General features: G+C 65.7%; 58 protein-coding genes and 2 riboswitches. Of the genes, 27 read left to right on the top strand and 31 right to left on the bottom strand.

What is annotated here, in order from left to right; genetic code table 11:
• Positions 1–194: 194 nt before the first annotated feature.
• Together QZ497_RS11875 and QZ497_RS11870 are read right to left on the bottom strand one after the other, a co-directional pair.
• Entirely contained in the window at positions 195–962 is a 768-nt protein-coding gene (locus tag QZ497_RS11875; RefSeq protein ID WP_295474827.1) for an SDR family oxidoreductase, read from the bottom strand.
• Positions 963–1,090: 128 nt separating this feature from the next.
• Positions 1,091–1,408, bottom strand: a complete 318-nt coding sequence (locus QZ497_RS11870; protein WP_295474824.1) for an SCP2 sterol-binding domain-containing protein — start codon at positions 1,406–1,408, stop codon at positions 1,091–1,093.
• Positions 1,409–1,642: 234 nt separating this feature from the next.
• On the opposite strand from QZ497_RS11870, the gene sohB reads away from it, so the two are divergent.
• Positions 1,643–2,668 carry a protease SohB gene (sohB, locus tag QZ497_RS11865; protein WP_295474821.1) on the top strand — a complete coding sequence of 342 codons (1,026 nt, stop codon included), beginning with the start codon at positions 1,643–1,645 and terminating at the stop codon, positions 2,666–2,668.
• Between the two features lie 166 nt (positions 2,669–2,834).
• Here the strand turns inward: sohB and QZ497_RS11860 are convergent, their stop codons facing one another.
• The 4 genes from QZ497_RS11860 to metH form a co-directional block, all read right to left on the bottom strand.
• Positions 2,835–3,329 (bottom strand): DUF934 domain-containing protein, encoded by a 495-nt coding sequence (locus QZ497_RS11860; protein WP_295474818.1) that lies wholly within the window; start codon positions 3,327–3,329, stop codon positions 2,835–2,837.
• On the bottom strand, positions 3,313–4,971 hold the full coding sequence (locus tag QZ497_RS11855) for a nitrite/sulfite reductase (RefSeq protein WP_295474815.1): 1,659 nt from the start codon (positions 4,969–4,971) through the stop codon (positions 3,313–3,315). Before QZ497_RS11855 ends, QZ497_RS11860 begins: the two co-directional genes overlap by 17 nt.
• A 516-nt stretch (positions 4,972–5,487) precedes the next feature.
• Positions 5,488–5,718, bottom strand: coding sequence for a DUF2970 domain-containing protein (locus tag QZ497_RS11850; protein ID WP_295474812.1), 231 nt, complete (start codon positions 5,716–5,718; stop codon positions 5,488–5,490).
• A gap of 136 nt (positions 5,719–5,854) precedes the next feature.
• Positions 5,855–9,574, bottom strand: a complete 3,720-nt coding sequence (metH, locus tag QZ497_RS11845) for a methionine synthase (protein WP_295474810.1) — start codon at positions 9,572–9,574, stop codon at positions 5,855–5,857.
• A 174-nt stretch (positions 9,575–9,748) separates the two neighbouring features.
• Here metH and QZ497_RS11840 point away from each other — a divergent pair, with 174 nt between their 5' ends.
• The 3 genes from QZ497_RS11840 (at position 9,749) to nfuA (ending at position 13,923) form a co-directional block, all read left to right on the top strand.
• Entirely contained in the window at positions 9,749–12,046 is a 2,298-nt protein-coding gene (locus QZ497_RS11840; protein ID WP_295474807.1) for a fatty acid cis/trans isomerase, read from the top strand.
• 179 nt (positions 12,047–12,225) lie between these two features.
• Positions 12,226–13,260, top strand: coding sequence for an acyltransferase (locus tag QZ497_RS11835; RefSeq protein ID WP_295474804.1), 1,035 nt, complete (start codon positions 12,226–12,228; stop codon positions 13,258–13,260).
• Positions 13,261–13,329: 69 nt separating this feature from the next.
• Positions 13,330–13,923: a Fe-S biogenesis protein NfuA gene (gene nfuA, locus QZ497_RS11830; RefSeq protein ID WP_295474802.1), complete on the top strand. Its 594-nt coding sequence runs from the start codon at positions 13,330–13,332 to the stop codon at positions 13,921–13,923.
• Between the two features lie 68 nt (positions 13,924–13,991).
• On the opposite strand, the gene cobM is transcribed toward nfuA, so the two are convergent.
• The 4 genes from cobM to QZ497_RS11810 all read right to left on the bottom strand — a co-directional run bounded on the left by cobM (position 13,992) and on the right by QZ497_RS11810 (position 16,107).
• Positions 13,992–14,738, bottom strand: a complete 747-nt coding sequence (gene cobM, locus QZ497_RS11825; protein ID WP_295474799.1) for a precorrin-4 C(11)-methyltransferase — start codon at positions 14,736–14,738, stop codon at positions 13,992–13,994.
• A gap of 76 nt (positions 14,739–14,814) precedes the next feature.
• Positions 14,815–15,225: a cobalamin biosynthesis protein gene (locus tag QZ497_RS11820; RefSeq protein WP_295474797.1), complete on the bottom strand. Its 411-nt coding sequence runs from the start codon at positions 15,223–15,225 to the stop codon at positions 14,815–14,817.
• Complete coding sequence (locus QZ497_RS11815; RefSeq protein WP_295474794.1) at positions 15,209–15,907, bottom strand: CbtA family protein; 699 nt, start codon at positions 15,905–15,907, stop codon at positions 15,209–15,211. The genes QZ497_RS11820 and QZ497_RS11815 overlap by 17 nt, the downstream gene beginning before the upstream one ends.
• 11 nt (positions 15,908–15,918) lie before the next feature.
• Entirely contained in the window at positions 15,919–16,107 is a 189-nt protein-coding gene (locus QZ497_RS11810; protein ID WP_295474791.1) for a CbtB-domain containing protein, read from the bottom strand.
• Between the two features lie 92 nt (positions 16,108–16,199).
• A riboswitch (cobalamin riboswitch) is annotated at positions 16,200–16,416 on the bottom strand.
• A gap of 56 nt (positions 16,417–16,472) precedes the next feature.
• A riboswitch (cobalamin riboswitch) is annotated at positions 16,473–16,683 on the top strand.
• Positions 16,684–16,773: 90 nt separating this feature from the next.
• Between QZ497_RS11810 and cobW the strand changes: the two genes are divergently transcribed.
• Genes cobW through QZ497_RS11790 form a run of 4 tightly spaced genes read left to right on the top strand, consistent with a single transcriptional unit; the run spans position 16,774 to position 23,318 of the window.
• Positions 16,774–17,835, top strand: coding sequence for a cobalamin biosynthesis protein CobW (gene cobW, locus QZ497_RS11805; protein ID WP_295474788.1), 1,062 nt, complete (start codon positions 16,774–16,776; stop codon positions 17,833–17,835).
• Between the two features lie 3 nt (positions 17,836–17,838).
• Positions 17,839–21,603: a cobaltochelatase subunit CobN gene (gene cobN / locus QZ497_RS11800; protein WP_295474785.1), complete on the top strand. Its 3,765-nt coding sequence runs from the start codon at positions 17,839–17,841 to the stop codon at positions 21,601–21,603.
• A 3-nt stretch (positions 21,604–21,606) separates the two neighbouring features.
• On the top strand, positions 21,607–22,647 hold the full coding sequence (locus tag QZ497_RS11795) for an AAA family ATPase (protein WP_295474782.1): 1,041 nt from the start codon (positions 21,607–21,609) through the stop codon (positions 22,645–22,647).
• Positions 22,648–22,700: 53 nt separating this feature from the next.
• Entirely contained in the window at positions 22,701–23,318 is a 618-nt protein-coding gene (locus QZ497_RS11790; protein ID WP_295474833.1) for a VWA domain-containing protein, read from the top strand.
• 270 nt (positions 23,319–23,588) lie between these two features.
• Here QZ497_RS11790 and QZ497_RS11785 read toward each other — a convergent pair whose 3' ends face one another.
• Positions 23,589–24,767 carry an AAA family ATPase gene (locus tag QZ497_RS11785; protein ID WP_295474779.1) on the bottom strand — a complete coding sequence of 393 codons (1,179 nt, stop codon included), beginning with the start codon at positions 24,765–24,767 and terminating at the stop codon, positions 23,589–23,591.
• Positions 24,768–24,975: 208 nt separating this feature from the next.
• The gene (locus QZ497_RS11780) at positions 24,976–25,242 is read right to left on the bottom strand and encodes a hypothetical protein (RefSeq protein WP_295474776.1); all 267 of its coding nucleotides are present in this window, start codon (positions 25,240–25,242) and stop codon (positions 24,976–24,978) included.
• 387 nt (positions 25,243–25,629) lie between these two features.
• Between QZ497_RS11780 and QZ497_RS11775 the strand changes: the two genes are divergently transcribed.
• Positions 25,630–26,955 (top strand): sigma-54 dependent transcriptional regulator, encoded by a 1,326-nt coding sequence (locus QZ497_RS11775; RefSeq protein WP_295474773.1) that lies wholly within the window; start codon positions 25,630–25,632, stop codon positions 26,953–26,955.
• Here the strand turns inward: QZ497_RS11775 and QZ497_RS11770 are convergent.
• Both QZ497_RS11770 and pnuC read right to left on the bottom strand, forming a co-directional pair.
• Positions 26,943–27,491, bottom strand: a complete 549-nt coding sequence (locus tag QZ497_RS11770; protein ID WP_295474771.1) for an AAA family ATPase — start codon at positions 27,489–27,491, stop codon at positions 26,943–26,945. The genes QZ497_RS11775 and QZ497_RS11770 overlap by 13 nt on opposite strands.
• Positions 27,488–28,051, bottom strand: coding sequence for a nicotinamide riboside transporter PnuC (gene pnuC / locus QZ497_RS11765; protein ID WP_295474768.1), 564 nt, complete (start codon positions 28,049–28,051; stop codon positions 27,488–27,490). The genes QZ497_RS11770 and pnuC overlap by 4 nt, the downstream gene beginning before the upstream one ends.
• A gap of 248 nt (positions 28,052–28,299) precedes the next feature.
• Here pnuC and QZ497_RS11760 point away from each other — a divergent pair, with 248 nt between their 5' ends.
• On the top strand, positions 28,300–29,130 hold the full coding sequence (locus QZ497_RS11760; protein WP_295474765.1) for an undecaprenyl-diphosphate phosphatase: 831 nt from the start codon (positions 28,300–28,302) through the stop codon (positions 29,128–29,130).
• A gap of 38 nt (positions 29,131–29,168) precedes the next feature.
• Positions 29,169–29,549: a DUF1294 domain-containing protein gene (locus tag QZ497_RS11755; RefSeq protein ID WP_295474762.1), complete on the top strand. Its 381-nt coding sequence runs from the start codon at positions 29,169–29,171 to the stop codon at positions 29,547–29,549.
• A 131-nt stretch (positions 29,550–29,680) separates the two neighbouring features.
• Here the strand turns inward: QZ497_RS11755 and QZ497_RS11750 are convergent, their stop codons facing one another.
• Positions 29,681–30,025 (bottom strand): MmcQ/YjbR family DNA-binding protein, encoded by a 345-nt coding sequence (locus QZ497_RS11750; RefSeq protein ID WP_295474759.1) that lies wholly within the window; start codon positions 30,023–30,025, stop codon positions 29,681–29,683.
• Positions 30,026–30,140: 115 nt separating this feature from the next.
• Here QZ497_RS11750 and pcaD point away from each other — a divergent pair, with 115 nt between their 5' ends.
• The 3 genes from pcaD to QZ497_RS11735 all read left to right on the top strand — a co-directional run bounded on the left by pcaD (position 30,141) and on the right by QZ497_RS11735 (position 32,639).
• Positions 30,141–30,932, top strand: a complete 792-nt coding sequence (gene pcaD / locus QZ497_RS11745) for a 3-oxoadipate enol-lactonase (RefSeq protein WP_295474756.1) — start codon at positions 30,141–30,143, stop codon at positions 30,930–30,932.
• Positions 30,933–31,004: 72 nt separating this feature from the next.
• The gene (locus QZ497_RS11740; RefSeq protein ID WP_365355855.1) at positions 31,005–31,949 is read left to right on the top strand and encodes a LysR substrate-binding domain-containing protein; all 945 of its coding nucleotides are present in this window, start codon (positions 31,005–31,007) and stop codon (positions 31,947–31,949) included.
• Between the two features lie 69 nt (positions 31,950–32,018).
• Positions 32,019–32,639, top strand: a complete 621-nt coding sequence (locus tag QZ497_RS11735) for an FMN-dependent NADH-azoreductase (protein ID WP_295474753.1) — start codon at positions 32,019–32,021, stop codon at positions 32,637–32,639.
• Between the two features lie 11 nt (positions 32,640–32,650).
• Here the strand turns inward: QZ497_RS11735 and QZ497_RS11730 are convergent, their stop codons facing one another.
• Positions 32,651–33,703, bottom strand: coding sequence for an AraC family transcriptional regulator (locus QZ497_RS11730; protein ID WP_295474750.1), 1,053 nt, complete (start codon positions 33,701–33,703; stop codon positions 32,651–32,653).
• A gap of 293 nt (positions 33,704–33,996) precedes the next feature.
• Here QZ497_RS11730 and QZ497_RS11725 point away from each other — a divergent pair, with 293 nt between their 5' ends.
• The 7 genes from QZ497_RS11725 to QZ497_RS11695 all read left to right on the top strand — a co-directional run bounded on the left by QZ497_RS11725 (position 33,997) and on the right by QZ497_RS11695 (position 41,630).
• Positions 33,997–35,238 carry a dienelactone hydrolase family protein gene (locus tag QZ497_RS11725; RefSeq protein WP_295474747.1) on the top strand — a complete coding sequence of 414 codons (1,242 nt, stop codon included), beginning with the start codon at positions 33,997–33,999 and terminating at the stop codon, positions 35,236–35,238.
• A gap of 2 nt (positions 35,239–35,240) precedes the next feature.
• Complete coding sequence (locus QZ497_RS11720; RefSeq protein WP_295474744.1) at positions 35,241–36,044, top strand: SDR family oxidoreductase; 804 nt, start codon at positions 35,241–35,243, stop codon at positions 36,042–36,044.
• 67 nt (positions 36,045–36,111) lie between these two features.
• Positions 36,112–37,350, top strand: a complete 1,239-nt coding sequence (locus QZ497_RS11715; protein ID WP_295474741.1) for a styrene monooxygenase/indole monooxygenase family protein — start codon at positions 36,112–36,114, stop codon at positions 37,348–37,350.
• 39 nt (positions 37,351–37,389) lie between these two features.
• Positions 37,390–37,920: a flavin reductase family protein gene (locus QZ497_RS11710; RefSeq protein ID WP_295474738.1), complete on the top strand. Its 531-nt coding sequence runs from the start codon at positions 37,390–37,392 to the stop codon at positions 37,918–37,920.
• A 39-nt stretch (positions 37,921–37,959) separates the two neighbouring features.
• Complete coding sequence (locus tag QZ497_RS11705) at positions 37,960–38,898, top strand: transporter (protein ID WP_295474736.1); 939 nt, start codon at positions 37,960–37,962, stop codon at positions 38,896–38,898.
• A gap of 47 nt (positions 38,899–38,945) precedes the next feature.
• On the top strand, positions 38,946–40,448 hold the full coding sequence (locus tag QZ497_RS11700) for a methyl-accepting chemotaxis protein (RefSeq protein WP_295474734.1): 1,503 nt from the start codon (positions 38,946–38,948) through the stop codon (positions 40,446–40,448).
• A 141-nt stretch (positions 40,449–40,589) separates the two neighbouring features.
• Positions 40,590–41,630, top strand: coding sequence for a dienelactone hydrolase (locus QZ497_RS11695; RefSeq protein ID WP_295474731.1), 1,041 nt, complete (start codon positions 40,590–40,592; stop codon positions 41,628–41,630).
• A 325-nt stretch (positions 41,631–41,955) separates the two neighbouring features.
• On the opposite strand, the gene QZ497_RS11690 is transcribed toward QZ497_RS11695, so the two are convergent.
• The 10 genes from QZ497_RS11690 to glgA form a co-directional block, all read right to left on the bottom strand.
• On the bottom strand, positions 41,956–42,609 hold the full coding sequence (locus QZ497_RS11690) for a glycosyltransferase (protein ID WP_295474728.1): 654 nt from the start codon (positions 42,607–42,609) through the stop codon (positions 41,956–41,958).
• Positions 42,578–43,204 carry an SAM-dependent methyltransferase gene (locus tag QZ497_RS11685; protein ID WP_295474725.1) on the bottom strand — a complete coding sequence of 209 codons (627 nt, stop codon included), beginning with the start codon at positions 43,202–43,204 and terminating at the stop codon, positions 42,578–42,580. The genes QZ497_RS11690 and QZ497_RS11685 overlap by 32 nt, the downstream gene beginning before the upstream one ends.
• Positions 43,201–43,971 carry a PIG-L deacetylase family protein gene (locus QZ497_RS11680; protein WP_295474722.1) on the bottom strand — a complete coding sequence of 257 codons (771 nt, stop codon included), beginning with the start codon at positions 43,969–43,971 and terminating at the stop codon, positions 43,201–43,203. Before QZ497_RS11680 ends, QZ497_RS11685 begins: the two co-directional genes overlap by 4 nt.
• Positions 43,968–44,969, bottom strand: coding sequence for an acyl-CoA dehydrogenase (locus QZ497_RS11675; protein ID WP_295474719.1), 1,002 nt, complete (start codon positions 44,967–44,969; stop codon positions 43,968–43,970). The genes QZ497_RS11680 and QZ497_RS11675 overlap by 4 nt, the downstream gene beginning before the upstream one ends.
• A gap of 5 nt (positions 44,970–44,974) precedes the next feature.
• Positions 44,975–47,146, bottom strand: a complete 2,172-nt coding sequence (gene glgX, locus QZ497_RS11670) for a glycogen debranching protein GlgX (protein ID WP_295474716.1) — start codon at positions 47,144–47,146, stop codon at positions 44,975–44,977.
• A 148-nt stretch (positions 47,147–47,294) separates the two neighbouring features.
• Positions 47,295–47,651, bottom strand: coding sequence for a DUF2934 domain-containing protein (locus QZ497_RS11665; protein ID WP_295474713.1), 357 nt, complete (start codon positions 47,649–47,651; stop codon positions 47,295–47,297).
• Between the two features lie 17 nt (positions 47,652–47,668).
• The gene (locus tag QZ497_RS11660) at positions 47,669–50,455 is read right to left on the bottom strand and encodes a malto-oligosyltrehalose synthase (protein ID WP_295474710.1); all 2,787 of its coding nucleotides are present in this window, start codon (positions 50,453–50,455) and stop codon (positions 47,669–47,671) included.
• Positions 50,452–52,530 (bottom strand): 4-alpha-glucanotransferase, encoded by a 2,079-nt coding sequence (malQ, locus tag QZ497_RS11655; RefSeq protein ID WP_295474707.1) that lies wholly within the window; start codon positions 52,528–52,530, stop codon positions 50,452–50,454. The genes QZ497_RS11660 and malQ overlap by 4 nt, the downstream gene beginning before the upstream one ends.
• Positions 52,520–54,334 (bottom strand): malto-oligosyltrehalose trehalohydrolase, encoded by a 1,815-nt coding sequence (treZ, locus tag QZ497_RS11650; protein ID WP_295474704.1) that lies wholly within the window; start codon positions 54,332–54,334, stop codon positions 52,520–52,522. Before treZ ends, malQ begins: the two co-directional genes overlap by 11 nt.
• 17 nt (positions 54,335–54,351) lie before the next feature.
• On the bottom strand, positions 54,352–55,950 hold the full coding sequence (gene glgA / locus QZ497_RS11645; RefSeq protein WP_295474701.1) for a glycogen synthase GlgA: 1,599 nt from the start codon (positions 55,948–55,950) through the stop codon (positions 54,352–54,354).
• Between the two features lie 564 nt (positions 55,951–56,514).
• Between glgA and QZ497_RS11640 the strand changes: the two genes are divergently transcribed.
• Entirely contained in the window at positions 56,515–57,006 is a 492-nt protein-coding gene (locus tag QZ497_RS11640; protein ID WP_295474698.1) for a GNAT family N-acetyltransferase, read from the top strand.
• Positions 57,007–57,094: 88 nt separating this feature from the next.
• Here QZ497_RS11640 and QZ497_RS11635 read toward each other — a convergent pair whose 3' ends face one another.
• Positions 57,095–57,265: a DUF6026 family protein gene (locus QZ497_RS11635; protein ID WP_295474695.1), complete on the bottom strand. Its 171-nt coding sequence runs from the start codon at positions 57,263–57,265 to the stop codon at positions 57,095–57,097.
• A gap of 293 nt (positions 57,266–57,558) precedes the next feature.
• On the opposite strand from QZ497_RS11635, the gene gnd reads away from it, so the two are divergent.
• The 5 genes from gnd (at position 57,559) to QZ497_RS11610 (ending at position 63,262) form a co-directional block, all read left to right on the top strand.
• A complete protein-coding gene (gene gnd / locus QZ497_RS11630) occupies positions 57,559–58,557 on the top strand; it encodes a phosphogluconate dehydrogenase (NAD(+)-dependent, decarboxylating) (protein ID WP_295474830.1) in 999 nt (332 codons plus the stop codon).
• Positions 58,557–60,083, top strand: a complete 1,527-nt coding sequence (gene zwf, locus QZ497_RS11625; RefSeq protein ID WP_295474693.1) for a glucose-6-phosphate dehydrogenase — start codon at positions 58,557–58,559, stop codon at positions 60,081–60,083. Before gnd ends, zwf begins: the two co-directional genes overlap by 1 nt.
• Entirely contained in the window at positions 60,076–60,894 is an 819-nt protein-coding gene (locus QZ497_RS11620) for an HAD family hydrolase (protein ID WP_295474691.1), read from the top strand. Before zwf ends, QZ497_RS11620 begins: the two co-directional genes overlap by 8 nt.
• A gap of 35 nt (positions 60,895–60,929) precedes the next feature.
• The gene (locus QZ497_RS11615; protein WP_295474688.1) at positions 60,930–62,765 is read left to right on the top strand and encodes a glycoside hydrolase family 15 protein; all 1,836 of its coding nucleotides are present in this window, start codon (positions 60,930–60,932) and stop codon (positions 62,763–62,765) included.
• Between the two features lie 161 nt (positions 62,766–62,926).
• Entirely contained in the window at positions 62,927–63,262 is a 336-nt protein-coding gene (locus QZ497_RS11610; RefSeq protein WP_295474685.1) for a hypothetical protein, read from the top strand.
• A gap of 148 nt (positions 63,263–63,410) precedes the next feature.
• Here the strand turns inward: QZ497_RS11610 and QZ497_RS11605 are convergent, their stop codons facing one another.
• From QZ497_RS11605 to QZ497_RS11590, 4 genes are all read right to left on the bottom strand, one after another.
• The gene (locus tag QZ497_RS11605; RefSeq protein WP_295474682.1) at positions 63,411–65,069 is read right to left on the bottom strand and encodes a cyclic peptide export ABC transporter; all 1,659 of its coding nucleotides are present in this window, start codon (positions 65,067–65,069) and stop codon (positions 63,411–63,413) included.
• A complete protein-coding gene (locus QZ497_RS11600; protein ID WP_295474678.1) occupies positions 65,070–68,867 on the bottom strand; it encodes an amino acid adenylation domain-containing protein in 3,798 nt (1,265 codons plus the stop codon).
• The gene (locus QZ497_RS11595) at positions 68,864–79,072 is read right to left on the bottom strand and encodes a non-ribosomal peptide synthetase (RefSeq protein ID WP_295474675.1); all 10,209 of its coding nucleotides are present in this window, start codon (positions 79,070–79,072) and stop codon (positions 68,864–68,866) included. Before QZ497_RS11595 ends, QZ497_RS11600 begins: the two co-directional genes overlap by 4 nt.
• An 86-nt stretch (positions 79,073–79,158) precedes the next feature.
• Positions 79,159–81,090, bottom strand: a 1,932-nt coding sequence (locus QZ497_RS11590) for a condensation domain-containing protein (protein ID WP_295474672.1), incomplete at its 5' end; no start/stop codon positions are given.

Below are 81,090 nucleotides of genomic sequence, written 5' to 3'. Positions count from 1 at the left end.
GGTTGCAGGCAAAGCGGTCTTTTTGGAAGTATTCTTGCTCATGGTCTCGCCCTCGCTGTCGCTGACATCTATAGGATGCCACCGTGGCGCATAGACGCCTCGGCGGGGGCGAGTCCATCCAATTACCCCTAACTGAACGGTATTGGCGTTAGCCGCAATACCGTTCAGCCGGCACAAGCGGCTTGGCCTCTGCCTCAGGACAGGAAGCCGCCATCGACATTGAGAATGGCTCCGGTGGTGTAGCTCGACGCTTGGCTGGCCAGGTACAGCACTGCACCGGCCATCTCGCCCGGTTCGGCGACGCGCTTGAGCGGGATGCGCGCCAGCGCCATCTTGAGGATGCCGGGGTCGTTGACCAGCGCCGAAGCAAAGCGGGTGTCTGTCAGTCCTGGCAGCAAGGCATTGCAGCGAATGCCGAAGGGCGCGCACTCCTTGGCGAACACCTTGGTCATGTTGATGACCGACGCTTTGGTTATGGAGTAGATGCCCTGGAACTCTCCGGGTGACACGCCATTGATCGAGGCCACGTTGATGATGCTGCCGCCACCCTGTTCACGCATCAGCCGGCCGGCCAGTACCGACATGAAGAAATAGCCGCGAATGTTCACGTCCACGGTTTTCTGGAAGGCGCCGGGGTCGGTGTCCAGCACATGGCAGAACTGCGGGTTGGTCGCGGCATTGTTGACCAGGATGTCCAGGCGCCCGAAACGGCTGCGGATTTCATCGAACAAGGCTTCGATAGCCGATGCCTCACCAATATGGCAGGCCAGTGCCGTGGCCTGGCCACCCTCGGCGATGATCGCGTCGGCGACCTGCTGGCAGCCGTCGAGCTTGCGGCTGGAGACGATCACATGGGCACCCTGGCTGGCCAGCAGGCGGGCGATGGCTTCGCCGATGCCGCGGCTGGCGCCGGACACCAGGGCGACCTGGCCGTCGAGGTCGAAAAGCGTGGTTCTGGACATGCTGGACTCCTGTTCTTGTTTGTTTCGGTGGGAGACTCTAGTCGCGAAACTGCCTGCCGCGTCATGTACAGGCGAAAAAAAACCGAAGCCCATGAGGCTTCGGTTCTTGTCTGTCTGCCACTTGCCGCTTACTGAGGGAACAGCTCGCTCAGTTTCAGGGCCAGCATCATATCGCCTTCGGTGCGCAGCTTGCCGCCCATGAAGGCCTGCATGCCGTCGGTCTCGCCGCTGACGATGCCTTTGAGGGTTTCGGCGTCCATGACCAGAGTGACGTTGGCGTCGGCGTTCTCGCCTTCCTGCAGCTGGCAGGTGCCGTCCTTGACGATCAGGGCGTAGTGCTTGTCTTCGTCGGTGATGTGAAAGCCGAAGACCAGATCCAGGCCGGCGGCGGCGCTGGGGTTGAACTTGGCTTGCATTTGCTGGACTGCATCGGCTACTGAGGTCATGTGTCGATCCTTATTGAAGGTGGTCTGCGCCGTTCAGGGAGCATGTCCTGCAGCGGCAGCTGCAGGCGAGGTTATGAGGATGGCGGAGGGCTGTCAACCTCAAATCATACATTCGTTTGAATTGCCTGTTTCAATCCGCCGCCGCTGCGGTGGCTGGTGATCGTTGGGCGCGCTCGGTATGCTTGGGCGTTGCGTCCTCGCTGGTAGAGGGCGCCCCGTATTGAAGGAGTCTTCGTGGATTTTCTCGCCGATTACGCAAGCTTTCTGGCCAAGACCGTGACCCTGGTGATCGCCATCGTCGTGGTACTGGTGGCCGTGGCGGCTTCCCGCAGCAAAGGGCGCGGCAAGGCCGCCGGGCAATTGCAGGTGACCCGGCTCAACGACTTCTACAAAGGGCTGCGCGACCGCCTGGAAGGTTCGTTGCTGGACAAGGCGCGTCTGAAAGCGCTGCGCAAGGAGCAGGCCAAGGCGCGCAAGAAGGACAAGAAAGCGCCGCAGGACAAGCCGCGTGTCTATGTGCTGGACTTCAATGGCGATATCAAGGCCTCGGCTACCGAGAGCCTGCGCCATGAGATCACCGCACTGTTGAGCCTGGCCAGCGACAAGGACGAAGTGGTGCTGCGCCTGGAAAGCGGCGGTGGCCTGGTGCACAGCTATGGCCTGGCCTCTTCGCAGTTGGCGCGCATCCGCCAGGCGGGCATTCCGTTGACCATCTGCATCGACAAGGTCGCTGCCAGTGGCGGTTACATGATGGCCTGCATCGGCAACCGCATCATCAGCGCGCCGTTCGCCATCCTCGGTTCGATCGGTGTGGTGGCGCAGCTGCCCAACGTCAATCGCCTGCTGAAGAAGCACGATATCGATTTCGAGGTACTCACCGCCGGTGAGTACAAGCGCACCCTGACGGTGTTTGGCGAAAATACCGAGAAGGGCCGGGAGAAGTTCCAGCAGGACCTGGAAGTCACCCACCAGCTATTCAAGGGCTTCGTGGCCAGCTACCGGCCACAGCTGAGTATCGAGGAGGTCGCCACCGGCGAGGTGTGGCTGGGCATGGCGGCGCTGGACAAGCAGTTGGTCGATGAGCTGAAGACCAGCGACGAATATCTGGCCGACAAGGCCAAGGACGCGGACGTCTTCCACCTGCATTACGCCCAGCGCAAGAGCCTGCAACAGAAGGTCGGCATGGCGGCGGCGATCTCGCTGGACGGCGTGCTGGCGCGCGTCTGGGAGCGGCTCAGCCAGCAGCGCTTCTGGTCCTGAACACGGCTGCCGGGTCTTGGTGGCGCATACGCCAGATGCTGCCGCCCGGTAGGGCTGGAGCCGCGCAAGGCTTCCCGGCTGAAACCGGTCCTACAGGCTAAATAACCCTGCGCAAAACAAAAGCCCGGCCTTCAGTGAAGGCCGGGCTTTTGTTTATTGCGCCGAATCAGCGGCGACGGAACAGCGGCAGCGGCTCGTCGGTAGCGGCCTGGTAGGTCACCGAGAAGTCCTTCAGGCTTTCCAGTGCTTCGTACGGGTCCTTGTCTGCACGAATGGCGAAGGCGTCGAAGCCGCAGCGACGCAGGTAGAACAGCTGGTCGCGCAATACGTCGCCGATGGCCCGCAGCTCACCCTTGTAGCCATAGCGATCACGCAGCAGGCGCGCATTGGAATAGCTGCGCCCGTCGGTGAAGGCCGGGAAGTTCAGCGCGATGACCTGGAAATGCGCGACATCTTCGCCGATTTCCTCGGCTTCCTCGTCGCTGTCCAGCCACACGCCCAGGCCACCGTCACGGGCCTTCAGTGCGTGGGCGTGCTCACGCCACAGGGCCAGCGGAACGATCAGGTCGTCACAGTTGGACAGGCTGTCGAAGGTCGTGTCCTTGGGCAGCAGGTGCCAGGTTTCATCGACGACTTCGTTGTTCTTAATGATTCGCTGCATAGACGCGCTCCTTGAAAGGGTCGATGCCAATACGGTTGTAGGTGTCGATGAAGCGCTCTTCCTCGGTACGTTTCTCGACGTACACGTTGATCAGCTTCTCGATCACGTCGGGCATCGCCTCCTGGGCGAAGGACGGGCCGAGGATCTTGCCCAGGCTGGCGTCACGGCTGGCACTGCCACCCAGCGACACCTGGTAGAACTCTTCGCCCTTCTTGTCCACGCCGAGGATGCCGATGTGGCCGACGTGGTGGTGGCCGCAGGCGTTCATGCAGCCGGAGATGTTGAGGTCCAGCTCGCCGATGTCGAACAGGTAGTCCAGGTCGTCGAAGCGGCGCTGGATGGATTCGGCGATCGGGATCGACTTGGCGTTGGCCAGTGAACAGAAGTCGCCGCCCGGGCAGCAGATGATGTCGGTCAGCAGGCCGATGTTCGGCGTGGCGAAGCCATGCTCGCGCAGCAGGTTCCACAGCTCGAACAGGCGTACCTGCTCGACGTCGGCGAGAATGATGTTCTGCTCGTGGGAAGTGCGCAGGTAGCCGAAGCTGTACTGGTCGGCCAGGTCGGCCACGGCATCGAGCTGCTTGTCGGTCACATCGCCTGGCGCTACGCCAGTGGGCTTGAGCGACAGGGTCACGGCCACGTAGCCGGGCTTCTTGTGCGCCAGGACGTTGCGCTGGCGCCAGCGGGCGAAGCCGGGGTGCTCGGTATCCAGGCCTGCCAGTTCGGCGTCGAGGTTTTCCAGTGTCTTGTACTCGGGGTCGACGAAATGCCGCGCCACGCGCTGCAGTTCGGCCTCGGTGAGGGTGGTCGGGCCGCCACGCAGGTGGACCATCTCGGCTTCGACCTTCTCGGCGAAGACCTCGGGGGTCAGGGCCTTGACCAGGATCTTGATCCGCGCCTTGTACTTGTTGTCCCGGCGGCCATAGCGGTTGTACACACGCAGGATGGCGTCCAGGTAGCTGAGCAGGTCCTGCCAGGGCAGGAACTCGTTGATGAAGGCACCGACCACCGGGGTACGGCCTAGGCCGCCACCCACCAGCACGCGGAAGCCCAGTTCGCCTGCGGCGTTGCGCACCGGCTCCAGGCCGATGTCATGCACTTCGATGGCCGCACGGTCGCTGCTCGAGCCGTTGATGGCGATCTTGAACTTGCGCGGCAGGTAGGCGAACTCGGGGTGGAAGGTGGTCCACTGGCGGACGATCTCGCACCAGGGTCGCGGGTCCACCAGCTCGTCGGCGGCGACACCGGCGAACTGGTCGGTGGTCACGTTGCGCAGGCAGTTGCCGCTGGTCTGGATGGCGTGCATCTGCACGGTGGCCAGTTCGGCGAGAATTTCCGGTACGTCTTCGAGTGCTGGCCAGTTGAACTGCACGTTCTGACGGGTACTGATGTGGGCATAGCCCTTGTCGTAGTCGCGGGCGATCTTCGCCAGCATGCGCGCCTGGCGCGAGTTCAGCTGGCCATAAGGCACGGCGACGCGCAGCATGGGCGCGAAACGCTGGACGTACAGACCGTTCTGCAGGCGCAGTGGTCGGAATTCCTCTTCGCTCAGCTCTCCCGCCAGGTAGCGTCGGGTCTGATCCCGGAACTGCCTGACGCGGTCCTCGATGATCTGCTGATCGTACTCGTCGTATACGTACATATAGGTCCTGTTCTCAGGCTTCGATGATGAGGCGCGGCCACCACGAGGAGGGCGGATACGCCAGCCCGGCCTCGGGGCCTGCCTCATCTGGACAATTCTCTGCGCGCACGGTCGCGCACTCCCTGCGGAGCGGTGGCGAAGATACCAGTTTGCTGATATCGGCAAAAGTGATGTTTATATATATGCAAATCACTAAAAGCGATATGCAGCACGCCGCCGGTCTTGTCCCTGCTTGAAGTATGGTTAAGCGCAGGCTTAACTACCTGCATCCTTCCCTTTTACATCTGCATTCACTCACAAAACCAACAAGAGGCAATGCGATGCGTAACCACACCAAGACTGCCAAGCCTGACAGCTCTGTAGATGCCTGGGCGATCTTCTTCCTGATTCTGCTCGTCGTGGGTGGCGCGGTGTTCTGGGTCAGTGGCCAGTGAGCTGATCTGACTCCGCAACCGGCCATCGCCCGAGGGGAGGGGCGTGGATGGTGCGTTGGCCGTGACCTGCCGACGCGCCGCTTCAGGCACCGAGGAAATACAGCACCAGACGCACGATCAACAGCAGCCCGAGGGCGAATACCAGGGTGAAGCCAAGGCCCAGCACCACGAAGTGCCAGGGTTTGTCATGGCTGAAATCCCGTTGTCGATTGCGCTCGCTCTGCACGCCGAAGGCAGCGGCCAGAACGCTGTGCAGCATCTGCCAGAAGGTGGGTGGCGATTTCTTCTCGGTGGGGCTGTTCTTGTTGTCCATGGGGCGGCCCTGCACGCGCCTGTATCCAGGCAGGGTAACCCCATTGGCGCAGGACTGGCGGACCAGCCGACGCGAGGCGGCGGTCGGGTGCCGGACGGCACCCGATCAAGCCCGCTCGGCCTTGCGCTGAGCGGCTTTACTCCTCGTAGCCCAGGTTCGGCGCCAGCCAGCGTTCGGTCACTTCCAGTGGCTGCTGTTTGCGCACGCTGTAGCTTTCCACCTGATCCTTGTCGACCTTGCCCACGGCGAAGTACTGCGCCTCGGGGTGGGCGAAGTACCAGCCGCTGACGGCGGCGGCCGGGAACATCGCGTAGTGCTCGGTGAGGAACACGCCGCTGCGGCCTGCCGTGTGCGGTGCCGTGTCCGCTGGCAATGGGTCGAGCAGATTGAACAGGGTGCGCTTCTCGGTGTGGTCAGGGCAGGCGGGGTAACCGGGGGCAGGGCGGATACCGCTGTACTGCTCGCGAATCAGCGCCTCGTTGTCCAGTTGCTCGTCGGCCGCATAGCCCCAGTACGCCTTGCGCACCCGCTCGTGCAGCCATTCGGCACAGGCTTCGGCGAGGCGGTCGGCGAGGGCCTTGACCATGATCGCATTATAGTCGTCGCCCTTGTCCTGGTAGGCCTTGGCCACTTCCTCGGCGCCGATGCCGGCGGTGGTAATGAAACCGCCCATGTAGTCGGTGACGCCGCTGTCCTTCGGCGCCACATAGTCGGCCAGCGACAGGTTCGGCTTACCGTCGGGCTTGATGGTCTGCTGGCGCAGGTGGTGCAGGGTGGCCAGGGTCTGGCCGTCTTCGCCGTAGACTTCCAGGTCGTCATGGTTGACCTGGTTGGCCGGCCAGAAGCCGAATACCGCGCGGGCACGGATGAGCTTCTCGTCGATCAGCTTGCGCAGCAGCTTCTGCGCGTCGTCGAACAGCACCGTGGCGGCTTCGCCGACCACTTCGTCGGTGAGGATGCGCGGGTACTTGCCCGCCAGGTCCCAGGAAATGAAGAAGGGTGTCCAGTCGATGTACTCGGCCAGCACGTTGAGGTCGATGTCTTCCAGCACGCGGGTGCCGGTGAAGCTCGGCTTGACCGGAGTGTAGCCGGACCAGTCGAACTGCGGCTTGTTGGCCAGGGCCTGGGCGTAGGGCAGGCGCTCGGTGCGCGTGCTGCGCGCGGCAGTGCGCTCGCGCACCTGCACGTATTCCTCGCGGGTCTTGGCGACGAACGCCGGTTTCAGCTCCTTGGACAGCAATTGCGTGGCCACGCCGACGGCACGCGAGGCGTCGGTGACGTAGATCACCGCGTCATTGCTGTAGCGCGGCTCGATCTTCACCGCGGTGTGCGCCTTGGAGGTGGTGGCGCCGCCGATCAGCAGCGGCAGGTGGAAGTCCTGGCGCTGCATTTCGCGGGCGACGTGGACCATCTCGTCGAGCGACGGGGTGATCAATCCCGACAGGCCGATGATGTCGCATTTCTGCTCCTTGGCGACCTGCAGGATCTTCTCCGCCGGCACCATCACGCCCAGGTCGACGATGTCGTAGCCATTGCAGCCCAGCACCACGCCGACGATGTTCTTGCCGATGTCGTGCACGTCGCCCTTGACCGTGGCCATGAGGATCTTGCCCTTGGCTTCCGGTTTGTCGCCCTTCTCGGCCTCGATGAACGGGATCAGGTGCGCCACGGCCTGTTTCATCACCCGTGCGGACTTGACCACTTGGGGCAGGAACATCTTGCCCGAGCCGAACAGGTCGCCAACCACGTTCATGCCTGACATCAGCGGGCCTTCGATGACCTCGATGGGACGCTTGAACGACAGCCGCGATTCTTCGGTGTCTTCGACGATGAACGCGGTGATGCCCTTGACCAGCGCATGTTCCAGGCGCTGATTCACCGGCCAGCTGCGCCACTCTTCGGTCTCGGCTTCCTTGGCGGCACCATCGCCTTTGTATTCGTCGGCGATCGCCAGCAACGCATCGGTGCCTTCCGGGGTACGGTTGAGCACCACGTCCTCGACCTTCTCACGCAGTGCGGCGGGGATCTCGTCGTAGATCTCCAGCTGGCCGGCGTTGACGATACCCATGGTCAGGCCATTGCGGATCGCGTGGTACAGGAACACCGAGTGGATCGCCTCGCGCACCGGGTTGTTGCCACGGAACGAGAACGACACGTTGGACACGCCACCACTGGATAGCGCGTAGGGCAGGTGGTCGCGAATGTAGGCACAGGCCTCGATGAAGTCGACGGCGTAATTGTTGTGCTCTTCGATGCCGGTGGCCACGGCGAAGATGTTCGGGTCGAAGATGATGTCTTCCGGCGGGAAGCCCACTTCATTGACCAGGATGTCGTAGCTGCGCTGGCAGATTTCCTTCTTGCGTGCGGCGGTGTCGGCCTGGCCGACCTCGTCGAAAGCCATCACCACCACGGCGGCGCCGTAGCGCTTGCACAGCCGGGCGTGATGCTTGAACGCCTCGACGCCTTCCTTCATGGAGATCGAGTTGACGATGCCCTTGCCCTGGATGCACTTCAAGCCGGCTTCGATCACCTCCCATTTGGAGGAGTCGATCATGATCGGCACCCGGGAAATGTCCGGCTCGCCGGCGATCAGGTTGAGGAAGCGGACCATGGCGGCCTGGGAGTCGAGCATCCCTTCGTCCATGTTGATGTCGATCACCTGGGCGCCGGCCTCGACCTGCTGCAGCGCCACTTCCAACGCCTCGGTGTAGTTCTCTTCACGGATCAGCCGGGCAAACTTGGCGGAGCCGGTGATGTTGGTGCGCTCGCCGACGTTGACGAACAGCGAGCTGCGGTCGATGGTGAACGGCTCCAGGCCCGACAGGCGGCAGGCCTTGGGGATCTCGGGAATGGTCCGTGGCGAGTACTTGGCTACGGCTTCGGCGATGGCCTGGATATGCGCCGGGGTGGTGCCGCAGCAACCCCCGATGATGTTCAGGAAGCCGCTGGCAGCGAACTCCTCGACCACGGCGGCCATCTGCGCCGGGGTTTCGTCGTATTCACCGAAGGCATTCGGCAGGCCGGCGTTGGGGTGCGCCGAGACGTGGGTGTCGGCCTTGTTCGACAGCTCTTCGAGGTAGGGGCGCAGGTCGCTGGCGCCCAGGGCGCAGTTCAGGCCCACCGAGATCGGCTTGGCATGGCGCACCGAGTTCCAGAAGGCCTCGGTGGTCTGCCCGGAAAGGGTACGGCCCGAGGCGTCGGTAATGGTGCCGCTGATCATGATCGGCAGTTCGATGCCGTCTTCCTCGAAGACCTGCTGCACGGCGAAGATCGCCGCCTTGGCGTTGAGGGTGTCGAAGATGGTCTCGATGAGGATCAGGTCGGCACCGCCCTCGATCAGGCCACGCGTGGCCTCGGTGTAGTTCTCCACCAGCTCGTCGAAGGTGACGTTGCGGTAGCCGGGGTCGTTGACGTCCGGGGAGATCGAGCAGGTGCGGCTGGTCGGGCCCAGCACGCCGGCGACGAAGCGCGGCCGATCCGGGGTTTCCAGGGTCTTGGCATCGGCCACCTGGCGGGCGATGCGTGCGCCTTCGACGTTGAGTTCGTAGACCAGCGCTTCCATGCCGTAGTCGGCCTGGGATACCCGGGTGGCGTTGAAGGTGTTGGTTTCCAGGATGTCGGCACCGGCGTCCAGGTAGGCCTTCTCGATGGCACCAATCACGTCCGGGCGGGTCAGAAGCAGCAGGTCGTTGTTGCCTTTGACGTCGCTTGGCCAGTCGGCGAAGCGTTCGCCGCGGTAGTCCTGTTCTTCGAGCCGGTAGCTCTGGATCATGGTGCCCATGCCGCCATCGAGGATCAGAATCCTTTCTTTCAGAGCGTTCAGAAGAGCGTGATGGCGGGCGCTGCGGTCAGACATGGGGGCTACCTTGAAAAGGCCGGAACAGAACGGGCCGGGATAAACAGAAAGGCAAAATCATAGCAAAGCCGAACAGATTTAGCGTTGCCTGGGCTTTTTCATGAAAATCGCTCATGTTGGTGTCGCCCTGTCACTGTAAACTTGCGGCCATTTGGCCTGGGGAATTCACCGGATATGCCGTACCGTCTGCTGGCAAGCCTTGCCTTGTTGCTGTCTTGCTGCACGCTTCAGGCGGGCGATCTGCCCGTGCCTGTTTCCTACACCCGTGACATCCAGCCGATCCTCACCGAGAAGTGCGTGGCTTGCCATGCCTGCAACGACGCGCCCTGCCAGCTCAACCTCGGCAGCGCCGAGGGGCTGCAGCGCGGTGCCAACAAGGTGCCGGTTTACCAGGGCGAACGCACCCAGGCGGTGGACCCCACCCGGTTGTTCTACGATGCCAGCGGCCAGGCAGCCTGGCAGCGCAAGGGCTTCTACTCGGTGCTTGAAGCGCACGGCGGCCAGCCGGCTCTGCTGGGGCGCATGCTGGAGCTTGCGCAACAGAACCCGTTACCGCCCAACAGCAAACTGCCCGATGACATCGTGCTGGGCATCAACCGCGAAAACCTTTGCCCATTGCCTGAAGAGTTCAACGGCTACGCCGCCGCGCATTCCACCCAGGGCATGCCGCTGGCGGTGAGTGGCCTGGATGCCGCCGAGTATCAAACCCTGCAGCGCTGGCTGGCGGCGGGGGCGCCGGTCGACCAGCAGGCGTTGCAGCCCAGTGCCACCGAGGCAGCGCAGATAGCCGAGTGGGAAGCCTTGCTCAACCGCCCGGGCGCCCGTGAGGTCCTGGTGGCGCGCTGGCTGTATGAGCACCTGTTTCTCGCGCATATCTATTTCGAGGGCGGGGAGGCGGGGCATTTCTTCCAGTGGGTGCGTTCGCGCACCCCCAGTGGCCAGCCCGTGGACATCATCGCCACTCGGCGGCCCAACGACGATCCGGGGCGTGACCGGTTCTTCTATCGCCTGGTGCCGGTACAGGGCGTCATCGTTCACAAGACCCACATCACCTATGCCATGGGGCCGGACAAGCTCAAGCGCGTGCAGCAGCTGTTCTATGGCAACGACTGGCAGGCCCAGGCGGTCCCGGGTTACGGTCCCGGTCACCGTGCCAACCCCTTCCTGACCTTCGAGGCGATTCCGGCACGGGCGCGCTATCAGTTCATGCTCGACAACGCCGAGTACTTCGTGCGCAGCTTCATCCGTGGCCCGGTGTGCCGAGGGCAGATCGCCACCGATGTGATTCGCGACCATTTCTGGGTGCTGTTCCAGGATCCCTCCAGCGACCTGTACCTCACCGACGCGCGTTACCAGGGTCAGGCCACGCCGCTGCTGGCCATGCCGGGGCAGAACGACGACGTGGGCAGCGTGCTGGGCCTGTGGCTGGCCTACAAGGACCGCCGCAACGCCTACGAAGACCTGCGTCGTGACCATTACGCCAAGGCGCCGCCCGCCGATTGGCCGACCCTGTGGACCGGCAACGACAATGCCTTGCTTACCGTTTTCCGCCATTTCGACAGCGCCACGGTGAACAAGGGCCTGATCGGCGACGTGCCCAAATCCACCTGGCTGTTCGACTACCCGCTGCTGGAACGCACCTATTACCAGTTGGTGGTCAATTTCGACGTGTACGGCAATATCGCCCACCAGGCACAGACCCGCCTGTATTTCGACCTGATCCGCAATGGCGCGGAGATCAACTTCATGCGCCTGATGCCGGCCGACCGTCGCGAAGACCTGCTCGGCGACCTGTACCAGGACTCCGGCAAGATCAAGATGTGGCTGGATTACCAGAGCATCGACGACGACACGCCAAGCCGCCTGCGCCTGGACGAAAAGCGCACGCTGCGCGATTTTGCCGGGCAGCTGCTGCGCCGCGTCGGGCCGCTGAACGTCGCGCCAGACCCCATCAACCGTTGCCCGACCGATGGCCGCTGCGCCAGGCCCGGCCTGCCCGCGCAGATCAGTCAGGCCGAGCAGGCGCTCAGCCGCCTGGCGTCGCGTCCGGCTTCGCGGTTGAAGGTGATCGAGTGGCTGCCTGAGGCGACCATGCTGCGTGTCGAAGACAACGGCGGCCATCGTGAGATCTACAGCGTGCTGCGCAACCGCGCACACAGCAACGTGGCGTTCCTGCTCGGCGAGTCGTATCGCTATTTGCCCAAGCACGACACCCTGACCGTCTATCCCGGTGTGCTGAGCAGTTACCCGAACTTCATGTTCAACGTGCCGGCTGGCGAGGTGCCGGCGTTCGTCCAGGCCATGGAACAGGTCACCGACCAGCCCGGCTTCGAGAAACTGGTCGAGCGCTGGGGCGTGCGGCGTACCCATCCGCAGTTCTGGAAAATGTTCCACGACCTGAACCGCTACGTTCAGGAACACGAACCGGTCGAAGCCGGTGTGCTGGACATGAATCGCTACGAAAACCTCTGAAAACCGGGGCTTTTCGGGCTGCAGGCCTTGTGGTGTATGGCCTGCAGCCATTATTGCGAACCTGAACGAAGCGCTTTTTCTCTGATCTTTTACGCCTGGCTACGGTCCCTATAGGGCGTGCTTGCACCAGCGTGGTGCGGGCGATCATTGAGAGAACAGCGAGCACAAGAGGTTCAGGAATGCTGATTTCGGTTCAGGCCCTGCGGGCAATCGCCGCATGGGTCGTGGTGTGCCATCACTTCATGCAGATCTTCTTCGACTTCAAGGCCAGCGGGCCGATCGGCGAATTCTTCGTTTCCAGAGGCGCGGTAGGCGTCGATATCTTTTTCGTCATCAGCGGGCTGGTGATCTACCTCTCCACCTGCAAGCGCGACATCCCCGCCAGTCAGTTCATTGCCCAGCGTCTGTTCCGTATCGTGCCGGCCTACTGGCTGTACACCCTGGCCATGGGGCTGCTGTTGCTGTGGGCCGCGCCCTGGCTGCCGCACCAGGTGATCGGCTGGCAGAACTTCATTCTCTCGCTGTTCTTCCTGCCCTCGGAGAACCCTGGCGGTTACGGTCTGTACCCGACGCTGAATGTCGGCTGGACGCTCAACTACGAGATGTTCTTCTACCTGCTGTTCTCCCTGGTGTTTCTCTTCGAGCGACGCGTGCGCCCGCTGATCATTACCGTGGCGCTGCTGGCAGTTACCGAGCTGCTGGCGCGCAAGATGCTCAGCGGTTCGCTGCCCGGCCGCTTCTACGGCAACGACATCGTCTATGAATTCCTCCTGGGTATCGGCATCGGCATGGCTTACCAGCGCGGCTGGATTCGCGAGGCGCTGTGGTTGCCGCTGGCCGGCCTGGCACTTGGGGTGATGCTGATTCTGCAACTCGATAACAGCCAGCGCCTGCTGCACTGGGGCCTTCCCAGCGCACTGATCGTGCTGTGCTGCGTGTCTCTGGAGCCGCTGTTTCGCGGCAGCGAGCTGCTCAAGAAGCTTGGCGATTGCTCGTATTCGGTGTACCTGCTGCACGTACTGGTGCTGTATGGCGGCCTGCTGCTGGCGCAGCGCTACAGCCTCAACCCGTACCTGGTGTTCGCCTTCTGCGTGCCGATCATCGCCGGGGGTGCCTGGCTGAGCTACGAATGGATCGAGAAGGGCCTGTACCAGCGCATGAAGGCCTGGCTGGACACTCGTCGCACGGCGCGTCAGGCGGTAGCACTTTCCTGACCTAAATACTAGGTTTTGTGCGACGCCTGCGATTGGCGTAAACTGCCGCCACGTCTGCGAGGAATATTCATGACCGCCATAACCATTACCGATGCTGCCCACGATTACCTGGCCGACCTGCTGGAAAAGCAGAACACCCCAGGTATCGGCATCCGTATCTTCATCACCCAGCCGGGTACCCAGTACGCCGAAACCTGCATCGCCTACTGCAAGCCCGGCGAAGAGAAGCCGGACGACAAAGCCGTGGGCCTCAAGCGCTTCACTGCCTGGATCGACGGTTTCAGCGAGGCCTTCCTGGAAGATGCCATCGTCGACTACGCCACCGACCGCATGGGTGGCCAGCTGACCATCAAGGCCCCCAACGCCAAGGTGCCGATGGTCAGCGCCGACAGTCCGATCAACGAGCGCATCAACTACTACCTGCAAACCGAGATCAACCCCGGTCTGGCCAGTCATGGCGGCCAGGTCAGCCTGATCGACGTGGTGGAAGAGGGCGAGCAGAACATTGCCGTGCTGCAGTTCGGCGGCGGTTGCCAGGGCTGCGGACAGGCCGACGTGACCCTCAAGGAAGGCATCGAGCGCACCCTGCTGGAGCGCATTCCCGAGTTGCACGGTGTGCGTGACGTCACCGACCACAGCCAGAAAGAGAACGCCTACTACTGATCGCGTGGTGTTCGCCTTCGCCAGTCACAACAGCGAGCCCGGTACCTGTGTACCGGGCTCGCGGCGTTTCAGGGGCGGAAAAGGTGGGCGTGGCTGGCGCGATACAGCGCCGAGTCGGCGAAATTGTCCGCTGCCAGCACCCGCCCGACCAGAATCAGGGCCGTGCGTCTGAAGCCCTTGGCCTGCACCTGGACCTCGATGTCCGCCAGGGTCCCGCGCACCCAGTCCTGGTCTGGCCAGCTGGCGCGATGCACCACCGCCACCGGGCAGTCCTGGCCATAATGCGGCAGCAATTCTTCGACGATGCGCCCAAGGTTCTTCACCCCCAGGTGAATGGCCAGGGTCGCGCCATGCCGCGCCAGATCACCCAGCGCTTCGCCGGCCGGCATCGGCGAGCTGTCGGCGTAGCGGGTGAGTATCACCGTCTGGGCGACGTCTGGCAGGGTCAGTTCAGTCTCCAGCAGCGCCGCGCAGGCGGCCGTGGCGGTGACCCCGGGAATGATCTCGAAGGGGATGCCCAGCTCGCGCAGGTGGCGGATCTGCTCGCCGATTGCGCCATACAGGCTTGGGTCGCCGGAGTGGACCCGGGCGACATCCTGGCCTTGTGCATGAGCAGATTTCATCAGCGCGATGATCTGCTCCAGGTGCAGCCCCGCGCTATCGACCACCTGCACGGCGCTGTGGCCCTCCAGGACCGCGGACGGGACCAGCGAGCCGGCGTAGATGAGCACCGGGCACTGGTGGATCAGCCGTTGGCCCTTGACGGTGATCAGGTCCGGATCGCCGGGCCCGGCGCCGATGAAATAGACAGTCACGCTTCACTCCACGAAAAAACAGGAAAACCCTTGGCAGCGAGCAGGCTCGTGCCATGCCATGCGTCATTGGAGGGCATCAGCCAGCACTTGCCAAGGCGAATGTCGCCTGGCGGCTCTTGCGGTAGGGGATCAGCAGCCGTGCTGTGCCAGCGTTCAGCTGAGCGGCCAGGGCCAGTGCCGCGCTTTCGGCCACCCCGTGGCAGCCGGTGTGCGTGAACGCCAATGCCGAACGATGGCTCAGTTGTGCGTCGAAGGGCTGCAACTGCGCGGCAGTGAAAAACACCAGCGGCAGGCCCAGCTCGGCAGCCAGGGCATGCAGGCCCGGTGTGTCGCGGCGTCGTTCGATGCAGGCCAGGCCGCCGACCTGCGCCAGGCTCAGGCCCTGTTCGGCCAGGCTGGCGTCGATCAGCGCGCGTAGCGCCTCGGCGCTGCAGTCGGCCTGGCAACCCAGGCCGATGGCCAACTGGCTTTTATTGCTCGCCGACATGGGCACGGCGGAACAGCCAGGCAGTCAGGGCTCCCAGTGCAACCCAGAACACTGCGTTGGTCAGCAGCGAGGCGACGATGAACTGGCTTTCCAGTGCTTCGGGGGCCAGGCTGGCATGGGCCGCGGGTTGCGGCGCGCCGATCACGTGCGGACCCAGCAGCCAGGCGGCGCCCAGCAGTTTCAGCCACAGCCCGCGACCGAATACCAGCAGTGCCAGCCCGGCGGCGGTGGCGGCCGCCGTGGAGATCCACCAGGTCTGGCGCTGTCCCAGTTCGGCGGCGGCAGTGCCGGGCAGCTCCGGGGGCAGGCCAAGCGTCGGCGCCAGGACGAACACCGCGAAACCCGCCAACCCCCACAGCAGGCCTTGCCGCGTGCTGCCCGGCATACGCAGGGAATACAGGCCGACGAGCATCAGTGCGAAGCCCACCGCCACCACCAGATTGCCTGCCGCGGTCGACAGCACGCGCTGCCAGCCGTCCTGTGGCGCCCAGGCTTCTTCGTCATGCTCGTGGCTGTGGGCCGCGCTGCCCTCGGCGTGCTCGTGGGCCTGAGCGGCAGGCGCGCTTTCGTAGGTCTCGGCCTGGAGAATCAGCGGGCTGACCCACAGGCTCTGTACCAGGGTCAGCAGCAGGGCCGCCAACAGGCCGCTGAAACCAGCGGTTTGCAGGATTCGCTTGAACATCGGCTGGATTCTCAGTGGCAGGGGAAGGCCGCGCTGTGGCGGGTATCGTGAGCGGCGTTGTGTACGGCGTCGATGTGCGAGAAGCCGGCGAAATACACCAGGCATGCGCCCAGCAGGATGGCGCTGGTGGCGGCGACGAGGCGCTGGCCGAGGGGGATGGCGGTGGTCCGGGTAGCGGGGCTGCTGCTCAGGGTGGTCATGGGGCTTGCCTCGTGCAAAAGGGGCAGGCCATGCGCAGACGCACCGCCGGGCACGCCCGGCAGGCAGCGAATGCACCCGCCCACCGCAGGTCATCGAAAGGTTCGTGGCGGGCCGGTCTCCGGGCTGGCGAGGGGCGCCAGGGCGCCGTGACAAAGGCCGCCTTCCCATGCCAACGGCACAGTGGATAGGCCTTTCGCTCGCTTACCGTTGCGGGGGCAGCACCGGACTTTGCAACGCGCGGACAGCAGCGGCGCAGCACCGGTTTCCCGTTTCACCCCGCGAGGGGCACCCGTAACAAGGTGTGTAGCAGAGCATGGTCGTGCCGGGGCGTCAATCTCGACGTTGACCTGCCGCTGGGCACTGCGTAGCCTTGCGCCTTTGAGGTTGCCTGCGCGAGCGGGCTGAAAATGGGAATGCGGGCCCCGCCAGGGCGCAAGCCGCAGCTGCCCCCGCAACTGTAAGCGGTCATGTTCGGTGCCACGCCACTGCCAGCGCGGGAAGGCGCACCGAATGCCCGGGCCCAACGGCCGGGCTCGCCGCAAGCCAGGAGACCTGCCTCGAAGCATTCACACTCAAACCGGGCGGGGTGATCCGGTGGCGAATCCGGTCGTGCATCGTGCGCGGTCGGCGTCCCGTCTGCCCGCCGAACCGCCAAAGGGCACTCGATGAAATCACTGGCCAAGCTTCCCGTCACCATCGTCACCGGCTTCCTCGGCTCGGGCAAGACCACCCTGCTGCGGCACATGCTCGACAACGCCGAAGGCCGGCGCATCGCGGTGATCGTCAACGAATTCGGCGAACTGGGCATCGACGGCGAAATCCTCAAGCAATGCACCATCGGCTGCACCGAAGAAGAGGCCAGCGGGCGTGTCTACGAGCTGGCCAACGGTTGCCTGTGCTGCACCGTGCAGGAAGAGTTCTTCCCGGTGATGCGCGAGCTGGTGGCGCGGCGTGGCGACCTCGATCACATCCTCATCGAAACCAGCGGCCTGGCCTTGCCAAAGCCCCTGGTACAGGCCTTCCAGTGGCCAGAAATCCGCAACGCCTGCACCGTCGATGCGGTGATCACCGTGGTCGACAGCCCCGCCGTCAAGGCCGGCACCTTCGCCGCCTACCCAGACCAGGTCGATGCGCAGCGCAAGCTGGACCCGAACCTCGACCACGAATCGCCGCTGCACGAGCTGTTCGCCGACCAACTGGCCAGCGCCGATCTGGTGATCCTCAACAAGGCCGACATGATCGACGCCGAAGGACTGGCCGCAGTGCGTGCCGAAGTCGCCGAGGAACTGCCGCCAGCGGTCAAGGTGGTGGAGGCCAGCAGCGGCCGCCTGCCGCTGAACGTGCTGCTTGGCGTGGGCGCTGAGTCTGAAGTGCACATTGATGGGCGCAAGACGCACCACGACAGCCACCATGAAGGTGAAGACGATGACCACGACCACGACGCCTTCGACTCCATTTCCATTCAGCTGCCCGAAGCCCAGGAAAGCGTGCTGCTCGAAGCCCTGAACCGCCTGGTGGTCGAGCACGGCATCCTGCGTGTGAAGGGTTTCGCAGCGATTCCCGGCAAGCCGATGCGCCTGCTGATCCAGGGTGTAGGCACTCGCTTCGACAAGCACTTCGACCGCGCCTGGCGCAGCGACGAGCCGCGTGCCACCCAGCTGGTGCTGATTGGCCAGGACCTGGACGCCGCGCAACTCCAGGCACGCCTGCACGCCGCGCTGGCCTGACCGATGCACCTGTTGAGGACCCAGCCCGGCGGTTTCGTGCCGGACGACAGCATCGCCGACCTCGGGCAGAGCCCCGCCGAGCTGGTGGTTCTCTGCAGTGGCGACTCCAGCCTGGCGCTGCTGGCCGAAGCCGCCCAGCGCCTGCCGGATGACTACCCCAGCCTGCGTCTGGCCAACCCGATGCAGGTGCAGAACCACGCCTCGGTGGACTTGTATGTCGAAGAGGTGTTGCAGCATGCGCGGCTGATCCTGCTGTCCCTGCACGGCGGCATTGGCTACTGGCGCTATGGCGTGCAGCGCCTGATGGAGCTGGCCGAGCGTGGCGTGCAGGTGATCCTGGTGCCCGGCGACGACCGCCCGGACCCGGAGCTGTCCGAGCTGAGCAGCGTACCGGCCGCCGAGCGTGACCGGCTGTGGCAGTTCCTGCGCCAGGGCGGCCTGGATAACGCGCTGAATCTGTTCAACTGCATCGCCAGTCGCTGGCTGGGCGTCGAGTACCCTTGGGACGAACCCTGCGCCTTGCCGCGTACGGCGATCTACCACCCCCGGCACGGCACCGCCACCCTGGCCGACTGGCAAGCCGACTGGAGCACTGACGCACCGGTCGCCGGCCTGCTGTTCTACCGCTCGCACCTGCAGGCGGCCAATACCGCGTTCATCGATGTGTTCTGCCAGCGCCTGCAGGCCCAGGGCCTCAATCCACTGCCCATTGCGGTGGCCAGCCTCAAGGAGCCCGGCTGTATGCAGGTGGTGGAAGACCTCTTCGACACAGCGGGGGTGGCGCTGATACTCAACACCACCGGTTTCGCCCAGTCGACGCCGGAGGCGCCGCACCTGCGGCCGTTCCGTCGCGATGTACCGGTCATCCAGGCGATCTGCGCCCAGGACAACGAGCCGGGCTGGCAGGCCAGCGACCTGGGCCTGGGCGCCCGCGACCTGGCCATGCACATTGCCCTGCCGGAACTGGACGGGCGCATCATCAGCCGGCCGATCAGCTTCAAGGACCTGGCCTGGCGCAGCGAGCGCAGCCAGTCCGACGTGGTCTGCTACCGCGCCCAGCCCGAGCGCATGGACTTCGTCGCCCAGCTGGCGCGGCGCTGGATAGAACTGGCGCGGCGCGCCAACCCGGACAAACGCGTGGCGTTGATTCTCGCCAACTACCCGACCCGCGATGGGCGCATCGGCAACGGCGTGGGGCTCGATACCCCGGGTGCCGCCCTGAACATCCTGCGTGCCCTGCAGGCTCAGGGTTACCCGGTAGAGGACCTGCCGGACAGCGGCAGCGCGCTGATCCAGCGCTTGCTGGGCGGCGTCACCAATGATCTCGACAGCCTCGACCTGCGGCCCTGCCAACAGAGCCTGGCCCTGGAGGACTACCGACAGGCCTTCGCGGCGCTGCCCGCGGCCAGCCGTGACGCGGTGTTGCAACGCTGGGGCGCGCCCGAGGCGGACCCGATGTTCCGCAGTGGGCGCATGATGGTCGCCGGCATCCGCCTGGGCCTGACCTTCGTCGGCATCCAGCCGGCGCGCGGTTACCAGGTCGACCCCAGTGCGGTGTATCACGACCCGGACCTGGTGCCGCCGCACGGCTACCTGGCGTTCTACTTCTGGCTGCGCCAGGTGTACGGCGCCCACGCGCTGTTGCATGTGGGCAAGCATGGCAATCTGGAATGGCTGCCGGGCAAGGGCGTGGGCCTGTCGGCCAGTTGCTGGCCGGACGCGATTCTCGGGCCGCTGCCGAACATCTATCCGTTCATCGTCAACGACCCGGGCGAGGGCGCCCAGGCCAAGCGGCGTACCCAGGCGGTGATCATCGACCACCTGATGCCACCGCTGACCCGTGCCGAAACCTACGGCCCGCTGCGCGACCTGGAGCTGCTGGCCGACGAATACTACGAGGCGCAACTGCTCGACCCGCGCCGTGCCCAGGAACTGCAACGGCAGATTCTCCAGCGTGTGCGCGAAACCCATCTGGACCAGGAGCTGGGCCTGGACGCCGCAACCAATGCCGAGCAGGACGCCGCTACCTGGCTGCCGCGTCTGGACACCTACCTCTGCGACCTCAAGGAGTCGCAGATTCGCGATGGCCTGCATGTGTTCGGCGAGTCACCGGCCGGGCGCCTGCGCATCGACACCTTGCTGGCGCTGCTGCGCATTCCTCGTGGCGACGGGCGTGGTGCGCATTCCAGCCTGCTGCGCGCCCTGGCCAAGGCTTTCGCGCTGGGGTTCGACCCGCTGGACTGCGCCTTGGGAGAGCCCTGTGGCGAACAGCGCCCGGCGGCGCTGCAGGCGGTCAGCGATGCGCCGTGGCGGACGCTGGGCGACAGCCGCGAGCGTCTGGAGCTGTATGCCGCACAGCTGATCGAGCGGGTGCTGGCGGGTGAGTCGCTGCACGCGCTGCCGGTTCATGACGATCTGCAGGCGATTCTCGAACACTTGCGCCAGCGGGTCGCGCCATGCCTGGACGCCTGCGGGCCGGCGGAAATGCAAGGCCTGCTCGACGCCCTGGCCGGTCGCTTCGTGCCAGCCGGTCCCAGTGGTGCGCCAAGCCGTGGCCGGCTTGACGTGCTGCCCACCGGGCGCAACTTCTTCAGCGTCGATGTGCGCAACCTGCCGACCCCCACGGCCTGGCGCATCGGTTTCCAGTCGGCCAGCCTGCTACTGGAGCGTCACCTGCAGGACCATGGCGATCACCTGCGCCAGTTGGGCCTGTCGGTGTGGGGCACCGCGACCATGCGCACCGGCGGCGACGACATCGCCCAGGCCATGGCGCTGATGGGGGTGCGCCCCGTATGGGCCACCGGCAGCCAGCGCGTCGACGACTTCGAGATTCTGCCGTTGAGCCTGCTCGACCGTCCGCGCGTGGATGTGACCCTGCGCGTCTCGGGCTTCTTCCGCGATGCCTTCGCCAGCCTCATCAAGTTGTTCGACGCCGCCGTGCAGGCGGTCGCCGGGCTGGACGAGCCGGATGACCTCAACCCGCTGGCAGCCCGGGTGCGTGAAGAGCGCCAGGCACTGCAAGCCAGCGGCGTGAGCGAAGAACAGGCGCGGCGCCAGGCCGGGTGGAGGGTCTTCGGTGCCAAGCCGGGGGCCTATGGCGCCGGCGTGCAAGGCGCGGTCGACGGGCGCCTGTGGCACAGCCGCGAGGACCTTGCCGAGGTCTACCTCAACTGGGGCGGCTACGCCTATGGCGGCAGCGATGAAGGCACGCCGGCACGCCAGGAATTCGCGCAGCGGCTGTCCAGGGTGCAGGCGGTGCTGCAGAACCAGGACAACCGCGAACATGACCTGCTCGATTCCAACGACTACTACCAGTTTCAGGGTGGCATGCTGGCAGCGGCCGATACCCTGGCAGGCCGCCAGACGGCCAGTTACCACGGCGACCACAGCCAGCCTGACCTGCCGAAGATCCGCACCCTGAAGGAAGAACTCAACCGCGTGGTGCGATCGCGGGCGGCCAACCCCAAGTGGATCGAGGGCGTGAAACGCCACGGTTACAAAGGCGCCTTCGAGATGGCGGCGACCGTGGATTTCCTGTTCGGTTTCGACGCCACCACCGAATTGATCGACGACCATCAGTACGCCTTGCTGGCCGACGCCTACCTGCTGGATGACGCCACCCGTGAATTCATTCGCCAGCACAACCCCGATGCCTTGCGTGACATGACCGAGCGCCTGCTCGAAGCCCAGCAGCGCGGGTTGTGGCAGGCACCGGGCGACTACCGCGAGGCGCTGGAAAACCTGCTGCTGGACATAGAAGAGAACTGAGACGTGCCTAATACCACCCCTAGTTTTGCCGCCGACGCACAGCCGCATTTTCCGCTGGCCGCGGTGGTGGGCGCCGAGCCGCTGAAGCTGGCGCTGTGCCTGAATGCCATCGACCCCCGAATTGGCGGGGTGCTGATCGAGGGGCCGCGGGGCATGGCCAAGTCGACCCTGGCCCGTGGCCTGGCGGACCTGCTCGCCGACGGCCCGTTCGTGACTCTGCCGCTCGGCGCCAGTGAGGAACGCCTGGTGGGCACGCTGGACCTTGATGCGGCGCTGGGCGAGGGCAGGGCGCGGTTCTCGCCAGGGGTGCTGGCCAAGGCCGATGGCGGGGTGCTGTATGTCGATGAGGTCAATCTGCTGGCCGACCATCTGGTCGACCTGTTGCTGGACGTCGCCGCCAGCGGCACCAACCTGGTCGAGCGCGACGGCATTTCCCATCGGCACCCGGCACGCTTCATCCTGATTGGCACCATGAACCCGGAGGAGGGCGAACTGCGGCCGCAGTTGCTCGACCGCTTTGGCCTGAATGTCGCGCTGGACGGGCAGCCCGAACCCGCCGAGCGTGGCCTGATCATTCGCCGCCGCCTGCAATTCGACGCCGATCCTGCGGGTTTCTGCGCGCAGTGGCGCGAGGCGCAGCAAGCCCTGCAACAGCGCTGCGAGCAGGCCCGCCAGCGTCTGGTGCGCATCGAGCTGGACGAGCACAGCCTGGAGCGAATCAACCAGCGCTGCTTCGCAGCGGGTGTCGATGGCCTGCGCGCCGATCTGGTCTGGCTGCGCGCGGCGCGCGCGCATGCTGCCTGGCGCGGCGCCGAGGCGATCAGCGAGGAAGATATCGACGCGGTGGCCGAGTTCGCCTTGCGTCATCGTCGCCGTAATACCACCCCTAATCAGAACGCAGAAAATTCCCCACCTCCCGCACCAGACGCAGGTAATCAAGGCGCAGGGCAGGATTCAGGCCAGGGCAACTGGGGTGAGCTGCCGGCGCAGCCGGTGCCAGGCGCTGCGCGTCGGCAGGTGCCGACCTGGCCAAAAAAGCCCTAGGCATCCGCTCCCGTTCGGCCAGGGCAGCGGATGCCAACCCCAGGTCTGGCAAGCTGGCCGGCGGCCGCTTGGGGGCGGCGCGGGCCGGCCGCGATGGGCCGGTCGCCTGGGTGCCCACCTTATTGCGCGGGCGACCGCGGCGGGCGATCGATCTGGTGCGCCAGCCACGCAGTCAGCGCCCCAGGGAAGTGTGGTTGGTGATTGTCGACGCCTCAGCCTCGACCCGACGCAACCAGGGGCTTAGCCTGGCCAAAGGCGTGCTTGCGCAGGCCTTCGATGATGCCTATCGGCGTCGCGCGCGACTGGCGCTGCTCACCGCCAGCGGCCAGGAACCGCGTTGGCAGTACCAGGGACTCAAGGCATCACGGGCCCTGCAAGGTTGGCTGGCGCAATTGGGGGCCGGTGGCGGCACTCCGCTGGAGGCGGCGTTACAGCTGGCGGCGCAATGGCTGGAACAGCGCCGACGGCGTCACCCTTCGGAACAGCAGCGCCTGCTGCTGCTCACCGACGGGCGTCTGGCGCGCCTGCCGGCGTTGCCTGCATTGAACTGCGCTGGCGTGCTGGTCGACCTGGAAAACGGCCCGATCCGCCTGGGCCGCGCCAGAGCGCTGGCTGAGGGGCTGGCGCTCGACTATTGCCATGTGCAGGCACTGCCAACGTTGCCAGCTTGAGAGCGGTGGGCGTTCAGCCTGCAGGCGAAACTGATTGTTAGAGCGAGAGAGCGGCGTCAGCCGCAAAGCGATCGCATGTTCACAAAAGATGCAGTGAGTTTCCTGGCGCTTTCGCGGCTAAAGCCAATACTGGTCAATTAGGCCGGGTAGGAGCGGCTTCAGCCGCGAAGCGACCGCCTGCTCACAGCAGATGCAGTGATTTTCCTGGCGCTTTTGCGGCTAAAGCCGCTCCCACCGTGCCACATGCCGCTTAAGCGAACAGTATTGGACCTAGTCCGGCCAGCGCCAGGCAGGTCCGTCCAACAGACCCTGTTGGCCTTGCACGCGGGTCTGGCCCAGTTGCTTTTCCAGAATCAGGCTGACGCATTCGGGACTGCGTTCAAGGGCTGCCACCAGACGGCTGGAATGCGATACCACCCACACCTGGCCATGACGGGCAGCCTGGATAATCAGCCGTGCCAGTGCCGGCAGCAGATCGGGGTGCAGGCTGCTTTCCGGCTCGTTGAGCACCATCAGCGTCGGTGGGCGAGGGGTGAGCAGGGCGGCGACCAGCAGCAGATAACGCAAGGTGCCGTCCGACAGTTCGCTGACCGCCAGCGGCCGGAGCATGCCCGGTTGCTGCAGGGCCAGGAGAAAAAGCCCGTCGCGCACGCTGATCTGCATGCGCGAGCCGGGAAAGGCATCGTCGATCGCTGCGTCCAGGGCGGCGGGGTCGCCAATTTCACGGATGGTCTGCAGCGCGGCCGCCAGGTCCCGGCCGCTGTGGTGCAAGACTGGCGTGCGGGTGCCGACCTGTGGCTGGCGCGCCGGGGCGGCTGCGTCGGTTCGGAAGTGATCATAGAAGCGCCAGTTGCGCAGGTTGTTGCGCAGGGTCTGGATTTCCGGGCAATCGATAGCTCCACCGGTATCGAACAGGCTGTAGAAGTCTGGCAGTTGGGTGGTCAGGGTGCGCCATTGCCTGGCGTCACGCATGCGCACGGCGGCGCCTTTGCGCTCTACCAGCACCGAGGCTGGCCGATACACCGGTCCCGCCCAGATCATCTCGCGCTTGATCTGCGGGTCGCGGCTGAACAGCGAGGGGCGGTCGAAGGCTTCGCCAGAATTTGACTCTGGCAGTCCGAGGCTCAGTGCATAGCTGAAGTCTTCGCCAGCGAACCCCAGGCGCATGCGCTGCGGGCGGCTGCGTTGCAGACCCTGCACCGGGGCTTCACCCTGCAGGATGGCGCGGGAGAATTTCTCCGGGCCGGCCCAGAAACACGAATCCAGTCCACCTTCCTGAGCGATGCTTTGCACCACGCCGTCGTGCGCGGTATCCGCTAACAGGCGCAGGGCCCGGTACAGGTTCGACTTGCCGCTGCCATTGGCGCCGGTGACCACTGTCAGGCGTCCCAGGGCCAGCTCCAGGCTGTGCAGTGAGCGGTAGTTTTCGATGGCAAGCGTGTGCAGCACGGGGTCTGGCTCCCTTGGCGACCAAAGACCGCCCCGACAATGGAGCGGCTTATGGCAAAGAGCGCAGGGTAAGGCAGGGGAATGAAAACCTGCAAAGATATTGTTTCAGAAAGTTGCTAATGGGCACTTTCAAGCCCACGAAAGTGACATCACGTTAATAACGAAATGCCACTTTGCATCAGTAGAGAAAGAGTCTCTTAGTTGGGCCTCAGGCGGGCATGGTCCAAGGCTGAAGTGTGTAACCCTCGCGGCTTAGTTCCTCGCGCGCTTCGCGCAAGGCACGAGCCAAACGCACAGGGTCGGAGTAAGTTCCGCGTGGAAGTTGCCGGCGGCCGATACGTGCGCTGAAGCGGTCGAACACGCTGAGGCTCACTTCGCCGTTGCCATCCTGTGGGGCCCACGCCACGCACTTGAAGGGATGGAAGGCCTGGTCAGCAATCAGCAGTGCATCGTTGAAGCGCAGTGGGGCATTCATGGTCAATTCCTCAAAATAGCCCAATCAGTCCAGTGCAGACTCGTCGGCGGGCTCACCGTCCGGCTGCTTATTGGTGTTGAAGCTCGCGCCGCGACGCAAGTCACACATTGAACGAATTATTTTCAGGCTTTTTACATTTATCGCCGATGTCGTAAATCCACGATCTTTTTAATTCGTGTCGTGTGACTCCTTTATTGACCTCTTGTTCAATATCGACCCCACCGTTCGTCGAGCCTGGCCGGTAAATAAGCTTCGGTTATGAGCCTTAGATGCAAACGATACAAGGCTGTGTCAATTTTTTGCTAACGTAACATCCAGTGGACTCAACACACTGTTTATAAAGCCTTTTCGTCAATTTCATCGACGCCGTGCGCCAAGGAACCTCTCATGACCGAACCGGCCCCATCGCGACGTCTGTTGATCGTGGACCCCTGTGATGATTGCCAGCAATTGATTCCGGTGCTGGAGGCCGCAGGCTGGGCCGTCGACAGCCGCTCGCTGGAGTCGGCGCTCGATCAGGCCTGCGACATCGGCCTGATCCGCCTGTTGCCTTATCACTTCGAGCACCCCGAAGTCGTGCGCGAGCTCATCACCCGAAGCAAGACCCAATGGATTGCCGTGCTGACCCCCGAGGACCTGCGCCGGGAAAAGATCGGCGATTTCGTCTGTGAATGGTTTTTCGACTTTCATACCCTGCCGTTCGACGTGGCGCGCATGCAGGTGACGCTCGGACGCGCTTATGGCATGGCGCGCCTGCGGGCCCAGGGCAGTGTTCAGTCCTCCGTCGGCGAGCACGAAATGCTCGGCGAAAGCCGGCCGATCAGAGAGCTGCGCCGGTTGCTCAGCAAACTGGCGCCTACCGAATCGCCGGTGCTCATTCGTGGCGAGCGCGGCACCGGCAAGGAGCTGGTGGCGCGGACCCTGCACAGCCAGTCGCAGCGCCGTAACCAGCCATTCATTGCCGTGCATTGCGGGGCCATGGCCGAGCACCTGGTACATGCCGAGTTGTTCGGCCACGAAAAGGGCGCCTTCAACGGTGCCCAGGAGCGCAAGATCGGCAAGATCGAGGCGGCTGACGGCGGCACGCTGTTTCTAGACGAAATCGGTGATCTGCCGCTGGAGGCCCAGGGCCAATTACTGCGTGTCCTGCAGGACCGACAGATCGAGCGGATCGGCGGCAGCGAACCGGTCGCCGTGGATGTGCGGGTCATCGCCGCCACCCATGTCGACCTGGAGGCGGCAATTCGCAAGAAGCGCTTTCGCGAAGACCTGTATTACCGGCTCAACGTCCTGCAAGTCGGTACCGCGCCGCTAAGGGAACGGCACGGAGACCTGGCGATGCTGGCCAACCACTTCGCGCACTTCTACAGCCAGGAAACCGGGCGGCGGGCACGTAACTTCAGCCAGGATGCGTTGATCGCCATGGGCAAGCATGACTGGCCCGGCAACGTCCGTGAACTGGCCAATCGGGTCAGGCGCGGGCTGGTGCTGGCCGAGGGGCGGCAGATCGAAGCCGCTGACCTGGGCTTGCTGGGCGAAGAGGAGATGGCCAGCAGCATGGGGACGCTGGACGAATACAAGTCGCGGGCCGAGCGGCAAGCGCTATGCGACGTGCTGACCCGGCACAGCGACAACCTCAGTGTGGCGGCCAAGGTCCTGGGGATTTCCCGGCCGACCTTCTACCGCCTGCTGCACAAGCATCAGATCCGCTGAGGTGCGGCCTGACCAGCGTCAAGCAGCGCCTTCACGCAGCGCAGCGCGGTGTCGCGCCGCTGCGCCCAGTCACCCTCGATGACCTGGAACGCCTGGCGATGCAGCAGCAGCCACTGGCGGCTCGCCTCGAAAAACGCTTGGCGGTCGGCCATTTCGGGCTGGCAGCGCTGACCGTCGTCGCACCACGGCACGCCTTGCGGGCTGAGCAACAGGTGCAGGTCGTAGCGTCGGCTGAGCAGCGCGGGTTCGATCCACGCCGGGCAATCGTGGAACAGGGTACGGCTCCAGAGGATATTGCTCAGCAGATGGGTGTCGAGGATCAGCAGTTCCGGATTACCGCTGCGGGCGCTGTCTTCCCAGGCCAGTTGCCCTTCGGCAATGGGGGTGATGTCGGAAAACCGCGTGTCGCGGCCTTCACGGTCGATGAAATGGCGTACGTATTCACCGACCTGGATGCCGCCGAAGCAGCGCTGTATCTCTTCGGCCAGCCAGCTCTTGCCGCTGGATTCCGGCCCGGCGAGCACCAGCACCTTCATTGCGCAGGTGCCAGGGTGGCGCGCCACTCCCGCCAGCCCTGGATGGCCAGCAGAGTGAACAGCGCATACAGCGCTGCAGTCAGGTACAGGGCCTTGTAGACGAACAGGCCGACGAAAATCACATCGAGAATGATCCACAGGGGCCAGCATTGCAGACGTTTCTGCGCCATCCAGAACTGCGCGACCAGGCTGAAACCGGTCAGCGCGGCGTCCAGCCAGGGTTGTGCGGCATCGGTGAAGTGCGCCATGCCGGCGCCCAGCGCCACACTGAGCACCGCGCCGGCAGCCAGGCCAGTGAACACCGCGCCGGCGTTCAGCGCGGTGACCGCGCGCACTGGCAGGCCGTGCCCGTGGCGGGTCCATTGCAGCCAGCCGTATACCTGCAGCACGGCGTAGACCAGTTGCAGAAGCATGTCGGAGTAGAGCTTCACGTCGAAGAAGATCCAGCTGTAGATCAGCACCATGACCAGACCGATCGGCCAGCACAGTGGGTTCTGGCGGACAGTCAGCCACACCGCGAGCACACCCAGGGCGGCAGCGAACAGTTCGATGGGGGACATGGAGGCTCCTTGGCAGGGATGGGTCTGGGTGGCCGGCGATTGTAAGCGCTTGGCGCGCCTGGGGGGAGTGCGGATTGGCCTTGCTGCCAAGGAAACTCAGACAGCCAGCCGACAGGCGCGCTGCGGCGGCGTCTGCTAGGATTTGCGCGCTTCGCGAGGAGAAGGGCAAGGTTGTACGGCTCCAGCGCAATGTTTACCAATCACAAGACTGACTGGCGCGCTGCAAGGTCGCGCCTCATGGGGGAAAGATGGATGTATGGGCCGCTGTCCAGGCGATGATTCTGGGCATCGTGGAAGGTTTGACCGAATTCATACCGGTCTCGAGCACCGGGCACCAGATCATCGTCGCCGACCTGATCGGCTTCGGTGGTGAGCGAGCCCTGGCGTTCAATATCATCATCCAGCTGGGTGCCATTCTTGCGGTGGTGTGGGAGTTTCGCGCAAAGATCTTCGAGGTGGTGCTGGGCCTGCCCAGCCAGCGGCGTGCACAACGCTTCACCGTCAACCTGCTGCTGGCCTTCCTGCCGGCGGTGGTGCTGGGTGTGCTGTTTTCCGATCTGATCCACCATTACCTGTTCAATCCCATCACCGTCGCCGTCGCCCTGGTGGTCGGTGGCATCATCATGCTCTGGGCCGAACGCCGCGAGCATGTGATCCGTGTCGAGCATGTCGATGAGATGCGCTGGAGCGACGCCTTGAAGGTGGGCTGCGCCCAGTGCCTGGCGATGATTCCCGGCACCTCGCGCTCCGGCTCGACCATCATCGGCGGCCTGTTGTTCGGCCTGTCACGCAAGGCCGCCACCGAGTTCTCGTTCTTCCTGGCCATGCCGACCATGGTCGGTGCAGCGGTGTACTCCGGCTACAAGTACCGCCACCTGTTCCAGCCCGATGACTTCGCCGTGTTCGCCGTCGGCTTTGTGGTGTCGTTCGTGTTCGCCATGATTGCGGTGCGAGGCCTGTTGAAGTTCATCGCCACCCACAGCTATGCGCTGTTCGCCTGGTATCGCATCGCCTTCGGCCTGTTGATCCTTGCCACCTGGCTGTTCGGCTGGGTCGACTGGTCGACGGCTCAGGCTTGAGGGCGCGCACCCGCAGCGTCGCTGCCTCGCGGCCGCCCATGCGTGCGCCGCGCCTCAAGCTGCTGGTGTGGCTGGCCCTGTGCGCCCTGCCGGTGCTGGGGGCGGCCAGCCTGTGGCGCGTGCAGGGCCTGTGGCCGGTGGCCCTGGCCTACCTGTGCATGAGCCTGCTGGCCCTGTGGCTCTACCGGCATGACAAGCGCCAGGCCGGGCAAGGTGGCCAGCGTACCCCGGAGAGGCGGCTGCACCTGGTGGAGGCGCTGGGTGGCTGGCCTGGCGCCTTGCTGGCCCAGCAGCTGTATCGTCACAAGACTCGCAAACTCAGTTACCAGGCACTGTTCTGGCTGATCGTCATCGTGCATCAGGCGGTCTGGGTCGATTGGTTGCTGCTGGACAGACGCTTCTCAGGCCTGCTGCTGTAGAGACCAGCCCGTGGCGCCGGCAGAAGCGCCTTCAGCCACCAGGCCCCTTCATGCTCACAACAGCTGCAGCGAGTTTCCTGGTCCTTGCGCGGCGAGAGCCGCTTCTACCGAGCCAGTAGAATCCCATGCGTTCAAACCAGCAGGCCGACCTGCTGGCGTTTGGGCAGTTTGCTCACCACCAGCTGGTGCGAGCGGGTCAGCAGGTCGCGCAGTTCCTGGTCGCCCATGGCGTCCAGGTGGGTCAGGCTGATCCAGTGCGCCCGGGCCAGGTAAGGTGCCGGGCGTATGCCGGGACGGTCGACATAGCCGAGAAACAGCTCGGCGCCCACCTTGAACGACACGCCGTCTCCGGCCAGGTCCATGGTCGCGAACATCTTGTTGCCCGCCACCGAGAACACCCGCACGCCACCCCATTTGTAATCCTCGCGTGCACCGGGCAGTTGCAGGCAAAAGGCAGCGATGGTTTCGCGTCGCATAGGGCGAATCTCCGGGGCAAAGGTGTTCGATAGTCGCACGGTTAATCGAGCCGCGGATTGTCTCACGCTTTGCCAGACCTTAGTGTGCAGGCTTTCCCCGACACAGGAGCCGCGAATGTCCAGCGTGCCTCTCGCCGATGGCGAACTGAACTACCTGCTCGAAGGCCCGGCCGACAAGCCGGTGCTGGTGCTGTCCAACTCCCTGGGTACCGACCTGCACATGTGGGACGCCCAGATACCGGCCTTTACCGAGCATTTCCGGGTACTGCGCTACGACACCCGTGGCCATGGCCGCTCGCTGGTCAGCGAAGGGCCCTACAGCATCGAGCAGAATGCCCGCGACGTGCTGGCGCTGCTGGATGCCCTGGACATTGCCAAGGCGTCGTTCTGCGGTCTGTCGATGGGTGGCCTGATCGGTCAGTGGTTGGCGATCCATGCGCCGCAGCGTCTGGAGCGCGTGGTGCTGTGCAACACCGCGGCGAAGATCGGTAGCCCCGAGGTGTGGAACCCGCGCATCGAAACCGTGCTGCGCGATGGCCAGGCCGCCATGCTCGCCCTGCGCGATGCATCCATCGCCCGTTGGTTCACTCCGGCCTTTGCCGAACGCGCGCCCGCTCAGGTAGAGCCCATCGTCGGCATGCTTGCGCAGACGTCTCCACAGGGCTACGCGGCCAACTGTGCAGCGGTCCGCGATGCCGATTTTCGCGAGCAGATCGCCTCGATCCAGCTGCCGGTGCTGGTGGTGTGCGGCACCGAAGACGCGGTGACCACCCCCGAGCACGGGCGTTTCATGGTCGAGCGCATCGCCAATGCCCGTCAGGTCGACCTGCATGCCGCGCACCTGTCCAACGTCGAGGCCGGCGCCGCTTTTACCCAGCCGGTACTGGACTTCCTTACCGCCCGCTGACCGTAGCGGGCCTGCCTTTGAAGGCGGGCCCGCTGGCATACTGGCCACCTCGCTCGATCCATAGGTGGCCCGGTGTTCGATCTCAACGACCTCTATTACTTCGTCCAGGTGGTGGATTGCCAGGGCTTCACCCCGGCCGCCCGCAAGCTGGGCATCCCCAAATCGAGGCTCAGTCGCCGCGTCAGTGGCCTTGAAGAGCGCCTGGGGGTGCGCTTGATCCAGCGTTCCACGCGCAAGTTCTCGGTCACCGAAAGCGGACGCACCTACTACGGACACTGCATGGCCATGCTGGTGGAGGCCGAGGCGGCCGAAGAGTCGATGTTGCGCTCGCGTGCCGAGCCTCAGGGCAAGGTGTCGATCAGTTGTCCACCGCTGTTGGCCAGCATTGGTATCAACCAGGCGATTGCCCGCTACATGGCCACCTATCCCAAGGTGCAGGTTCATGTGGAGAGCAGCAATCGTCGCGTCGATCCGTTGGTCGAGCCCATCGATATTGCCTTGCGCGTGCGGTTTCCGCCGCTGGAAGACGACGGCCTGGTGGTCAAGGTGCTGGGGCGCAGCGCGCAGACCCTGGTGGCTCACCCGCAACTGGCCGCGCGGCTTGAAGCAGGGGCCGGCATCAGCGGCTTGGCCGCGCTGCCCAGTGTGGCCCAGCCGGCAGCCAACAACGAGCACCATTGGCGCCTGCGAGAGGCGGCCGACCACTATCGCGAGGTGCGTCACGATCCGCGACTGGTCAGCTCCGACCTGCATGTGCTGCACCAGGCCGCGCTGACGGGAGTGGGCGTGGCGCAACTGCCCGATGCGATGATCCAGCAGGATCTGCTGCAAGGCCGTCTGGTCGAGCTGTTTCCCGAACACCCGCCGGCCTGCGGCATCGTTCACGCGGTGTTCGCGTCGCGCCGGGGCCTGCTGCCGGCCGTGCGCGGCCTGCTCGATGCGTTCGCCGAGCAGTTCGAGTCGATCCAGGAAAACTGTTCTGCCAATGGAACGGTGCGTCGCATTTTGCGTAGCTAATCATTGATTGTGACGGTCTGTAGGATGACGCCATCTGTCGCCCTGGGCGACCTTCATTCAGGAGACGTCATGAACATTCTGCATATCGATTCCAGCATCCTTGGCGAGCACTCGGTCTCGCGCGAGCTCAGCCAGCAGGTCGTCAATGCGCTGCGCGCCGCCACGCCCGCCAGCCAGGTGACCTATCGTGACCTGGCCGCCGTCGAGCCGGGGCACTTCTCGGCCGCCAGCCTGGCCGCCGCAGGCACGCCCGAGGCGCAGCGCAGTGCGGCGCAGCAGCAGGAAGTGCTCGGCAACAGCGCCATTCTAGATGAATTCCTGCGCGCCGATTTGCTGGTCATCGGCGCGCCGATGTACAACTTCACCATCCCCAGTCAGCTCAAGGCCTGGTACGACCGCATCGCCGTCGCCGGGACCACCTTCCGTTACACGGAGACCGGCCCGCAAGGCTTGTGTGGCGGCAAGAAAGTCTTTGTCGTGTCTACCGCCGGTGGCCTGCATGTCGGCCAGCCGACAGGGGTAGGGCACGAGGAACTGCTCAAGGTGCTGTTCGGCTTTCTGGGCATCACCGACGTGCAGTTCATCCGCGCCCACGGCCTGGCTTATGGTGAGCAACCTCGCGCTCAGGCGTTGCAGGCAGCCGCTGCGGACATTCAGCGGCTTGAGCTGCACGAGCTGGCAGGCGCCTGACACGCTCAGGCTCAGCGTGCCGCCTGGGCAGACGCCAAGGCGGCGGCGCGAAAACGCAGGGTCCGCGAGGGCAGTTCGCCATAGCGCTTGCGGTATTCCTGGGAAAATCGTCCCAGGTGGGCAAAGCCCCATTTCAGCGCCACGTCGGTCACTGACGCGCCAGGGTTGGCGCACAGTTCCTCATGCACATGCGCCAGGCGCACATCGCGCAGGTAGGCCATCGGGCTGGTGCCGGTGAACTCGCGAAAGCCGGCGAACAGGGTGCGTACGCTCACCTCGGCGTACTCGGCCAGCTGTTCGACGCTGAGCGGTTCGTTGGCGTGGGCCTGGATGTACTCTTCGGTGCGCTTGACGAACCACGGCGAGACCTTGCGCCGGTCTGCGGCGGCATCCAGATGGCGCAGGTTGTTTGGCTGGCCGTAGATCAGGGCGTTGAACAGCGTCGACTCGAACTGCTTGAGCACCAGCGGCTGCTGGATCGGGTGCATTTCGCAGCTCAGCGCGTCGACCAGCGTGGTCAGCAGCTGCAGGATGTAATGGCCGCCGGGGTTGTCCAGTTGCACGGCGGCGGCGAAACGCAATGGGTTGTCCAGAGCATGCCCCAGATGCTGGCGGCAATGCTGCTCCAGGTCGGCGCGCTCCAGGCGCAGGGTCAGTTGTGGGGCATCGGCGGCCCAACGCATCTGCACCGGGGCGTCCGGGGAGATCAGCGAGGCACAGGCTGACGAAGAAGTGAACGTCTGGCCGTCGCAGTCGATCTCGGCGCTGCCGCGAATCGGCATCTGCAGCAGAAAGAAGTCTTCCAGCCGTCCGGGATCGATCAGCACCGCTGCACCGTACTCCAGGCGCGACAGCGACAGGCTGCCACGCCGCAGGTGGTGCATCGAGGCACTGATGGCCTGCGAGCCGCGCGCCGAGCGCAGTTCGTGGGCCTTGAAGACGCCGCTGACCTTGTGCCGGATGCTTTCCGCATCGTTGAGCAGGAACAGGCGGTTTTCGGGGGTGAACAGCCGGGTCTGGGCAAAGCAGTCGCTGCCGGCCGGCAGGCGGTTTTCGACGTTCATGTTCTACCTCGCGCACGCACGGTTTGCGAGCAGAGTGCGCCGTCCTGTTACCCGACTTTCGCACTATCCGGATAGCGTTCGCAGTCTGCGGATAGTGGGGCGCCTCTGCTGTTTCTTATGACCCCTCCAAGGGGGCTTTCCTGTAGAGCTAGCAATCGCTGCGCCAATTTTCGAAAAAAGCGCGATAGCCAGATTCATGCACGGATCGGACAACCCTGCACTGAGCGGATAGTGAGCGGGCGCCAGGCGCCGCAAGAATGTTTCCAACTTCCCAGCAGGATGGAGACATGCTCATGAAAGGTCGCTATATCCCGGTCACCGCCGCCTCGGGCGAACAGTTCCAGGCCTACCTGGCCACCGCCGTCGGCGGGCAGGGGCCTGGCGTGGTGCTTTGCCAGGAGATCTTCGGGGTCAACCCGGCGATGCGCGAGGTGGCCGACCACCTCGCTGAAGAAGGCTATACGGTGCTGGTGCCAGACCTGTATTGGCGCCAGGCACCGGGTATCGAGCTGGGCTATACCGAGGCCGATTTCGCCAAGGCCTTCACGCTGTACCAGGCCTATGACGAGAACCTGGGCGTGGCCGACATCGCCAGCAGCCTGGCGACCCTGACCGGCCTGGCCGAATGCGCGCCGGGAGGCAAGGGCGTGGTGGGTTACTGCCTGGGTGGCAAGCTGGCCTACCTGGCCGCCTGCCGTCTGCCTGAAGTGGCGTGCGCGGTGGGCTACTACGGCGTAGGCATCGAGAATGCCCTGCAGGAACTGGAAGGGCTGCAGGGTCGGCGCCTGGTCCTGCATCTGGCCGGTAACGACCAGTTCTGCCCACCCGAGGCCCAGGCCGCTATCGAACGCGCCGCGCAGCAGGTGCCGGGCCTGACCACGCATGCCTATCCCGGCGTGGACCATGCCTTTGCGCGGCCTGCCGGCCATCACTACGACAAAGCCGCTGCGCAGATCGCCCATGAACGCAGTGTCGCGGCGCTGCGCCTGAGCATCGGCCCCGACTATGACCTGTCTGCGCTGTGGGAAGAGCACATTCGCCATGAGTTCGACACCCGCGACGTACCCGCCACCATGGCGACCATGGTCGCCGAACCCTACGTCAATCACATTCCGACCATGACCGGCGGCGTCGGCCATGCTCAACTCAGCCGCTTCTACCAGTACCACTTCGTGCACGGCAACCCGGCCGACATGGCTTTGACGCCGATCTCGCGCACCGTGGGGCAAACCCAGATCGTCGATGAATTCATCATGACCTTCACCCACGACAGCGTCATCGACTGGCTGCTGCCCGGCGTGCCGCCCACGGGGCGCAAGGTCGAGATCCCCATGCTGGGGGTGGTGCGTTTCCGCGGGCCGAAGCTGTGCCATGAACACATCTACTGGGACCAGGCCAGTGTGCTGGTGCAGATTGGCTTGCTCGATCCGACCGGGTTGCCGGTGGCCGGCCGCGAGACGGCCGACAAGCTGCGCGACGAAAGCCTGCCGTCCAACACCCTGATGCCCAACTGGGCCGACAGTGCGGGGGCCTGAGCATGAGCGCGTTCATCAATGACAAGGCCCTGCACGGCAAGCTCGCGCTGGTCAGCGGCGGCGCCACGCTGATCGGCATGGCCGTAGCCAGTGGCCTGATCGCCGCCGGCGCCCGTGTAGTGCTGCTGGACATCGACGCCAAGGCCGGCGAAGAGGCCGCCAGGCTGCTTGGCTCCCAGGCCAGCTTCGAAGCGCTGGACATCACCCGTGACGAGCAACTGGCCGCCGTGTTGCAGCGCATCCGCGGGCAATTCGGGCCAGTCGATCTGCTGATCAACCTGGCCTGTACCTACCTGGACGATGGCTTCGCCTCGTCGCGGGTAGACTGGTTGCGCGCCCTGGACATCAATCTGGTGTCGGCCGTGGCGCTGGCCCAGGCGCTGCACGACGACCTCAGGCAGCGCCGCGGAGCCATCGTCAATTTCACCTCGATTTCCGCTGGCTGCGCGCAGACCGGGCGCTGGATCTATCCGGTGTCCAAGGCGGCCATCGCCCAACTGACTCGCAGCATGGCCATGGACCTGGCCCCGGACGGCATTCGGGTCAACTCGGTGTCGCCGGGCTGGACCTGGTCGCGGGTGATCGCCGAGGCCAGCGGTGGCGACCGTGGCCGCGCTGACCGGGTAGCCGCCGATTACCACCTGCTGGGGCGCCTGGGCGAGCCGCAGGAAGTGGCCAACGTGGTGACCTTCCTGTGTTCGCCGGCGGCCAGCTTCGTCACCGGCGCCGACTATGCCGTCGACGGTGGCTATTCGGTGATGGGGCCGGAGCAGAACCGACCGGCGATTCCCCGCCTGGCCGATTGAAGCACCTGCCGCCTCAACCTCTCGGCGCCACCGCTGCGCCGATCCTTCGATCCAATGGAGAATAAAAATGCGTCGTATCGCTATCGTGGGAGCCGGCCAGGCCGGTCTGCAATTGGGCTTGGGACTGCTGGACAAAGGTTACGAAGTCACCCTGGTGACCAACCGCACCGGTGAGCAGATTCGCGCCGGCAAGGTGATGTCCAGCCAGTGCATGTTCCACAGCGCCCTGCAGACCGAGCGTGACCAGGGGCTGAATTTCTGGGAAGAACAGTGTCCGGCTGTGGAAGGGATCGGCCTCAATGTCGTCAATCCCGAGGTGCCGGGCCAGTCGCTGTTCAGCTGGAGCGCACGGCTGGAGCGCTACGCGCAGTCGGTGGACCAGCGCCTGAAGATGCCGGTGTGGATGGAAGAGTTCACCCGGCGCGGCGGCGAGCTGCGCATCGAAGACGTCGGCATCGCCGAGCTGGAGGGCTTGTCGGCCAGCCATGAGCTGGTGCTGCTGGCCGCCGGCAAGGGCGAGGTGGTCAACCAGTTCGCCCGCGATGCGCAGCGCAGTGTCTACAGCGCGCCGCAGCGCGCGCTGTCATTGACCTACGTGCAGGGCATGCGACCCATGTCGCCGTATTCGCGGGTGGCCTTCAACCTGATACCAGGCGTTGGCGAGTATTTCGTGTTTCCGGCGCTGACCCTCAATGGCCCCTGCGAAATCATGGTCTTCGAAGGCATTCCGGGTGGGCCGCTGGACTGCTGGCAGGGTATCACCAGCCCCGAGCAGCATCTGGCCAAGAGCCAGGAACTGGTGCGCCGCTACCTGCCTTGGGAAGCCGAGCGCTGCAGCGACCTGAGCCTGACCGACGACAACGGATTCCTCTCCGGGCGCTTCACCCCGACGGTTCGCAAGCCGGTGCTGACCCTGCCTTCGGGCCGCCCGGTGTTCGGTATGGCCGATGCCCTGGTGGTCAACGACCCGATCACCGGGCAGGGCGCCAACAATGCGGCCAAATGCAGCAAGGTCTACCTCGACGCCATTCTCGCCCAAGGTGCAAGGCCTTTCACGGCGCAGTGGATGGAGCAGACCTTCGAGCAGTACTGGAGCTACGCCCGTCATGTCGTGGAATGGACCAACACGCTGCTGCAGCCGCCTGCGACCCATCTGCTGCAACTGCTGGGTGCCGCCAGCGCCTCGCAGCCGCTGGCCAGCGCGATCAGCAACGGTTTCGATGACCCGCGCCAGTTCGCGCCCTGGTGGTTCGACGCCGGCCAGTGCCAGCACTTCATCCAGAAGATGAGCCAACAGGCCGCCTGACCCCACGCCAACCTGATGCCTGACGGAGTACCCCACACCATGAATTCCGCTACCCCTGCCGAACTGTTCGAAGTTCAGGACCGTGACGCCCGTGAACTGCGCAACCTGCTGGGCCAGTTCGCCACCGGTGTCACCGTGATCACCACCCGCACGGCCGATGGCCGCAACGTGGGCATGACCGCCAACTCCTTCTCGTCGGTGTCCCTGGACCCGCCGCTGGTGCTCTGGAGCCTGGCTCGCTCGGCCATGAGCCTCAACGATTTCCTCGGTGCCAGCCATTTCGCGATCAACATCCTGGGTGCGCATCAGCATGAGATTTCCGGGCAGTTCGCCCGCCCGGCCCCGGACAAGTTCGCGGGTGTGCCTTATGCCCTGGGCAAGGCCGACATGCCGGTGCTCGATGACGTGGTTGCCGCCCTGGTGTGCCGCAACGTCACCCAGTACGAGGGCGGCGACCACCTGATCTTCATTGGCGAGATCGAGCAATACCGATACAGCGGCGCAGAACCGCTGGTCTTCCACGCTGGCCGCTACCGGATCGCCGCCCAGCATCCGGCCCTGGCCCAGTAAGCCTGCCGTCACTTTCTTGCAGCAACGGGGACGCGAAACATGAAAAAGCGGCTTTCCACTTGTCTCTTCACCGCCGGCCTGGCCGGCGCACCGCTGGCCGGAGCCTATGACCTGCCGGCGCTCAACCTGGGCCTGACCAGTTTCATGGACGGCGGCCTGCCAGCCGGCGGTGGCTGGTACCTGCAGCAGTATTTCCAGAACTACTCGGCCAACCATCTGCGCGATCAGGACGGCAAGGACCTGGGTCTGCCCAAGCATGAAATCGACTACCAGCTGTGGCTGACCCAGCTCAGCTACCTGTCGGACCTGCGTCTGGGCAATGGCAGCCTGGGATTGAACATGGTGCTGCCGGTGCTGACGCGCATGAAGGTCGATGATGGCCTGGACAACCTGGCGCTCAAGGGGCAGGGCGGGGTGGGGGACCTGCTGATCGGCCCGTTCATCCAGTTCGACCCGGTGATGGGCCCTGACGGGCCACGCTTCGTGCAGCGCATCGAACTGCAGGTCAACCTGCCCACCGGCGAGTATGACCGCGATCGCGACATCAACCCGGGCAACAATGCCTGGTCGTTCAACCCGTACTGGGCCGCCACCTACTGGTTCACGCCGAAATGGACCGCCTCGGTGCGCGCGCACTATCTGTACAACGGCAAGAACGACGAACCGGTGCGCTCTCTGGGCGATATCGACGACGTACAGGCTGGCCAGGCGCTGCATGCCAACTTCACGACCGAATACGCGGTCACCGAACACCTACGTCTGGGCATCAACGGCTACTGGCTCAAGCAGATCAGCGACACGCGCTTCGACGGTCACGACGTCGCGGGGCGCCGGGAAAAGGTCTGGGCCATCGGGCCAGGGGTGATGTACAGCTTCTCGCCCCATGACCACCTGTTCGCCAATGCCTATTTCGAACAGGACGTCGAGAACCGTCCAGAGGGCAGCCGGCTTCAGGTGCGCTACGTCCATCACTTCTGATCTTCTGCCTGCCTGCGGGCAGGCCTTCTTTCTTGCGGGTGCAGGTTATGCAGGGTTCCACGATCGAGGCAGCCTTGGTCTGCCGCAGCGACCTCGCCGGTTGCATCCTTCAGTGCAGTGAAGCCTTCGCTCGCCTGCACGGCTACTCGGTCGAAGAATTGACCGGGCAGCCGTTCAGCCGCTTGCGGCATACCGATATGCCGACGGCGCTGTTCAGCCGCCTGTGGCGCCGCCTCGGGCAGCAGCGGCCCTGGCTGGGGCTGGTATGCAACCGCAGCCGGGAGGGCGTGGCCGTGTGGCTGAACCTGTACATCAAGCCGGTCTATGGCGCTGCGGGCGTGGAGGGTTATGGTGCCGTTTACCTTCCGGCCAGCAGCGAGCAGATCCGCCGCGCGCAGCGCCTGTATGCCCGTTGGCGCCTGCACGGGCCGCAGGGCGCCTGGCTGGCCCGAGGCGCGTCGCTGCTGAGCGGCGCGGCGGCGTTGCTGGCGCTGGGATTCATCTGGCCGCAAGCGTCGCTGGCCCTGGCCGCCGCGCTGGCAGGCTGGGCCGGCCACGCTTGGTACCGAAACCGGCAGCTTGCCCAGTTGCTGGAGCGTCACCCCAAGGTGCATGCCGACCATGCCCTGGCGCAGATCTATGGCGGCCCCGGTGCCAATGCCAGCCTGGACATGGCCTTGCTCAGCGCCGAGGCCCGCCTGCAGACCGCGCTGGCGCGCATTGGCCTGGGCAGTACGCGAATCGAGCAGCACATGACCGAACTGGTGGCGTTGATCGCGGCCGAAGCACAGCGGCTGGCGCACCAGCGCGCCGAGTCGGAGCAGTCCGTGGTGGCGCTCACCGAGATGGCCGCGACCATCCAGGACGTGTCGCGCAACCTGCATGACAGCACCGATGCCACCCGGCAGGCCCTGCAGTTGTCCGGCCAGGGCCAGCAATTGTCCGGGCGCAGCCTGGCAGCGATGCAGCGGTTGGCCACCGCAGTGGCAGACATCAGCCGCGCCGCCGAGCAGATGGCCGCGTCCACCGAGGCGATCGGCAGCATGACCGACATCATCAGCTCGATCGCCGCGCAGACCAACCTGCTGGCGCTCAATGCGGCCATCGAGGCGGCGCGGGCTGGCGAAGCGGGGCGCGGCTTCAGCGTGGTGGCCGATGAAGTACGCCTGCTGGCCAGCCGCACGCAACAGGCCACGCTGGACATTCAGCCGCTGCTGCAGGACTTCCGCCAGCATACCGAGCGCGCGGTGATGCTGACCCGTGAAGGACAGGTGTTCGCCGAGCAGGGCCGTATCGCGGTGGGCTCGGTGAATGACAGCTTCGAAGGGGTGAACAGGGCCCTGGAGCAGATTTTCGACACCAGCGCACAGATCGCCAGCGCCATGGAACAGCAGGGCCAGGTTGCCCAGGACCTGAATCGCCAGGTGATGGCGGTGGCCGAGCTGTCGAGCCTGAGTGCGGCAAAGGCCGTGGAGGGCCAGCGCATCAGCCAGGCCATCGACGGGCAGATCGCGGCCCTGCGTCAGCTGGCGGAACGTTTCGACCGCTGAACCGCCGCTGAAGAGAATCGCCAAGTCGACGCAGAGTGGCCCGGGTTGTGCACTAATTGATGAGGTCTGGTGTCTCAACACCGTGACACGCCGTCTATCCGTGCTGACGGCTGGAAAGCGCAACCTAGAGGGGATACCACCATGCTGCGTCTGTGTGCAGTAATGCTGTTATGTCTGCTCGACGGCATCGTTTCGGTGCAGGCCAGTGCCGATGACGACTGGAGCGTCGGCTTCCATGTGCTGCATTTTCCCGATCCGCTGGACGAGCAGACGATGCACGCCATCGCCTTCTACCCCTCGACGGCCGAAAGCGAGGTCAGTGACCTGCGCGGTTATCAGGTCGAGGCGGGGCGCGACCTGCCGGTGGCCATGGGGCGTTTCCCGTTGCTGATGCTGTCGCATGGCAATACCGGTACGCCGCTGGCCATGCATGATCTGGCGACGGCACTGGCGCATCAGGGGTTCGTGGTGGTAGCGGTGGTGCACCCTGGCGACAACGATCGCGACCATAGCCGGCTGGGCAGCCTGAGCAATCTGTACGGGCGCCCGCTGCAGATCTCGGCGGCGATCACCGCCGCGCTGGACGATGCGCTGCTGTCGCCTTACCTCAGTGCCAGCCAGGTCGGGGTCATCGGCTATTCGGCTGGCGGGGAGACGGCCTTGATCCTCGCCGGTGCGCAACCGGACCTGCAACGCCTGCGTCGTTACTGCGAGGAGCGTCCTGATGACCAGGACGCCTGCAAGACCCGCGGCTGGCTGCTCGCCGACCGCGAAGACCTGCATGCCGAGGCCGATCCGCGTGTGGCGGCGCTGCTGCTGATGGCACCCCTGAGCCTGAGCTTCGGTCGTCAGACCCTCAGTAGCGTGCACGTTCCGGTACTGATGTACGCCGGCGACAGCGACCACCTGCTGGCGCCGGAGATGAACGCCGAGGCCCTGGCCCGCAAACTGCCGCAGGCGCCCGATTACAAGCGCCTGGCCGGGGCCGGGCATTTCGTGTTCATGGCGCCGTGCAGCGATGAACAGCGCGCCAGGATGCCGGTACTGTGCACCGACCCGGAAGGTGTCGACCGGGTGGACATCCATCGCACCCTGAGCACCGAGGCCGGGCAGTTCTTCAGCCAGGTCCTGGGCACGCCGGAAAGCGATCGCGCCGGTATGCAGACCGCGCGTCATCTGTAGGAGCCGCTTCAACGGCGAAAATATACGCTATCGCTGTAAATGGTCGGTCAGACCGGGTAGGAACGGCTTTAGCCGCGAATTGATCGCATGTTCACAGCAGATGCAGTGAATTTCCTCGCGATTTCGCGGCTGAAGCCAATACTGGTCAGTTAGCCCGTGGGAGCGAGCTTGCTCGCGAAGGCGGCGTCACGTTCACAGCAAATTCAGCGACTTTGCCCGCTTTTCGCGAGCAAGCTCGCTCCCACCAAGCCGCAAAGCGCTTAACCGAACAGTATTGCGGCTGAAGCCGCTCCTATAGGCCTTTCGTCGCTTTATCAGTGGCCGTTCAGGCCGGCAGCGAGCGCAGGTAGTCGCCGAAACCGCCTTGCGCGCGAGGGTCGAGGCGGGCACTGGTGATCACCTTGGGGCGGCAGCTCCAGGCAATGCGGGCGCCAGTCAGCTCCAGCTGCCGTACCAGATGCACGTCTTCATGACAGGGCAGCGCCGGGAAGCCGCCTGCGCCCCGATAGGCCTGGGCACTGAAGCCCAGGTTGGCGCCGTGGATGTGCCGATGCCCGTCGCGCTGCTGGTAGCGGCGATGGTATTCGGCCCGGGCATCGGCAGGATAATCCTCATGCCAGTCATCAGGGGTCACCGTCCCGCACACCGCATCGGCTTGCAGCGCCAGTTGCTCATACAACCAGTCATCGGCCACCCGGCTGTCGCCGTCAGTGCAGGCGAGCCAGCGTGCGCCCTGGTCGAGCAACGCCAGGGCGCCGACGCTACGGGCCTGGCCGACATTGCGGGCGTTGATCTCCAGGGTCATGACATCACGGCGCCGGGCGATCATCGCCGAACCGTCGGTGCAGCTGTCCAATACCACGAGAATCCGCACGGTCTCGCCCAGCAGGCCGGGGTGCACCGCCGCCAGTTGCACACTGGCCAGGCACAGGTTCAGGTGCCGTTCTTCATTGTGGACAGGGATAAGCACGCCGATCATGGTCGAACTCCTGTTGCGCTATTGAAGCCGCCTCGCGGCCGAAGACTTCCAGCAGGAAGTCCGGCTCGCGGTGCGTGCAGATCCGTTGCAGGGGCAGGTACTCGCCAAGGATGCGGTGAACCTGTTCGGCCTCCAGCGGGCAACCGTCGATGTGCGGTCGCCAGTGGCAAGCCAGCAGTTGTCCGTCGTCGCTAAGCGAGGCCATGGCATGCCGGAGCAGAGCATGCAGGTCGTGCTCGTCAAGGTAGTAGCACAGCTCGCTGAGCACGATCAGGTCGAACGGCCCTGCGGGCCAGTCCTGCGGCAGTCGGCCCTGCATCACGCTGGCGTGGGGGAAGGCGGCCAGGCGTTGGCGGGCGAGTTCCACCGCCCGCGGCGAGGTGTCGCAGCCCAGCAGGCGGTCGCAACGGCTGGCCAGCTCGGCGCTCAGTTCGCCGTTGGCACAGCCCGGTTCGAACACCGAGCGATAGTGCGGGCGTGGCAGGCAGGCCAGGGTCAGGGCACGCTTGCGACGCTCATACCAGCGCTGGCGAAACGCCCAGGGGTCGTCGTTGTCGCGAAACAACGCTGCGAAATACTCATCGGCCACGCTCATAGCAGCACCACTTCAAACGGTTGCAGCAGGCGCGCCAGTGCCCAGTCGGGCAGCACCGGCTCCAGGCCTATAGTGGGATCGCCCGTCAGCTGGCTGGCGAAGGCGCGTACCGCCTGGCGCTTGCTTTCCAGCAAGGCGGGGTCGAGCAGCACCTTGCGCGCACGGTCCCAGGGCAGGCGCTCGTCTTCCGCAGTCGCCCAGTGCCAGGCCCACAGCGGGAACTCCACCAGACGCGCGCCACTGTTCAGGCAGGCGCTTGCGCAGGCGCGGCCGGTCGCCTCGTGATCTGGGTGGCCATCGCCGCTCCAGGTGGTGAAGACCACGTCGTTGACCTGCAAGTGCTCCAGCAGCAGCGTCTCCAGCTCAGCCAGGTGAGCGGCCACGGCGCCATCCGGCAAACCGGCGCGCCGCCAGTGCAGGTCATCGGGCAGGCCCAGCAGGCGCAGGGCCTCGGCGCTTTCCAAGGGGCGCTCGCGGGCCAGGCGTTGCGCCGGCCACAATGGCGAGCCGGGGTGGCTGGCGGTGCCGTCGGTCACCGAGATCAGCATTATCGAGCGCTGCAACTGCTGCAACTGGCTCATCAGCCCACCGCAACCCAGCACTTCGTCATCCGGATGCGGTGCGACGATTACCGCCCGGCAGCCGGGCGGTACCAGCAGGTCGGCGCTGGTGGCCGGCAGGGCGGCCAGCTTTGCCGAGCCTTGCCAGGCCGCCAGGGGCGTGCCACGTGCGTCAGGTTCAGTGCCAACGACGAAACCTTCGTTCATAGGCGCCAGTTCCGTGTCGCGTCCTGGACGATGGTCAGTTTGCCCAGCACCGCCAGGTCCCGCTCGGCGTGGCTCTGGCGCAGGAACACCGGCAGGTCGGCGGCCAGGCGGGCAAAGCGGGCATTCTTGCAATAGGGGCCGGCGCCGAGGGCACGGCCAACATGCGCGATGACCTCCTCGACGCAGGCTTCGACGCTGGCCCGGCAGCGCCGCGCCAGTTGTTCGCAATCATCATCGGGGCGGTTGTCGAGCTGGCGGGCCGCACCCTGCAGAACCCGGGCGGCACTGTAAAGCGCGGCATCCACGGCCCCCAGGTGGGCCAGCGCATGCGGTTCTTCGCGGCCACCGAGTTGTTCTGGCAGGTGCAGGGCCAATGCCCGCGCCGCGCCATACCAGCAGGCGGCGATACCTACCGCGCCATGCCAGAAGCCCGGGCGATTCAGGTAATCCCCCGGCTCGCCGACCGCCCAGCCCATGGCACGTTCGAAGCGCACCTCGACACTGGCAGTGGCATCCATGCCCACCGCGCACCAGCCGTTTTCCGTCACCTCTACACCGGCCTGGGCGAGCGGTACCGCCACCAGTTGCTGGCGCTCCTGCTCGTCCCAGGCGGTGACCAGCGCATGGCTGAGCACCGCCGCGCCGCTGCACCAGGCTTTCAGGCCATCGAGCTGCACAGCCTGCGGCGTGCCGCTGACCCGCAGGCGGGCCTGCGGCGGTTCGGCGGCCCACATGCCCCAGGTGGAACCCTGGGGCACGCCGGGTGCGGCGAGTTCGTGCATGATCGCCAGCGCATCGGTGTGCCCTTCGTACAGCTTGCACAGCCGCAGGTCCTGGCCCGCGACACAGGCCAGCGCCTGCCAGCGCGCCAGGGTCTGCCCGCCGGCTGGCAACGGCAGCTCGGCCAGGCCCATGCGCACCATCTCCCGCAGGCTCTCGCCCAGCTCGGCGCAGCCGGCCTGGGTGAAATCACGCTCGCTGAAGAAGGATTCGAGCATGGCGGTCACTCCTGATCCTCGTGCTGCACGCCGAACAGCAACAGGGACCGCGGCGTGACGGTGTAGCGCGTGCCGAAATCCAGACGCTGCTTACGCGGGGTGTCCTCTAGGTTGGTGTCGATCAGGCAGGTGTAGTGCGTGCCCTCCGGCACTTCCGGCAGGGTGAAGTCCACGCCTTCGTGGTGGGCGTTGACCACCAGCAGCAGGGTGGCGTCCGAGCCGGGACGACGAATACCGGTTTCCTGGGCACGGCCGTCCATCAGCATGCCCAGGCAACGGCCGTTGCGGTCATGCCATTGCTCGACGCTCATCTCATTGCCGTCCGGGGCCAGCCAGGTCACGTCCTTGACGCCGATCTCCTCGTTGTAGTCGCCGACCAGGAAGCGGCTGCGGCGCAGGATAGGGTAGCTCTGGCGCAGCTTGATCACGCGTTTGACGAACTTCAGCAGGGCCTCGCCGTCGCTGTCGAGGTTCCAGTTCACCCAGCCGATCTCGCTGTCCTGGCAGTAGGCGTTGTTGTTGCCGTGCTGGGTGCGGGCGAACTCGTCGCCGGCGACCATCATTGGCGTGCCCTGGGCCAGTAGCAGGGTGGCGAAGAAGTTGCGCATCTGGCGCAGGCGCAGGGTGTTGATCTCGGCGTCATCGGTGGGGCCTTCGACGCCGTGGTTCCACGACAGGTTGTTGTTGCTGCCGTCCTGATTGTTCTCGTCGTTGGCTTCGTTGTGCTTGTCGTTGTACGAGACCAGGTCATGCAGGGTGAAGCCGTCGTGGGCGGTGATGAAGTTCACCGAGGCCTGTGGTCGGCGCCCGCGCTGGTTGAACATGTGTCCCGAGGCGGTCAGGCGTGCGGCGAAATCGGCCAGCTGACCCTCGTCGCCCTTCCAGAAGGCGCGCACGGTGTCGCGGAACTTGTCGTTCCATTCCATCCAGCCCGGCGGGAAGCCGCCGACCTGATAGCCGCCGGGGCCACAGTCCCAGGGTTCGGCGATCAGCTTCACCTGGCGCAGCACCGGGTCCTGACGGCAGGCGACCAGGAAGCTGTGGCGCTCGTCGAAACCGTCGTGGTAGCGGCCCAGAATGGTCGCCAGGTCGAAGCGGAAACCGTCGACGTGCATTTCCGAGGCCCAGTAGCGCAGCGAATCGGTGACCATTTGCAGCACGCAGGGGTGGCTGAGGTCCAGGGTGTTGCCGGTGCCCGAATCGTTGATGTAGTAGCGCTTGTCGTCGGGCATCAGGCGGTAGTAGGAGGCGTTGTCGATACCGCGCATCGACAGGGTCGGGCCCAGTTCGTTGCCTTCGGCGGTGTGGTTGTAGACCACGTCGAGAATCACCTCCAGTCCGGCCTTGTGGAAGTGCGCGACCATTTCCTTGAACTCGGCGATCTTGCCGTGGGCCAGGTAGCGCGGGTCCGGAGCGAAGAAGGCGATGCTGTTGTAGCCCCAGTAGTTGGTCATGCCCTTCTGCAACAGGTGCTGGTCGTTGACGAAGGCATGGATCGGCAGGAACTCCACCGACGTGACGCCCAGCTTGCGAATGTGGTCGATGACCTCCGGCACCTTCAGGCCGAGGAAGGTGCCCTTGAGTTCTTCCGGCACCGCTGGGTGCAGCTTGGTGTAACCGCGTACGTGGGTTTCATAGAGGATGGTCTTGTCCCAGGGGGTGCCGACCCGCTGGTCACGGCCCCAGGTGTACGCCGGGTCGATGACCTTGCTCTTGGGCACGAAGGGCGCGCTGTCGCGTTCGTCGAAGCTCAGGTCGCCATCCGGGTGGCCGATGGTGTAGCCGAACAGCGACTCGGACCATTTCAGCTGACCGACCAGTTGCTTGGCATAGGGGTCGATCAACAGCTTGTTGGGGTTGAAACGGTGGCCGTTGCGCGGATCGTAGGGGCCGTGTACGCGATAGCCGTAGACCAGCCCCGGATGCGCGTCGGGCAGGTATCCGTGATAGATCTCGTCGGTGTATTCGGGCAGCTCGATGCGCTCCAACTCGATCTCGCCGGTGGCATCGAACAGGCATAGCTCGACCTTGGTGGCGTTGGCGGAAAACAGCGCGAAGTTGACGCCCAGGCCGTCCCAGTTGGCGCCCAGGGGGAAGGGCAGTCCTTCACGAATACGCGGGCCCAAGGGTTTGTACTCAGCAGTGTCGGGGGCATTTTTCTGGGACGAGGTGCTCATGGTGATTTCCTGAAAACAGATGAATTCCGGGCGGCCGAAACCATTGCCACCGCCCAACGGGCGCGGCACGGCTGAACTGGACAATGTTTTGAAGGGTGCCGCAGGGTCGATGCCCCTCGCAGGGCCTGACGCTGCGGCACCGCCGGGGTCAAGAGGCGGCGGGCTTGCGCGGTTTTTTCACCGCGGCAGGCTTGGCTGTTTCGCCGTTGGCGGCGGCGGGTGCCGGCTTTGGCTTGGCGGCAGGTTTCGCGGCGGCCTTGGCGGCTGGCTTGGCAGCGCTGGCGGTCTTGGGCTTGGCCGCCGGCTTGGTGTCGGCGGGGCCATCGACCTTGGGCAATTTCGGCTTGCTGGCGCTGCGTGCTGCGGTCTTGTCAGGGGCCAGCGCTTCGGCCTCGGCCAGCTTGCGGGCCATTTCCCAATGACGCGCATCCTGGCCGTGGGGCCGACCCTCCGATTCCCATATCTGATACGCAAATTCGCGGATTCTCTTTTCGTCGGCACTCATCTCGACACTCCCGGGTATCACTGGTTTTGAATGAACAGGTTTACGGAAAATTCCTTGAGCGCTGTGCTGAGCGGCAGCTCCTTATCGCTCATGGCCAGACGTTCGCCGAACAGGCCTTGCCAGGTCCGACCAGGTTCGGCGAAGGGCAGCGCAATCCGCGTGTCGCCCCAGCTATCGGCCTGTATGAATGGAGTTGGCGCAGTCCCCAATAGTTCAGAGAAAGTGCGCGGCACGATCACGATGGCCCGCTGGCCTTCAGCCACACGAGCGAAGGCCAGCACCTGCGCGGCATGCTGGCCGCTGACCTGAAGCGGTACATAGTCGCCCCTGGCGAACAGCTCGGGGTGCGCGGCGCGTTGCTGCAAGGCCCTGGCAATGAGCACCTGTTTGATGTGGCCATTGCGCCAGTGGCTCAGCAGCTCGGCCGCCGAGCCTTGCTCTGCCAGTGCCTGGCGGCGCAGGCCGTAGTCCACCGGGCGGCGATTATCCGGGTCGACCAGGCTGAAGTCCCAGAACTCGGCACCCTGGTAAAGGTCGGGCACGCCGGGTACGGTCACGCGCAGCAGCGCCTGGGTCAGGCTGTTCAGCGCGCCAGCCACAGCGATGCGCTGCGCCGTGGCGCCCAGCGACTGACGCAGCGACTGGGCTTCGTCGGCCAGCAGCAGGCGTTCCAGAAAGCCGCGGCAGGCACTTTCATAGGCCTGGTTGGGCGCCGACCAACTGCTCTGCAGCTTGGCTTCGCGCAGGGCCTTTTCCTGCCAGCGCAGCAGGCGTTCCAGGTATTCCCGGGTCGCCGCCTCGCCTTCAAGCTCCAGCGGCCAACTGCCCAGCAGCGCCTGGTAGAGCATCAGTTCGTCGCCACCACTGATGAGCACGTCGCCGTCCTTGAGCGGCTGTGCCAGCTGGCGCCAGCGCTCGACCTGCTCGCCGTACCAGCCGGCCAGCTCGCTGAGCACCGCCAGGCGCGCACGGGTGTCCTCGCCGCGCTTGTGATCGTGGGTGGCGGTGGCCAGCAGGTTGTCGGGGAACTGTGCCAGGCGTTGCTGGCAGGCCTGGTGAAACGCCTCGGGCGAGGCGCTGAAGTGCCCTGGATGGAAGCCTACGTCGTTGCGCGACAGCAGCACCGCCGAGCGATAGAACGAGGTGTCTTCCACCGATTTGGCGGCCACTGGCGAGGTCAACTGCTGGAAGCGCACGCAGGCGTTGCGGTACAGCTTGCGCAGCTTGCCTCTGGGCAGCGAACGCCAGGCAGTGCCGCCCAACCAGCGCTGCAGCCAGTCGAGTACCGGCCAGTCACCTTCGTTCAGGGTATTGCGCGCGCCCTCCAGGGCCTGCTGGAAGACGCGTTCGTCTTCGCGGCTGCGACCGCACACGCTGATGTAGGTGCGGTACACCGGAAAATGGCAGACCAGGGCCAAGAGTGCGCGACGGATCGCGCCCAAGGTCAGGTCGCGGCTCATCAGGTCGCTGCGTGCCACTTGCAGCAAGGCCTGGGCGACATTTTCGAAATCGCCGGCCAGGCTGCCATGCAACACCAGGTCGCGGGCCACCCGTTCCTCGTCGGCGAAGCAGGCGCTGCGTTCGCTGATGCGGCTCCACAGTTCAGCCAGTGGCGCCTCGCCGTCCGGATCGTGTTGCAGCAGCGACACCTGGTTCATGAATTCGTAGCCGGTGGTGCCGTCCACGCCCCAATCCTGGCGCAGGCTTTCGTCGGCGCCGAGGATCTTTTCGACATAGATCGGCAGGTGTTCGAGGCGCGCCTCTTCCGGCCGCTGGGCCAGCAGGCCCTGCACACGACGGCGCAGCTTGCGGCAGTAGCCACGTGGGTCGGCCAGACCGTCGACGTGGTCGATACGCAGGCCGTCCACCAGGCCCTCGGCGACCAGCTGGAAGATCTTGCCGTGGGTGGCCTCGAACACTGCCGGGCGTTCGACGCGCAAGCCGCCCAGTTCGTTGATATCGAAGAAGCGCCGCCAGTTGATGTCATCGCCGGCGGTGCGCCAGCTGGCCAGCCGGTAATGCTGGTCCTCGAGCAACCGATGCAGGCGCTGGAAACCCTCGGGCTGGCGTGAGTCGAAGCGTTCCAGGGCCTGTTGCGCGGCCTTGGCGGCCGCCGGATCGCGCAGGCGCTCGGTCAGCTTGTGGCGCAGTTGCCGTGCTCGCTCATAGGCTTGAGGAAATTCCGCCAGCGCGTCGAATGCCTCTGCCAGGGTCTGCAGCCCGTCATCGCCACAGCCCTTGAACACGGCGCCATAGCTGGTGGGGCAGATCGGGAAGTGGTGCTCGTAATGCTCGATGTACAGGCGCCCGGCCGCGGCATCCAGGCGCAACGGGATCTCCCCGGCCTGCAGCGCGGCACCGTAGTCGCTGCCGAGAAACGGCAGCAGCAGCTGGCCCTTGAGCAGCGGGTCTGGCGAGTGCCACTGGATGTCGAAGAAGCTCGCATAGGGGCTGCCGCGCCCCCATTCCAGCAGGTCCAGCCACCAGGGGTTGTCGGCACCGCCGACCGCCATGTGGTTGGAGACGATATCGAGAATCAGCCCCATGCCGTGCTCGCGCAGGGTCGCCACCAGGCGGCGCAGGGCGTCTTCGCCGCCCAGTTCGGGGTTGATCAGGGTTGGGTCGACCACATCGTAACCGTGCATCGAGCCGGCCCTGGCCTTGAGCAGCGGCGACGCATAGAGGTGGCTGATGCCCAGGCTGGCGAAGTAGGGCACCCATTCGACGGCGTCGTCGAGGGTGAAGCCTTTGTGGAACTGCAGGCGTTGGGTGGCACGCAGAGTCATGGGGGGGTGGGGGTTCATCGGTCACGCTCCGCAGCTTGCTGACGCGCCTGGGAAAGCAGTTCCAGGCGTCGGGCAGCGTCTTCCTGGTCCAGCAGGGTGTGGCTGGCGGCGGGCAGTCGGCGCCGCCAGTTGGGATGGCTGTCTATCGTGCCCGGCAGGTTGGCCTGCTCCAGCACGCCCAGGGCATCTTCGATCGGCAGCAGCACCAGCGGCGCGCGGGTATGCCCCAGGTAACGGATGCTGGCATCGATGATCAGCGCGCTGTCCTCGGTGTCAGCCGCAAAGCCTTGGTTGTTCTGGCTCAGGGCATGGCGCAGGCCGTCGTATTCGCGGCTGCGCTCTTCACGCCAGTGGCGCTCGGCCTTGGCGTCGACGTGCCCCAGGCGGCTGTGCCACTCGATGTCCAGCTCGTTGATCCAGCCGGCCAGGGTCGGCAGGTCGTGGGTGCTGGTGGTGGCCAGGGCATCGGCAGACCAGTCGAGAATCGGCTTGAACTGGCCATGCTGCTGTTCGAACAGCAAGACGCGCATGCCGAGAATGGCGCGGCTCGACAGCTTGTCATGCAAGCCTTCGGGCACCGTGCCGAGGTCTTCGCCGAGCACGATCGCCTTGTGCCGCCAGGACTCCAGGCACAGCAGGCGCAGCATGTCGTCCAGCGGAAAATTGAGGTAGGCGCCTTCCTTGGGCGACGCGCCGACCGGGATCACCCACAGGCGTTGCAGGCCCATCACGTGGTCGATACGCAGCCCGCCGGCATGCGCGAAGCTGGCCCGCAGCATCTCGATGAAGGCACGAAAGCCATTGCGCTTGAGACCTTCGGGCGAAAACGCCGAGATGCCCCAGCTCTGCCCCTGGCGGTTGAGCACGTCCGGTGGCGCGCCTACGGTGAGCGCCGAGAGCAACTCGTCCTGGCGGCTCCAGGCCTGGCTGCCGGCGCCATCGGCACCCACGGCCAGGTCAGCGATCAGGCCGATGCGCATGCCGGCGGCACGGGCGGCGGTCTGGGTGCGCTCCAGGCCGCGGGCGATCAGCCATTGCACGAAGGCGTGAAAGCCGATGCCTCCCGCGTGGGCGGCGGCGAACAGCGATACCGCCTGGCTGCGCGGCTGCTTGAAATCTTCCGGCCATTCGTGCCAGTTGGCGCTGATGTTCAGGCTGGCGGCGGACTCGCGAATGGCTTCGAAACGGCAGTGATTCTCCAGGGCTTCGCCACCGGCGTGGCGGAAGCTGGTGAAGTCCTCCTGCAAGGGATGCGTGCCGGCACTGAACGCCTCGTAGAGCTTGCGCAGGGCCCGCCATTTGGCGGCGGCCGCCGCTGGCCAGTCGATCAGCGGCAACGCTTCAAGGCGCTGCAACTCGTCGGCCACGCCACTGTCTTCGATGGCCTGGCGCCAGGCGCGTTCGCCGAGCAGGGTGCCGGGGGAGGCGTACAGCGCATTGAAAAACAGTCGGCTGGAAGGCGAGTAGGGGCTGTAGCGCTGCGGGTCGTCGGCGAACATCGCGTGCATCGGGCTGATCGCCAGGGCGTCGGCGCCGCGTTCACCGGCGCTGCGCACCAGGTTCTCCAGGGCCTGGGTATCACCGAACCCGCCGTCACCTTCACGGCGCAGGCTGTAGACCTGAGTGGTCAGGCCCCAGGCCCGTGGGGTGTCATCGTCGCAGGCCATGGCCATGCTGTAGCAGGTGCGTGGTGCCACGGCGATGGTCAACTGCTGGCCATCGATCTCCAGTTGCTGATAGCCCACCGGCGCCAGAGCCGGCAACACGGCGTCAGCATCCAGCGCCGAGTTGATCGAGGCACCGTCTTCCAGGTGCAGGGTGAACGGAGTATGCGGGGCGAACCAGGCCGACAGGTTCAGGGGGCTGTCAGCGTCGACGGTCAGCAGCGGCGGGGCGCTGCCACCGTGGCGTTCGGTCTGCAGGCGCTGCAGGCTGGCGTCGATGGCTTCGCGGCTGCCGGCCGGGTAGCCGAGGGCTTCGAGTACGTTGCACAACACTTCGGGGCTGACGGTCTGCGGGCGGGCGTTGGCGTCGACCCAATGCACCGACACACCCACTGCGGTCGCCAGTTTCTCCAGTTGCTCATTGCTCATCCTGAATCTCCGCTGAGTCTTGCTGCGACAGGCTGACAATGGCCGTCCAGGGTTCGAGGACACCGTGTTGCGAAGGTTCTGTCGAATGTGCCGGGCTGCGCCACAGGTAGCGTTCGGCCGCCGGGCGCGGCAGGGCGAGCGGTTGTGCGCCAAGGTTCAGATCGATGCGCAGCACCTGGCCATCGCCCATGCGCCAGCGTGCGCTGACCGCGCCATCGGCGAGCACTTCGGTGCCCAGGGCGAAGGCGCCGGGCAGGCGCGGAATGATCTCGGCATGGCGGATCTGCAGCAGCTGCTGGTAGAGCGCCAGCCACTGGCGGTGCTCCAGGCCCTGGTCGGTTTCCAGGTCGAGTGCCGCCAGGGCCGGGCGTGAGGCCTCGAAGGTGTGTGGGTCGTTGGGGTCGGGAATCGCTTCGCGGCGCTGTGGATCGTTGAAGGCCGCGAAGTCGGCGAATTCGTTGCGACGGCCTTCGCGCACCGCATCGGCCAGCTCGCCATGGTGGCTGGTGAAGAACAGGAAGGGCTCGCTGGCGGCCCACTCATCGCCCATGAACATCAGCGGAATCATCGGCGCCAGCAACAGCAGCGCGGTGGCCGCCTGCAGCGCCTGCGCCGGTGCCAGGCGTGGCAGGCGCTCGCCCAGGGCGCGGTTGCCGATCTGGTCGTGGTTCTGCAGGAACAGCACGAAGGCCGTGGGAGGCAGGTGCGCACTGGGCTCGCCGCGCGCTTCGCCATGGCGATTGGCCTGGCCCTGGTAAACGAAACCTTCGCTGAGCAGTCTTGCCAGCTTGCGTGTCGGTTGCTGGGCGAAGTCCTGGTAGTAGGCGTCGGTTTCGCCGGTCAACAGGACGTGCAGGGTGTTATGGCCATCGTCGTTCCACTGCGCATCGAAGCCTTCCTCCAGCAGGCCGGCCTGATTGAATTCGTTCTCCAGGTTCAGCCATACATGGCGGCCCGGCTCGATGGCCGCGCGCACCTGGCGGGCAAAGTCCTTGAGAAACTGCGGGTCGTTGATGGCGTGCACGGCGTCCATGCGCAGGCCGTCGAAGCGGTACTCGTTGAGCCACATCAGTGCGTTGTCGATGAAGTAACGGCGCACTTCGGGCCGACGAAAATCGATAGCGGCGCCCCAAGGCGTATGGATGTCTTCGCGGAAGAACTCCCTGGCGTACTCGCCCAGGTAGTTGCCGTCGGGGCCGAAGTGGTTATAGACCACGTCGAGAATGACCATCAGCCCCAGGCCGTGGGCGGTATCGATGAGCTGCTTGAGTTGTTCGGGCGTGCCGTAGGAGGCCTGCGGCGCATAGGGCAGCACGCCGTCGTAGCCCCAGTTGCGGTCGCCGGGGAACTGCGCCAGCGGCATCAGCTCGATGGCCGTGATGCCCAGGGCCGCCAGGCGCGGCAGTTGCCGCTCGACGCCGGCGTAGCCGCCCAGGGCGCCGACGTGCAGTTCGTAGATGATTGCCTCGTGCCAGGGCCTGCCTTGCCAGGTGCTGTGCTGCCAGGCGTAAGCGGCAGGGTCGACGACCCGGCTGGACGTATGCACGTCGCCGTTCTGCGCCCTGGAGGCAGGGTCAGGCACTTCGAGGCGCTGGTCGATGGCGAAGCGATAACCCGTGCCGGCACTGCAGGCGGCTTCCAGGACGAACCAGCCATCAGCCAGGGCCGGCATCGCCAGCCGCTGACCGTCGTCCAGAACCAGAGAAACTTCCTGCGCATCCGGTGCCCAGAGGGCGAAACGCGTGTGTTGCGGGTCCAGTAGAACGGCGCCGTGGCGCCAGTCAGGTTCTGTACGCAGTGGCATCCGTGACCTCATCGATTTCAGTAGTGCAGGGCGACACCCAGGTTTTTCTTCAGCAGCTCCCGGTACAGCTCGGCATAGGGTTCCACGGCTTGCTGCCAGTTGAACGGCGCGGCCATGGCGCGGCAGCGCATGGCGTTGAGCAGTGCCGTGTTGTCGAAGACCTTGAAGGCCCGGTTCAGCGCTTCGGTGTAGCTCTCGACGGTGGACTCGTCGAACAGGAAGCCGGTGACGCCATCCTCGATGGTGTCGGCCAGGCCGCCGGTGTTGCGGGCCACGGGCAGCGAGCCGAAGCGCTGGGCGTACATCTGGCTCAGGCCGCAGGGCTCGTAGCGCGACGGCATGAGCAGGAAGTCGCTGCCGGCGAACATGCGCCGTGCATCGGTTTCGTTGAAGCCTACGCGCACGCTGATGCGGCCGGGGAAGCGCGCTGCCAGGTCCCGCATGGCCTGTTCTTCCTCGGGTTCGCCGCGACCGATAATGGCGATCTGGCCGCCCTTGGCGACGATGTGTTCGGCCACACCGATGGTCAGGTCCAGGCCCTTCTGGTAGACCAGCCGCGAGACCACGGCGAACAACGGGCCTTTGGAAGGCTCCAGTTCGAACAGTTCACGAACGTAGTCGGCGTTGATTTCCTTGCGCAGCCATTCATTGGGCGCGAAGTGGCAGATCAAATGCTTGTCGGTGGCCGCATCCCAGCTGGCGTCGATACCGTTGGGGATGCCGCTGAGCTGACCTTTGTCGGCCTTGCTCTGCAGGAAGCCTTCCAGGCCACACCCGAAGGCCGGGGTGGTGATCTCCCGGGCATAAGTGGCACTCACCGTGGTGATGTGGCTGGCGTAGGCCATGCCGGCCTTGATGAACGACAGCTTGCCGTAGAACTCCATGCCGTCGGGGGTCATGGCCTGCTCGGGAATGCCCAGTTCAGGCGCGACGGTGGGGCTGACGGTGCCTTGGTAGGCCAGGTTGTGGATGGTGAAGATGCTTGGCGTGTCCTGGCCGCGCCAGCGCATGTAGGCCGGGGCCAGGCCGGCAGGCCAGTCATGGGCGTGCACCAGCTCCGGGCACCATTGGGTTTTCACCGCACCAGCGGCGAACTCGGCCGCCGCCAGGCCCAGGCGGGCGAAGCGGATGTGGTTGTCCGACCAGTCGCGGCCATGGCTGTCGCCATAAGGGGTGCCTTCACGCTCGTACAGTTCAGGGCAGATCAGCACATAGATGACCAGCCCGTCCTTCATGTCCATGCGGCCGATCTTGCACGGCGGCAGGGCGGCATGGCCGCCCAGGGAACTGATGATGTGGATCGGGTTGCCGCTGTTGATGACCTGCGGGTAGCCGGGGATCAGCACGCGTACGTCATGCAAGTGGCGCATGGCCCGCGGCAGGGCAGCGGACACGTCGCCCAGGCCGCCGGTTTTCACCAGGTCGGCCATTTCCGAGGTCACGAACAGCACCTTGCGGCGATTGGCCTGCGAGATGCTGTGTTCTGGCAGTTGGGGTGTGGTGGGAAGGTGAAGTACTGGCATCTGGGGCCTGCCCAGTAGTGGTAGATGATTCAGCTCGCCGGCCGGCTGACCAAAACTCTCTCCCTGATGGGTTTTCACAGCGGCGCTTATCATCGTGTTCTCCCGTTGAATCTCAGTGTGTTTGCAGCTTCGTGCGTGCTTCCGGCCAGGTCCTATGGCCCAGTGCACTAGGTCACGCAAGATCAATACCCGTTTTGCTGTCTACCGCAGCTTCAAGGACAGGGTGATGACACCGATTACGAGGTCATCCCTCAGCATAGGCGTGTCTAAGAAGATGACCCGGCGGTTTTTCAGAAGTTTCGACTTTTTTATGCCGAAATGTCTGGCATGCGCCTTGGCGGTCGACGGGCATACGCATTTGTGTGGTAGGCAGCCGGTGAACTGCACCCAAGAGTGCCGGGGCAGAGGCCATCGTGGAGGCGACGACCGGTCGTCGGATCGGGTCGGCAGGTGCCCGATACCGGGGCGGGCGTGAGCGTCAGCGGGGCATGTTGAGTGCGCGATGATTTCCTATGCCTTTTCACAGGGCACATCGAGCGCGATTCTTGTGCACGTGTCGAAAATTCCTACGTAACGATTGGAATACAGTCATCAAGGACGCGTTAGAATCGCCGGCCGAGCAAGCTCGGAAGCACATGATTCGAATCGAGGAAGACAATGCAAAGCCCTGAGGTGCTGGTCCTGCAAGCAAGCTACACCAATCCGGTTCATGCCGATGCGATCGGTGAAATGCTGAACCACTATGCCGAAGATGTCATGGGCGGTGGGCAGTCGCTGCCAGCCGATATCCGCGAGCAACTGGCCAGTGAGCTGGCCAAGCGTCCCCATGCGTTCAGTGTACTGGCGTTCGTCGCTGGCGAGCCGGTGGGTCTGGTCAACTGCTTCGAAGGCTTCTCCACGTTCGCCTGCCGGCCGCTGGTCAACATTCATGACGTGGTCGTGCTGCACAGCCATCGCGGCCTGGGCATCAGCCAGAAGATGCTCGCCAAGGTCGAGGAGATCGCCCGGCAGCGCGGTTGCTGCAAGCTGACCCTGGAAGTGCTGGAAGGCAACGAGGCGGCGCAGGCGGCGTATCGCAGGCAGGGTTTCGACGATTATCAGCTGGATCCGCAGATGGGGCGGGCGCTGTTCTGGCAGAAGGGGCTCTGAAGCTTCTGAAGCCGATGGCTTCGAACGGCCCGTAGACGCGGGCCGGGAAGGGCGGTGGCAGGCTGTTTGAGCCTGCCGGGAAGCGGGATCAGGCCAGGGCCTTGTCCGGACCACCGAACTGGGACTGTTCCAGCAGGCGGGTCATCTGGGTGAGCTTGTGCTGCAACTGGGCGCGTTCTTCTTTGAGGGCGCGCAGCTCGTCGCGGCGGATGGTGACATACAGGGTTTGTGGTGCAAGTGCTGGCAGTAAAGTACCCATTGCTTACCTCGCAAATGGCGGTTTCAACGTCAGAAAGGCTCTTGGCAATGACTATCGATCCCCGACCAGCCGCTGCTCGTCCCCTCTATCGGCTCCGATTCTGATTTCTTTTGCCCGACAATGGAACTTTTTTATTTTTCATGGTCAGGTGACTTTTTCTTCATTTTCCGCCAACGCCCCTGAAATCGGGCGCGATGACGGATTTCCACCCGCCGGGAACCCTGGCGCGGCGCTGTAACACTAAGTTGCATGCCTTGAAGCTTCGTATAACGTGAAGCATTCCTACTTTTGAAATTTCGTACCAGGAGCAGCACTTCATGCAACTCGGGATCGTTGGATTGGGCCGCATGGGCGGCAATATCGCCAGACGCTTGATGAAGGCCGGCCACAGCACCGTGGTCTATGACCGCGACGAATCCTCGCGTAACACCCTGGCCGCCGAAGGTGCCACGGCCGCAGCCGACCTGGCCGGCCTGGTGGCCGCGCTCCAGGCACCGCGTGCGGTGTGGGTCATGCTGCCCGCCGGAGAGCCTACCGAGCAGACCATCGAGGCCCTGAGCCAGCTGCTGGAGCCGAACGACGTGATCATCGACGGCGGCAACACCTTCTACAAGGACGACATCCGCCGTGCGCAGGCGCTGATGCTCAAGGACCTGCACTATGTCGATGTCGGCACCTCCGGTGGCGTGTGGGGCCTGGAGCGCGGCTACTGCATGATGATCGGCGGCGAAGCGGCCATCGTCGAACGCCTCGACCCGCTGTTCGCCACCCTGGCGCCGGGCATCGGCGACATTCCGCGCACCCGCGACCGCAACTCCGCTGACCCCCGTGCCGAGCAGGGCTACATTCATGCCGGCCCGGCCGGTTCTGGTCATTACGTGAAGATGATCCACAACGGCATCGAGTACGGGATGATGCAGGCCTTCGCCGAGGGCTTCGACATTCTCAAGCAGAAGAATTCCGAGCACCTGCCCCCGGAGCAGCGCTTCGATCTGAATGTCGCCGATATCGCCGAAGTCTGGCGGCGCGGCAGCGTGGTGTCGTCGTGGTTGCTGGACCTGACCGCCGACGCCCTGGCCAGTGACCCGAACCTGGATGCCTACTCTGGCTCCGTCGCCGACAGCGGCGAAGGGCGCTGGACCATCGAGGCGGCCATCGAGCAGGCGGTTCCGGCGCCGGTACTGTCCAGTGCATTGTTCGCGCGCTTCCGTTCGCGACAGCAGGCCACCTATGCCGACAAGGTGCTGTCGGCGATGCGCTTCGGTTTCGGTGGGCACAAGGAGGTCAAGTAATGGGTCTGTCGCCGAGCTCCGAATCCGAGAAGTCTCCGCAGGTCGCTCCACCGACCACCCTGTTTCTGTTCGGCGCTCATGGCGACCTGGTCAAGCGCTTGCTGATGCCAGCGCTGTACAACCTGACCCGCGACGGCCTGGTGGACGACAACCTGCATATCGTCGGCGTCGACCATAACGCCGCCACCGACCAGGAATACACCGCCAAGCTGGAGGCCTTCATCCGCGAGGAGGGGGCGAAGAAGAACGCTGAAGGGGGCGAGGTGCTCGACCCCCGGCTGTGGGGCCGCCTGGCCAAGCGCATCAGCTACATCCAGGGCGATTTCCTCGACGATGCGACCTATCAGGCCATCGGCGAGCGCATCGAGCAGACCGCGACCGGCAATGCGGCGTTCTACCTGGCCACCGCGCCGCGCTTCTTCGCGGAAGTCGCGCAACGCCTGGGCAAGGCCGGGCTGTTGCAGGAAGACGACGGGGTGTTTCGCCGCGTGGTGGTAGAGAAGCCGTTCGGTTCGGACCTGCCCAGCGCCGTAGCCCTCAACGAATGCCTGCTCAAGGTCATGAGCGAGCGACAGATCTATCGCATCGACCATTACCTGGGCAAGGAGACCGTCCAGAACATTCTGGTCAGCCGCTTCTCCAACGGCCTGTTCGAGTCGTTCTGGAACAACCACTACATCGATCACGTGCAGATCACTGCGGCGGAAACCGTGGGGGTCGGTACCCGTGCCGGTTTCTACGAGAACACCGGCGCCCTGCGGGACATGGTGCCCAATCACCTGTTCCAGCTGCTGGCCATGGTGGCCATGGAGCCGCCAGCGGCTTTTGGTGCCGATGCGGTGCGTGGCGAGAAAGCCAAGGTGGTCGGTGCCATCCGGCCCTGGAGCGAGATGGAAGCGCTGGCCAACTCGGTACGCGGCCAGTACACCGAGAACAAGAGCGCCGGGCTGGCCGGCTACCGCCAGGAAGAGCGCATCGAGCCAGACAGCAACACCGAGACCTACGTGGCGCTGAAGGTGATGATCGACAACTGGCGCTGGGTGGGCGTGCCGTTCTACCTGCGCACCGGCAAGCGCCTGAGCACGCGCAGCACGGAAATCGCCATCTGCTTCAAGCCTGCGCCCTATGCGCAGTTCCGCGACACCGAAGTGGACCGCCTGCGGCCCAACTTCCTGCGCATCCAGATCCAGCCCAACGAGGGCATGTGGTTCGACCTGTTCGCCAAGCGTCCCGGCCCGACCCTGGACATGGAAGACATCGCTCTGGGCTTCGCCTACAAGGACTTCTTCGAAATGCACCCGTCCACCGGGTACGAAACCCTGATCTATGACTGCCTGACCGGCGACCAGACGCTGTTCCAGCGCGCCGACAACATCGAGAACGGCTGGCGCGCCGTGCAGCCGTTCCTGGACGCCTGGACCAAGCACCCGGAAGTGCAGCCGTACATCGCTGGCGGCAGTGGCCCGGAAGCGGCCGACGAGCTGCTGCGCAACGATGGCCGGGAATGGCGGCAGATCGATGGGTGATTCTTTCCAGCGCCCCATCCGCCTGCTGTTGTCCGACCTCGACGGCACGTTATTGCAACCTGACCATCAGCTCAGCCCGGCGACCATCGACGCGGTAAGGCGCCTGCGCGAGGCCGGGGTGGCGTTCAGTGTCGCCAGCAGCCGTCCCCCCAGGGCCATGCGCCATGTGGTGGAGACCCTGGGCATCGACCTGCCGTACGCGGGATTCAACGGCGGCAGCCTGGTCAATCCCGACGGCAGCCTGCTGCAGGCGCACCCCATCGACCCGCAGGCGGCGCGCCTGTGCCTGGACGAATTCGCCGCGCGAAACCTCGACGTCTGGGTGTTCGCCGATGACCAGTGGCTGCTGCTCGATGAGCAGGGCGAGTACGTCGAGCATGAACGCAGCGCACTGGGTTACGGTCCATTGCCGGTAGACAGCTTCGAACCGTACCTGTCGCGCATCGACAAGATCGTGGCCTCCAGTACGGATTTCGACTTGCTCAAGCGCCTTGAGGGTGACTTGTCGGCGCGTCTGCAGGGGCGTGCCCTGGCGGCGCGTTCCCAGGATTATTACCTCGACATTACTGCCGTGCAGGCCAACAAGGGCGCCGCGCTGCAGGCGCTGGCCGAACACCTGGGCATCGGGCTGCAGCAGACTGCGGCCATCGGTGACGGGCACAACGACCTGGCGATGTTCCAGGTGGCCGGGCTGTCCATCGCCATGGGGCAGGCGCGTGAAGACGTGCGCGCCCGGGCCGACCAGGTCACCGGCAGCAATGTGGAGGAGGGTGTGGTGCAGGCGATAGAGCGTTATCTGTTGCCGCGTTGAAATCTGAAGTGGGTTCGCTAGAGGGATAATCTGCCATGGCCGTACTGATTGAAGACTATGCCCTGCTAGGCAACTGCAAGACCGCCGCACTGGTATCACGTGACGGTTCGCTGGACTGGTTGTGCTTTCCGCGTTTCGATTCGCCGGCCTGCTTCGCCGCGCTGCTGGGTGACAGCGACAACGGCTGCTGGAAGATCGCCCCCAGTGCCGAGGTGCTGCGTGTCGAGCGGCGCTATCAGGACGGCACGCTGACCCTGGAAACCGAATTTCATACGCCCACCGGGCGCGCCATGCTGGTGGACTTCATGCCCATGGACACCCAGGGCGATGTGGTGCGCCGGGTGGTAGGACTGGAAGGCCAGGTGGAATTCCTCATGGACTTGGCGATTCGCTTCGACTACGGCAGCACCGTACCTTGGGTGGAACGCCGCGAGCCGCATACCCTCACTGCCGTGGCCGGACCGGAGATGCTGGTGCTGCGCAGCCCGGTCGACCTGCACCCCCGGGATCACCACACCGGCAGCCGCTTCGTGGTCGCCGCCGGTGAAACCAAGACCTTCTGCCTGGGCTGGCAGCCCTCCAACGAAAGCCTGCGCCCGGCGCTGGACGTCGACGAGGCCTATGAACACACCACCCGCTTCTGGCGTGACTTCTCCGGGCATTGCCCGCCAGTCGGCGAGTGGAGCGAGCAGGTCAAGCGCTCGCTGATCACCCTCAAGGCCATGACCTACGCACCCACCGGCGGCATCGTGGCGGCGGTCACCACCTCGCTGCCCGAAGAATTGGGCGGCGAGCGCAACTGGGACTATCGCTACTGCTGGCTGCGTGACGCGACCATGACCCTGCTGGCGTTCATCAACCTGGGTTATCTGGAGGAAGCCACCGCCTGGCACGACTGGCTGTTGCGTTCGATTGCCGGTAACCCCGAGCAGATCCAGATCATGTACGGCCTGGGTGGCGAGCGGCGCTTGCAGGAGTACGAACTGCCATGGTTGTCCGGCTATGAAAACTCCCAGCCCGTACGGGTCGGCAATGGGGCGGCAACGCAAGTGCAGCTCGACGTGTTCGGCGAAGTGGCCGATGCCATGACCCACGCCATGCGCAGCGGCATGCCCCCGCATCCACGAGGTATCGGCATGACCCGGCTGGTGATGCCGTATCTGGAAAAGGTCTGGCGCCAGCCCGATGCCGGTATCTGGGAGATCCGCTGTGAACCCCGGCATTTCACCCACTCCAAGGTCATGGCCTGGGTGGCCTTCGACCGCAATGCCCGGCAACTGAGCCAGAACGCCGGCAGTGATCGGGACCGTCGCCTGGCGGCACGCTGCCGCCAGGTGGCCGAAGAAATCCATGCAGATGTCTGCCGCAACGGCTTCGATCATGAACTCAACAGCTTCGTACAGTTCTACGGGGCCAAGGAAGTCGACGCCAGCCTGTTGCAGATTGCCCTGACCGGATTCCTGCCGGCCGATGATCCGCGAGTGATCGGCACCGTGGCGCTGATCGAACGCCAGCTGATGCAGGACGGCCTGCTGCTGCGCTACGACGCCGAACGCAGCGCCGATGGGGTCAAGGGCGGCGAGGGGACCTTCCTGGTCTGTTCGTTCTGGCTGGCCGACGTCTACGTGCTGCTTGGTCGTCTGGACGAAGCCCGGGCACTGTTCGAGCGGCTGTGCGGGCTGTGCAACGAGGTCGGGCTGCTGGCCGAGCAATACGACGTCAAGGACAAGCGCATGCTGGGCAATTTTCCGCAGGCGTTCAGTCATATCGGCATCATCAATACGGCGTTGAACCTGCACCACGCCACCAGCGACTGCCCGGTGCGCAGCCGTAGCTGTGCCGAAAGGGCCGAGGAAATCTCCTCGGCCTGATCGCCTGTCGACCTTCAAGCGCGGCTACCGCCGCGCAAAAGCCCTCTGAAGCCTGTACAGCCTGTTCGCTCATAGGCATCAAGCGGTGCGTACGGGGCCAGTAAACACGTGAGGCGCCTGCGGCAAGGCCGTGCGCAGGCCTTCGTAGCCGGAGTGATGACATGCTTGCACGAGACCAGTACCACTCCTTTGCCGAACTCATCGACGCTGTCAAAGCGTCCGGGACACAGGACGATAACTTCTGTATTTACGGCGAGGACCGTGACGCGCTGGAGATCAGCGCTCGCTATTTTATTGCCGGATATCCCGAGGTCATTGACGATAAGGAAATCTATCCGCCATCCGTTCGGCGCGAGTCGCTCAGTTATCTGTATTCCGGCGAGTCATTCGTGGATGTGGTGATGCTGGCACAGAAGCACAAGCCTGATGCCACGTATGCCGACTACGTGAAGGCGCTGAACCATTATCAGGACAACGACGACTTCCTGGATCTTTAGATTCGGCGCATGCAGTGAGCAGGCGCGAAGAGTCACTTGTGGGGAGCTTGCTCGCGAAGAGGTCGGCAAAGTCACCCCATTTGTTGTGAGCATGACGCCGCCTTCGCGAGCAAGCTCGCTCCCACGGTCTAACTGACCTGTATTGCCCTTACAGCAATGAAGCGGCTTCGGCAGGGGCCTTGGCCGGTGTGCCGGGGCGGGCGCCGATTTCGCTGAGGGCGCCGTTTTCGATGCGGATCAGACGATCCGCCAGGCCGAAATACCCGTCGTCGTGGGAAATCACGATCACCAGCTTGCCGCGCTCGCGCAGGTCCGAAAGGATGCGGTGGTAGAAGAAGTGCTTGAACACCGGGTCCTGGTCCGCCGCCCACTCATCGAACAGGTAGCAGGGCCGGTCGTCGAGCCAGGCGCCGAGCAGGGCCAGGCGTTTGCGCTGGCCGGTGGACAGCGCCAGGGTGGTCAGCTGGCCATTCTCGATCTGCACCTTGTGGTCCAGCTGCAGGTGTTCCAGGTATTCCCGGGCCTGCTGCATGCGCTGCGGGTCGTCACCCTGCAGCAGGTTCTCGAACAGGCAGAAGTCGGTGAAGATCGCCGAGAAGTGCTGGCGGTAGTGGTGGTTGTCAGTCACCGACGACACCTGCTGGTCGAGCACGATATCGCCGCTTTCCGGGCGATAAAGGCCGGTCAGCAGCATGGCCAGGGTGGTCTTGCCGCTGCCGTTGCCGCCGGTGATGAACACCGTTTCTCCGGCATGCAGGGTCAGGTCGACCGGGCCGAGGGTGAAGTGCCCGTCCTCGCGCTCGCGGTAGTAGGTGTGCGCCACCTGGCGGCACACCAGGCTGCGCACCTGGGTCGGCGGGATCGTCGCGAGGTTGTCCTTGGCACCCTGCATTTCACCCTCCAGGGCGCGGATCTTGTGCAGCGCGACGCTGGCGCGGCCCAAGGTGGGCAGCGCATGCATCAGCTCCGACAGCGGGGTGATCATGTACAGAATCGCCAGGATGTAGCCGGTCACCAGGCTGGCGCTCAGTTCGATGAACTGCGGCGCGACGAACAGCACCACGCCGATCAGCAGGTAGAACACCACGTTGCCCCAGTTCATCACCAGCGCGTAGATGCTCATGCCACGCACGAAGTCCTGGCGATACTGGCGGCTTACCGGCAGCAGCAGGCGCTCGAAGAAGTGCTGGCGGCGCGGGTGGTTGAGCTGCAGCTCCTTGCTGCCGTCGGTGAGCAGGCGGTATTGATCGAACAGCTGGTCCTTCAGCTCGCGGGCCCGGGTGATCGACCCCAGCGCCCAGCGCTGCGGCCAGTTGAAGCTCAGGCAGCCCAGCACGATCAGCGCCAGGGTCAGGCCCAGCAGGGGCAGGCTCAACCAGCCCAGGTAGCCCAGGCAGGCGATGATGATCCCGGCATTGACCAGCAGGATCGGCACCAGCTCCACGGCCTGGCTGATGGTCTGCGTGTCGTCGGTGAGCATCGCCAGCAGGCGGTGCTTGCCCAGGCGCTGCAACTGCGCGTAGGGGGTGTCGATCAGCTTGGCGCTCAGGTGCAGGCGCATGTCATGCACCGCCCCCTGGCCCAGGCGCAGCAGGCTGACGTCGGAGATGACCCGCGACACCGCGACGAGCAGCACCAGCGCGGCGAAGTACCAGCCGGTCGAGGGCTGCAACTGGTCGAACACTTCCAGGCTGTGGTTGATGTTGGCAATCAGGCCCGCTGCCGCCAGGCCGCAGACCAGCCCGGTCACGGTCGCGATCAGCAGTGCGCGCCATGAACGCCGAGCCATGAGTATCAGAAGATCCATTCAAACCGCTCCGTGTTGGTGTGAAGCCTCGAGCAGCTCGCCCAGCTGCTGATGCAGGGCGGGCTGTTCGAGGATGGTCAGGTGTTGTGCCTGGAGCACCGCACGGGTCAGTCGCCCTTGGCTCAGGCGCTCCCACTGCGGGTCGACGAAGTCGCTGTCGGCCAGCGTGGCGCTGGCCCACCAGACATGAACGTCACAGCTTAACCGGGGAGGCTGGAAGGTCGCCAACAGATGCTGCGTGTGCTGCTGGTAACGCAGACGCACTTGCAGGTGTTCCCAGCTGTCGTCCTGCAGTTGCAGGCCCTGCTGGCGAGCCCATTGCACCAGTGCGGCCAGGCGCTCGCTCGCCGGCAGGGCTTCGAGCTGCGCGACCAGTGCCGCGCGCAGGTCGGTTGGCAATTGCTGCAGGCGCACCTGGCTGTCGGCGCTCAAGGCAGGCGATGCTTCGGCAAGCAGGGCGTCGACGCTGTCTGGCGAAGTCTGATGTTGGTACTGCGAATCGACGATGCCAAGAAATGCCACGCGCTCCCCCTGGCGCTCCAGCAGCCCAGCCGCCGCAATCGCCAGCAGCCCGCCCAGCGAGAAGCCCAGCAGGTGATACGGGCCGTGCGGTTGCTGGCCACGCAGTTGCTCGACGTAACCCGCCGCCAGGCTGTCGATGTCGCCCGTCAGCGTGCTGCTGTCCTCGCCCAGGTAGGCGGCCTGCAAACCCCAGAGGTTCCAGGTCGGCAGCGGCGCACGCAGGGCGCGGTAGTCCTGCACATGCCCGGTGGAAGGGTGGAAGCAGAACAGGTTCGGGGCTGCCGGGTCGTGCACCGCCAGGCGCACCAGCGGTGAAAGCTGCAGCTCGGCCTGCACCAGGGTAGCGAAGGCGGCGACGCTGGGCGCGCTGAACACCGCGTTGACCGTCACCGGCGCCGCCAGCACGGTCTGCAGGCGGCTGGCCAGGGTCACGGCGGCGAGGGAATGGCCGCCCAGTTCGAAGAAGTCATCGTCGATACCGACCCGTTCCAGGCCCAGCACCTGCGCCCAGACCTCGGCCAGCAGCGCTTCCAGCGGCGTACGCGGCTGCGCGCTGCCGACGCTGTCGAGAACCTTGTCGGCCCACTGCTGCAGGGTCTTGCGGTCGAGCTTGCCGTTGCTCATCAGCGGCAGGGCGTCGACGATGCGCAGCGCCGGCAGCATGTAGTCGGGCAGGCGGTCCTGGGCCTGGCCGTGCAGTTGCGCAACGCTGGGCGAATGCCCCGGCGCCAGGGTCAGGAAGGCGAACAACTGCTGGCCCAGCTCACCTTTGGCCAGGCACTCCACCGCCGCCTGGGCCACGCCGGGCAGGCTGGCCAGCTGCGCCTGGATCTCGTCCAGTTCGACGCGAAAGCCTCGGATCTTCACCTGGCGGTCGGCACGCCCGGTGATTTCCACGCTGCCATCGACGTTATAGACCGCCCGGTCGCCCGTGCGGTACAGGCGTTCGCCCTCGCGCTCGACGAAGCGTCCCTGGTCCTGCTGCGCATCCAGGTAGCCGCGCGCCAGCTGCGGGCCGGCGATGTAGAGTTCGGCGTCGATGCCCGGCGCCACCTGCTGCCCTTGTGCATCGAGCAGGTACAGGCGCATGCCGTCCAGGCGCTCGCTGAGCGGCAGGCGCCGGTAATCGACGGCCGGGTCGAGGCGCTGCATGGCCACGCCAATGGTGGTCTCGGTGGGGCCGTAGTGGTTGAACACCACCAGGTCCGGCGCCAGCGCGTGCAAGGCCTTGAGCAGGCGCGGTGGGCTGGATTCACCGCCAAGAATCAGCTGCCGGCGCGGCAGCACGGCGGCGCTGTGGTGGTGCTGCAACCAGGCTTCGAGCAGCGAGGGCACGATCTTCAGGTGGTCGGCGGGGTAGTCGGCCTGCCACTGCGCCCAGGCCTGGGCGTTCATCGCGGTGTCCTTGTCCAGCACATGCAATTCACCGCCGCTGAGCAGCGCCGGGAACAGCAGGGTGTAGCCCAGATCGGCAGCCAGGGCGGTGACCACGGCGCTGCGCTGGCCCGGCTGCAGGTCCAGGCGCCGGGTGATGCTGGCGATGTAACTGGCCAGCTGGCCGTGCTCGACGACCACGCCCTTGGGGGTGCCGGTGCTGCCAGAGGTGAACAGCACGTAGGCGGCATCCTGCGCCTGCACCTCGACGTCCAGCGCTGCTGGCGAATAGCCGTGCCAGGCCTCGGTGTAGCCCAGGTCGAGGCTGCCGGCACTGGCCAGCGCCGGGGCGGGGCCGGCTGCGCCGCTGATGACCCAGGCCGGTTGCGCCTGTTGCAGGATGGCCAGGGCACGTTGCGCCGGCTGCTGGACATCCAGCGGCACGAAGGCCGCGCCGCACTTGTGCACGGCAAGCATGGCCATGACCATACTCGCGGAGCGCTCCAGGTACAGCGCCACGCGGTCTTCGCGGCCTATGCCCTGGGCGCGCAGGTAGTGCGCCAGCCGGTTGCTGCGTGCGTCCAGTTCGGCATAGCTGAGCGCATGCTGCGGGTCGCGCAGCGCCAGCTGGTCGGGATACAGCGCGGCGCAGCGGCTGAAGCCCGCCGGTACGCTGACGAAGGCGGCGGGTGTCGCCGGGCGGTGCAATTCGGCCAGGGACGCGGCGAAACTCGGCGACTGCAGCGACAGTTCGGCCAAGGGTTTGTCGGCTTCGCTCAGGGCATCGGCCAGCAGCGCCTGCAATTGTTCGAGCAGCACCCGTGCGGCCCGCTCGCTGTAGCGGCTCGGCGCGTGTTGCAGACTCAGGCGATAGTCGCCCTCGGTGGGTTCGACGCGCAGCAGCAATTCGATTCCTGGCACGGGCGCGTGCAATTCCAGCACCCGGAAGCTAGAAGCCTGACTGCCCAGGAGGGGGTAACGCGGCGCCACCGGTTGGCTCCACTGAAAGCCGTAGCGAGCCTGCTCGGCGGCATGACCGTACTCCTGCCATTCGCCGGCCTGCTCGCAACGCGCTTGCAGGTCTGCCAGGACCTCGGCGAAGCGGCCTTCGCCAGTGGCTGCGAAGCGCAACGGCAGGGACTTGGCGAACAGGCCCCAGCAGTCGGTCAGTTCCTCGTAGTCGTCACGGCAGTCATGCACCCAGTTGAGCGCCAGGGCAGGCATGTCGGTGCTGCTCAGGCGTTGCAGCAGCACCCCCCAGGCGCTCATCAGCACCTGCTCGGGGCTGGCCGCATGGCGTTGGCAATAGCGGTCCAGCGCCGTGCTCAATGCCTGGCCGGCCAGGCATTCGGTGGTCAGCGGTGCATCGCTCTGGTCGTGCCGCACCTGGCGATAGAGCAGCTCGCTGCCGGCCTGCTCGGCCACGGCCTGGCCCGCCCAGAAGCGGCGGCCCAGTTCGGCGTCTTCGTCGGCCTGCAGTTCCTGCAGCCAGGCGCTGTACTGGGTGTACGTCATGGCCTCGTCATCGACCGGCGGCAGCGCGTGCGCCGCCAGGGCCGCGGCCAGGCGCAGCAGGGTGCCGCGATCGGCGGCCAGGGCCGGCAGTTGCAGGCTCAGGCGCTGGCGGCCATCGCTCAGCGCCTCGACCTCGATGCCGATAGCCTCTGCGGCATGCTCGGCGACCCCCTGCAAGGGCACTTGCAGGCCCGGCTGCGGGCGCACCTGCAAACGCAAGGCTTCATGGCTGGCGCACAACGCGGCCAGGCGCGCCTGCAACGCCGCCAATGGCAGTTCGCCGGTCACCTCCAGGTGCAGGCGGGGTGCCGGCAGGCCGCCCAGCCACTGGCGGCGTTGCTGCGGCGACAGGGCGAAGGCTTCATCGCGGGATTCGAATGCGTTCATGCCTGCTCCTCGGTGTGCTGTGGCGCGGGCTGACAGGCCTCCAACTGCTGGCGATTCATCATCTGGCCCATGGCAACGCAGATCTTGCGTTCTCCTTCGAACGGGTCGCGGGCGTGCGCCACCAGCATGTTGTCGAGCATCACCATGTCGCCTTTGTGCCATTTGAAGCGTACCGCGCAGGCCTCGTAGGCCTCACCGATCACCGCCATCACCTCGTCTTCGATCACGCTGCCATCGCCGTAGTAGACATTGCGTGGCAGGTTGCCGAGGCCGAACAGGTTGATCAGGTTGCTGCGCACCTCCGGTTCCAGGCACGCCGGGTGGTGCAGTTGCACCTGGTTGAAGAACGCCAGCTCGCCTGTGTCCGGATGGGCGACGATGGCCGGGCAGTGCTGGGCGATGCGCAGGTTGTCGTCTCCCAGCCATTGCCATTGCATGCCGCTGTCACGGCACTGGCGCTCGACCTCGCTGCGGTCCTCGGTCTTGAAGAAGTCCTGCCAGCGTACGTCCAGCTTGTCGGTGAAGTGCCGCACGTACAGCAGGCCCTGGGCCTTGAGACGGTCGACGATGGTCTCGGGCAGGCGCGTCAGTACCTGGCGGCAGTCGACGATCGGCGTGCAGCCACCGACCGGCGACGGGATCTCGCAGAAGAACCATTGCTTGCGCGGCCACTGCGGCAGGTGCGAGCTCTCGTTGTGGAACAGGATCATGTGCTGTTCCGGGTACGGCGTGGAGTGGTAGATGTTCTTGCCCGAGGTGTTCTTCGGCAGGTCGCCGTAGGTGCCGTACAGGTCCGGCTCGATGGCTTGGGCAAAGCGTTCGAAGGCGCTGGCGTCGGGCAGGTCGAAACCACGGAACAGCAGGCCGCCGTGGGTGCGCAGCTGCTCGTTGATCCACGGCCGGGCCTGCTGCGCCCAGTGTGCCGGGTCGAGGTCGCCCAGCAGCGGCTCGATCACCAGGGGCAGCGCCTGGCCTTCGACCAGTGCGCGGGTGCGCACCTGTTCATGGGCCAGTTGGCTGACGGCGCTGGCGCGAGTCTGCTTGAGCTTGCTCATCTTCGACAGCTTGCGTGCGCTGCGCGCCGCGGCGTCGTCGGCTGGCGCTGCAGCCGGGTGGGCGGCGGCCGGGTCGTGGCCATCCTGCAGGCGCCACTGCCAGTCTTCCAGGGCGTTTTCGGGTGCGGTCATGATGCGCTCCAAGAGGGTGTCGAAGCCTTGTTCCAGGCGCTGAACGGTGGCGGCGCCGAGCACGCTGGTGCGGTACACCCAGCGCACGCTCAGGCCTTGGTCGTCGTCTTCTTCGACGAACACCGCGAGGTCGAATTTGCTGCTCTGCTGGCCCGCCTGCAGGTAGTCCTGCACCTCCAGGCCCGGCAGGTGGGCCTGGTCGCCGGGGGTGTTCTGCATCACGAACAGCACCTGCACCAGCGGGTTGACGCCTGGCTGACGTGGCGGTTGCAGGGTCTCGACCAGCTTGTCGAACGGCACCTGCTGATGCTGGAAGGCTGCCAGGCAGTCGTCACGCAGGCGTTGCAGGCGGGTGTCGAAGCGCTCGCCAGCGTCCAGTCGGGCGCGGATCGGCAGTACGTTGACGAAGAAGCCGATGAGGTTTTCCAGTGCCGGATGTTCGCGGTTGGCCAGGTCGGTGCCGACGATGAAGTCCTGCGCGCCGGTGGCCCGCTGCATCAGGCTGTTGAAGGCGTTGAGCAGGACCATGAACAGCGTGGCCTTGTGGGCCTGGGCGTAGGCCTTCAGGGCCTGGGTCTGCGCCGCGCTGAAGCGCTGCTGCAGGGCGGCACCCTGGTAGTCCGGGCGGGCCGGGCGCGGGTAGTCCAGCGGCAGCGGGATCAGCGTCGGTGCACCGGCCAGCTGCTGGCGCCAGTAGTCGATGGCCTGGGCCAGCAAACGCTGCTGCGCCGGGCTGCGCTGCCAGTGGGCGTAGTCGGCGTACTGGATCGGCAGCGGAGCGAGGTCCGGCGTGTGGCCCTGGCTGAAGGCCAGGTAAGCGGTAATCAGCTCACGCATCAGGATGCCCATCGACCAGGCATCGGTGGCGATGTGGTGCAGCACCAGTTGCAGTACGTGGTCGTCAGCGCCCAGGCGCAGCAGGCTGGCACGCAGCATCGGGGCCTGTTGCAGGTCGAACGGCCGGGCGGCCTGTTCGTCGATCAGACGCTGCAATGCCTGCTGCTGCGCCTCGCCGGCCAGTTGGCTGAGGTCGGTGGGCGTCAGGTCCAGGGCCGGTACGGGCGTGATGACCTGGCAGGGCTGCTCGCCAACCAGTTGGAAGGCGGTACGCAGCGCTTCATGGCGCTCCAGCACGCGGTGCAAGGCCGCTTGCAGCGCCGCGACGTTCAGCGCGCCGCGCAGGCGTACCACCGAGCCCATGTTGTAGGCCGCGCTCGGGCCTTCCAGGCGGTCGAGGAACCACAATCGTTGCTGGGCGAAGGATAGCGGCAACTGCTGGTCACGCGGCACCGGCACCATCTCGCTGCCTGGCTCGACGGCGCCCTGTGCCTCGCGCTGGCGCTCCACGGCCTGGGCCAGTTGCTCCAGGGTGCCGCCTTCGAACAGCGTGCGCAGCGGCAGGTCGACGGCCAGGTGGCGGCGAATCCGTGACAGCATCTGGGTCGCCAGCAACGAGTGCCCGCCAATGGCAAAGAAGTCATCGTGCACGCTCACGCTGTCCAGGCCGAGCAGCTGCTGCCACAGTTCGGCCAGCACTTTCTCGGTGTCACTGCGCGGCGCCGCCGGCAGATCCTGCGGCTGCTGGTCCTGCGGCAGGTCGAGGGCCGCCAGGGCACGGCGGTCGACCTTGCCGTTGGCGTTCAGCGGCAGCTGTGCCAGGTTCACCCAGCGCGCCGGCAGCATGTAGGTCGCCAGTTGCTCGCCCAGGTAGGTGCTGAGCACCGCCTGCGCCGCTTCGGCGTCCAGCGCGGCGTCATCCTCCAGCACGTACCAGGCCACCAGTTGCAAGGCACCCCGTGCGTCGGGCCGCGCCAGCACTGCGGCGCTGCTGACCGCCGGGTGTTGCATCAGGCGGTTTTCGATCTCGCCCAGCTCGATGCGATGGCCACGGATCTTCACCTGCTGGTCACGCCGGCCCAGGTATTCGAACACGCCGTCGGCGCGCAAGCGGCCGATGTCGCCACTGCGATACAGGCGTGCGCCAGGCTCGAAGGGGTGTTCGACGAAGGCTTCACGGGTGCGCTGCGGGTCGCGCAGGTAGCCCCGGCCCACGCCGACGCCGCCGATACACAGCTCGCCCGGCACACCCACCGGCAGCAGGCGCAGCTCGGCATCGAGCACGAACAGCTGGTTGTTGGCGGTCGGCAGGCCGATCGGCATGTGCAGGCAGTCGGCGTCCGCGGCTTGGGTAATGGCGTGGAAGGCCACGTCGTCCGAGCATTCGGCCGGGCCGTAGGCGTTCATCATCGGTACGTGGGGGAAGCGCGTCAGCCAGTCGCGGGCCAGTGCCGGTGGCAGCGCTTCGCCGGTGGGCAGCAGCCAGCGCAGGCTGGCCAGGCGGTGGTCGGCCGAGCTTTCCTGGAGCATGCCGCGAATCAACGCCGGTACGGTTTCCAGCAGCGTCAGGCCATGCGCCTCGACCGCGTCGAGCAGTGCCAGCGGATCGTGGGCCTGGGCGTCGGGCAGGATGTGCACGGTGGCGCCGAATAGCGGCGCGGCGAGGAACTGCCAGACGCTGATATCGAAGGCCGGCGAGGCGGTCTGGGCGATGCGGTCGTGGTCGCCCAGGCCCAGGGCCGGGACCTTGCCGAACATGTTGTTGAGCATGCCGCGCTGCTCGACCATCACGCCCTTGGGCTGGCCGGTGGAACCCGAGGTGAAGATCACGTAGGCCAGCTGGTCCGGGTCATGGTTGTAGCTGACCGCCGGCTGCGCGGCGCCTTGCCACAGCGGCTGGGCGACCAGGCAGGTGGGCTGGCGTTGCAGGTTCGGCAGGACCTGGTCCAGTACGGCGCTGGCCTGGTCGCAGACCAGCAGCAGCGGTGCTTCGCCGAGGGCCAGCAGTTCGGCCAGCCTTGCGGGCGGTTGCTGGATGTCCAGGGCCTGGAATGCGGCGCCGGCCTTGAGGGTGCCGATCATCAGGGTCAGCAGTGCCAGGCCGCGCTCGGCGAACAGCGCCACCAGGGTTTCCGGCCCGGCACCGGCGGTTTGCAGGGCATGCGCCACGGCATTGCTGCGGCGGTCCAGTTCGGCGTAGCTCAGCGACTCGCCCTGGCACACGGCGGCCACCTGCTGCCCGCGCCGGCTCACCTGTTCGGCGAACAGCGCCGCATAGCCACGCTGTAGCGGGAAGTCGACACCGCTGCGGTTGTAGTCCACCAGCAATTGCTGGCGCTCGGTCGGTGCCAGCAGCGACAGGGTGTCGAGCCGCGCCTCGGGCTGTTCGAGCATGCCGCCGAGCAACTGCACCAGGTGCCCGAGCATGCGTTGCACGGTGTCGGCACTGAAGCGCCGGGTGTCGTAAGACAGGCGGATGCCCAGGCGATCACCGGGGTAGAGCACCACCGTCATCGGGAAGTTGGTGTGCACCCGGTCTTCGTAGATATCGATGCTGAAGTTGTCCAGCTGCACGCTGCTGATATCCAGCGGCGCGTTCTCGAACACCACCAGGCTGTCGAACAGTGCCTGGCCGCGTGGCACGTCGCTGCAACGCTGGATGTCCACCAGCGAAGCGCTTTCATGCTCGCGCAGGCGGGCGTTGTGCGACAGCAGCGCCTGCAGCCATTCGGCCACCGGTGCCTGCGGGTCGACATCCACGCGCAGGGGCAGGCTGTTGATGAAGATACCGACCATTTCCTCGACCCCGGCCAGCTCCGTGGGGCGTCCGGCCACGGTGACGCCGAACAGCACGTCGCGGTTACCGCTGTAGCGCGACAGCAGCAAGGCCCAGGCGCCCTGAATCCAGGTGTTGGGGGTCAGTTGGTAATGCTGGCAAAGCTCCTGCAGGCGGCGGGTCTGGCTGATGCTCAGGGTGCAGTCCTGGTCGCCGACCGCTTCAGCGGGCTGCTGCTCGTCGGCCAGCGGCGTGTCCACGGCCAGCGGGGTCGGTTCGCTGAAGCCCGCCAGGTCGGCCTGCCAGAAGGCCTGCGCAGCCGCCATGTCCTGGCGTTCCAGCCAGCTCATGTAGCCACGGAACGAGCGCAGGCGCGGGCGCGCGACCGGCTCGTGGCGCACCATGGCCTGGTAGATGGCCAGCAGGTCTTCCATCAGCAGGCCGAAGCACCAGGCATCGGTGAGGATGTGGTGGAAGCTGCGCACCACGGCGAAGCGGCGCTCGTCGAGCTGGAAGATGCGTAGGTGGGTCAGCGGCGCACGGGCCATGTCGAAGCCCTGCTGGCGTTGCGCTTCGAGGGCCTGGTCCATGGCCAGGCGCTGGGCGTCGGCATCCAGGTGGCGCAGGTCCTGCCAGTCGAACGCCGGGTCGGCCTGGCGCAGTACGCATTGCAGCGGTGCGTGCTCGTCCTGCCACCAGAACGCGGTGCGCATCATCGGGTGACGTTCGAGGAACAGCTGCCAGGCCGCTTGCATGGCCGGGCGTTGCAGGTCGCCGTCCCAGCTGTAGCGCTGCTGCATCAGGTAGATGCCGCTGTGCGGTTGCAGCAGGGTGTGCAGCAGCATGCCCTGTTGCATGGACGACAGCGGATAGAGGTCTTCGATGTTCGCCCAGTCCAGTGGCTCGGCAGCCAGGGTCGCGGCTTGCTGATGGCACAGCGGGAACGCCGTACTGTGCGGACGCAGCTCGGGCTGGGCGAGCAGCGCGGCCAGTTCGTTCAGGCGCTGCAGCAGCTGTGGCAGCCAGTCGGCGGCCAGCGCACCGGTGGCGTGCAGGTGCAGGCAATCATCCTGCCAGCAGGCATCGAGCACCAGGGCGCTGCCCGGTGCAGGCGACTGGCTGGCAGCGGTGAGCCGGCCCATGACGGCGCGCGGTTCGCGATGGCTGTCGCGGTCGCCTTGCCAGCGGATGCTGATCGGCGGGGTCGGCAGGTCGCGCAGCGGCTCTTGCAGGTAGCTGTTGTCCGACAGGTAGCGCAGCACGCCGTAGTCGCTGCCCAACTGCGGGTAGGCACGCAGCTGCGCAGCGGTGGCTTGCAGGCGTTGCAGCAGGTTGTCGCCCTGCACCTGCAGGTAGAAGGGTACGGGCTGTTCCAGGGCGCCGATGATGCGTTGCGGCTCCAGGTCGGCGGTGCTGATCGGCGCGTTCACCGGCAGGCGCTCGGCTTGCGGACGTCCGGCCTGCAAGGCCAGGGCGATCAACCCGTTGCCAGCCAGGGTGCGCCATTGCTCGGCCACGGCGGCGGCCAGCAGGGCGTTCCAGTCCAGTTGCAGCACCTCCAGCAGGCGCTTGAGGTCGCGGGAGGTCTCGGCCGATACGCGGTGCTCGGCCACGCCAATCGCGGGCTGTTCCTGGGGCGGGGGCAGGGCCAGCAGGTCCATGCCGACGAACTGCAGCCAGTGTTCCCAGGCCTCGTCCAGGCCATCGCCTTGGGCGTAGGCCTGCTGGTGCTGGGTCCAGCGGCTGAAGTCACCGCCGTTGTAGGCCAGGCGCAGTGGCCGCTGGTGCAGCTGCTGCGCCAGTGCCAAGTTGAGGTCGTCGAGCAGCAGTGGCCAGGAGGCTTCGTCCAGGCACAGCGGGTGGGCGGCGAGCAACAGGTACGGCTGGCCGCTGTGCGTCAGCAGGCTGGCGTGCAGGGTCTGCCCGGCGTCCAGCGCCAGGCCCTCGACAGCCTGTTCGGCCAGGGCTTGCAGCGGCGCCTGGCCGAGTTCGGCGAGATCCCGAACGTCCACCTGCGGGGCCAGGGCCTGCGCCAGCACACGCTGGTGCCAGTGGCCTTCGGGGGTGCGTTGCAGCGCCAGACGCAGGGCCTGATGGTGCTGTTGTACGGCGCCGAGCGCCTGAGCCAGAACGGCGTTGTCGAGGTTCCGGGTCAGTGCTACGCAGCGCCAGGTGGCTTGCAGCGCGCCGCTGTCCAGGCGCGCGCACTGGCCGGCGCCCAGCGGCAACTCCAGGCCTTGGCTGGCAGCGTCGGCCACCGCACCGCTGGCATCGGCGCCCAGTACCCGGGCGATGTCGGCGATGGTGCGGTTCTCGAACAGCTGGCGCGGCGTGAGTTTGAGCCCTTGCTGGTTGGCACGGGCGATGATTTGTAGGTTGAGGATCGAGTCGCCGCCCAGGGCGAAGAAGTTGTCATGCACGCCCACTCGGTCGCGCTTGAGCACGTCCTGCCAGATATCCGCCAGCAGCGCTTCCACCTCGTTGCGTGGCGCCACGTGGCTGGCGCTGTCGTCGACCGGCTGCGCCGGCAGCGGAAGGCGGCTGGCATCGACCTTGCCGTTACGGTTCAGCGGCAGTTCGTCGAGGCTGATGAAGTGCGCCGGCACCATGTAGTCCGGCACGCGCATGGCCAGGTCGTCGCGCAGCTTGGCTGGCGACAGGCTCTGGCTGGCCACCAGCCAGGCCACCAGGCGCAGGCTACCGTCCAGTTCCACGGCGCGCACCAGCACCTGTTCGATGCTGGGCGACAGGCGCCTGATCTGCGCCTCCACTTCGCCCAGTTCCAGGCGGTTGCCGCGAATCTTGACCTGGCTGTCGACGCGGCCGAGAAACGCCAGTTGGCCATCTTCCAGCCAGCGCACGCGGTCACCGGTGCGGTACCAGCGCTGCTGCTGGGCATCGACGCTGAAGCGCTCGTCGGTGAGGTCCGGGCGATGCAGGTAACCCCGTGCCAGCGCACCGCCGATCAGCAGCTCGCCGCTGACCCCGGTGGCCACGGCCTGGCCATGGGCATCGACCACGCGCAGCTGGCGGTTGGGCAGCGGGCGGCCCAGAGGAATGCTGCGCAGGCCGGCCGGCAGTTCGGTGGCAATCGCCCCGACCGTGGCTTCGCTGGGCCCGTAATGGTTGAACACGCGCAGGTGTGGCGCCAGGCTGCGGACCTTGTCGAGCAGCTCGGGGCTCAGCGCATCGCCGCCGAATACCAGCCGCGAGCGTGGCAGCAGGCGGGCATCCGGCAGGGCCTGCAGCAGGCCGCCGAGATGGCTCGGGGTGATCTTCAGCACGTCCACCGGCTGCTGCTCGAACAGCTCGGCCAGGGCCAGGGGGCTGAAGGCGCTGTCGTCATCCACCAGCAACAGGCTGGCGCCGCTGCACAGGGCGCCGAACAGCTGGGTATGGCCGAGGTCGGCGGCGACGCTGGACAGCAGGGCATAGCGGGCCGCTGCGGGCGCATCGAGCAGGGCCTGAACGGCGCCCAGGTAGTCGACGATGGCGCGGTGTTCGACCACCACGCCCTTCGGTGTGCCAGTGGAGCCCGAGGTATAGATCACGTAGGCCGCCGCGTCGGCAGGGTGCTGTACATCAGGGGCGTGGGCCGGTTGCGCGGCAATGTGCGTGGCGGCTTCGTTCAGCCACAGCGCCGGGGTGTGCTCGGCCAGGCGCGTCAGTGCTGGCGACGCGGTGGCACCGATCAGCAGCGCCGCGCGGCTGTCGGCCAGGACATCGGCCAGGCGCCCGACCGGTTGCTTGAGGTCCAGCGGCAGGTACGCCGCACCGGCCTTGAGGGTGGCCAGCAGGGCGATGACGAAGTCGGCACTGCGCTCCAGGCCCAGGGCCACCAGGCTGCCAGCGCCGATACCCTGGCCGTGCAGGTGCTGGCTGAGCTGGTTGGCGCGGCGCTCGAGTTCGGCATAGCTCAGGGCGCCCTGGCGGTCGCGCAGTGCCTCTCGCTCGGGGTGGGTCAGCGCCTGCTGCTCGAAGCGCTGGTGCAGGCCCAGTGTCGGCACCGGCAGCTGCGCACCGCGGCCTTGGGCCTGTAGTTGCGCCTGTTCCTCTGGGCTGACCCAGGCCAGTTCGGCCACTCGGCAGTGCGGCTGGGCGGCCATGGCCAGCAGCAGGGCGCGCAGTTGCGCCGAGAGCACGGCGATTTCCGCGTCGCTGAAGCGGCGGCGCTCATAGCTGAACAGGTAGTTCAGCCGCTCGCCGGGAACCACGATCAACGCCAGCGGGAAATGGTTGCGGCCCTGGGTGTGGGTAATGCCATCGACCGTCTGGGTCGGCTGCGGGGCGATGAAGCTCAACCCGTCGGCGTCCTGGTTGAGGGCGTCGGTGACCGGGAAGTTCTCGAACACCAGAATCGAGTCGAACAGCGCCCGCTCGGCGGCGATGCCGCTCATGGCCTTGAGCTTGCCCACCGGCAGGTAGGCGTGCTGGCGCAGGTCGCTGTTGGCCTGTTGCAGGGCGTGCAGCCAATCCACCAGCGCCGGGCTGTCGGCCCATTGCACGCGCAGCGGCAGGGTATTGATGAACAGGCCGACACTGCTCTCGACCCCCGGCAGACTTTCCGGGCGACCGGCCACGGTGACGCCGTAGACCACGTCGTCACGCCCGGCGTGCTGGCCCAGCAGCAAGGCCCAGGCGCCCTGGATCAGGGTGTTGAGGGTCAGGCCGTGCTGGCGGGCGAAGCGCGTCAGCTGTTCGGTCTCGTCGGCTTGCAGCAGGGTTTCGCGCTCGGCGAAGGGGGCACCGGTGGGCGGTGCCAGGCGCACGGCGAAGTCTGGCAGCGGCGTGGGTTCGTTCAGGTCGTGCAGGCGCTCGCGCCAGAAGGCCTCGGTGGCGGCCATGTCCTGTTCGGCCAGCCAGGCGATGTAGTCGCGATACGGGCGGGTGGCTGACAACCGGGCGGGGCGGCCCAGGGCGCTTTCGTAGTACAGGGCCAACCATTCCTGGATGGCGATGCCGACGCTCCAGCCGTCCATGAGAATGTGGTGGAAGGTCCAGGTCAGGTGCCAGCGCTGCTCGGCCAGGCGCACCAGGGCCACGCGCATCAGGGGCGCGTCGTTGAGTTCCAGCGGCAGGGCGCGCTGCTCCAGCGCCAGGGCTTCGAGGGCGGCCTGCTGGTCGTCGCGGGCGCGCCAGTCGAGCAGGCTCAGCGGCAGCTCGATGCCCTGCTGCACCACCTGGTAGGCGTCGTCCAGGTCTTCCCAGAGAAACGCGCTGCGCAGTACTGCGTGGCGCTGCATCAGAGCCTGCCAGGCGCTGCGAAATGCGGTGGTGTCCAGCGGGCCCTGGATCTCCAGGCTCAGTTGCTGGTAGTACACCCGCGAATCCGCCTCGACGACGCTGTGGAACAGCAGGCCATGCTGCGTCGGCGAGAGGGAGTAGATGTCTTCGATGTTGTTCATGCTTAAACGATCCGTAGGCAAATCTTGAAAAGTTGCTGATCGGCAGCGGCGCGCGGGGCATGTCCACCCGCGCGCCGCACCGCGCACTAGCTTTTGGTATTCGGTTTGCTCTTGAGCTTGCTCAGCAGCGTGTCCAGGGATTTCTGGTTGATGCCCTTGGCCAGCGGGAAGTCCGACGGCATCAGCGCGCCGGCCTGCGGGTCCATGCAATGGGCGACCAGTGCCTGCAGGTGTTCCAGCAGGCGCGCCGGCCAGCGGCTGTCGGCCTGCGGCGTTACGCTGTGCCACTCGATATGCAGCACGCCGTCTTGCAGCCAGGCCACCACCTCACGGGCATGACTGACCCGGTTGGCGGCTGCCACGTCTGCCGGCGCCGCCAGCTGGCTGGCGCGCAGCCAGCCCTCGGGCGGCTGTTCGTGGCCCAGGTAGTTGAACAACACGTCGCCACGGCTGGGCGGCAGTTCGCCGCGCTGGCACAGCAGGCCATGGCCCAGGCCATTGCCCGGTACGCCACGCAGGGCCTCCTTGGCGTCGCGCACGCGTTCGGCCGGCGTGCCGCTGGACTTCACTCGCAGCGGATACAGGGTGGTGAACCAGCCCACGGTCCGGCTGACGTCCAGCCCCTCGAACGGCGCATCGCGGCCATGCCGCTCCAGGTCGACGACGACCTCGCTGCGGCCTTCGGCCTGGGCCAGGGTCGCGGCCAGGGCGGCGATCAGCAGCTCTTCGGGTTGCGTGCGGTAGGCGGCATGCGCCTCGGTGAGCCACTGTCGTGTGTGTGCCGCGTCCCAGCGGGCCGAGAGGGTCTGGCGCTCGGCGAAGGTCGCCTGGGGCGCGGGGTGGGTGGCGCCCTGCAGTTTCCAGTAGCCCAGCTCGGCTGTGGCCTTGTCGCCATGGGCGCGCAATTGCTCGGCCCACTGCCGGTAGGACGTGGTCTTGGCGGGCAGCCTGGGCGTCTCGCCACGCTCCAGGTGCTGATACAGCTGCTGGAAGTCCTCCAGCAAGGGTGTCCAGGACACCGCGTCGACCACCAGGTGATGAGCGACCAGATACAGGCGCTGCGGCGTGCCTTGCAGCAAGGCGGCGGCGAACAGCGGGCCGTCCTGCAGGTTGAGGCTTTCAGCCACCTGTTGCAGTTGCCCGGCGTGCTCGCAGACGCTGAAGCGCGCCGGCGAAACCGCCGCGATCTGCGCCTGCCACTGGCCATTGGCGTTATGGAAGCGCAAGCGCAGGGCGTCGTGGTGGGCAACCAGGCGGTCCAGAACCTCTTGCACCAAGGCCGGTTGCAGCGGTCGGTCGCTGTCGGCCAGTACCGCCTGGTTCCAGTACGCGGCGTGCGGTTGCTGCATGTCGAAGAACCACTGCTGCACCGGCAGCAGCGGCATGGCACCCGTGATCTCGCCCTGTTCGGCCTGGCTGGCCAGCGGCGTGGTCACCAGGGCCAGGGCTGCCGGGGTCGGCGAGCGGAACAGCGCTTTCGGGGTGAGCGAATAACCCTGTTCGCGCAGACGCGAGATCAGCTTCAGGCCCAGGATGGAATCGCCGCCCAAGGCGAAGAAGCTGTCTTGCGTACCCACCGCCCGGTCGCTGCCCAGGGTCTCGCCCAGCAGTTCGGCGAACAGCTGGCACAGCAACACTTCCAGTTCGCTGCGCGGCGCCACGGCGACGGCCTGGCTTTGTGGCAGCGGCATGGCGGCCAGAGCCTTGCGGTCGATCTTGCCGTTGGTGGTCAGCGGCAGCGCCGGCACTTCGACCCACAGCACGGGCACCATGTGCGCCGGCAACTCGGCGCCCAGCTGGGCGGCCAGGTCGCCCTGCGCCACACCGCTGTAGAAGGCCACCAGGCGGTTGTCCAGCACCAGGGTGCAGGCGGCGCTGATGCCGGGCTGCTTGAGCAGCGCGGCATCGATCTCGCCCAGTTCGATGCGCTGGCCGCGCAGTTTCACCTGATGGTCCAGACGCCCCAGATATTCGATGTTGCCGTCGGCCAGGAAGCGGCAGCGGTCGCCGGTGCGGTA

The organism is uncultured Pseudomonas sp. (assembly GCF_913777995.1).
Classification (GTDB): domain Bacteria; phylum Pseudomonadota; class Gammaproteobacteria; order Pseudomonadales; family Pseudomonadaceae; genus Aquipseudomonas.
The sequence above is the reverse complement of the archived record's forward strand: the minus strand, read 5'-3'. Positions and strand labels throughout refer to the sequence as shown.

Bases quoted from the DNA above. Each gene is read 5' to 3' on its own strand.
- QZ497_RS11875 (WP_295474827.1), bottom strand. From the start codon at position 962: ATGTCCAGAACCACGCTTTTCGACCTCGACGGCCAGGTCGCCCTGGTG.
- QZ497_RS11870 (WP_295474824.1), bottom strand. From the start codon at position 1,408: ATGACCTCAGTAGCCGATGCAGTCCAGCAAATGCAAGCCAAGTTCAAC.
- QZ497_RS11860 (WP_295474818.1), bottom strand. From the start codon at position 3,329: ATGCAGCGAATCATTAAGAACAACGAAGTCGTCGATGAAACCTGGCAC.
- QZ497_RS11855 (WP_295474815.1), bottom strand. From the start codon at position 4,971: ATGTACGTATACGACGAGTACGATCAGCAGATCATCGAGGACCGCGTC.
- QZ497_RS11850 (WP_295474812.1), bottom strand. From the start codon at position 5,718: ATGGACAACAAGAACAGCCCCACCGAGAAGAAATCGCCACCCACCTTC.
- metH (WP_295474810.1), bottom strand. From the start codon at position 9,574: ATGTCTGACCGCAGCGCCCGCCATCACGCTCTTCTGAACGCTCTGAAA.
- QZ497_RS11840 (WP_295474807.1), top strand. From the start codon at position 9,749: ATGCCGTACCGTCTGCTGGCAAGCCTTGCCTTGTTGCTGTCTTGCTGC.
- QZ497_RS11835 (WP_295474804.1), top strand. From the start codon at position 12,226: ATGCTGATTTCGGTTCAGGCCCTGCGGGCAATCGCCGCATGGGTCGTG.
- nfuA (WP_295474802.1), top strand. From the start codon at position 13,330: ATGACCGCCATAACCATTACCGATGCTGCCCACGATTACCTGGCCGAC.
- QZ497_RS11820 (WP_295474797.1), bottom strand. From the start codon at position 15,225: ATGTCGGCGAGCAATAAAAGCCAGTTGGCCATCGGCCTGGGTTGCCAG.
- QZ497_RS11815 (WP_295474794.1), bottom strand. From the start codon at position 15,907: ATGTTCAAGCGAATCCTGCAAACCGCTGGTTTCAGCGGCCTGTTGGCG.
- QZ497_RS11810 (WP_295474791.1), bottom strand. From the start codon at position 16,107: ATGACCACCCTGAGCAGCAGCCCCGCTACCCGGACCACCGCCATCCCC.
- cobW (WP_295474788.1), top strand. From the start codon at position 16,774: ATGAAATCACTGGCCAAGCTTCCCGTCACCATCGTCACCGGCTTCCTC.
- cobN (WP_295474785.1), top strand. From the start codon at position 17,839: ATGCACCTGTTGAGGACCCAGCCCGGCGGTTTCGTGCCGGACGACAGC.
- QZ497_RS11780 (WP_295474776.1), bottom strand. From the start codon at position 25,242: ATGAATGCCCCACTGCGCTTCAACGATGCACTGCTGATTGCTGACCAG.
- QZ497_RS11775 (WP_295474773.1), top strand. From the start codon at position 25,630: ATGACCGAACCGGCCCCATCGCGACGTCTGTTGATCGTGGACCCCTGT.
- QZ497_RS11770 (WP_295474771.1), bottom strand. From the start codon at position 27,491: ATGAAGGTGCTGGTGCTCGCCGGGCCGGAATCCAGCGGCAAGAGCTGG.
- pnuC (WP_295474768.1), bottom strand. From the start codon at position 28,051: ATGTCCCCCATCGAACTGTTCGCTGCCGCCCTGGGTGTGCTCGCGGTG.
- QZ497_RS11760 (WP_295474765.1), top strand. From the start codon at position 28,300: ATGGATGTATGGGCCGCTGTCCAGGCGATGATTCTGGGCATCGTGGAA.
- QZ497_RS11755 (WP_295474762.1), top strand. From the start codon at position 29,169: ATGCGTGCGCCGCGCCTCAAGCTGCTGGTGTGGCTGGCCCTGTGCGCC.
- QZ497_RS11750 (WP_295474759.1), bottom strand. From the start codon at position 30,025: ATGCGACGCGAAACCATCGCTGCCTTTTGCCTGCAACTGCCCGGTGCA.
- pcaD (WP_295474756.1), top strand. From the start codon at position 30,141: ATGTCCAGCGTGCCTCTCGCCGATGGCGAACTGAACTACCTGCTCGAA.
- QZ497_RS11735 (WP_295474753.1), top strand. From the start codon at position 32,019: ATGAACATTCTGCATATCGATTCCAGCATCCTTGGCGAGCACTCGGTC.
- QZ497_RS11730 (WP_295474750.1), bottom strand. From the start codon at position 33,703: ATGAACGTCGAAAACCGCCTGCCGGCCGGCAGCGACTGCTTTGCCCAG.
- QZ497_RS11725 (WP_295474747.1), top strand. From the start codon at position 33,997: ATGAAAGGTCGCTATATCCCGGTCACCGCCGCCTCGGGCGAACAGTTC.
- QZ497_RS11720 (WP_295474744.1), top strand. From the start codon at position 35,241: ATGAGCGCGTTCATCAATGACAAGGCCCTGCACGGCAAGCTCGCGCTG.
- QZ497_RS11715 (WP_295474741.1), top strand. From the start codon at position 36,112: ATGCGTCGTATCGCTATCGTGGGAGCCGGCCAGGCCGGTCTGCAATTG.
- QZ497_RS11710 (WP_295474738.1), top strand. From the start codon at position 37,390: ATGAATTCCGCTACCCCTGCCGAACTGTTCGAAGTTCAGGACCGTGAC.
- QZ497_RS11705 (WP_295474736.1), top strand. From the start codon at position 37,960: ATGAAAAAGCGGCTTTCCACTTGTCTCTTCACCGCCGGCCTGGCCGGC.
- QZ497_RS11700 (WP_295474734.1), top strand. From the start codon at position 38,946: ATGCAGGGTTCCACGATCGAGGCAGCCTTGGTCTGCCGCAGCGACCTC.
- QZ497_RS11695 (WP_295474731.1), top strand. From the start codon at position 40,590: ATGCTGCGTCTGTGTGCAGTAATGCTGTTATGTCTGCTCGACGGCATC.
- QZ497_RS11690 (WP_295474728.1), bottom strand. From the start codon at position 42,609: ATGATCGGCGTGCTTATCCCTGTCCACAATGAAGAACGGCACCTGAAC.
- QZ497_RS11685 (WP_295474725.1), bottom strand. From the start codon at position 43,204: ATGAGCGTGGCCGATGAGTATTTCGCAGCGTTGTTTCGCGACAACGAC.
- QZ497_RS11680 (WP_295474722.1), bottom strand. From the start codon at position 43,971: ATGAACGAAGGTTTCGTCGTTGGCACTGAACCTGACGCACGTGGCACG.
- QZ497_RS11675 (WP_295474719.1), bottom strand. From the start codon at position 44,969: ATGCTCGAATCCTTCTTCAGCGAGCGTGATTTCACCCAGGCCGGCTGC.
- glgX (WP_295474716.1), bottom strand. From the start codon at position 47,146: ATGAGCACCTCGTCCCAGAAAAATGCCCCCGACACTGCTGAGTACAAA.
- QZ497_RS11665 (WP_295474713.1), bottom strand. From the start codon at position 47,651: ATGAGTGCCGACGAAAAGAGAATCCGCGAATTTGCGTATCAGATATGG.
- QZ497_RS11660 (WP_295474710.1), bottom strand. From the start codon at position 50,455: ATGAACCCCCACCCCCCCATGACTCTGCGTGCCACCCAACGCCTGCAG.
- malQ (WP_295474707.1), bottom strand. From the start codon at position 52,530: ATGAGCAATGAGCAACTGGAGAAACTGGCGACCGCAGTGGGTGTGTCG.
- treZ (WP_295474704.1), bottom strand. From the start codon at position 54,334: ATGCCACTGCGTACAGAACCTGACTGGCGCCACGGCGCCGTTCTACTG.
- glgA (WP_295474701.1), bottom strand. From the start codon at position 55,950: ATGATAAGCGCCGCTGTGAAAACCCATCAGGGAGAGAGTTTTGGTCAG.
- QZ497_RS11640 (WP_295474698.1), top strand. From the start codon at position 56,515: ATGCAAAGCCCTGAGGTGCTGGTCCTGCAAGCAAGCTACACCAATCCG.
- QZ497_RS11635 (WP_295474695.1), bottom strand. From the start codon at position 57,265: ATGGGTACTTTACTGCCAGCACTTGCACCACAAACCCTGTATGTCACC.
- zwf (WP_295474693.1), top strand. From the start codon at position 58,557: ATGGGTCTGTCGCCGAGCTCCGAATCCGAGAAGTCTCCGCAGGTCGCT.
- QZ497_RS11620 (WP_295474691.1), top strand. From the start codon at position 60,076: ATGGGTGATTCTTTCCAGCGCCCCATCCGCCTGCTGTTGTCCGACCTC.
- QZ497_RS11615 (WP_295474688.1), top strand. From the start codon at position 60,930: ATGGCCGTACTGATTGAAGACTATGCCCTGCTAGGCAACTGCAAGACC.
- QZ497_RS11610 (WP_295474685.1), top strand. From the start codon at position 62,927: ATGCTTGCACGAGACCAGTACCACTCCTTTGCCGAACTCATCGACGCT.
- QZ497_RS11605 (WP_295474682.1), bottom strand. From the start codon at position 65,069: ATGGATCTTCTGATACTCATGGCTCGGCGTTCATGGCGCGCACTGCTG.
- QZ497_RS11600 (WP_295474678.1), bottom strand. From the start codon at position 68,867: ATGAACGCATTCGAATCCCGCGATGAAGCCTTCGCCCTGTCGCCGCAG.
- QZ497_RS11595 (WP_295474675.1), bottom strand. From the start codon at position 79,072: ATGAACAACATCGAAGACATCTACTCCCTCTCGCCGACGCAGCATGGC.